Origin of the sequence: Anaerococcus murdochii, assembly GCF_019957155.1 — a bacterium.
Taxonomy (GTDB): domain Bacteria; phylum Bacillota; class Clostridia; order Tissierellales; family Peptoniphilaceae; genus Anaerococcus; species Anaerococcus murdochii.
Window position 1 is genome coordinate 1557131 of sequence record NZ_JAIPME010000002.1, and the last position, 115343, is coordinate 1672473.

General features: G+C 33.1%; 121 protein-coding genes, 2 tRNA genes, 2 other RNA genes, 1 pseudogene and 3 riboswitches (2 of these 129 running past the window's edge). Of the genes and pseudogenes, 104 read left to right on the forward strand and 22 right to left on the reverse strand.

Annotation, left to right across the window (positions count from 1 at the left end; translation table 11 throughout):
• The 5 genes from uxuA to uxaC form a co-directional block, all read left to right on the forward strand.
• Positions 1–580, forward strand: the 3' portion of a protein-coding gene (gene uxuA, locus K8P03_RS07870; RefSeq protein WP_223420146.1) for a mannonate dehydratase. 491 nt of this gene lie to the left of the window's left edge; the window shows 580 of its 1071 coding nt (coding positions 492–1071); its start codon lies off the left edge, out of view; it ends in the stop codon at positions 578–580.
• Between the two features lie 183 nt (positions 581–763).
• The gene (locus tag K8P03_RS07875) at positions 764–1789 is read left to right on the forward strand and encodes a TRAP transporter substrate-binding protein (RefSeq protein WP_223420147.1); all 1026 of its coding nucleotides are present in this window, start codon (positions 764–766) and stop codon (positions 1787–1789) included.
• A complete protein-coding gene (locus K8P03_RS07880; protein WP_223420148.1) occupies positions 1786–2358 on the forward strand; it encodes a TRAP transporter small permease in 573 nt (190 codons plus the stop codon). The genes K8P03_RS07875 and K8P03_RS07880 overlap by 4 nt, the downstream gene beginning before the upstream one ends.
• Positions 2358–3659, forward strand: coding sequence for a TRAP transporter large permease (locus K8P03_RS07885; protein ID WP_223420149.1), 1302 nt, complete (start codon positions 2358–2360; stop codon positions 3657–3659). Before K8P03_RS07880 ends, K8P03_RS07885 begins: the two co-directional genes overlap by 1 nt.
• 84 nt (positions 3660–3743) lie before the next feature.
• Positions 3744–5156: a glucuronate isomerase gene (uxaC, locus tag K8P03_RS07890; protein WP_223420150.1), complete on the forward strand. Its 1413-nt coding sequence runs from the start codon at positions 3744–3746 to the stop codon at positions 5154–5156.
• Positions 5157–5263: 107 nt separating this feature from the next.
• Here the strand turns inward: uxaC and K8P03_RS07895 are convergent, their stop codons facing one another.
• From K8P03_RS07895 to K8P03_RS07905, 3 genes are read right to left on the reverse strand one after another with little or no spacing between them, the layout of a single operon-like run.
• The gene (locus K8P03_RS07895; RefSeq protein WP_223420151.1) at positions 5264–5455 is read right to left on the reverse strand and encodes a hypothetical protein; all 192 of its coding nucleotides are present in this window, start codon (positions 5453–5455) and stop codon (positions 5264–5266) included.
• Entirely contained in the window at positions 5452–6282 is an 831-nt protein-coding gene (gene rsmI, locus K8P03_RS07900) for a 16S rRNA (cytidine(1402)-2'-O)-methyltransferase (protein WP_223420152.1), read from the reverse strand. Before rsmI ends, K8P03_RS07895 begins: the two co-directional genes overlap by 4 nt.
• Positions 6282–6992 carry a tRNA1(Val) (adenine(37)-N6)-methyltransferase gene (locus tag K8P03_RS07905; protein WP_223420153.1) on the reverse strand — a complete coding sequence of 237 codons (711 nt, stop codon included), beginning with the start codon at positions 6990–6992 and terminating at the stop codon, positions 6282–6284. The genes rsmI and K8P03_RS07905 overlap by 1 nt, the downstream gene beginning before the upstream one ends.
• Before the next feature lie 110 nt (positions 6993–7102).
• Positions 7103–7216, forward strand: a riboswitch (FMN riboswitch).
• 82 nt (positions 7217–7298) lie between these two features.
• On the opposite strand from K8P03_RS07905, the gene ribD reads away from it, so the two are divergent.
• Genes ribD through K8P03_RS07930 form a run of 5 tightly spaced genes read left to right on the forward strand, consistent with a single transcriptional unit; the run spans position 7299 to position 11227 of the window.
• Positions 7299–8375 (forward strand): bifunctional diaminohydroxyphosphoribosylaminopyrimidine deaminase/5-amino-6-(5-phosphoribosylamino)uracil reductase RibD, encoded by a 1077-nt coding sequence (gene ribD / locus K8P03_RS07910; RefSeq protein WP_223420154.1) that lies wholly within the window; start codon positions 7299–7301, stop codon positions 8373–8375.
• On the forward strand, positions 8353–8967 hold the full coding sequence (locus tag K8P03_RS07915) for a riboflavin synthase (RefSeq protein ID WP_223420155.1): 615 nt from the start codon (positions 8353–8355) through the stop codon (positions 8965–8967). Before ribD ends, K8P03_RS07915 begins: the two co-directional genes overlap by 23 nt.
• A gap of 1 nt (position 8968) precedes the next feature.
• Positions 8969–10180: a GTP cyclohydrolase II gene (gene ribA, locus K8P03_RS07920; protein ID WP_223420156.1), complete on the forward strand. Its 1212-nt coding sequence runs from the start codon at positions 8969–8971 to the stop codon at positions 10178–10180.
• A complete protein-coding gene (gene ribH, locus K8P03_RS07925; RefSeq protein ID WP_223420157.1) occupies positions 10173–10634 on the forward strand; it encodes a 6,7-dimethyl-8-ribityllumazine synthase in 462 nt (153 codons plus the stop codon). Before ribA ends, ribH begins: the two co-directional genes overlap by 8 nt.
• A complete protein-coding gene (locus K8P03_RS07930) occupies positions 10631–11227 on the forward strand; it encodes an HAD family hydrolase (protein ID WP_223420158.1) in 597 nt (198 codons plus the stop codon). The genes ribH and K8P03_RS07930 overlap by 4 nt, the downstream gene beginning before the upstream one ends.
• Before the next feature lie 60 nt (positions 11228–11287).
• Here the strand turns inward: K8P03_RS07930 and K8P03_RS07935 are convergent, their stop codons facing one another.
• The 5 genes and pseudogenes from K8P03_RS07935 to K8P03_RS07950 form a co-directional block, all read right to left on the reverse strand.
• Complete coding sequence (locus K8P03_RS07935) at positions 11288–11494, reverse strand: FAD-binding protein (RefSeq protein WP_223420159.1); 207 nt, start codon at positions 11492–11494, stop codon at positions 11288–11290.
• Complete coding sequence (locus tag K8P03_RS07940; protein ID WP_223420160.1) at positions 11491–12324, reverse strand: FAD-binding protein; 834 nt, start codon at positions 12322–12324, stop codon at positions 11491–11493. Before K8P03_RS07940 ends, K8P03_RS07935 begins: the two co-directional genes overlap by 4 nt.
• 45 nt (positions 12325–12369) lie before the next feature.
• On the reverse strand, positions 12370–12927 hold the full coding sequence (locus K8P03_RS07945; RefSeq protein WP_223420161.1) for an FMN-binding protein: 558 nt from the start codon (positions 12925–12927) through the stop codon (positions 12370–12372).
• A 27-nt stretch (positions 12928–12954) separates the two neighbouring features.
• A complete protein-coding gene (locus K8P03_RS11230) occupies positions 12955–13089 on the reverse strand; it encodes a hypothetical protein (RefSeq protein WP_263285029.1) in 135 nt (44 codons plus the stop codon).
• A gap of 180 nt (positions 13090–13269) precedes the next feature.
• A pseudogene (locus K8P03_RS07950) lies at positions 13270–14694 on the reverse strand (aldehyde dehydrogenase family protein).
• Positions 14695–14799: 105 nt separating this feature from the next.
• Here K8P03_RS07950 and glmM point away from each other — a divergent pair.
• From glmM to K8P03_RS08005, 11 genes are all read left to right on the forward strand, one after another.
• The gene (glmM, locus tag K8P03_RS07955) at positions 14800–16149 is read left to right on the forward strand and encodes a phosphoglucosamine mutase (protein WP_223420162.1); all 1350 of its coding nucleotides are present in this window, start codon (positions 14800–14802) and stop codon (positions 16147–16149) included.
• Positions 16142–16459, forward strand: coding sequence for an aspartate 1-decarboxylase (aspartate alpha-decarboxylase) (locus K8P03_RS07960; RefSeq protein WP_263285030.1), 318 nt, complete (start codon positions 16142–16144; stop codon positions 16457–16459). The genes glmM and K8P03_RS07960 overlap by 8 nt, the downstream gene beginning before the upstream one ends.
• Positions 16460–16545: 86 nt before the next feature.
• A complete protein-coding gene (gene rpmG, locus K8P03_RS07965; protein WP_209771595.1) occupies positions 16546–16695 on the forward strand; it encodes a 50S ribosomal protein L33 in 150 nt (49 codons plus the stop codon).
• An 8-nt stretch (positions 16696–16703) separates the two neighbouring features.
• Positions 16704–16886 carry a preprotein translocase subunit SecE gene (gene secE, locus K8P03_RS07970; protein WP_223420163.1) on the forward strand — a complete coding sequence of 61 codons (183 nt, stop codon included), beginning with the start codon at positions 16704–16706 and terminating at the stop codon, positions 16884–16886.
• A gap of 7 nt (positions 16887–16893) precedes the next feature.
• A complete protein-coding gene (nusG, locus tag K8P03_RS07975; protein WP_223420164.1) occupies positions 16894–17478 on the forward strand; it encodes a transcription termination/antitermination protein NusG in 585 nt (194 codons plus the stop codon).
• Positions 17479–17531: 53 nt separating this feature from the next.
• Complete coding sequence (rplK, locus tag K8P03_RS07980) at positions 17532–17960, forward strand: 50S ribosomal protein L11 (protein WP_223420165.1); 429 nt, start codon at positions 17532–17534, stop codon at positions 17958–17960.
• A 36-nt stretch (positions 17961–17996) separates the two neighbouring features.
• The gene (rplA, locus tag K8P03_RS07985) at positions 17997–18710 is read left to right on the forward strand and encodes a 50S ribosomal protein L1 (protein ID WP_223420166.1); all 714 of its coding nucleotides are present in this window, start codon (positions 17997–17999) and stop codon (positions 18708–18710) included.
• A gap of 197 nt (positions 18711–18907) precedes the next feature.
• Positions 18908–19456 (forward strand): 50S ribosomal protein L10, encoded by a 549-nt coding sequence (gene rplJ, locus K8P03_RS07990; RefSeq protein WP_223420167.1) that lies wholly within the window; start codon positions 18908–18910, stop codon positions 19454–19456.
• 34 nt (positions 19457–19490) lie between these two features.
• Entirely contained in the window at positions 19491–19874 is a 384-nt protein-coding gene (gene rplL, locus K8P03_RS07995; RefSeq protein ID WP_106460586.1) for a 50S ribosomal protein L7/L12, read from the forward strand.
• A 253-nt stretch (positions 19875–20127) separates the two neighbouring features.
• Positions 20128–20571 (forward strand): Fur family transcriptional regulator, encoded by a 444-nt coding sequence (locus K8P03_RS08000; protein WP_223420168.1) that lies wholly within the window; start codon positions 20128–20130, stop codon positions 20569–20571.
• Positions 20572–20620: 49 nt separating this feature from the next.
• The gene (locus K8P03_RS08005) at positions 20621–21637 is read left to right on the forward strand and encodes a YeiH family protein (RefSeq protein ID WP_223420169.1); all 1017 of its coding nucleotides are present in this window, start codon (positions 20621–20623) and stop codon (positions 21635–21637) included.
• A gap of 44 nt (positions 21638–21681) precedes the next feature.
• Here K8P03_RS08005 and ypfJ read toward each other — a convergent pair whose 3' ends face one another.
• A complete protein-coding gene (gene ypfJ / locus K8P03_RS08010) occupies positions 21682–22524 on the reverse strand; it encodes a KPN_02809 family neutral zinc metallopeptidase (protein ID WP_223420170.1) in 843 nt (280 codons plus the stop codon).
• Between the two features lie 170 nt (positions 22525–22694).
• Positions 22695–22770, reverse strand: a tRNA-Thr gene (locus tag K8P03_RS08015).
• A 127-nt stretch (positions 22771–22897) separates the two neighbouring features.
• Between K8P03_RS08015 and tuf the strand changes: the two genes are divergently transcribed.
• Positions 22898–24094 (forward strand): elongation factor Tu, encoded by a 1197-nt coding sequence (gene tuf / locus K8P03_RS08020; protein WP_223419701.1) that lies wholly within the window; start codon positions 22898–22900, stop codon positions 24092–24094.
• A 78-nt stretch (positions 24095–24172) separates the two neighbouring features.
• Complete coding sequence (locus tag K8P03_RS08025) at positions 24173–25459, forward strand: putative glycoside hydrolase (protein WP_223420171.1); 1287 nt, start codon at positions 24173–24175, stop codon at positions 25457–25459.
• A gap of 96 nt (positions 25460–25555) precedes the next feature.
• Here K8P03_RS08025 and K8P03_RS08030 read toward each other — a convergent pair whose 3' ends face one another.
• On the reverse strand, positions 25556–26404 hold the full coding sequence (locus K8P03_RS08030) for an AraC family transcriptional regulator (protein WP_223420172.1): 849 nt from the start codon (positions 26402–26404) through the stop codon (positions 25556–25558).
• Positions 26405–26650: 246 nt separating this feature from the next.
• Between K8P03_RS08030 and dnaG the strand changes: the two genes are divergently transcribed.
• The 8 genes from dnaG to K8P03_RS08070 all read left to right on the forward strand — a co-directional run bounded on the left by dnaG (position 26651) and on the right by K8P03_RS08070 (position 35359).
• Entirely contained in the window at positions 26651–28318 is a 1668-nt protein-coding gene (dnaG, locus tag K8P03_RS08035) for a DNA primase (protein ID WP_223420173.1), read from the forward strand.
• Positions 28305–30104 (forward strand): RNA polymerase sigma factor RpoD, encoded by a 1800-nt coding sequence (gene rpoD / locus K8P03_RS08040; protein WP_223420174.1) that lies wholly within the window; start codon positions 28305–28307, stop codon positions 30102–30104. Before dnaG ends, rpoD begins: the two co-directional genes overlap by 14 nt.
• A complete protein-coding gene (locus K8P03_RS08045) occupies positions 30105–30797 on the forward strand; it encodes a tRNA (adenine(22)-N(1))-methyltransferase (RefSeq protein WP_223420175.1) in 693 nt (230 codons plus the stop codon).
• Positions 30779–31552 (forward strand): Nif3-like dinuclear metal center hexameric protein, encoded by a 774-nt coding sequence (locus tag K8P03_RS08050; RefSeq protein WP_223420176.1) that lies wholly within the window; start codon positions 30779–30781, stop codon positions 31550–31552. Before K8P03_RS08045 ends, K8P03_RS08050 begins: the two co-directional genes overlap by 19 nt.
• A 36-nt stretch (positions 31553–31588) precedes the next feature.
• An RNA gene (rnpB, locus tag K8P03_RS08055) (RNase P RNA component class A) lies at positions 31589–31928 on the forward strand.
• Positions 31929–32181: 253 nt separating this feature from the next.
• Positions 32182–33528, forward strand: a complete 1347-nt coding sequence (locus tag K8P03_RS08060; protein ID WP_223420177.1) for a C40 family peptidase — start codon at positions 32182–32184, stop codon at positions 33526–33528.
• Positions 33529–33581: 53 nt separating this feature from the next.
• Positions 33582–34367 (forward strand): bifunctional 5,10-methylenetetrahydrofolate dehydrogenase/5,10-methenyltetrahydrofolate cyclohydrolase, encoded by a 786-nt coding sequence (locus K8P03_RS08065; RefSeq protein ID WP_223420178.1) that lies wholly within the window; start codon positions 33582–33584, stop codon positions 34365–34367.
• Complete coding sequence (locus K8P03_RS08070) at positions 34367–35359, forward strand: lipid II:glycine glycyltransferase FemX (RefSeq protein WP_223420179.1); 993 nt, start codon at positions 34367–34369, stop codon at positions 35357–35359. Before K8P03_RS08065 ends, K8P03_RS08070 begins: the two co-directional genes overlap by 1 nt.
• Before the next feature lie 97 nt (positions 35360–35456).
• Here K8P03_RS08070 and tpx read toward each other — a convergent pair whose 3' ends face one another.
• A complete protein-coding gene (tpx, locus tag K8P03_RS08075) occupies positions 35457–35969 on the reverse strand; it encodes a thiol peroxidase (protein WP_223420180.1) in 513 nt (170 codons plus the stop codon).
• 161 nt (positions 35970–36130) lie between these two features.
• Here tpx and K8P03_RS08080 point away from each other — a divergent pair, with 161 nt between their 5' ends.
• The 23 genes from K8P03_RS08080 (at position 36131) to K8P03_RS08190 (ending at position 58594) form a co-directional block, all read left to right on the forward strand.
• Positions 36131–36781: a 50S ribosomal protein L25 gene (locus K8P03_RS08080; RefSeq protein ID WP_223420181.1), complete on the forward strand. Its 651-nt coding sequence runs from the start codon at positions 36131–36133 to the stop codon at positions 36779–36781.
• Positions 36782–36890: 109 nt separating this feature from the next.
• The gene (tmk, locus tag K8P03_RS08085) at positions 36891–37514 is read left to right on the forward strand and encodes a dTMP kinase (protein WP_223420182.1); all 624 of its coding nucleotides are present in this window, start codon (positions 36891–36893) and stop codon (positions 37512–37514) included.
• A gap of 1 nt (position 37515) precedes the next feature.
• Positions 37516–37845: a cyclic-di-AMP receptor gene (locus K8P03_RS08090; protein WP_209771648.1), complete on the forward strand. Its 330-nt coding sequence runs from the start codon at positions 37516–37518 to the stop codon at positions 37843–37845.
• Positions 37842–38630: a DNA polymerase III subunit delta gene (locus K8P03_RS08095; protein WP_223420183.1), complete on the forward strand. Its 789-nt coding sequence runs from the start codon at positions 37842–37844 to the stop codon at positions 38628–38630. Before K8P03_RS08090 ends, K8P03_RS08095 begins: the two co-directional genes overlap by 4 nt.
• Complete coding sequence (locus K8P03_RS08100) at positions 38630–39439, forward strand: PSP1 domain-containing protein (protein WP_223420184.1); 810 nt, start codon at positions 38630–38632, stop codon at positions 39437–39439. Before K8P03_RS08095 ends, K8P03_RS08100 begins: the two co-directional genes overlap by 1 nt.
• A 123-nt stretch (positions 39440–39562) precedes the next feature.
• Positions 39563–39736, forward strand: coding sequence for an indolepyruvate ferredoxin oxidoreductase subunit alpha (locus K8P03_RS08105; protein ID WP_223420185.1), 174 nt, complete (start codon positions 39563–39565; stop codon positions 39734–39736).
• A gap of 326 nt (positions 39737–40062) precedes the next feature.
• Positions 40063–40656, forward strand: coding sequence for a transposase (locus K8P03_RS08110; RefSeq protein WP_223420186.1), 594 nt, complete (start codon positions 40063–40065; stop codon positions 40654–40656).
• Positions 40657–40679: 23 nt separating this feature from the next.
• Positions 40680–41513, forward strand: coding sequence for an IS3 family transposase (locus tag K8P03_RS08115; RefSeq protein WP_263285031.1), 834 nt, complete (start codon positions 40680–40682; stop codon positions 41511–41513).
• 209 nt (positions 41514–41722) lie between these two features.
• Positions 41723–42883: a hypothetical protein gene (locus K8P03_RS08120; RefSeq protein ID WP_223420187.1), complete on the forward strand. Its 1161-nt coding sequence runs from the start codon at positions 41723–41725 to the stop codon at positions 42881–42883.
• On the forward strand, positions 42884–43633 hold the full coding sequence (locus tag K8P03_RS08125) for a TraX family protein (RefSeq protein WP_223420188.1): 750 nt from the start codon (positions 42884–42886) through the stop codon (positions 43631–43633).
• A 7-nt stretch (positions 43634–43640) separates the two neighbouring features.
• Complete coding sequence (locus tag K8P03_RS08130; RefSeq protein ID WP_223420189.1) at positions 43641–45734, forward strand: Tex-like N-terminal domain-containing protein; 2094 nt, start codon at positions 43641–43643, stop codon at positions 45732–45734.
• Positions 45734–47446: a proline--tRNA ligase gene (locus tag K8P03_RS08135; RefSeq protein ID WP_223420190.1), complete on the forward strand. Its 1713-nt coding sequence runs from the start codon at positions 45734–45736 to the stop codon at positions 47444–47446. Before K8P03_RS08130 ends, K8P03_RS08135 begins: the two co-directional genes overlap by 1 nt.
• A gap of 60 nt (positions 47447–47506) precedes the next feature.
• Complete coding sequence (gene fba, locus K8P03_RS08140; protein ID WP_223420191.1) at positions 47507–48373, forward strand: class II fructose-1,6-bisphosphate aldolase; 867 nt, start codon at positions 47507–47509, stop codon at positions 48371–48373.
• A 42-nt stretch (positions 48374–48415) separates the two neighbouring features.
• Positions 48416–49723: a transcription termination factor Rho gene (gene rho / locus K8P03_RS08145; protein WP_223420192.1), complete on the forward strand. Its 1308-nt coding sequence runs from the start codon at positions 48416–48418 to the stop codon at positions 49721–49723.
• A gap of 66 nt (positions 49724–49789) precedes the next feature.
• Positions 49790–49993, forward strand: coding sequence for a 50S ribosomal protein L31 (gene rpmE / locus K8P03_RS08150; RefSeq protein WP_004828860.1), 204 nt, complete (start codon positions 49790–49792; stop codon positions 49991–49993).
• Between the two features lie 52 nt (positions 49994–50045).
• Positions 50046–50840 (forward strand): peptide chain release factor N(5)-glutamine methyltransferase, encoded by a 795-nt coding sequence (gene prmC / locus K8P03_RS08155; RefSeq protein ID WP_223420698.1) that lies wholly within the window; start codon positions 50046–50048, stop codon positions 50838–50840.
• A gap of 3 nt (positions 50841–50843) precedes the next feature.
• A complete protein-coding gene (gene prfA, locus K8P03_RS08160; protein WP_223420193.1) occupies positions 50844–51920 on the forward strand; it encodes a peptide chain release factor 1 in 1077 nt (358 codons plus the stop codon).
• Positions 51921–52859: a cation diffusion facilitator family transporter gene (locus K8P03_RS08165; protein WP_223420194.1), complete on the forward strand. Its 939-nt coding sequence runs from the start codon at positions 51921–51923 to the stop codon at positions 52857–52859.
• Positions 52860–53894, forward strand: coding sequence for an L-threonylcarbamoyladenylate synthase (locus K8P03_RS08170; RefSeq protein WP_223420195.1), 1035 nt, complete (start codon positions 52860–52862; stop codon positions 53892–53894). It abuts the gene before it with no gap.
• Positions 53895–53902: 8 nt separating this feature from the next.
• Positions 53903–54532 carry a uracil phosphoribosyltransferase gene (gene upp / locus K8P03_RS08175; protein ID WP_223420196.1) on the forward strand — a complete coding sequence of 210 codons (630 nt, stop codon included), beginning with the start codon at positions 53903–53905 and terminating at the stop codon, positions 54530–54532.
• A gap of 9 nt (positions 54533–54541) precedes the next feature.
• Complete coding sequence (gene murA, locus K8P03_RS08180) at positions 54542–55819, forward strand: UDP-N-acetylglucosamine 1-carboxyvinyltransferase (RefSeq protein WP_223420197.1); 1278 nt, start codon at positions 54542–54544, stop codon at positions 55817–55819.
• Positions 55819–57975, forward strand: coding sequence for an SF1B family DNA helicase RecD2 (gene recD2, locus K8P03_RS08185; protein WP_223420198.1), 2157 nt, complete (start codon positions 55819–55821; stop codon positions 57973–57975). The genes murA and recD2 overlap by 1 nt, the downstream gene beginning before the upstream one ends.
• A complete protein-coding gene (locus K8P03_RS08190; protein ID WP_223420199.1) occupies positions 57947–58594 on the forward strand; it encodes a ComF family protein in 648 nt (215 codons plus the stop codon). The genes recD2 and K8P03_RS08190 overlap by 29 nt, the downstream gene beginning before the upstream one ends.
• A 37-nt stretch (positions 58595–58631) precedes the next feature.
• On the opposite strand, the gene scfB is transcribed toward K8P03_RS08190, so the two are convergent.
• The 3 genes from scfB to K8P03_RS08205 form a co-directional block, all read right to left on the reverse strand.
• On the reverse strand, positions 58632–60014 hold the full coding sequence (gene scfB / locus K8P03_RS08195; RefSeq protein WP_223420200.1) for a thioether cross-link-forming SCIFF peptide maturase: 1383 nt from the start codon (positions 60012–60014) through the stop codon (positions 58632–58634).
• 124 nt (positions 60015–60138) lie between these two features.
• Entirely contained in the window at positions 60139–60291 is a 153-nt protein-coding gene (scfA, locus tag K8P03_RS08200; protein ID WP_004828870.1) for a six-cysteine ranthipeptide SCIFF, read from the reverse strand.
• Between the two features lie 45 nt (positions 60292–60336).
• Entirely contained in the window at positions 60337–61689 is a 1353-nt protein-coding gene (locus K8P03_RS08205) for an aminotransferase class I/II-fold pyridoxal phosphate-dependent enzyme (RefSeq protein WP_223420201.1), read from the reverse strand.
• 86 nt (positions 61690–61775) lie between these two features.
• On the opposite strand from K8P03_RS08205, the gene K8P03_RS08210 reads away from it, so the two are divergent.
• From K8P03_RS08210 to K8P03_RS08250, 9 genes are all read left to right on the forward strand, one after another.
• Positions 61776–62648 (forward strand): LCP family protein, encoded by an 873-nt coding sequence (locus K8P03_RS08210; protein ID WP_223420202.1) that lies wholly within the window; start codon positions 61776–61778, stop codon positions 62646–62648.
• Between the two features lie 38 nt (positions 62649–62686).
• On the forward strand, positions 62687–63205 hold the full coding sequence (locus tag K8P03_RS08215) for an adenine phosphoribosyltransferase (protein WP_223420203.1): 519 nt from the start codon (positions 62687–62689) through the stop codon (positions 63203–63205).
• Between the two features lie 187 nt (positions 63206–63392).
• Positions 63393–64310 carry a DnaJ domain-containing protein gene (locus K8P03_RS08220; RefSeq protein ID WP_223420204.1) on the forward strand — a complete coding sequence of 306 codons (918 nt, stop codon included), beginning with the start codon at positions 63393–63395 and terminating at the stop codon, positions 64308–64310.
• Between the two features lies 1 nt (position 64311).
• Positions 64312–66888 (forward strand): ATP-dependent chaperone ClpB, encoded by a 2577-nt coding sequence (gene clpB / locus K8P03_RS08225; protein ID WP_223420205.1) that lies wholly within the window; start codon positions 64312–64314, stop codon positions 66886–66888.
• A gap of 189 nt (positions 66889–67077) precedes the next feature.
• Positions 67078–69198 (forward strand): anaerobic ribonucleoside-triphosphate reductase, encoded by a 2121-nt coding sequence (gene nrdD, locus K8P03_RS08230; protein ID WP_223420206.1) that lies wholly within the window; start codon positions 67078–67080, stop codon positions 69196–69198.
• Complete coding sequence (gene nrdG / locus K8P03_RS08235) at positions 69195–69695, forward strand: anaerobic ribonucleoside-triphosphate reductase activating protein (RefSeq protein ID WP_223420207.1); 501 nt, start codon at positions 69195–69197, stop codon at positions 69693–69695. The genes nrdD and nrdG overlap by 4 nt, the downstream gene beginning before the upstream one ends.
• A 24-nt stretch (positions 69696–69719) precedes the next feature.
• Positions 69720–70307, forward strand: a complete 588-nt coding sequence (locus K8P03_RS08240; protein ID WP_223420208.1) for a LemA family protein — start codon at positions 69720–69722, stop codon at positions 70305–70307.
• Between the two features lie 40 nt (positions 70308–70347).
• On the forward strand, positions 70348–71196 hold the full coding sequence (locus K8P03_RS08245) for a TPM domain-containing protein (protein ID WP_223420209.1): 849 nt from the start codon (positions 70348–70350) through the stop codon (positions 71194–71196).
• 10 nt (positions 71197–71206) lie between these two features.
• Complete coding sequence (locus tag K8P03_RS08250; RefSeq protein WP_223420210.1) at positions 71207–71713, forward strand: nucleoside 2-deoxyribosyltransferase; 507 nt, start codon at positions 71207–71209, stop codon at positions 71711–71713.
• A 30-nt stretch (positions 71714–71743) separates the two neighbouring features.
• Here K8P03_RS08250 and K8P03_RS08255 read toward each other — a convergent pair whose 3' ends face one another.
• Positions 71744–72259, reverse strand: coding sequence for a folate family ECF transporter S component (locus K8P03_RS08255; RefSeq protein WP_223420211.1), 516 nt, complete (start codon positions 72257–72259; stop codon positions 71744–71746).
• 21 nt (positions 72260–72280) lie between these two features.
• Positions 72281–72366: riboswitch (THF riboswitch) on the reverse strand.
• Positions 72367–72404: 38 nt separating this feature from the next.
• On the reverse strand, positions 72405–73157 hold the full coding sequence (locus tag K8P03_RS08260) for a nitroreductase family protein (RefSeq protein ID WP_223420212.1): 753 nt from the start codon (positions 73155–73157) through the stop codon (positions 72405–72407).
• 55 nt (positions 73158–73212) lie between these two features.
• On the opposite strand from K8P03_RS08260, the gene K8P03_RS08265 reads away from it, so the two are divergent.
• The 30 genes from K8P03_RS08265 (at position 73213) to K8P03_RS08410 (ending at position 105557) form a co-directional block, all read left to right on the forward strand.
• Positions 73213–75555 carry an ATP-dependent DNA helicase gene (locus K8P03_RS08265; RefSeq protein ID WP_223420213.1) on the forward strand — a complete coding sequence of 781 codons (2343 nt, stop codon included), beginning with the start codon at positions 73213–73215 and terminating at the stop codon, positions 75553–75555.
• Positions 75536–76903 carry a 23S rRNA (uracil(1939)-C(5))-methyltransferase RlmD gene (gene rlmD, locus K8P03_RS08270; protein ID WP_223420214.1) on the forward strand — a complete coding sequence of 456 codons (1368 nt, stop codon included), beginning with the start codon at positions 75536–75538 and terminating at the stop codon, positions 76901–76903. The genes K8P03_RS08265 and rlmD overlap by 20 nt, the downstream gene beginning before the upstream one ends.
• A 138-nt stretch (positions 76904–77041) precedes the next feature.
• Positions 77042–77980, forward strand: coding sequence for an alpha/beta hydrolase (locus K8P03_RS08275; protein WP_223420215.1), 939 nt, complete (start codon positions 77042–77044; stop codon positions 77978–77980).
• A 349-nt stretch (positions 77981–78329) separates the two neighbouring features.
• The gene (locus K8P03_RS08280; RefSeq protein WP_223420216.1) at positions 78330–78518 is read left to right on the forward strand and encodes a hypothetical protein; all 189 of its coding nucleotides are present in this window, start codon (positions 78330–78332) and stop codon (positions 78516–78518) included.
• A 9-nt stretch (positions 78519–78527) separates the two neighbouring features.
• Positions 78528–79271, forward strand: a complete 744-nt coding sequence (locus K8P03_RS08285) for an alpha/beta fold hydrolase (RefSeq protein WP_223420217.1) — start codon at positions 78528–78530, stop codon at positions 79269–79271.
• Positions 79272–79312: 41 nt separating this feature from the next.
• Positions 79313–79750 carry a GNAT family N-acetyltransferase gene (locus tag K8P03_RS08290; RefSeq protein ID WP_223420218.1) on the forward strand — a complete coding sequence of 146 codons (438 nt, stop codon included), beginning with the start codon at positions 79313–79315 and terminating at the stop codon, positions 79748–79750.
• An 83-nt stretch (positions 79751–79833) separates the two neighbouring features.
• Positions 79834–80484 carry a response regulator transcription factor gene (locus K8P03_RS08295; protein WP_223420219.1) on the forward strand — a complete coding sequence of 217 codons (651 nt, stop codon included), beginning with the start codon at positions 79834–79836 and terminating at the stop codon, positions 80482–80484.
• Complete coding sequence (locus K8P03_RS08300) at positions 80485–81345, forward strand: sensor histidine kinase (RefSeq protein WP_223420220.1); 861 nt, start codon at positions 80485–80487, stop codon at positions 81343–81345.
• A gap of 46 nt (positions 81346–81391) precedes the next feature.
• Complete coding sequence (locus K8P03_RS08305; protein ID WP_223420221.1) at positions 81392–82072, forward strand: ABC transporter ATP-binding protein; 681 nt, start codon at positions 81392–81394, stop codon at positions 82070–82072.
• Positions 82065–84500, forward strand: coding sequence for an ABC transporter permease (locus tag K8P03_RS08310; protein WP_223420222.1), 2436 nt, complete (start codon positions 82065–82067; stop codon positions 84498–84500). Before K8P03_RS08305 ends, K8P03_RS08310 begins: the two co-directional genes overlap by 8 nt.
• Positions 84501–84632: 132 nt before the next feature.
• Positions 84633–85007, forward strand: a complete 375-nt coding sequence (locus tag K8P03_RS08315; RefSeq protein ID WP_223420223.1) for a hypothetical protein — start codon at positions 84633–84635, stop codon at positions 85005–85007.
• A 991-nt stretch (positions 85008–85998) separates the two neighbouring features.
• On the forward strand, positions 85999–86571 hold the full coding sequence (locus K8P03_RS08320) for a hypothetical protein (RefSeq protein WP_223420224.1): 573 nt from the start codon (positions 85999–86001) through the stop codon (positions 86569–86571).
• A 33-nt stretch (positions 86572–86604) separates the two neighbouring features.
• Positions 86605–86678: riboswitch (Fluoride riboswitch) on the forward strand.
• 37 nt (positions 86679–86715) lie between these two features.
• Positions 86716–87918, forward strand: a complete 1203-nt coding sequence (locus tag K8P03_RS08325) for a cation:proton antiporter (RefSeq protein ID WP_223420225.1) — start codon at positions 86716–86718, stop codon at positions 87916–87918.
• A 38-nt stretch (positions 87919–87956) separates the two neighbouring features.
• Positions 87957–88730, forward strand: a complete 774-nt coding sequence (gene thyX, locus K8P03_RS08330) for an FAD-dependent thymidylate synthase (protein WP_223420226.1) — start codon at positions 87957–87959, stop codon at positions 88728–88730.
• A 74-nt stretch (positions 88731–88804) separates the two neighbouring features.
• The gene (locus K8P03_RS08335; protein ID WP_223420227.1) at positions 88805–89506 is read left to right on the forward strand and encodes an ABC transporter ATP-binding protein; all 702 of its coding nucleotides are present in this window, start codon (positions 88805–88807) and stop codon (positions 89504–89506) included.
• 1 nt (position 89507) lies between these two features.
• On the forward strand, positions 89508–92801 hold the full coding sequence (locus tag K8P03_RS08340; RefSeq protein ID WP_223420228.1) for an FtsX-like permease family protein: 3294 nt from the start codon (positions 89508–89510) through the stop codon (positions 92799–92801).
• 80 nt (positions 92802–92881) lie between these two features.
• Positions 92882–93451, forward strand: a complete 570-nt coding sequence (locus tag K8P03_RS08345; RefSeq protein ID WP_223420229.1) for a histidine phosphatase family protein — start codon at positions 92882–92884, stop codon at positions 93449–93451.
• The gene (locus tag K8P03_RS08350; RefSeq protein WP_223420230.1) at positions 93448–94461 is read left to right on the forward strand and encodes a metallophosphoesterase family protein; all 1014 of its coding nucleotides are present in this window, start codon (positions 93448–93450) and stop codon (positions 94459–94461) included. The genes K8P03_RS08345 and K8P03_RS08350 overlap by 4 nt, the downstream gene beginning before the upstream one ends.
• A complete protein-coding gene (locus K8P03_RS08355) occupies positions 94454–96277 on the forward strand; it encodes an ATP-binding protein (RefSeq protein WP_223420231.1) in 1824 nt (607 codons plus the stop codon). Before K8P03_RS08350 ends, K8P03_RS08355 begins: the two co-directional genes overlap by 8 nt.
• Positions 96274–96954 (forward strand): metallophosphoesterase, encoded by a 681-nt coding sequence (locus tag K8P03_RS08360; protein WP_223420232.1) that lies wholly within the window; start codon positions 96274–96276, stop codon positions 96952–96954. Before K8P03_RS08355 ends, K8P03_RS08360 begins: the two co-directional genes overlap by 4 nt.
• Positions 96954–97478 (forward strand): class IV adenylate cyclase, encoded by a 525-nt coding sequence (locus K8P03_RS08365; RefSeq protein ID WP_223420233.1) that lies wholly within the window; start codon positions 96954–96956, stop codon positions 97476–97478. The genes K8P03_RS08360 and K8P03_RS08365 overlap by 1 nt, the downstream gene beginning before the upstream one ends.
• Positions 97479–97531: 53 nt before the next feature.
• Positions 97532–98458, forward strand: coding sequence for an aspartate carbamoyltransferase (gene pyrB, locus K8P03_RS08370; protein ID WP_223420234.1), 927 nt, complete (start codon positions 97532–97534; stop codon positions 98456–98458).
• Entirely contained in the window at positions 98451–98879 is a 429-nt protein-coding gene (locus K8P03_RS08375; RefSeq protein ID WP_223420235.1) for an aspartate carbamoyltransferase regulatory subunit, read from the forward strand. The genes pyrB and K8P03_RS08375 overlap by 8 nt, the downstream gene beginning before the upstream one ends.
• A gap of 1 nt (position 98880) precedes the next feature.
• Entirely contained in the window at positions 98881–100074 is a 1194-nt protein-coding gene (locus K8P03_RS08380; protein ID WP_223420236.1) for a dihydroorotase, read from the forward strand.
• Positions 100058–100921 carry an orotidine-5'-phosphate decarboxylase gene (gene pyrF / locus K8P03_RS08385; protein WP_223420237.1) on the forward strand — a complete coding sequence of 288 codons (864 nt, stop codon included), beginning with the start codon at positions 100058–100060 and terminating at the stop codon, positions 100919–100921. The genes K8P03_RS08380 and pyrF overlap by 17 nt, the downstream gene beginning before the upstream one ends.
• Positions 100908–101624, forward strand: a complete 717-nt coding sequence (locus tag K8P03_RS08390) for a dihydroorotate dehydrogenase electron transfer subunit (RefSeq protein WP_223420238.1) — start codon at positions 100908–100910, stop codon at positions 101622–101624. The genes pyrF and K8P03_RS08390 overlap by 14 nt, the downstream gene beginning before the upstream one ends.
• Positions 101624–102523, forward strand: a complete 900-nt coding sequence (locus K8P03_RS08395) for a dihydroorotate dehydrogenase (protein ID WP_223420239.1) — start codon at positions 101624–101626, stop codon at positions 102521–102523. Before K8P03_RS08390 ends, K8P03_RS08395 begins: the two co-directional genes overlap by 1 nt.
• Before the next feature lie 8 nt (positions 102524–102531).
• Positions 102532–103110: an orotate phosphoribosyltransferase gene (pyrE, locus tag K8P03_RS08400; RefSeq protein ID WP_223420240.1), complete on the forward strand. Its 579-nt coding sequence runs from the start codon at positions 102532–102534 to the stop codon at positions 103108–103110.
• Between the two features lie 60 nt (positions 103111–103170).
• Entirely contained in the window at positions 103171–103884 is a 714-nt protein-coding gene (locus K8P03_RS08405; RefSeq protein WP_223420241.1) for a glucosaminidase domain-containing protein, read from the forward strand.
• 14 nt (positions 103885–103898) lie between these two features.
• Positions 103899–105557, forward strand: coding sequence for a glycogen-branching protein (locus K8P03_RS08410; protein ID WP_223420242.1), 1659 nt, complete (start codon positions 103899–103901; stop codon positions 105555–105557).
• Positions 105558–105587: 30 nt separating this feature from the next.
• Here the strand turns inward: K8P03_RS08410 and cbpB are convergent, their stop codons facing one another.
• The 3 genes from cbpB to K8P03_RS08425 all read right to left on the reverse strand — a co-directional run bounded on the left by cbpB (position 105588) and on the right by K8P03_RS08425 (position 106500).
• Complete coding sequence (gene cbpB / locus K8P03_RS08415; protein ID WP_223420243.1) at positions 105588–106052, reverse strand: cyclic-di-AMP-binding protein CbpB; 465 nt, start codon at positions 106050–106052, stop codon at positions 105588–105590.
• Positions 106053–106143: 91 nt separating this feature from the next.
• Positions 106144–106410: signal recognition particle sRNA large type (ffs, locus tag K8P03_RS08420), an RNA gene on the reverse strand.
• Positions 106410–106500 (reverse strand) — tRNA-Ser (locus K8P03_RS08425). Before K8P03_RS08425 ends, ffs begins: the two co-directional genes overlap by 1 nt.
• Positions 106501–106603: 103 nt before the next feature.
• On the opposite strand from K8P03_RS08425, the gene dnaX reads away from it, so the two are divergent.
• Genes dnaX through K8P03_RS08445 form a run of 4 tightly spaced genes read left to right on the forward strand, consistent with a single transcriptional unit; the run spans position 106604 to position 110221 of the window.
• The gene (gene dnaX, locus K8P03_RS08430; RefSeq protein ID WP_223420244.1) at positions 106604–108283 is read left to right on the forward strand and encodes a DNA polymerase III subunit gamma/tau; all 1680 of its coding nucleotides are present in this window, start codon (positions 106604–106606) and stop codon (positions 108281–108283) included.
• A gap of 9 nt (positions 108284–108292) precedes the next feature.
• Positions 108293–108628, forward strand: a complete 336-nt coding sequence (locus tag K8P03_RS08435; protein WP_223420245.1) for a YbaB/EbfC family nucleoid-associated protein — start codon at positions 108293–108295, stop codon at positions 108626–108628.
• Positions 108628–109233, forward strand: a complete 606-nt coding sequence (recR, locus tag K8P03_RS08440; protein ID WP_223420246.1) for a recombination mediator RecR — start codon at positions 108628–108630, stop codon at positions 109231–109233. Before K8P03_RS08435 ends, recR begins: the two co-directional genes overlap by 1 nt.
• Positions 109226–110221, forward strand: a complete 996-nt coding sequence (locus tag K8P03_RS08445; protein WP_223420247.1) for a substrate-binding domain-containing protein — start codon at positions 109226–109228, stop codon at positions 110219–110221. Before recR ends, K8P03_RS08445 begins: the two co-directional genes overlap by 8 nt.
• Before the next feature lie 247 nt (positions 110222–110468).
• On the opposite strand, the gene K8P03_RS08450 is transcribed toward K8P03_RS08445, so the two are convergent.
• Together K8P03_RS08450 and K8P03_RS08455 are read right to left on the reverse strand one after the other, a co-directional pair.
• A complete protein-coding gene (locus tag K8P03_RS08450) occupies positions 110469–111602 on the reverse strand; it encodes a site-specific integrase (RefSeq protein WP_223420248.1) in 1134 nt (377 codons plus the stop codon).
• Positions 111603–111770: 168 nt separating this feature from the next.
• On the reverse strand, positions 111771–112118 hold the full coding sequence (locus K8P03_RS08455) for a helix-turn-helix domain-containing protein (RefSeq protein ID WP_223420249.1): 348 nt from the start codon (positions 112116–112118) through the stop codon (positions 111771–111773).
• 132 nt (positions 112119–112250) lie between these two features.
• Here K8P03_RS08455 and K8P03_RS08460 point away from each other — a divergent pair, with 132 nt between their 5' ends.
• The 7 genes from K8P03_RS08460 to K8P03_RS08490 form a co-directional block, all read left to right on the forward strand.
• Positions 112251–112436 (forward strand): hypothetical protein, encoded by a 186-nt coding sequence (locus K8P03_RS08460; RefSeq protein WP_223420250.1) that lies wholly within the window; start codon positions 112251–112253, stop codon positions 112434–112436.
• An 81-nt stretch (positions 112437–112517) separates the two neighbouring features.
• On the forward strand, positions 112518–112745 hold the full coding sequence (locus K8P03_RS08465) for a hypothetical protein (RefSeq protein ID WP_223420251.1): 228 nt from the start codon (positions 112518–112520) through the stop codon (positions 112743–112745).
• Positions 112746–112759: 14 nt separating this feature from the next.
• Positions 112760–112969 carry a helix-turn-helix domain-containing protein gene (locus tag K8P03_RS08470; protein WP_223420252.1) on the forward strand — a complete coding sequence of 70 codons (210 nt, stop codon included), beginning with the start codon at positions 112760–112762 and terminating at the stop codon, positions 112967–112969.
• Positions 112970–112984: 15 nt separating this feature from the next.
• On the forward strand, positions 112985–113956 hold the full coding sequence (locus tag K8P03_RS08475; RefSeq protein WP_223420253.1) for a replication initiator protein A: 972 nt from the start codon (positions 112985–112987) through the stop codon (positions 113954–113956).
• 11 nt (positions 113957–113967) lie between these two features.
• Positions 113968–114219, forward strand: coding sequence for a hypothetical protein (locus K8P03_RS08480; protein ID WP_223420254.1), 252 nt, complete (start codon positions 113968–113970; stop codon positions 114217–114219).
• Positions 114220–114340: 121 nt separating this feature from the next.
• The gene (locus K8P03_RS08485; protein WP_223420255.1) at positions 114341–115060 is read left to right on the forward strand and encodes a J domain-containing protein; all 720 of its coding nucleotides are present in this window, start codon (positions 114341–114343) and stop codon (positions 115058–115060) included.
• 259 nt (positions 115061–115319) lie between these two features.
• On the forward strand, positions 115320–115343 hold the beginning of the coding sequence (locus K8P03_RS08490) for a hypothetical protein (RefSeq protein WP_223420256.1). 717 nt of this gene lie beyond the right edge of the window; 24 of the gene's 741 nt are visible here — the first part of the coding sequence; its start codon is at positions 115320–115322; the stop codon falls past the right edge of the window.

The window sequence follows — 115343 nt, forward strand, 5'->3', positions numbered from 1 at the left end:
TCAACTTGAAGAAGTTCTAGATAAATATAAGGATATAGACGAAGATAAACTAAGAGAAAACTACAAATATTTCCTTGAAGGAATTATCCCAACTTGTGAAGAAGTAGGCATCAAGATGGCTGTTCACCCAGATGATCCAGCTTGGCCAATCTTTGATATTCCAAGAATCACATCTACACCAGAAGATTTAGAAAAAATTGTAAACCTTGTTGATTCTCCATCAAATACACTTTGCATTTGTACAGGATCTTTAGGATCAAGAGTCGAAAATAATGTGCCAGAAATAATTAAAGATTATGCTAAAAGAGGCAAAATTGGAGCAATGCACGTAAGAAACATTAAGTTTACTGGTGAAAAACAATTCTATGAATCAGCTCACTTATCAAAATGTGGTTCTTTAGATATGTATGAAATCATGAAGGCTCTTTATGAAGGTGGCTTTGATGGTTATCTAAGACCAGACCACGGCAGAATGATTTGGGGTGAAGAAGGTAGGGCAGGATATGGTCTATACGACAGAGCCCTAGGCGTTGCTTACCTAAACGGTCTTTGGGAAGCTATAGATAAGGCAAATAAATAAATTGAGACAAAACTTAATGAGTAGGGCTTGGTTTTAAAGCCAGCCCTGCTTTAAGTGTTAATAAAAATTATTAGTTTTCATATAGAAAAAACTATTTATAGCTAGCTTTTGATTTTAATATTAAATTATAAAATTAGGTGTTTAAGTTAATAAAGTTAGCATATACACCAGAATCGAGGAATTATGATTAAAAAAATTATGAAAATTGCCTTGGGATTTTTTGCTATATGCATTTTTACAGCATGCGGCAACAAAGGACCTGATGCAGGCAAGACAATTATTAGGATTGGCCACAACCAATCTCAAAACCACCCTACCCACAAAGGATTATTAGCTTTTGAAAAATATATAGAGGATAATCTCGGGGATAAGTATGATGTGCAAGTATTCCCATCAGAACTTCTAGGTTCACAAACAGATATGGTTCAGCTTACACAAACTGGAGCTATAAATATGGTTGTTGCAAGTAACTCAATCCTTGAAACCTTTGACGATTTCTATGAAATTTTCAACCTTCCATACCTTTTTGCTTCAAGTGAAGCCTACCACGCAGTTATGGATGATAAGTCAATAACTGATCCTATTTTTACATCTACTAGAGATGGTGGATTTGAAGCTGTAACCTGGCTTGATGCAGGAAGCCGTTCTTTCTATACTGTAAAAAAACCAATAGAAAAACCAGAAGATTTAAAAGGCCTTAAAATCAGAGTCCAACAATCACCAACCAACGTTAGAATGATGGAACTTTTGGGAGGTTCTGCATCTCCAATGGGCTTTGGTGAAGTATATACAGCTCTTCAATCAAATATCATTGACGGGGCAGAAAATAATGAAATGAGTTTAACAGATAATGGTCACGGAGAAGTTTGTAAGTTTTATTCTTACGATATGCACCAGATGATTCCAGATATTGTCCTTGCTAACTATGAATGGTTAGAAGGTCTTGGAGAAGATAGAAAAGTCTTCGATGAAGGATTTAAGATTATAAACAAGGTTCAAAGAGAAGAGTGGACTAAGGCTGTAGAAAATGCCAAAGAAGGTGCAGTGAAAATGGGAGTTCAATTTTCATATCCTGATCAAAAACCTTTTGTTGATGCAGTTGCACCATTAACCCAAGAAGTTTTATCAAGAAACGAAAAATTAAAACCTGTTTATGAGAAAATCCAAGAATACAACAAAAAATACCCAGCTAAGGAGGCAAGTAAATGAGAAAAGCCCTTGAAAATCTAATGAAATTTTTAACAGCTGGTACTCTTTTAGTCATGCTATTATTTGTAGTATGGCAAGTATTTACCAGATACGTCTTATCAAACCCATCAACATGGTCCGAAGAGTTGGTATCATATTTGTTTGCATGGTCAACTCTTTTTGGAGCAAGCCTTATTGTTAGCGAAAGAGGCCACATGAATATACCTGTTTTAATAGATACAAAATCTGTTAAAACACAAAAAAATGCTAGTATATTCTCTGAAATAATGATCTTCCTATTCTCACTAATTGTTCTTACTTACGGTGGAATCAGGATTACAAACCTAGCCCTAAATCAATTGACATCTTCACTTGGAGTTGCAATAGGAATTTTCTATATACCTCTTCCAGTAGCAGGAATAATCAACATGATTTTCTGCATACTAAATATTAAGGACATCTTAGATGGTAAGGTTGAATTTTTCCAAGCTAAGTCAGCATCAGAGATTTCTGAAAGATTGGCAAATGATGCTAGCGAAGTTTCAAAATATGAAAATGAAGACCTAGATATAAATATGGGAGGTAAATAATGGGTGGACAAGCATTAGCAGTAATATTAATAGTTTTAGCAGCCCTATTGATAATAGGAGTGCCAATTGCCTTTTCAATTGGTATAGCATCAATAGTGACAATAATGTCAACTGTTCCATTAAATGTTGCGGTATTAACAGCAGCACAAAGAACCTTCGTCGGCATGAGCTCCTTCACTCTTACAGCCATTCCGTTTTTTATCTTGGCTGGAAACTTCATGAATGAAGGTGGAATTGCAAAGAGATTAGTAGACTTTGTAATGGCGATTTTAGGTAAATTACCAGGAGCACTCTTGGTAACAAATGTAGGTGCAAACGCACTTTTTGGAGCAATTTCAGGCTCAGCTTCAGCAGCTGCAGCAGCAGTTGGATCTATGGTTAGGTCAGGAGAAGACGAATTAGGTTATGACCGAGGTTTATCAGCAGCAGCAAACGGATCATCAGCACCAGCAGGTCTTCTAATCCCACCATCAAACGCTCTTATTACCTATTCCTTAGTATCGGGCGGTACATCTGTAGCAGCACTATTCTTAGCAGGCTACATCCCAGGATTAATCTGGGCCTTAGCTTGTACAATAGTTGCCGTAGCAATAGCTAAGAAAAAGGGATACAAGGGAACTGAAGGTAAGTTTTCTTGGTCAAATCTAGGAAGAGCAACACTTGCAGCCCTACCATCTTTGGGACTAATTGTAGTAGTAATCGGTGGTATTGTAGCAGGAGTATTTACAGCAACAGAAGGATCAGCTATTTCCGTTGTATATTCCTTAATCCTAGGACTCCTATATAAAAACCTAAATTTCAAAAAAATAATAAATATCTTAGTAGAATCAGCTAAAATGAGTGCTATTGTTGTATTTTTGATAGGTGTATCAAATATCTTATCATGGGTTATGGCCTTCACAGGAATTCCACAAATGATAGGAGAAAGCTTATTATCAATAACAACAAACCCAATAATCATCCTATTAATAATGAACGTAATTTTATTAATATCTGGAACTTTCATGGACGTTACACCAGCAATATTAATATTTACTCCATTATTTTTACCGATTGTTCAAGAATTTGGTATCCATCCAGTACAATTTGGTCTAATAATTGTATACAACCTATGTATCGGAAACATTACACCTCCAGTAGGTAATACCTTATTCGTAGCAATCAAGATTGGGGATACCACTCTAGCCAAGGTAATGCCATACATGCTAAGGTACTACGCTTTAATCCTAATAGGATTATTATTAGTAACTTATGTACCAGCAATCTCACTAGGCCTACCACAAGCAGCAGGATTAATTTAATATTATGTTGGCAGGGTGAATACCTTGCCAATATTTTTAACAATAATTACAAAAAATACATTTTATTACCATTAGGAGGTAAATATGAAGAAGTTTCTTGATGAAAATTTTATGATTAACAATGAATTTGGACAAATGCTCTACCATAACTATGCAGCAAAAATGCCTATATTTGATTTTCACTGCCACCTAGAGGCTAAGGAAATTTATGAGAATAAAAATATTCCATCAATTACTGAGGCTTGGCTTGGTGGAGACCACTATAAATGGAGGGTTATGAGGGCTTGTGGTGTGGAAGAAAAATATATCACAGGTGATGCATCTGACTTTGAAAAGTTTGAAAAATACGCAGAAGTGATTCCAAACCTAATAGGAAATCCTATCTATCATTGGACACATTTGGAACTTAAGAATTTCTTTGGAATAGACTATCCGTTAAACAAGGAAAATGCAAAGGAAGTTTTTGATAAATGTAATGAACTTTTGGCTAAGGATGAATTTAGGCCAAGAGGTCTAATCGAGATGAGTAATGTAGCTGCAGTTTGTACTACAAATGATCCTGCAGAAGATCTTTCTTATCATAAATTACTAGCAGAAGATGAAAGTTTTAAGGTTAAAGTATTGCCAGCCTATAGGCCAGATAATGCTTTATATATTGAAAAAGACGGATTTGCAGATTATATTAAAAAACTTTCTGGATCTGTAGGATTTGAGATTAAAAATTATTCAGAAATCAAAAAAGCCCTTGTAAAAAGGATGGAATATTTTAAAGAACTAGGCTGTATGGCAAGTGACCAAGCCTTTGCTTTTATACCATACAAGAGGGCAAGTGAAGAAGAACTTAACGAAATAGTCCAAAAGAAATTATCAGGCAAGGAAGTTTGCTCAGAATGTGAAGAAAAATACAAGACAGAGTTAACTATTTTCCTAGCCAAAGAATACAAAAAACTTGATTGGGCGATGGAAATCCATGTTGGAGTAATAAGAAATAACTCAAAGGTCTTATTTGAAAAATTAGGAGCAGACGTAGGTGGAGATAGCCAAAACGACTTAAGTTATGCAGAAAACCTTGCTAACCTACTTTCAGATTTTGAAGAAAATGATGGCCTACCAAGAACAGTTATTTTCCCATTAAATCCAAAAGACCACTTCCCAATAGCAACTATAGGCGGATCATTTAACAGGGCAAATCCTGATAATATGCAAAATATCCAACTAGGAACAGCTTGGTGGCACCTAGACCACAAGGAAGGCATGATTGAGCAATTAAAGGTATTTTCAAGCGTAGGAGTCCTAGCAAAATTCATAGGTATGCTAACAGACTCAAGATCTTTCCTATCTTATCCAAGACACGAATATTTCAGAAGAATCCTCTGCAACTTCATAGGTGAATTAGTAGAAAACGGCGAATATCCAGCTGATGAAGAATTCTTAGGCAAGGTTGTGGAAGATATTTGCTATAACAATGCAAGAAAATATATAAAGATAGATTTATAAGGTAAGTTAATGTAAACAAAAACCTCTTAACAGGTATTTAATAAAGTTAAGAGGTTTTTTATTGATGCAAAATGCACTGGATTTTTAGAAAATGAGTTTATATTTTTTTATTTATTTCTTTTTAATCCTTTTATGATAAAATAAATTGTAAATCCTAGATAGGCTATATAAATAAGATAAGTAAATTCCAATGGAAAAGGGAAAGATGCTTCAGGGTGACCTAGGGCATATTTTATGAAAACTATGGCGATGAAAAGCATTCCTAGTCCTATAAATAAATATTTTTTAGAATTTCTCATGGATTAATCCTTTCAAAGTTAATTACATATTCATAAATTTCATTTTTTGAAAAAGTACTTTCTTTTTTAATTTTCTTTACGATTTCTTTAGTAGTCTTGCCATCATCAATCATTTCTTTTATTTTTTCATCAAAACTTGAAATATCATCAGTTTCTTCTTCTTTTTTACCTTCTAAAATTAAGACGAATTCACCCTTGAAAGTGATTTGATCTGGGTCTATATCTTTGATTGTGTAGGTCTTGTATTCCTCAAATTTCTTAGTTAGTTCCCTAGCAATTGTAAGCTTTCTTTCTGGAAAGATTTCTTTAAAGTCTTCGATGGTTTTTCCTAGGTTGTGGACAGAGTCGAAAATAATCGAAGTTTTTTCTTCGTTTTTTAATTTTTCGTACAATTCATTTTTTTCCTTGGATTTCTTGCCGATAAATCCATAAAAGGTAAAAGCTGACATATCCTGACCGGACCCTATGAGGGCTGTGAGTATTGAGCTTGGACCAGGAAGGATTGTGTATGATATATTATTTTCAATGCATTTTTTGATTAAAATTTCACCAGGATCAGACATTCCAGGCATACCCTGGTCGCTTATTACTCCTATTGTTATTCCTTCGCTTGCTTTTTTAATTAGCTCTTCGCTTTTGGCTTGCTCATTAAATTTGTGGTAAGAAGTAAGTGGCTTAGATATTTCATAAAAGTCTAAGAGTTTTTTAGATTCTCTAGTATCTTCACAAGCAATTAGGTCGCATGCCTTTAGGGTATTTATTGCTCTTATTGTCATGTCTTCGAGGTTGCCGATAGGTGTTGGCACAAAATATATTTGGTAATCCATTAGTCCTCCTTGTAGGTTCCATTTATTTTCCTAACCTGGTCAGTGTATTTCCCGTCCTTATAGATTATGATTGGGTCTTCGATTTTTATCCCATCTTTTGCGTTTTTTACAAATTCTATTATGATAAACTGGGGTTTGGTATCGTAGGTAGAAGATGCAAATTGTATTCTTTTCGCTTTTACATTTCCACACTTATTAAAAATTTCTACCATGCGTTCTGGTTTATGAATCATAAAAAGCTTGCCCTTATCCTTTAGGGTTTTGTTTGCAAAGGCAAAAATATCGTCAAGATTTAAATAGAGTTCTTGCCTTGAAATTAGGAATTCCTCGTCTTTATTTTTTATGTTTTGGTCAATCTTGTAGTAAGGGGGATTGCTTATAATATAATCTAGGCTGTTTTCCTTAAAATCAATCTTGTTTAGGTCTTCGTTTATTATTTCTATATTTTTAATACCGTTAAGGTCTAAATTTTCTTTTAGGATTTTTGCTTTTGCCTCTTGGATTTCTACGGCATAGACTTTTTCTAAATCGTAAAGGCCGTTTGCCATCATTGCTAAAATCCCATTACCTGACCCAATATCAAGGAGAATTTTATTTTTCTTCATCTTTGCAAAATCTCCTAATAAAATCGAGTCTATTCCAAAAGAATAGGAACCATCAACGTGGATCATTTTTAAATTTGTACGTGGAATATAATCTAATTTTCTCATATTTATATTATAACAGATATGTAAATATTGTTAAATTCAATATTGATAAAGATTTTTGCGAAAGATTTGACAAAAGGAAAACCTTATATTATAATGGAATCATAAGATAATAAAATCTTCAGGGCGGAGTGTAATTCTCCACCGGCAGTTATAGTCTGCGAGCGCAAGCCGAATCGGTGAAATTCCGATACCGACAGTTAAAGTCTGGATGGAAGAAGTGTTATAGTACTATTTTTGTATGTATTTTCTTTGAAGTCAAGTCCCTGAAAGGGGACTTTTTTTAGTCCCCAAAAAGGAAGTGATAGATTGAATTATGAAAAATTGATGAGAGAGTGCTTTGCCTTAGCAGAAAAGGGTGCGGGAAAGGTTCTCACAAACCCAATGGTGGGTGCTATCTTAATTAAAGATGGAGAGATAATTTCAAAAGGCTACCATCACGGTTTTGGCAAGGACCACGCAGAAGTTAATTGCTTTAAAAATGCTAAAGTTGATGTAAGTGGAGCTACAATGGTAGTAAACCTTGAACCATGTTCCCATTTTGGGAAAAATCCACCTTGCGTAGATGAAGTGATCAGGCAAGGAGTAAAAAAAGTTGTAATCTCAAACCTTGATACAAATCCAAAGGTAGATAGTATTCAAAAAATGAGAGATGCTGGTATTGAGGTTATTATGGAAGTTCTTGAAGAAGAGGGAAGGCTTTTAAATGAGAAGTTTTTCTTCAATATGAAATATCATAGACCCTTGATAAGTCTAAAGTATGCCATGAGCCTTGATGGAAAAATAGCCACAAAAGACTATGATTCAAAATGGATTAGTGGGGAAGAGTCAAGAAATTTTGTCCACAAGCTAAGAAATGACTACGATGCAATCCTTATCGGGAAAAATACTCTTATAAAGGATAATGCAAAATTAAATTGCAGGCTAGATGGAGGTGTGGACCCTGTTAGAATTATTTTAGCAAATGACTTAGACTTTGATGAAAATCTTGAAATTTTTAAGCTAGATTCTGATAAAGATACTATTATTGCAACTACTTCAGATAAGGATTTGGAAGTAAATGCAAAAATCCTCCTCTGTAAAGAAAAAAACGGTCAAGTTGACCTAGAAGATTTGCTAGATAAACTTTATCAGATGAATATTTCATCAGTCCTTGTAGAAGGAGGAAGCCTTGTGAATACAAGTTTTTTAGAAAATGATTTGGTAGATAAAATTTATGAATTTATTGCCCCGATTGTTGTTGGCGGAAAAGATTCGAGATCAGCATTTTTAGGACAAGGTGTAAGTGAAATTAAGGATGCAGAGAAATTTGAAATAGCAAATTTAGAAAGATTTGGCGAAGATATTATGGTTGAGGTGAACAATGTTTACAGGAATATCAACTGAACTTGGAAAGGTCGCAGAATTCAGACAGAAGTCTGACCATGTCGAAGTTAAAATTACCTGCAAGGGTGTATTAGAAGATTTAAAAATCGGGGATTCTTTAATGACTGACGGGGTTTGCCTAACGGTCAAAGAATTTGGCCCAGATTATTATAAGGCAGACCTTATGAAAGAAAGTCTTGATAAGACAAAGTTTGACTCAAGTTTATTGGGCAAATTTGTAAATCTTGAAAGGGCTTTGAGGTTTTCAGATAGGCTTGACGGCCATATTGTCCAGGGCCATGTGGATGGGGTTGGCAAACTTATTGGTATCAATAAAAATGTCTATAGGTTTAAAACTGACAGGAAGATATGCAAATATATTGTAAATAAGGGTTCGGTTTGCCTTGACGGAATTTCCCTTACGGTGTCAGCAGAAAGTGCAGATAACTTCGAAGTCTCACTCATTCCGGAAACCATTGCCAACACCAATTTTAAGTATAAAAAAATAGGCGATGCTGTTAATATCGAAACTGATATTATTGGTCGTTTTGTAGAAAAATTATATAGAAATGATAAAAAGGAGGATTTGGGCTCACTTTTAGGCCTTAACTAGGATGACAAATATAGAAAAAGCTATAGAAGCTATTAAAAACAACGAATTAATAATAGTTACTGATGACGAATCAAGAGAAAATGAAGGTGACTTTATCTGCGCCGGAGAAAATGTAACAGGCGAGATGATAAATATCATGGCAAAATACGGTAGGGGCCTTATTTGTACACCTATGAGCGAAGAAGTTGCTCAAAATCTAGATATTCCTCTTATGGTTGTAAATAATACAGATAACCACGAAACAGCCTTTACAGTGTCAGTTGACCATGTGAACACAACTACTGGAATTTCAGCCTACGAAAGAGCTGAGACTGTAAGAGAGCTCGTAAATCCAAATTCTAAACCAGAAGATTTTAGAAGGCCTGGCCATGTTTTCCCACTAATTGCAAAAAAAGGTGGAGTCGTAGAAAGAGATGGCCACACAGAAGCGACTGTAGATCTGATGAAGCTTGCAGGCAAAAAAGAGATAGGTCTTTGCTGTGAAATAATGGCTGATGATGGTCATATGATGCGAGGTGACGATTTAGTAAAACTTGCTGACAAACTTGGCCTTGTAATGACAAGTGTGGAAGAAATTCAAAACTATATAAAAGAAAACAAAAAGACTGAACTTGAAATCACAAACCCTGTAAAGCTTCCATCTGATTATGGTGAATTTACTGCTATTGGTTTTGTAGATCCAAAAGATGGCAAGGAGCATATTGCCCTAACCAAGGGGGATATAAGTGGAGAAAATATCCTAACAAGAATCCACTCAGAATGCCTAACAGGAGATGTGCTTGGGTCAAAAAGATGTGACTGTGGCAACCAACTCCACAAGGCTCTTCGAGTTATAGAAAAAAATGGTTCGGGAGTGCTTCTTTATATGCGTCAGGAAGGACGTGGAATTGGTTTATTTAACAAGCTTAAGGCCTATGAGCTTCAGGAAAATGGATTTGATACAGTTGATGCTAATAGAGAATTAGGTTTTCCTGATGATATGAGAGACTATAAGGTTGCAGCAGAAATTCTAAAAAAACTTGGAGTGAAGTCTGTAAGACTAATGACCAATAATCCTGACAAGGTAGATCAAGTTGAAAAATACGGCATAGAAGTGAGCGAGAGAGAACCTCTTGAGATAAAATCAAACGAAATAGATGAATATTATCTAAAAACAAAAGTTTATAGGATGGGACACAAATTAAACGAATTTAAGGAGAAGAAAAATGCGTGAGTATAGTGCAAATTTAGTTTCAAATAATAAAAAATATGCAATAGTTGTTGCGAGATTTAACCACTTTATAACAGATAGGCTTTTAGAAGGCTGTCTTGATACCCTAAAAAGACATGAGGTCAAAGATGAAGAAATTTCTATAGTAAGGGTGCCGGGAGCTTTTGAAATCCCACTTGCAGCAAAAAAGCTTGCCAAAAAAGAGGATGTAGATGCGGTTATCTGCCTTGGAGCTGTTATTCGTGGCGATACCCCACACTTTGACTATGTTTGTGCAGAAGTTTCAAAGGGAGTTGCCCACGTGGGTCTAGAAAGCGAAAAACCAGTTATATTTGGGGTTGTAACCACAGATAATGTTGACCAAGCTGTTCAAAGAGCAGGAGTTAAGTCTGGAAATAAGGGGGCAGAAGCTGCGATTTCTGCTATAGAAATGGCTAACCTTGTTGATCTACTATGATTTTAGTTTTTGACTTTGACGGGACAATCCACAAGACAGAAATAGCTTATAAAAAAGCCATCACAGAAAGCCTTGATGAACTAAATTTTGATATAAATGATTTTGATTTTAAATCTTTTATAGGCATGGGACCAAAAGAGGTTTGGGATATAATTCTAAAAGATGATTCTGATAAAACTCCATATATAGAAAAAAATGGCGATAGGATTATAAAGTATATGAAGGAAGCTGGTGAGCTTTATGATGGGGCTATCGAAACTCTCTCATATCTAAAAGGTAAATATGACCTCTACATACTTTCAAAATGCAGGAGAGTTTACATGGAAGCTGCCAGGGAAAAGTTTGGTCTTGATAGGTTTTTTAGCAAATATTTTATAGGTGAAGATTATGAATTTCTCGATAAGTATAAGATTCTAAGACAAGAAATTAAAGATGATTATATAATTATAGGCGACCGCAGGGAAGACATGGAAGCGGGTCTTAAAAATGGCAAAAAAGCAATTTTTGCAGCCTATGGATATGGCTCATCCTTCGAAGGAGTAGGGGCCTATAAAAAAATATCTTCTATAAAAGAATTGGATGACATATTATAAATAAAAACCAGGGTGATTTTAAAATCGACCCTGGTTTTAGATTTCTAAAAAATATTTTGTTTACTTATTTTCTTTGATGTATTTACTAGCTTCTAGGCCTGAAATCCTACCAAATATTACAGAAGAAGTGTAGGCGCCAGATGTGTCTGTAACTTCTCCAGCTGCAAAAAGGCCTGGTATAACTTCGTCAGAAGTATTTAAGACTTGGGCCTTACTATTTGCGACAATTCCACCCTTAGTCATGTGTAGGCATGGAGTTACTTTCACGCAATATATTTGCCCTCATAATCTAGTTCATCTTTGGCGGCTTCTTCTCTAAAGGCATCTTCTTTTTCGCCCCTAACAGCATTAAAGTCTTCCATGGTTTGAATTAGTGTATCTTTGGAACAGCCAATACCATCTGCTGCCAGTTCTTCAACAGAATTATATTCTTTGATATAACCTTTTTCTACTTGCATCTTAGGTCTCATGAAAGAGTCTTTAGCCTTTTCATCAAAGATGAAATAAACTGGTCTATTTTCCATCATTTTTTGTCCATATTCGATTCCACTATCAGATTCTGCAATAAATCTTTCCCCATTTTCATTTACAAAAATGAAATTATCTATAGAAAAACCTGTTAGGTCACGTCTCGGATCTAGCATTTTATGGAAAATAACAGGTTTATCCATGTGGTCTAGCTTGATATCATTATTTTCAGCTATGGTTATAAAGTCACCTGTTACACCCATTTGGTTAGATGATGGGATATCTTCTGCACCAGGTATATATTTTGCTACCAAGTCTTTGTTCATAGAAAACCCACCTGTGGCAATTACAGTAGCCTTAGACTTAATTGTATATTTGCTAGTCTTATCCTCAACCTTAGCACCCTTTACACCATCATCTTCTAAGATTAGGTCAACACCTTTAGTACCTGTAAGTATTTCTATTCCTAAGTCTTTTGCTTTTTCTTCAAGCTTAGTTTGAATATGGTTGCCTGCGTATTCATTTTCATTTCTTAAGTGGCTCATAGAACCTTCCCCGCCAAAGTTATAATCAAGCTCTATACCCTTATCTCTAAGCCATTCATCAAGTACGAAAGCACCTTCGGTCATAGCATCAACTCTTTCGTCGCTATCCCAAGATTTTTCTCTAAATCTTTATCTGTATTCTTCTTTAGTAACTTCGTTACCAGCATCTTTCATAGCTTTTGAATTTGCAAGGTCGAAAAAGTTCATATCAAATTTACCATTACCTGATAGGATATCTAATTTCTCTATTATTGTAACATTTTCAACGCCCTCAATCTTAGCATCAATAGCACTTGCAAGTCCTGATGGACCACCGCCTATGATTAATAAATCAGTTTCCTTATCTTCAGCTTCTACAAGTTCTCGGTCTTCTTCATAACCTGTGGATCTTGTAAGTTCTATTTCACCTTCAAATCCTGCTTCCTTCATAGCTTCAAGTACGGCTTCCTTTACAGCATAGGTTGAAAATGTAGCAGCAGAAATACAGTCCACATCAGGGCTGTTTGCTTCTACAATTCTTTCTTTAATAATAGGGAAGGCTCTTTCAATAACTGCATCTGTTTCCTGGTTATCAAGTATAGATACGTCTGAAATTTTTCCATCAGCTATTTCAAGCTCTATATTAATCTCTCTATCATAACCTTGAGCAGAGTCCTTGTATGTACCATCATTCAAAGCTGTAGGCATTGTTTCATTGTTTTTTTCTTCTTTTATTTATTCATTTTGTTTAGCTTCCTCAGTTTGTTTTGTATCAGTATTATTTGTACACTTTTTTGTATTGTTTGCACAGGCTCCTAATAAAACTGACAAAGATAAAAGGCCAGCCAATAACTTTTTATTTACTTTCATATTACCTCCATTAAATATTATTTATTATTTACAAGTATATTATAAGAGATTGACAGAAAAAAGGCAAACCTTAACACCTTTAAATGATATTTGTAAAAAATTTGAACTATCTTTTTTATCTAAAAATTGATATTTGTTATATAAAAAAGAAGGGAGCTCCCTCCATAAAATTATTTTTACTTAAGCGGTGTGGATTGATTTTGCCTCTAGGTACTCCATAAGACCAAATTTTCCGCCTTCTCTACCAACACCTGATTGTTTGGTGCCACCAAAAGGCAATTCTGGGCTTCCTCCGTTTGAGTTTAGGTAGACATCTCCAGCTTTTATTTCGTAAGCAATTTCTTCTGCTTCTTCTGGATTTCCAAAGACTGCTGATGAAAGACCAAAGTCTACAGCGTTAGCTACTTCTATAGCTTCTTTTTTATCTTTAACCTTTATTATGGAAACGACCGGTCCAAAAATATCCTTATCGTGAATTGCCATACCTGGCTTCACATCTGTAAAGATTACAGGTTTTACATAATATCCATTTTCGCTTTCTTGAGGGACCTCACCCTTAAGGAGTTTAGCTCCTTCTTTGATTCCTTCTTCGATAAAGCCTTTAACTCTGTTAAATTGTTTTTTGCCGGCAAGGGTTCCAACAACAGTATTTGGATCATCTGGGTCTCCAACAGGATAGTTATCGTATTGGGCTATAAATTCTTTTATAACATCGTCGTAAATATCCTCTGTGATAATAGCTCTTGATAGACAGGAACAGGTTTGACCTACATTTAGGTAAACCCTATTTAAAACTTGCTTTACACCCATCTTGATATCTGCTCCCTTGATAAAAACTGCAGGAGACTTGCCACCAAGTTCTAGGACAACTTTTTTGGCTGTGTCCATTGCATGTTTGGCTGAAGATGAACCACCAGCTAGGCTTCCTGTATAAGAAACCATGGCAACTTTTGGATGAGAATTTAAAATATCTCCAACTTGTGCACCAGAACCTGTAATTAGGTTAAAGACTCCTTTAGGAAGACCTATTTCATCAAAGGCTTTGGCTACAAAATAAGCTGTAAGAGGTGTATCTGATGCTGGTTTTTGGACAACTGTACAACCCATAAGTAGGGCAGGAATTACTTTCATTATTATTTGTCCTAAAGGATAATTCCATGGTGTAAGACTTGCTACAACACCAATTGGCTCCATTCTGACATAGCCACCATCCATATCAATCCTGTAGTCAATTTTCCTAGCTTGGTCAATAAAAACATCAACCCTTCTCATTTGCTTATCAAATTGACCAGGTTTTGCTATTCTAATTGGTACACCAAGCTCGAGTTTTATTGTTTCTATAATTTCGTCTTGGTGGGCTATCATCCAATCCTTAAACTTTTCTATATAAGAAATTCTTTCGTCAAGACTTGTCTTGGAAAAAGTTTTGAAGGCTTAATAAGCAGCTTCAACTGCTTGGTTTATTTTTTCTTCACTTGCTTTTGGAACTCTACCAAGGATTTCACCTGTAGCGGGATTTTCAACTTCAATCCATTTGTTGGATTGGCTTTCTTGGTATTTACCATTAATATATAATTTTTCGTTGTTTAGTTTTTCAAAATTCATATTCTTCTCCTTTCCAATTTTTTTACCCAATTTTTCTCTTATATATCAAAAGGGTATAATAATTAATAATAAAGATTTAAAATTTAGAATTTAAAAGGAGATATTATGAAATATTTTGGTACAGACGGATTTAGGGGAGAGGCTAATAAAAACCTTAATGTTTACCATGCTTTTAAGATTGGTAGATTCATTGGGGATTATTTTTCAACAAAGAATAATGGCCACGGGAAAATCCTTATCGGCAAAGATACAAGAAGGTCTTCTTACATGTTTGAAGATGCCTTATCAGCTGGTATTACCTCATCAGGTTCAAATGCCCATCTATTACACGTTACACCAACTCCTTCAGTTTCATATATAACAAGGACAGAAGATTTTGATTGTGGAATTATGATTACAGCCAGCCACAATCCTTACCACGATAATGGTATTAAGATCATAAATAATAATGGCGAGAAAATGGAAGATGAATTCCTATATAAGCTCGAAGAATATATAGATAGCGACATAAAAGATATTGAACTTGCTGTTGGCGAAGACATAGGAAGGACAGTTGACTATATTGGAGGTCGTAATAGGTATATTGCTTACCTTATTCAAACAGTAACCAAATCTTTTGAGGGAATAAAGGTTGGCCTTGACTGTGCAAATGGAGCTGCCTTTACAATAGCAAAACCAGTTTATGATGCCCTAGGTGCTGACACCTTTGTAATTAATGCTGAACCAAATGGATTTAATATCAATAGGGACGCAGGATCTACTCATATAGATGGCCTAAGAAAATATGTAGTCGAAAATAAACTAGACCTAGGCTTTGCCTTTGACGGCGATTGCGATAGGTGTATTGCAGTTGACAATGAAGGTAACATTATAGATGGTGATTCTATTCTTTATATCCTAGCAAACTTTATGAAAAAAGACGGTGCTCTTGATTCAAATACTGTTGTTACAACTGTTATGTCAAATATCGGTCTTTATAAGGCCTTTGATGAGCTTGGAATAAAATATGAAAAGACAGATGTTGGCGATAAAAATGTCCACGACCGCATGTATGAAAAAGATATAGAACTTGGTGGCGAGCAATCAGGCCACATTATTATCAAGAAATTTGCCAATACAGGTGACGGCATTCTTACATCATTAAAGATAATGGAAGCTATGATTGAATCTAAAAGTGACCTTAAGAGCTTGGTTCGTGACCTAAAAATATATCCACAAGTTCTAATTAATGTTAAAGTTAAGGATAAAAATACTGTTTTAGATAATGAGTATGTTAAGGCAAGTGTGGAAAAAATTGAAAAAGAACTTGAAGATTCAGGTAGAGTTTTAGTACGTAAGTCAGGCACTGAGCCACTTATTAGAGTTATGGTAGAAGCGGAAACTGAAGAGATTGCAAACCAATCTGCTATGGAAATTGTAAATACTATTAAAGAAAACGGCCTTTGCCTTGATTAGAGATTGTAAAAGTGGAAGGGTCATAGATATAAGGGAAAGTTTCCTTATAGTAAAGGGAAAAGTCTACGCCAAGGAGTCTTATATTGCCTTTGACACATCAAAGCTTAAGGCTTATCCGCCTATCGTGTATTACGATAGGGAAGACGAATACCTTGGAAGCTTTGAAGAAGAGGGGCTTTATGAGTTTTCTGACATAGAAGATGATCTTTTATCTTATAGTGATTATTGCTTTTCCAACCATGATTTAGATGATCTAAGGGACTTACTTGTTAGAAAAAGAGAAGAATTTATAAAAAAACTTATAAAATAATAGATTAAGTGTTGACAAGTATAGACTTAGCGGGTAATATAGATGATTGTATGGAAGTATCCGTATAGACAAATAGGAGGTGTTTTATGAGAGTAAAAGTTAAATTAGAATGCACAGAATGCAAAAACAGAAACTATGATACAACAAAGAACAAAACAAATCATAGTGAGAGAATTGAGCTTAAAAAATACTGCCCATTCTGCAAAAAACACACAGTTCATAAAGAAACAAGGTAGGAGATTAAATGGCTAAGAAAAAAGATTCTTTCTTCTCAGGAGTTAGCAAAGAATTCAAAAAAATCCAATGGCCTGTCAAGAAGACTACTTTAGAGTATACTCTATTAGTAATCGCCATCAGTGTAGCTACAGCAGTTGCAATCTGGGGACTTGATAAGATATTCCATTTCCTACTTTCAACAATAATGTAGGTGGACAATGACTGATTCTTTAAACTTTGAAGCTAATAAAGAAGAAGAAAAGGAAGCTTTATTAACCGAGATAGAAAAAAATGCTAGATGGTATGTAGTTCACACCTATACTGGCTATGAAAATAGGGTTGCTGATAAAATTCAAATGATGATTGATAATGAGCAAAACCCAGACATTATAGATGTGACTGTGCCAACAGAAGAGTATGTCGAGGTTAAGAACAACGAAAAGAAAGTAAAGACTAGAAAGTTATTTCCGGGTTATGTAATGGTCAAAATGAACGTTACAAGTAAGTCTTGGTATATAATAAGAAATACCCAAGGCGTTACAGGTTTTGTTGGTCCTGATGGAGATCCAGTTCCATTAACAAAAGCTGAAGTTAGAAAATTCGGTGTTAAGGAAAAAGAACCTGTATTTAATATCAACGTTAAACCAGGCGATGACGTAAATATCATTGCAGGCCCATTCAAAGATTTTGTCGCAAAAATCGAAGAAATCGACATGGAAAAGGGCAATATCAAAGCATATGTAGATATGTTTGGTCGTGATACATTAATCGACCTAGAATTCAGTGATATAGAAGAAATTTAGTACTGTCAAAAGCAGTGGGAGGGGAAACCCGAATCACCACAAGGAGGTAAATTATGGCAGAAAAAGATATAAAAGCGATAGTAAAATTACAAGTACCAGCAGGAGCTGCATCACCAGCACCACCAGTAGGAACCGCACTAGGTCCTCACGGAATCAACATTATGGAATTCGTTCAAGCATTTAATGCTAAGACAGCTGACCAAGCTGGAATGATTATACCGGTTGAAATGACTATTTATGCGGATAGGACATTCAAATTTATAACAAAAACACCACCAGCACCAGTATTAATCAAAAAAGCTATCAACCTAGCAAAAGGTTCAGGCGAACCAAACAAAAACAAGGTTGGATCAATTAAGAGAAGCCAACTTGAAGAAATTGCTAAGACTAAGATGGAAGATCTTAACGCTGCAAGCCTAGAAGCTGCAGTAAGCATGATAGCAGGAACAGCAAGAAGTATGGGAGTCACTGTAGAAGATTAGTGGGAGAGTTAACTCGTTTACCACAGGAGGTATTAAATGGCTAAAAGAGGAAAAAAATATTTAGAATCAAAAGCTTCATATGATTCTACAAAAGAATATGAATTAAACGAAGCACTTGAAATTGTTGAAAAAAATGCAAAGGCAAAATTTGATGAAACTGTTGAAATTCACTTCAACCTTGGTGTTGACAGCAGACACGCTGACCAACAAGTTAGGGGTACAGTTATTTTGCCACACGGTACAGGTAAGGTACAAAGAGTACTTGCTTTCGTAAAAGACGATAGAATAGACGAAGCTCTTGCAGCAGGAGCTGACTATGCAGGTAATGAAGAATACGCTGAAAAGATCCAAAAAGATGGTTGGTTAGACTTTGACGTAGTAATTGCTACACCAGACATGATGGCTACAGTAGGTAGACTTGGTAGGGTACTTGGTCCACAAGGCCTAATGCCAAATCCAAAAACTGGTACAGTAACAAACGACGTTAAACAAGCAATCGAAGACATCAAAGCTGGTAAGGTTGAGTATAGAACAGACAAGGCTAACTTAATCCACGTTCCAGCTGGTAAGGTATCTTTCGGAGTTGAAAAACTTTCTGACAACATCAAAGCTCTAGTTGGAGAAGTTGTTAAGGCTAAACCTGCAGCAGCAAAGGGTAAGTATATTAAATCAATCACAGTAGCATCAACAATGGGACCTGGTGTAAAATTACAAGCAGGTAGAGCTAGCGAATTAGTTGAAACAAAATAATTTGCAATTTTCTTAGAGTGATTGTATAATATAAAAGTCAAATAAACAGGCTACCAAAGACTACGCAGACAGAAATGTTTAATTATTGCGTATAGGTGGGAGAAATTAACTACATCCCCACCGATGTAGGCACTATTAAAGTGTCTATATAAAGTGGGGTTTTTATATACCTACCATTAGCCTTAGGAGGTGAAAAAGTGAGCGAAAAAGCTATAGCAGCTAAACAGTTGATAGTTAACGAAATCAAAGAAAAAATCGAAGGTGCACAATCAGTGACACTTGTAGGTTTTAACGGCATGGACGTTAAGGAAATCACAGATCTACGTGATAAATTCAGAGAAAAAGAAGCTGAATACAAAGTGTACAAAAATACAATGATGAGATTTGCTTTCCAAGAACTAGGCTACGATGAATTAATCGAAGAGCTTAAAGGAGCAAACGCCCTAGTATTTTCTAAACACGACCTTGTAGACGGTCCAAAGATCGCAGTTGACTACAGAAAAGAAGACGAAAAAAACGAAGAAAAATTAGTTTTAAAAGCAGGTATTGTTGAAGGTAAGTATCAAAATAGCCAACAAATGATGGCAATAGCTACATTACCAGCTACAGAAGTTCTACACTCTATGCTTGCAAATGTATTACAAGCACCAATCAGAACTCTTGCAGGAGATCTTAACAACACAATATCTAAACTTGCAATCGCACTTAATGAAGTGGCAAGCAAAAAAGAAAACGAAGCAGCATAATAAAATAATATTAAAAATTTAAGGAGAATTAAAAATGGCATCAGAAAAAGTAACAAACCTATTAGAAGAAATCAAAAATCTTACAGTTCTTGAACTTTCAGAACTAGTTAAAGCAATCGAAGAAGAATTTGACGTATCTGCACAAGCAGCAGTAGCAGTAGCAGCTCCAGCAGCAGGCGGAGCAGCTGGTGAAGCAGCAGCAGAAAAATCAGAATTTGACGTAGTTCTTAAATCAGCTGGTCAATCAAAAATCAACGTAATCAAAGTTGTTAAAGACGTGGCTGGTCTTGGACTAAAAGAAGCTAAGGCTCTAGTTGACGGAGCTCCAGGCAACGTTCTTGAAGGCGTAGCTAAAGATAAGGCTGAAGAAGTTAAAGCAGCTCTTGAAGAAGCAGGCGCTGAAGTAGAATTAGCATAAGCTTACAAACATTACTAGGTTTATCCTAGTTAAACCTCCTAGTTTTCATTAGGAGGTTTTTCTATGGTCATTTGTCTATATTCAAAAATAGAAATATTGATCTTAAAGTTTATTGTTAATGATGGATTGATTTTAGGAAATGATCTTATAATTATGTATTAATTTTATTTTCTTATAATTGATGATAATCATTACCAATGTTGACAAATAGACATTTTGACGTATATTATTAGCTAGAAAGGTGTGGGAAGATATGCACGATTTAATAGAAAGTTTAAGGGACGCTGATTCCGATAAAAGAATAAATACTCTCAAAGAAATCCTCCAAGATAAAAAAATAAGGGTTTCTCACCAGAGACTTTTGATATTGGACTACCTAATAACCCATCCTATCCATCCTACAGCCGACAAGATTTACAAGGACCTTATGGAAAAAGACCCGGTTATTAGTCAGGCAACTGTATATAACAGCTTGAATTTATTCGTATCTCACAATCTTGTAAAAGAGTTAGATTTCAATATGGCTTCAAAAAGATACGAATTTAAAAGGCCAAGCCACGGCCATTTTATTTGTGAATCTTGTGGTAAAATCAAGGACTTAGAAATCCTTGATATAGAAAAACCACCTATGCTAAAAGATTATACTATAGACACTACTGAAGTAATCTACAGGGGAATATGCCCTGATTGTAAGTAATAAATTTAGCGTTTTTTAACGCTTTTTTTATTTGTAGAAAGGAGAAAAAATGAAAAAAATAATATCATACTTACCAGGTCTGACCTTGGCTCTGGTAATTGCATATATAGCACAATTTATAGAAAATATCCTACCACAACACGTAATTGGTGGATCAGTAATCGCTTTATTTATAGGAATGTTTTTAAACACAATAATAGATACAGAAAAAACTCTAAAATCGGGAATTACCTTTACCTCCAAAAGGCTTTTAAAATTTGCTATTATTCTTTTTGGTGCAAGCCTTAATATAAGTATTGTTTTAAATGTTGGAAAATTATCAATATATGTAATGATATTTACTCTTCTAACATGTTTTGGTGGTGGATATTTTATAGGAAAAGCTTTGGGTCTTAACTGGAAAATGTCAAACCTTATTTCTGCAGGAACAGGCATTTGCGGAGGTTCTGCCATAGCAGCCATTGCTCCTGTGATTGAAGCAGAAGATACAGATATTGCTTACGCTATGAGCGCTACATTTTTATTTGATATGTTAATGATAATAGCCTTTCCTATTATGGGTAGGGCAATGGGTCTATCTGACATGGCTTATGGGCTTTGGACGGGAACAGCTGTAAATGATACATCAAGTGTAGTTGCAGCAGGTTTTGCATATTCGGATGCGGCAGGGGACTTTGCAACTATGGTCAAGCTTACAAGGACTCTTTCAATTATCCCAGTTGTTTTAATTTTTAGAATGATTCACCATAGGTTAGAAGTAAAGAAAATGGGCCATGAATATGTAGAAAAGAAGTTTACAATTTCTTCTATAGTACCATTTTTCATACTCGGTTTTTTAGCTATGGTTATGTTGAATTCCCTTGGATTTATATCAGAAAATTTGTCTATGACTCTAAAGACAATTTCAAAATTTTTGATGGTGGCAGCCCTTGCTGCAATCGGATTAAATACCAAATATAGGGATATGAAAAAAGCAGGGATTAATCCTATGATTCACGGCTTTATAATCTCACTTTTAGTTGTAATTGTAGCAATAGCAGTAATTTATTTTATGGGTTTAGTTTAATAAAAAAAGCAGGTAAGTTTTAAAACTTACCTGCTTTTTTTGATCTAATTTTTCAAATCATTAAAAAACTTCATCGAATGGTCAAAATCGTGGTATTTAAAACCAAGTTCAAAGGCTTCTTTTCTTTGGGCTGAAGAACCGTGGGTGAAGAAATCAACATTTACATCCATACCTGCCATTTCCTGGATTCTGTCATCTCCTATAGCTGAAGCAGCCCCCATAGCTTCCTCAATATCACCCTCGTCTAAGTATCCCTTTTCTTGGACATAGTAGGCAAAGACCCCTGCGAAATAATCTGCTTGGAGCTCTTGGGCGACAGAGATCTTGTTATACTCGGTTTCTGAGAGTTTTTGCCTTAGTTTATTAGTCTGATCTATTATACCGAGTTGGTTTTGAACATGGTGGCCAACTTCGTGGGCAAGAACATAAGCTAAGGCAAAGTCACCTCCACCTCCGAACCTTGTCTTCATATCGTCATAAAAGCTAACATCGAAATATATTTTCTCGTCAACTGGACAATAGAAGGGACCCATCCTAGATTGAGCTATACCACAACCAGTCCTTGTTGTATCTTGATAGAGGGTCATATGTGGTTCCTTGTAGTGGGCGTTTGCTTCATTAAATTTTTCGTGCCAGACATCCTCGGTATCAGCTAATATTACTGAAAGAAAATCTTCTAGAGTTTCTCTTTGCCTAGAAACTTCCTGGGATTCGATTTGGGTGTTTGGACTAATCTGTTGGTTTTGATTTGTAATTACACTTGGATACACACCAAGGAAATACAAGACAAGGATTAACACAATTCCACCTAGACCACCGCCAACAGCTAGGGGAGCCCTTTGGCCCCTATTAACATTAGAAGATCGCCTTCTATCTTTCCATTTCATAAAAACCTCCAAAATCTTTTATTAATATATTGATACCCATAAGAAATATTTTTATAATAAAAAATTGATTGGTAAATTAAGGTGAAAAATTATATTGATATAAACAAGGATAGTAAAATAGCGAATAAATAAAGCCTATTTTTAGGCAAGACCTAAAATAGGCAAAAAAATGGAGCCGCTTCCCGGAATTGAACCGAGGACCTCTTCCTTACCATGGAAGCGCTCTACCTACTGAGCTAAAGCGGCACACTTATAATTATACAAGCTAATAAAATTAATTCAAGTAAATAAAATAAATAAATTTTAACAAATTAATAGAATTTTTTATTATATTATGGTAGAATAATGTATATGAGTACATTAGGAGGATTTAATGAGCAAACAAACATTTGAAAGAAGCAAACCACATATTAATATTGGTACCATCGGCCACGTAGACCACGGTAAAACAACAACAACAGCAGCAATCACACAAGCCCTAAACAAAAAATACGGCACAGGTGAATACATCGACTACGAACACATCGATAAAGCTCCAGAAGAAAGAGAACGTGGAATCACAATCAACACATCTGTAGTAGAATACGAAACACAAAAAAGACACTACGCACACATCGACGCTCCAGGCCACGCTGACTACGTTAAAAACATGATTACAGGTGCAGCACAAATGGACGGTGCAATCATCGTAGTATCTGCAGCAGACGGTCCAATGCCACAAACAAGAGAACACATCCTACTAGCAAGACAGGTAGGTATACCAAAAATCGCAGTATTCTTAAACAAAGAAGACCAAGTAGATGACCCAGAACTAATCGAACTAGTAGAAATGGAAGTAAGAGACCTACTAAACGAATACGACTTCGACGGCGACAACTGCCCAGTAGTAGTAGGATCAGCACTAAAATCACTAGAAGAAGGTGGAGAAGGTCCATGGTCAGACAAAATCCTAGAACTAATGGACGCCGTAGATGAATACTTCGACATCCCAGAAAGAGACAACGACCAACCATTCCTAATGCCAGTAGAAGACGTAATGACAATCTCAGGACGTGGAACAGTAGCAACAGGAAGAGTAGAAAAAGGAACATTAAAAGTAGGTGACACAGTAGAAATCGTAGGCCTAACAGAAAAGACATCTCAAGCAGTAGTAACAGGTGTAGAAATGTTCCACAAACAACTAGAACAAGCTGAATCAGGCGACAACGTAGGAGTTCTTTTAAGAGGCGTTCAAAGAAACGAAATCTCAAGAGGACAAGTACTAGCAAAACCAGGTTCAGTACACCCACACACAGAATTCGAAGGTCAAGTATACGTACTAACCAAAGAAGAAGGTGGACGTCATACTCCATTCTTCTCAGGCTACAGACCACAATTCTTCTTCAGAACAACAGATGTTACAGGTGACATCCAACTAGAAGACGGAGTAGAAATGGTAATGCCAGGAGACAACGCAACATTCAAAATCACACTTCAAAAGCCAATCGCCCTAGAAGAAGGACTAAGATTCGCTGTACGTGAAGGTGGTAGAACAGTAGCATCAGGAGTTGTTTCTAAAATCGTTAAATAATCTAATTTAGATTATTCATCACAAAAAAACAATAAAGAAAAAAGCGGGCCTGGCTCGCTTTTTTGTTTAGGAGAAGCTATGTTTAAGAAAAAAACTTTTCTTGGTATTTTTTTGATATGTATTTTAATTTTTGCTGGTTGTGCCAAAAAAAATAAAGTCGCAGAAAATGATAAGTTAAAAGAGGCGCTTGAGAGCAGTGAAAATATTGAAAAGAAGATATCGAAAAAGAAAAAGCCGACGAAAAATAAAATAGGAGTTCCCTATGAAATAGGGGTTACACCAGATGATTACAATATGGACTATGATACTTCAAGACTCTTATCTTTAGAGGATAAGAAGAGTAAGTATTACCCAAAAGACGGAGTTAGAGGCCTTTATTTTAATTCTGGTTCTATAAATAATCCGGAAGTTTACGATAGGATTGTAGGATTGATTGAGAATTCTAATCTTAATGCGGTTGTTATCGACGTTAAGGACGACTGGGGCAATATTACTGTAAACTTTGATACAGATAATGAGGATATCCAGTATGCCAATACAAAACTTCTAGATGCTGAAAGTTTGATTTCAGATCTTCATTCCAGAGGAATTTATGTTATAGGCAGAATTACAACTTTTAAAGATTCTATTATTACAAAAAAACATCCTGAATGGGGTTTTACTAGAGATGATGGAAGTCTTTGGGCCAACGGTCGTGGGGAAGTATTTATGAATCCTTTCTTAAAGGAAGTTCAAGATTACAACATTGAAATTGGTGAACTTGCAGCTGAAGCTGGTTTTGATGAAATTCAATACGACTATGTTAGATTTGCTGAAGGTTTTGAAACTTTTGGTGATACTCTTTCTTATTCTAGGGGTGAGTATGAAAACAAACCTATGGATGAAGGAGATAAGAGGGTTTCAGCTATTACTGGCTATGTAAGAAAAGCGCGTGAATCAATTTCAGCCTACGGTCTTCCTGTAGCTATAGATGTCTTTGGTTATGCCCTACAGGCAGGACGTGCAAGCGGTATAGGCCAAGATTTTTCGGAAATTTCCAATGAAGCTGATATAATGTGCTCCATGATTTACCCATCTCACTGGGGTCCTTATTCCTTTGACATAGAAAAGCCAGACCTTGAGCCTTATGAGCTCGTAACAAGATACCTAAAAGAAGAACAGGCTATTTTTAAAGATCTAGAACACAAACCGCAGTCTCGTCCTTGGATTCAGGATTTTACAGCTTCCTGGATTGGTGAAGGCAATTGGATGGTTTATGATGCTGATGCAGTTCAAGCTCAGGTGGATGCAATATATGAGTCAGGCCAGAGAGAATATTTAATATGGAACGCAACCAATACTTATTCCGAAGGTGTTGATTATTAAAAAGCAGGGGAGACCCTGTTTTTTTAGTATAAAAAAACAGAGCAAGTTGCATCACTTGCTCTGGTACAAAATTAATTTTCAGTTTATTTTTATGGTTTATAATCTGTGTTTTCTCCTAAATTGAGAAGGAGTTTGGCCTACTTTTTTCTTGAAAACTTGGTTAAAGTAGGATTGTGAATTAAAACCTACAAGGGCAGAAATTTCCTCCATGGTGTGGTTGGTTGAAATTAATAAGTTTTTGGAAATTTCTATTCTTTTTAAAATTAAATATTCTATCGGAGTTATCCTGTAGGATTGTTTGAATTCTGAAATGAGGTGGAATTTATTCATATAGGCCATTGATGATAGGTCTTCAAGCTTTATGTCTTCATTATAGTTTGTATCAATATATGATTTTATATAATCTATCTGTCTATTAATTTTTTTATCGTGTTTGACTGTGATAGATTTTCTGTATTTTCTTAGAAGGTTGATTACAAGGGTGGATGCAACTGCATTTGCTAGGCTATTTGAGAAGATGTCATTTCCCTTGTATTCATTATAAATATCTTCAAAATAATCTTCAAACTTAAGACTTTTATCCCTATTATCTATATGAAAATAATTAATTGCTTTCGCAGCATCATCCACAAGTCCTGCTATGGATATAGATTCGATACCAAAGCCAAAATATTTTATATTAGCAATATCCTTATCGAGATACATTGTATGACCGATGTTTGAATTTATGATTATTAGGTCTCCAGCATGAACTTCTACCATCTCACTTTCTATAGATAGTTTTCCAAATCCTTCTGCTAGGTAATAAAAATAGGTAAAAGGATGAAATTGAATCCTGTTAGAAACTTTTTGATTATAGGTATTTTTTTGAGCATCAAGTATTTTTACATCCAAATTATTTAGACTATTTTCTTCTTCTAATATTTGATCATTATTATTTTCCATTTTTATCCTCTAAATTTTTTACTAAGCTCGTTTTCCTTATAAATAAATTTATAAGTATATTATACTATAAAATTTAGAGAATTTTAAGACAAATATGAAATAATTTAAAATATTTTTATAAAAAATTTGGGCTAAATATTATTTATATTTTAAAGCTAGAATCTTAAAATTTTTGGGTATCATATATTAAAGACTTTGTCAATTGATAATAAGTGCAAGAAAAGTATAATTTGACTAGGTGAGAAGATGAGATTAATATCAGATGATATGATAAATCAAATAAAAGAAAATTCTGACATAGTAGATATAATTAGTGAATATGTCGATCTTAAAAAGGCAGGTTCGTCTTTTAAGGGCTTATGTCCATTTCATAATGAGAAGACCCCATCTTTTACAGTAGATAGGAAGAAACAATTATTCCACTGTTTCGGGTGCGGAGCAGGTGGTGACGTTGTTTCTTTTATAATGCAAAAAGAAGGTTTGTCTTACCCGGATAGTTTAAAATATCTTGCTCAAAAGGCTGGGATAAACTTAGTTTTCAATGAAAGTCCTGGAATGAGTGAAAAAAGAAAAAGACTTTATGAAATAAACAAAGACATAATGATGTATTTCTATAAGAATCTTTTGACAAATAAAGCTCCTCAAGATTATCTTCTTAAAAGAGGACTTAGAAGCAATATAGTAAATACTTTTATGCTTGGATTTGCCAAAGATAGTTGGGATGACTTATTAAATTTTGCTAGGTCAAATGATATAAAGGAAGAAGACCTTCTTGAACTTGGGCTAATTGCTAAGTCTAAAAATGGAAATTTTTATGACAAGTATAGGAATAGGTTAATTTTCCCAATAATTGATACCTATGGCAGGATAATTGGTTTTGGGGGTAGGGCTATTGATAATACTATGCCAAAATACCTAAATTCACCAGAATCAGAAGTTTTCAAAAAAAGATACAATCTATATGGACTTAATATTTTCAAAAAGCAAAGTAAAAGAGATTTAATCCTTGTTGAAGGCTATATGGATGTAATTGCCCTAAATAACAATGGAATTGATATAGCGGTTGCAAGCCTTGGTACTGCCTTTACAGTAGATCAAGCAAAACTTGCTAAAAGATATGCTGATAATATTTATATTTGTTATGATTCTGATTCGGCAGGTATAAAAGCTACAAAAAGAGCTATAGAAATATTTAAAGAAGCTGAAATTGGGGTAAATATAATTGAGCTTGGTCAAGGCCTTGATCCAGATGAGTATGTCAAAAAGTATGGCAAAGAAGCTTTTGAAAAGAAAATAGATGAGGCTCTTGATGAGTACAATTATGCTTATGAACAGATCTTAAATGGCTATTCTGAAGCAAATGAAAACGAAAAACTTGAAAAATTGAATTTATTTATTGGGTTCTTAGCTTCTATTAAACAAGATTTAACCAGAGAAATTTTTATAAATAAGGTTTCATCTTTGTTTGATATAGACAAACAAACTTTAAAAGGCGCCATTTCAAAGTATAATAACAAGCATCACCAAGAAAAAATAAATAAAGATAATTTTACCGAGCCAAATATAGTTATAGAAGAGAAAAAGACCGATATTAGTGCTCATGAACTTGAAATTTTAAGACTTATCTTTAATCAGCTTGAAGATTATAAAGTAAATGCAGATTATTTTGATAAGTATTTGATAAATCCGAAGGCTCTTAATTTTAAAGATTTTCTTATTAATAAAGAAGTAAGTAAATTTGATAAGGCCGATGGAGATTATAGATACATGCTAGACTACGTCATGGATGATAAAAATCCAATAGTGGTTAGCGAATTAAAGGATAAGATTAACCTATATGAAAGACTTAAAAAGAGAAATAATCTCAGAAATAAGTCTATAAATGCTAAGGGGAGAGATAATGAACAGCGATGATAGTAAATTGCTCGAAGATGATGTTCTAGACGAAATCATTGAAGAGTTTGAGTCCATAAGTGAAAGTCAAGATGGGATGATCACTTATAGTCAAATTTTTAATTTTGATGATTTTAGGGACATCGACAAGGAAAGTCAAAAGCTAATTCTTGCTAAGATCACTGCTTCAGGTATAGAAATTGTTGAAAAATCTGAAACAGAACTTGATCAAGAGGAAGAAGTCGAAGACGATATTGAAGAAGAAGAGCAAGAAGACGAAATTGACGAACAAGAGTTGGAAAAAGAAATAGATAAGTCTGTCGATAATCTAGCTGGCATTAAGCTTGATGATCCAGTTAAAATGTACCTTAAAGAAATAGGTAAGGTCGACTTACTTACAGCTACTGAAGAAATTATCCTAGCTAGACGTATGGAAGCTGGAGAAATAGCCCATAAGTCTATGCATGGATATAAATTTAATAAGCAAAATAAAAATAAACTTGCAAATGACGTGTTTTTCGGTGACTTAGCAAGGGTTTTGGAAAATGCAAATAAGTCTTTACAAAATAAAGAAAATTTAAGTGATGAAACCATAAAAGATCTGGATGGGCTTGTTAATATGGGGTCCTTATTTAAACAAGTAATGGAAGATGATCTTGACAAGGACCAGTTAGAACAACTAAATGCAAAGATAATTATTTGCAATATTGCTCAGAATTCAATAGACGATGGCCTATCAAGGAAAGATGCAAACATTCTTTGCGACCTTTTCGATTCCTTTGACCACATGCTTAAAATAATCGAAAATGACGAAGTTGTTAGCATGGTTTATTCATCTTTTAATGATCTACTAAAGAAGGCTGCCAATAAGGATGCAATAAAGACAAATGATCAGATGATTATTGATAATCTTTTAAAAACATCAGAATTTGCAGCGGAAATTAAGAATAAAAAGGTCATATCCGATGATGAAGCTGCCTACCTAGCTTATATAATTGAACAGAGAAATATGTCTTTAAAGATGTTAAATAAGGAAGAATTTACAGACGAAGAGCTTAATAAACTTAAGATAGATATAATAAAATCACAAAGGGCTAAGGAAAAGCTTGCTGAAACTAACCTCAGGCTTGTAGTTTCTATTGCAAAAAAATATGTTGGACGTGGCATGAGCTTTCTAGACCTAATCCAAGAAGGAAATATGGGGTTAATGAAGGCTGTTGATAAATATGATTACAACAGAGGATTTAAGTTTTCAACCTATGCTACTTGGTGGATTAGGCAGGCTATAACCCGTGCTATTGCTGACCAGGCAAGGACAATTAGGATTCCTGTTCATATGGTAGAAACAATTAATAAACTTGTCAGAATTCAAAGACAGCTCGTTCAAGATCTAGGACGTGACCCGTCCAATGAAGAAATTGCAGACATAATGGGTATCGAAGTTGAAAAGGTATCTGAAATTAGGAAAATTGCTCAAGAACCAGTAAGTCTTGAAACACCAATCGGTGAAGAAGAAGACAGCCATCTGGGAGATTTTATAGAAGATGATACAGCTATAGATCCAGGCGAGGCTGCTAACTATACAATGTTAAGAGAGCAATTAAACGATGTTTTATCTTGCCTTGGAGCTAGGGAAAAGCGTGTTCTACAATTAAGATTTGGACTAATAGACGGCACTCCACGTACCTTAGAAGAGGTAGGCAAGGAATTTGATGTAACTAGGGAGAGAATTAGGCAAATTGAGGCTAAGGCCCTAAGGAAACTAAAATCTCCAAATAAAAGTGAATTATTGAAAGATTTTTTATAAATGGAAGATAAGAAAAGATTATTAGATATTATTAATATCTTAGATTCAAATAAAAAAATTATAGATATAGGAACCGATCACGGATTGGTTCCTTTATATTTGGCTAAAAACAAGATTTCAACCGATATTACTGCAACAGATATATCTGCCCCAAGCTTACAAAAACTTGTTGACAGACTTGATGATGACCTAAGGAAAATAATTAAAACCCAGGTGACAGATGGTTTTAAGGGTCTAGAATCTAGCGACAATCAAGTTGCGATTATAGCAGGTATGGGTGCAAATACCATAATTGAAATTATTGAAGAAAGTTTAGACTTCGCGAAAAATCTTGATTACATGGTTCTTGCTTCAAATGTGAATACATACGAGTTAAGGCACTTTCTAAATAATCATGGTTTTTATATAGAAAAAGATTTTTTATCTTATGAAAATAGAAAATATTATGATATTTTGAAAGTTTATTACGGTAAAAATCAGGACTTAAGCTTTGAAGAATACTATTATGGGAAAACTGATATAAAAAATAAAAGTGATTTATTGAGGCAAAAATTATCCGTAGATGAGAAAAAGAACCAGGGATTTTTAAAAGAAATTAAGGAAAAATCTCAAGACGACCAAGCTATCAAAAAAATAACAGATAGGTTAAAAGCTATAGGAAAGGTAAAAGAAAGATGCGAATTCGAGAATTAATAAATAAATTAGAAGAAAAATATCCCTTTGAACTACAAGAAGAATGGGATAATTCTGGACTACAGATAGGAAACCCAGATGTTGAATTAAAGGGAGTCGTTGTATCCTTAGACTTGGAAGAAGGAGCGATAGATTATGCCCTTGAAGATAAGAAAGCAAATCTAATTATCACCCACCATCCATATTTATTTAATCCTACAAAGTCTATAGATTTTAGGGATAGTTTTTATAACAGGCTTAAAAAGTGCATCAAAAATGACATTACGGTTTATGCCTTCCATACAAATTTAGACATAGCAGAAGGTGGGGTAAATGACAATCTTGCCCACATTTTAGGTCTTAGGGATATAAAGAGCCTAGAAAATGGCAAAGAACTTGGCCTAGGAAGGTATGGTTATATTGATAAACAGTCTGCTAATAAATTTCTTAAAGAAGTAAAAGAAAAACTAGAAGCAAGTGGCCTTGTTGTCTACGGAAATTGTGACAAAATGATTGAAAAAGTTGCACTTTGTGGAGGGGCTGGATCTTTTCTTATAGAAGACGCTATTAATCAAGCTTGTGACTTAATAGTGACAGGAGATGTAAAATATCATGAAGCTATGGATTTGTCAAATAAGGGGATAATAATCGCTGATGTGGGACATTTCGCAAGTGAAAACCATATTATATATAAATTACTAGATGAAATAGAAGAAATTACTGGAAAAGAAGTTTATAATTTTTCAAAAACAGATAGATTCAGACATTTTATTTAATTTTACTTTTACGATAAAAAGGGGTATCTTAACTAGGGAGTAAATCAGATAATCGCGGGGCGTAAGTCACGAGGAAAGTCCGTGCACCATAGAGCAAGGATGCTTGATAACGTCAAGTAGGAGTGATCCTCAGGCAAGTGCAACAGAAAGTATACCGCCAATTTTGGTAAGGTTGGAATGGTGAGGTAAGAGCTCACCAGCTGTCCTAGTGATAGGCAGGCTATGTAAACCCCATCCGGTGCAAGAACAAAATGGACATTAGGAGGCTTGCTCGGCCCGGTCCGGAAAATGGTAGTTCGCTTGAGCTTATTAGTAATAATAAGACTAGATAGATGATTATCCACGACAGAACACGGCTTATAGATTTACTCTATACATAATTAGCACACAATTAGTTACAAAAAATTAATTGTGTGTTTTATTTTTTACACTTATTGGTAAAATATTTTATTTATATTGGGAAATTTTAGCTGAATTTACGAATATATATAAAATAACTCTATTAAGTGTAATTTTTTTGTAACTAATTATTGACTTTTTTGTTAAAAAGATATAGAATTAACTTAGATTTCAAAAACAATTAACAAATAGATTTACAATTCATGACAATTATGGAGGAGTAATTTTTTATGAGTAAGAAAAATATAGGAGCAGCATTATCGGTTATAGCTGCATCAGCGGCTGTTGCTACAGCATATGCTACTACTGTAACAGATTTAGAAAATGATAAACATACTAATTCATTAATTACTGAAGAAAACAAGGAAGTTGATTCTTCTTATTCTTTCGTTAAGTCTGATTATACAAAAGAAGTTAAAAATACAAAGATCGCAGGCAAGGCAAGAGATTCTAAAAAAGCTAGCCAAGAGATCAAAAAAGATATTATTATAGAAAAAACAGCCAAGACTCTAGTTGAGACACAAATTGTAAATGCTGAGAAAAAAGCAGAAGCAAATGAAGATGAAAATGAAGTAGTTGTCTATGATGACAAAAACTTAGATGAAATCATCGAAGAAAAAGCTCAAGCCGAAGTTAAGGATGTAGTTGTATACGATAATCAAAACATAGATGAAGTTGCTAAAGAACAAGTTGCTACATATAAAGAAAATACAGAAGTAGCTCCATTAGCAGAAGAAAAAGTTGCATCTGCAAAGGTTGAAGATCCTGTAGTTTCTGATAAATTCGTAAATACTGCAAGTTTAAATATTAGAGCATCTAAGGATGCATCAACTTCAGATAACATAGTAAGAACTATCAAAGCTGGAGATAAGTTAGTTGGCCATGTTGAAGGAAACTGGTTTGTAACAAATGAAGGTTATGTAAGCCTTGATTATCTAGCAAACTATTATCCACAAGACTTAGTTAACAAAGTAAACGCTGAAGAAGAGGCTAGAAGAGCTCAAGAAGCAAAGGCAGCAGAAGAAGCAAGACTAGCTGAAGAAGCTAGAAGAGCTCAGGAAGCTAAGCAAGCAGAAGAAGCAAGAAAAGCTGAAGAAGCAAGAAAGGCTCAAGAAGCTCAAAAGCAACAAGTTAAACAAACTGTTCAACAAGTAGAAAAAGTTGTTCAAGAACAAGCGGTAAATACACAAGCACCTGCCGGTCAAGGTGCCCAAGGTGCTGTAAATGTTGCTAGCCAATTTGTTGGTTATTCATATGTTTGGGGTTCAGCAAACCCAAGTGTTGGTTTTGACTGTTCAGGTCTTACATCTTATGCTTACAAGCAAGTAGGCGTAAACCTTCCACACAGCTCTCAAGCTCAATTTAATAATGGTTATGCTGTTGATACCAACAATCTAAAACCAGGAGACCTTGTATTCTTCTCATTTGGTGGTGGCTCAATCGACCACGTAGGTATGATAACAAGTTCTGATGGATCTTTCATCCATGCATCTACACCTCAAACAGGTGTCAGATATGACAACATATTTAATGGATCATACCAAACAGCTTTCAGAGGCGCTAGAAGAATATACTAAGAAAAATTATATGCCCAGGGCAATAGCTTTGGGCATTTTTTATTAGGAAAAATATGGAATTATTAAATACAAAAACTTTAAGAAAAGAAATAATATCTAGACTACAAGACTACGATTTTAAAAATAAGATAATTCTTCTAAGCAAAAACCCAAGCGAGGAAGTAAACCACTATAAGGATGTTATCATAAAAAGGTGTCAAGAGTTTGGAATTACTTATATTGATAAGATTTTTAAGGAAGAAAGTCAAGAGGAAATTCTAGATTTTTTATCATCTTTTGATAAGGAAGATGGATTTATAATTCTGGCGCCCTTTGGTGACAGGGAAGACTTGACTATGCTTAAAGAAAATATTGGCCTTAAGGATTTAGATTCTTTTACCTACAAAAGTCTAGGAAAAATCCTTGATGGGGATAAAAACTCACTTCCTGCAACAGCAAGGGCTGTAGTGAGCTTTATGGACCATGAGGGAGTTGACTATAAGGGTAAGAGAGTAGTTATAGCTAATAATACAAATATTATCGGTAGGCCACTTGCTATGTATTTAGCAGCTAAGAGGGCAAGTATTACTATTATCAATAGTCTTACAGAAAATCCTAAAGACCTTATAAAAAATTGCGATATTTTTATCTCAGCAATAGGAAAAGCTCATTTTTACGATAAGACTTACTTCAAAGATGGTCAGCTTCTTATTGATGTGGGAACTTCATACAAAAATGGTAAGATAATAGGAGATATTGATAGTGATTCAATATCAGATATGGACGTAAAATACCTAGGAAGTAAAAATGGGATTGGATCAATTACGACTATAACTTTAGTGGAAGGACTAATATATTAATGCCTATAGTAAATAATGACCAAGATTTAATAAGATATAATGATTTTGTAAGAAATTCTGAATATGCCAGACCAATGCAGGATACAAATTGGTCAAAAATAAAAAGTAACTGGACCCATGGCTTTGTTTATTTAGAAGAAAACAAACAGATTATCGCAGCTATGTCTGTAATTGGGATTAAAAATACCAATGGCAAACACTTTTTATATGCACCAAGAGGACCTGTTTGTGATTTTAAAGATACCAAGCTTGTAGAAGCCCTAATCAAAGAAGCAGAGCCTTTAAGAGAAAAATATGATGCTTTTCTTTTGAGGATGGATCCAGAATTAAATTTCGATGAAAAACTCGTTTATGATTATAGAAAAATGGGTTATGATTTTAGATCTGTAGGCATAGACACTCACGCCTTTACCCAGCCAAGATATAATATGATAATTGATTTAAGCAGCCAGGATGAAGATGAAATTTTTGAATCATTTTCATCAAAAGGTAGATACAATATTAGAAAATCAATCAGAGCAGGAATTAAAACTATTTGCAAAACAGATGAAGAAAGCCTTGATATTTTTTATGAACTTACAAAAATAATGGCTGAAAGACAAGGTATAGGTCATAGACCAAAAGATTACTACGAAAGATTGATTAAATATTTAGATGGAAAAATTTTTCTTTCATATTTTGAGGATAATCCTTTATCAGCTTCACTTTTGATTCCTTATGGAAATAAGGTTTACTATCTTTATGCTGCTAGCTCTAATGAGATGAGAAATAAGATGCCTAACTATAATATGATTTGGGAAGAAATAAAATGGTGCCTTGAAAATAATTATGACTATTTAGATTTAGGTGGAACTTTTAGTCTCGATACTAATGATGGCCTATATAGGTTTAAACAATCATTCTGCTATCCAGATAAGTATTCAAACTTCATAGGCGAACTTGATGTTGTCTATGATAGGGAAAAATACGAAGAATTTTTAATAACAAAATAAATTACTCAATATAAACAATATATACTAAAAATTTTTTATTGAGAAGCAAAAAAGACGAGAAAATTTTCTCGTCTTTTTTAGATTTATGAACTAATTTTTATTTATCAAGTGATTTTGCTATCTTGATTGCTTCTTCATATTCAGGAAGATCAGTGTTTTGACCTAGGTATTGGACATATTTTATGGTGTTATCCTTATCTAGTACAAAAACAGAACGGTTTAATAGTTTTAATTCCTGGATTAGGGTGCCGTATCTGCTAGAGAAGTCTCTGCAGTTGTAGTCTGATACAAATTTAATTTTATCGGTTTTTTTAACCTTCTTAAACCTTTGTTGGGCAAAAGGTAGGTCATTTGAGACTGTAACAACGACAATATTATCTGAGAAAAACTCAGTTGCTTTTTGGAACATTTTTGTTTGTAGTTCGCATACATCAGTATCTAGGGATGGAACGACTGACAAGATTTTTATTTTTCTTCCCTCTTCTTCATAAAAATGATATTCAGTTAAGTCCATCTTATCTGCCTTAAAATCTGGCGCCTTATCGCCAACCTTTAATTCATCTCCGAGAACTGTGATATCTACAGTGCCGAATTTTCCTTTTCTTGGCATATTATTCTCCTTTTGGTTTCTTTTTCTTTTCCGTCTTTCCTATATTTTATAACAAAGTGGAATTTTAATCAATTAAAATTGAAAATAATTAGATTAAGAGATATTGTAAATAAGGCAAGGATGGGGTATAATTAGCTAGTATGAATAAATAAGGAGGCAAAATGGCTAAAATAGTTTTACAAGCAGAAAAAAGAGAAGCTACTGGTAAAAATCAAGTTAAAAAACTTAGAAATAAAGAACTTATCCCAGGAGTTATCTATGCTAAAAATCAAGAAAATGTAAATGTTCAATTTACAGCTAGAGATTTTGAAAAAGTACTTAGACAAGCTGGAACATCTACTATTATTACATTAGACATCGAAGGTGAAGGTAAGGAAGTTCTTATAAAGGAATTTGCTAGCCACGCATACAAAAACCAATTCTTACACGTTGATTTCCAAGCAATCGACCAAAACGAATCAATCAGAGTTACAGTTCCTGTTGTCCTAGTTAACAGAGATGATATGAACGAAGTTACAGGTGTACTTGTACAAAACCTTGAAAGCGTTGAAGTTGAATGTCTACCAAAATACATCCCACAAACAGCAGATGTTGATGTTAAGGAAATGGCAATTGGTGACAACATGACTATTGCAGATCTTGATATAGCATCAAACGAAAACATCACAATTCTTGCTGATGAAGATGAAGTAGTATGCTCACTACAAGAAGTTTCTGAAGAAGAAATCGTTGATGAAGAAGCTGAAGCAGCAGATGCAGCAGACGTACCAACAGTTGGCGAAACTGAAGAAGACGAAGAAGACGCTGAATAAGATTTAAAACCATTGGTCTTTAAAAGAAGGACAATGGTTTTTTTATTTGCAAATTTTTATAGAATAACAATAGTAGACTAAAAATGTAATTTTATAGTATAATGAATGTATGAATGGAAAATTTATAGTTTTTGAAGGACCTGATGGATCCGGCAAAACCACAATAATAAAAAAAGTTAAAGAGCTACTAGAAAATAAAGATTACTCTATATCCTATTATAGGGAACCAGGTGGGACAGATATTTCTGAAAAGATTAGGTCTATTATTATAGACAATGATAACCACATGATGGATGCTAAGACTGAAGCCCTCTTATTTGCTTCATCAAGAGCTCAGCTTGTTGCAGAAAAAATCCTTCCAGACCTTAAGGCAGGAAAGATTGTCATTTGTGATAGGTTTGTAATGTCATCTCTCTTATACCAAGGCCTGGGAAGGTCACTTGGAGTAGAAAATGTGAAAAGTATAAATGACTTTGCAACAGGTGGACTAAAACCTGACCTTACTTTATTTTTTAATATAGACTACAAGACAGCCCTCGAAAGAAAAAGAGCAAATTTTTCTCCAGATAGGCTAGAAAATGAAGATTTTTCTTTCCATAAGACTATTTTTGATGGCTATTTGAAGATGGCAGATCTTTATAAGGATGAAATTAAGAAGGTCGATGCAAGAAAATCTATAGAAGATTTGACAGAAGATGTTATAAATATCATATATCAATTATTGGAGGACTAAGATGAAATTATTGGTAGCTATAGTACAAGATGCAGATGTTAATTTTTTAATTGATGCCTTAACAGAAAAAGGATACAGGATAACAAAATTATCTACCACAGGTGGTTTTCTTAAAAAAGGCAACACAACACTACTAATAGGTGTGGAAGAAGCAAAACTTGATGAAGCCCTAGGAGTAATTGAGAAAAACTGCAAGAAGAGAAATACAACTACCACAATTATAAATCCAACAGGCGAAAGTTCACTTATTAGCTCAACTGTGCCAATAGAAATAAGTGTTGGCGGAGCAACCATATTTATAATTGATGTTGAACAATATATACAACTATGAGCTTATTAGATAGCCAGCTAAAAAATAATAGCCTATCTAATGCTTATATAATTGAGGGAGAAGATTTAGCCCATAACCTTGAATATGCCAAAGATTTTGCTAAAAAAGTCTTTGGATCATATGGCTTAAGTACAAAGCTTGAGACAAACCCAGATATGGAAATAATTGATAAGGACATAATCGATATAGGAACTATAAGAAACCTTATCAAAGACATGGTAATAAGACCAGTAAATAATAAGATTAAGGTTTACCTTATCCATAACGCTCAAAATTTAAGGATAGAAGCGGCCAACGCCATGCTTAAGAGTCTTGAGGAATTAAAAGCCTATACTTTAATTGTATTTACAATTGATAATGCAGGTAAGATGCTTCCCACCATTAGGTCAAGGTGTCAGATAATCTCCTTAAATACAACAAATAATGACCTAGATATAGATATGGAAAGATTATCTGAAATTTTTTCAAAGATTTTCCAAGGAGACCTCGCAGTTTATTATAAAGAGAGGGAATTTTTGCTTTCTTTTAAGGAAGATAAAGCAAGCCTAATGGAAGGATTGATTAAAATCTTATCAGACACAATCAATAATAAGTATATGGCTAGTGCAGGATTTGCTAGCTATGATTATAATATAGAAAGCATTTCTAGCCTAGATTTAGCTGGTATAGAGAGGCTTTTGGCTAAGTTTGAGAAAATATATTCATCCTTTAGGAATAATATAAATTTTGAGTTGAGTGTTGAAAATATATTTTTTAATATATATAGAGAAGGCAGGCAAAGTTAATGAATGTAGTTGGAATAAGATTTAAAGATGCGGGAAAGATATATTATTTTTTCGCTAATAATTTAATTCTGAATTTTAAGGACAAGGTAATAGTAGAAAGCTCGAATGGTTTGGAACTAGCGGAAGTTGCCTTGGCCAATATTGAAATAGATGAAAAGAAGTTTGATAAAACTCTTTCACCAGTTATAAGAAAGGCGACAGAAAAAGACCTAGATATTTATAGGCAAAACCTAGAAGATTCTGAAGAAGCAATTAGAATTGCCCAAGAAAAGGCGAATTTCTATAGGCTAAAAATGAAAATAGTCGATAGTGAATATAGTTTTGATAGGACAAAAATCACTTTTTATTTCACAGCTGATAAGAGAGTTGACTTTAGATCACTTGTTAAAGACCTTGCCTCTATATTTAGAAATAGGATAGAACTAAGACAAATAGGGGTGAGGGACCACGCTAAGCTTAAGGGATTTTATGGAACATGTGGACAGAAGTCTTGCTGTTCAAGATTTATGTCTGATTTTTCGCCTCTATCTATAAAAATGGCCAAGGATCAAGGAATCACCCTAGATCCTGCAAAAATTTCTGGTATTTGCGGTAGGCTAATGTGTTGTCTTTCTTTTGAGGAAGAAAATTATGTTAGGGCTAGAAGATATATGCCAAGACCAGGAACTATGGTTCAAACAGAAGATGGAGAGGGTATCGTCCTTACTAATGACTTTGTAAAAGAAATGTGCAAGGTGAGAGTAAAGACAGAGGACGATGTAGAAATAGAAGAATATTATAAGGCAAGCGACCTTGTCAAATGTAAATGATAATTATTATCAATTTGCATAAATAATCATTATTTTCCGTTTTTAGGTATAAAAATATAAAAAAAGTTGACATTTGGTGTATATAGTTGTATACTAATCATATAACAAATATAGGAGGAAATTATGGCATACAAAATAGATGAAAATGTTTGTATTTCTTGCGGTTCATGCGAAGGTGAATGCCCAGTAGGAGCAATCTCACAAGGCGATGCAGCTTATGAAATAGATTCAAATGCATGTATTGATTGTGGTGCTTGTGCAGCAGTTTGCCCAGTTGAAGCAATCGATCAAGAATAATATACTACATAAAAAAACAAAGGCTCCCTTGGGGGTCTTTTTATTTTTCTCGATTCTTCTCTTAGATTATAGTAGAGTTTTAAAACTCATATATTTTTTTGAAAAACTTTATGGAGAATATAGGTACAATATATTTTTTAAAAGCAGTTGTGGATTAACTTATTTAGTTATATCAACATTTTAAGTATGAAGATTAAAATTTTATTTAAGTTGAAAATAATTATAGAATGGATATCTGAAAATAATTGTTAAAATCAAAACCCTAAAATCTGAACTGACCCCCAAAAGTTAGACCAAAAAACTAACTAAAGGAGGTCAGTTTTTTAATGGCAAAATATAGCACAGAATTCAAAATGAAAGTAGTAAAAGAATATTTAGAATCCAATATCTCATATAGATCTTTATCAGATAAATATTGCATACCGGATAAAAGTGTAATAAGAAGATGGGTAAATGCATACAAATCACAAGGCTATGAAGGACTAAAAGTAAAAAGAGAAAATACACAATATACTTTGGAATTTAAGTTAAATGTAGTAAACTTGTACTTAACAGGAGAAATGTCCTATCAAAGCCTAGCAAATGAATTAAAGATAAACAATCCATTAATGATAGCAAGATGGGTAATAGACTTTAGAGAAAAAGGCATAGAAGGACTGAAATCTAAAAAGAGAGGAAGACCTTCAAAAATGTCAAAATCCCCAAAAAAATCAAAAGATACTAAAATAGAATCATCAGCACAATTAACCAACGAAGAAGATAATTCCTTAAATGAAGCACAACTAAAAGAAAAAATAAAGAAATTAGAAGAAAAAAACTATTGGCTCCAACTAGAAAATGATGCAATAAAAAAAAAGATAGAATTATCTCAAATGACAGATACAGAAATAAGACAATTGCTGAAACAATTGAAGTCTTAAGAAGTAAATACAAACTAAAAGACTTGTTAAAATACTTTAATATTGCCAAATCAACATACATGTATTGGCAAAAACGATTAAATAAACCAAATAAAGATATAGAAATAGAAAAGAAAATACTTAAGATAAGAAAAGACAATCCAAACTATGGCTACAGAAGAATAACAGCTATGTTAAAAAGATCAGGACTAATAATAAACAAAAAGAAAGTACAAAGATTAGTTCAAAAGTTAAAACTTCAAGTAAAAAGTTATTCACGAAAATCTAGAAAATACTCATCCTACAAAGGACAAGTAGGAAAAATATCAGACAACAAAATAAAAAGAAACTTCAAAGTAGAAAAACCATACATAAAAATAACAACAGACACAACAGAATTTAAGTATTTAGAAAAAGATAAAACAGGAACCTACCAAATAAAGAAACTCTATCTAAACCCATACCTAGACATGTACAACAGTGAAATACTAAGCTATGAAATATCAAAACAACCAACAATAGAACCAATCTTGAAAGCCTTAGACAAAGCAATAAAGTTAACTAACAAAACAAAAGAAAAAAGAATATTCCACTCAGATCAAGGATGGGCATATCAAAAAAATCAATACACATCAAGACTTGAAACAAACGGCATCACCCAATCTATGTCCAGAAAAGGCAACTGCTTAGACAACTCACCAATGGAAAACTTCTTTGGAATATTAAAACAAGAAATATATTACGGAAGAAAATTCTATTCATACGAACACTTAAAACAGACAATAGAAGATTTCATAAAATATTACAACGAAGAAAGAATAAAAGAAAAATTAGGATACTTATCACCAATAGAATACAGAAAGAAGAATGCAGCATAAAAATTTCCTACCCCTAGGGGTAGGAAAGAACAAAGAAATACCAGAGCTAGTTTAGTTCTAACTCTGGTATTAGGTCCAACTTTGTGGGGTCACCTTAATCCAAATGTGGATATTGGGGGTTTTTAATTTTCCCTATGCTTATATTAAAAAAAATCAAATAAACATTGTTAAAATCAAGGAATTTGATATAATTATATAATGGAGACAATATGGATATAGACGTAATAATAAATCAAATTTACAATTTAATATTAGATAACCAAATATTGGGTTTTGCCATTGGTGGTTTTGTAGTTTTGCTTTTAATTTTTATTATATCAAAGACTTTTAGAAAGTCTGGTCTATTTTTATTAGCCAACACATTTTTGATTGATTACACCATTAGGTCCTTGCCATTCCAAATCTATACCTATTATCCAATAGTCCAACAAATAATAACCGGGCTTTATGTTCTTGGATTTTTAAATTTCCTTATCAGGGTAATAGTAATGGTTGTAAAGATGAGCAAAAGAAAGACTAATGAAGAAGAAAAGTCAAGCCTTCAAAACTTTATGGAATTTACAGGCATAAGACCATTTTTCCTAATGCTTATAATTAACCTAGTCAATTTTAATTCCTATATACCAAAAAATATCATTTCACTTCTAACAAGCCTATCTTTTTTGTATATGGCCTTTAGAACACTTTATTCTACTTATTTATATTTAAGTGAAAAAGAAAGTCTACCTATAAAAGATGATATGGATTTTGATGATATAAAGGCTTACCTTTATGATCCTGATGATAAGGCTAGTAAAAATTATGGAAGGATAGTTAGGAAGGATTTGAATAAGGAATCAAAACTAAGTATCGAGCCTAAAAATAAGAAAGCTAAAAAGGAAAAGTTTACTGACCCAATTTCCATTTCTGAAATAAATAAAGATGTTAGGGATATGGAAATGCTTAAAAATATCGAAAAAGACCTATCAGATAATGATGTGATTAAGTTAATTGAGGAGTCAAATCCAAATATTACAAAAATCTCCCTTACAAATCTTAAAACGGGAGATGAACATTCCTACACCAGCAAGCGTGCTAATTTCCACGTTGATGAAGACCATGAATATAAAATAAGTTTGAGTTTTGAAGAATATAATGACTATGATTATGGAAGATTTATGGACCTTCTTATTGCCTACGGGGTGGAAAGGGAAGTTTATAAATTCGAACTTACTGTAATTTCAAAACTTAATGAGGATTTTAAACTGGTATTTTTTGACCCAAGCCAAATTATAGATATAGATAAACAAGGAAATGTAAGGCCGTCTGGTAAAGATATATCAATGATTTTCCCTAAGTATAAGATAAATTTCATCAAGGGGAATTATTAGATGAGTGATAATAAAAATTTTATAAAAGCTTGGCAGGTTGATCGCCCTTATTTAACAAGCGGTCATTTAAAAATAATCGCCTGTGGTGCCATGTTTTTAAGTCACTTAGCCCAATGTGGATTATTATACATGTTAGAGTTTACCAAAATTGCAGATTTATTTATGCTGATTGGGAGAATTTCCATGCCACTTTTTTGCTTCATGGCTGCTCAGGGAATCTTACTGAGCAAAAATCCTAAAAATTATTTGAGTGGGCTATTAATCTTTGCTTTTTTATCGGAAATCCCATTTGATCTGGCAAGTACAGGCTATTACTTTTTTATTTATAGCCAGAATGTATTCTTTTCCCTATTTTTGGGTGCATTTATGGTTTACCAATGGGAAAAGATAAGGAAAAGTGAATTAAATGAGCTTTTAAAATTTTGCTTTGCTATCATAATTTTCTTAGGAATTTATTTTTTGGCAGGTTTTTTTATGACAGACTACGATTCTAATGCTATTGTTGCTATTGGTCTATTATACTTGGCCAAGGAAAGTAGAATTTTAACGGCTCTTGCAATCCTAATAGGTTTTGCTTTTGAAGCAAGGATTGGTGGAGATTACTTATCAATACCCTACATGGTTTACCTATCAATTCCTCTAATATTTTTATATAATGGAAAAAGAGGTACCTATAATAAGTGGTATTTTTATGCCTTTTATCCAGTCCATTTGATACTTATTTATTTATTGAAAATTATATTATTATAAGGAAAATATGAATATTACAGAAATTTTATCAAAAGAATTAAATATTAATGAAGAAAGAATAGAAAATGTAATTAAACTTCTTGATGAAGGCTCAACTGTTGCCTTTATCGCTAGATACAGGAAGGAAGTTACAGGCAATCTTACTGATGTTGAGATTAGAGAAATAGAAAAAAATCTTTCTAGACTTCGTAATATAGAAAAAAGACAGGAAGAAATTATAAAGTTAATTGACGAAAAAGGCCAATTAACAGATGAACTTAGGGAAGAAATTCTTGCAAGTAATTCTTTAACCATTCTTGAAGATATTTATGCCCCATATAAGTCAAGAAGAAAGACAAGGGCTGATATTGCAAGAGAATTCGGCTTAGAGAAATTTTTAGAAAAACTTCTTACAGAAATATCTAGCGAAGAAGAAGCTGTTGAGGCAGCTAAGGATTATTTCCAGGAAGGTCTAGATTATGAAAAAGAAGTTATAGAAAGATCCCTTGATATCCTTGCTGAAGATATAGCAAATACAATTGATGCAAGAAATATAATTAGGCGTGACGGTTTGTTGAGAGCATCTTTAATTACAAGTCTTAAGGCAGAAGATGATAATCTATACGAATCATACCATGATTTTTCTAAAAAATTAAAAGATCTTAAGTCTTTCCAGGTTCTAGCCATTAACAGAGCAGAAAAGGAAGACATACTTACTGTAAAAATCGAATTTTCAGACGCCTATAACAAAAGCCTAATTTATAAGCTGGTTAGCCAGGATAGGGACTTTAATCCTTACCAAAAAGAATTAGTAGACTTAACTATAGATGATGCTTACAAGAGACTCATGCTTCCTTCAATTACAACAGAGCTTCGTAATAAGCTTACAGAAGAAGCAAGCGATGAATCAATTAGAGTTTTTGGAAATAACTTAAAACCTTATCTCCTACAAAGGCCTATTAAGGGACAGGTGGTAATGGGTCTTGACCCTGGTTTTAGGACAGGATGTAAGGTTGCAGTCGTTGATAAAAACGGAAAATACCTAGACCAAGCTGTTATTTATCCAGTAGAACCTCACAAAAAAGAAAAAGAAGCAATTGCAACCTTAAAATCCTTAATCGAAAAATATGGAGTAACTTTAATAGCTCTTGGAAATGCAACTGCTTCTAGGGAAACAGAACTTGTTGTTGATAAATTAATTAAGGAAGTAGATGGCGTTTCATATGCCATAGTAAACGAGGCTGGTGCCAGTGTTTATTCTGCATCAAGCCTAGGCGAAGAAGAATTTCCTGACCTTGATGTTACCATCAGAGGTGCAATATCAATGGCAAGGCGCCTCCAAGACCCCATGGCTGAACTTGTAAAAATTGAACCAAAACACATAGGTGTTGGCCAATACCAACACGACCTTGATGGGAAAAAACTTGACGAAGAGCTAGCAAAAGTTGTAGAAGATGCTGTAAATGAAGTTGGAGTTGCTATTAACAATGCTTCCTACAAGCTTTTATCCTACGTGTCAGGTCTAAACCAAAATCTCGCAAAGAGAATAGAAGAAGACTTCAAAGATGGAAAGATTGTTTATAGGAAGGACCTCTTGGATGTGAAGGGATTGGGTAAAAAAACTTATGAACTTGCTGCAGGCTTTTTAAGGTTCCCATCATCACCAGAAATCCTAGATAATACTGCAGTCCATCCAGAATCCTACAAAATAGCCAAAAAAATCCAAGGCTTAGATTTGGATAAGATTGATATAGAAAAGCTTGCCCAAGAACTTGAAGTGGGAATACCAACACTTGAGGATATTATTGCAGAGCTTAAGAAACCTGGACGTGATCCAAGGGAAGATAATCCAGAAGTCCTTACCAAAAAGGAAATAATGGGTATAGATGATTTGAAAGTTGGAATGGTTCTTAAAGGCAAGGTAAGAAATATAACTGACTTTGGTGCCTTTGTAGATATCGGGGTTGGAACAGATGGTCTAGTTCATGTTTCAGAGATTTCCGATAAGTTTGTAAAAAATCCACATGATGAATTGACAAATTCGCAGGTGGTAAGTGTTAGGATTATAGAAATAGATAAGAAAAAAGAAAGAATTGGTCTTTCAATGAGGAGTGTGAATTAATGAGATTATCGAATTATTATATGCCAACCCTAAGACAAGATCCGGTTGATGCAGAAACAGCCAGCCATAAATTGTTAGTAAGGGGAGCATTCATCAGACAACAAGCTTCAGGAATTTATTCCTTCTTACCTTTTGGACAAAAAGTTTTAAATAAGATTGAAACTATAGTTAGAGATGCTATGGATAGCCACGGGGCTATTGAGGTTTCAACTTCAATCCTCCAACCAAGACAAATTTGGGATAAGTCAACCAGATGGGAGACCTTTGGTCCTGAGATGTTTAAATTAAAAGATAGACACGACAGAGAATACGCCTTAGGTCCAACAGCAGAGGAATCTTTTGTAGACCTTATAAAGGACGAATTAAATTCTTACAAACAATTACCATTAAATTTATATCAAATCGTTGATAAGTTCAGAGATGAAAAGAGACCAAGATTTGGAATCAACAGGTCAAGAGATTTCCTCATGAAAGATGCCTACACCTTTGATGCTGATCTAGAAGGCCTTGAAAAGTCTTACATGAATATGTGGAAGGCCTATGAGGTTGCTTTTGATAAGATGAAACTCGACTACAAAATCGTAGAAGGTGACTCAGGAGCCATGGGCGGTCACAAATCTCATGAGTTTATAGCACTTTCTGAATCTGGTGAAGGAATTATTCTTTATACAGAAAACAGCGATTCTGCCTATACAGATGAAAAAGCAAGGTCTATTATTGAGCCACTCAAAGAAGATTTAAAGGATCTTGAACTAGTAGAAACTACAGATAAAAAGACTATTGAGGAAGTATCAACTTTTTTAAATACAGAAGCAAAAAGATGCGCTAAGGCAATTGACTTAATTGTTGAAGACGAACCAGTCTTTGTATTTGTACCAGGTGATAGGGAATTAAATATGGCTAAGCTTATTTCTTACCTAAAAGTTCCAGAGCATGAAATCGAGATGGCTGATGACGAAACTATTGAAAAACACACCAAGGCACCAGCGGGATATACTGGTCCAATTGGTATAGAAAATGCAAGAGTTATTGTAGATGAATCACTTACAAGAATAAACAACCTAGTAGTAGGAGCGAATAAACCTGGCTATCACTATATCAATGCAAACTTCGGCAGAGACTTCGAAGGCGAAGTGGCAGAAGATTTGATCCTAGCAAAAGAAGGCGACCAGGCTTACGATGGATCTGGCCTTTATAAGGCAGCTAGGGGAATTGAAGTAGGAAATATTTTCCAACTTGGAACAAAATACTCTGAAGCTCTTGAGGCTAATTTCCTAGACCAAAATGGAGTTGCTAAGCCATTTATAATGGGTTCTTATGGTATAGGTATCTCAAGGTCAATTTCAGCTGTTGTGGAGCAATACCATGACGATAAGGGCATTATCTGGCCAACAAGTGTAGCCCCATTTGAAGTAATAATTACCCTAATTAAACCAAATGATGAAGAACAAGCAAACTTAGCTGAAAAAATCTATAAAGAATTAAAGGCAAAGAAAATTGATGTTCTCCTTGATGATAGAAATGAACGCCCAGGTGTCAAATTTAACGACAGGGACCTAATCGGTATCCCATACAGGATTACGGTTGGAAAAGATGCAGTAAATTCTATTATTGAATACTCAACCAGGGCTGAAATGGAAAATAAAAACCTAGATGCTGACGAAGCAATAAAATTAGTTTGTGAAAATATCTATAAAGATTTGGAAGATTAATCCAAGATAGGTATGATATATAATATAGAATTAAATAGGGCATAGCCCGGAGGAGAAAATATGTTAGTTAATGCAAAAGAAATGTTAGACCTAGCCTATGAAAATGGCTACGCTATTGGACACTTTAATACCAACAACCTAGAATGGACAAAGGCAATCCTACTTGCTGCTGAAGCAAAAAAGACTGCTGTTATTATTTCATCTAGTGAAGGTGCTGCAAAATACATGGGTGGTTTCAAAACTGTTGCAAACCTTGTTAAAAACTTACACGATGCACTTGGAATCACTGTTCCAGTAGCTATTCACTTAGACCACGGCTCATACGAAGGTGCTAAGGCTTGTATCGAAGCTGGTTACACTTCTGTTATGTTTGATGGTTCTCACTTCCCAATCGAAGAAAACCTTGAAAAAACAAGAGAAATCGTAAGACTTGCTCATGAAAAAGGCATCTCAGTTGAAGGTGAAGTTGGCGGTATCGGCGGCGAAGAAGATGGAGTTACATCTGCTGGCGAACTTGCTAATGTTGAAGAATGTAAAAATCTTGCAGCTTGTGGAATCGACTTTTTAGCAGCAGGTATTGGTAACATTCACGGTGTATATCCAGCTGATTGGCAAGGCCTTAACTTTGATAGACTTAAAGAAATTTCTGATGCAGTTAAAATGCCATTAGTTCTTCATGGTGGTACAGGTATTCCTGATGATCAAATTAAAAAAGCTATCAGCCTAGGCGTTTCTAAGATTAACGTAAATACAGAATGCCAAATCGCTTTTGCTAAGGCAACTAGAGAATATATCGAAGCTGGAAAAGACCAACAAGGAAAGGGCTTTGACCCAAGAAAACTTCTTCTTCCAGGAACAAATGCAGTTCAAGCTTTAGTTGAAGAAAAAATTGACATGTTTGGTAGCGAAAATAGCGCTAATAAATAAGAACAAATTAAGGGGCTTTAGGGCCCTTTTTTGTATAAAAATATGGATAATTTAAAAGAAAAAAAATTAGTTGACCTTAGGGAAATTGCCAAAGATTTAGGCATTGAGTCAATTAGCAAATATAGAAAAGATGAATTAATTAAACTTATTGAAGAAGAAGAAAATAAAAAGGAAGAAGAAAGCAAAGAAGCTAGAGAAAATGACTTGGGCGCCAAGTTTGACTGTGACGGTATCTTAGAAATCCTACCAGATGGTTTTGGCTTTTTAAGAACCCAACTTTACGAATCTGGAGACGATGACATATACGTTTCACCAAAGCAAATAAAGATGTTTAGGCTAAAGACGGGGGACTATATTGAAGGAATCGCAAGAGAAAAACATGATAAGGATAAATTTTCTCCTCTTATTTTTGTTTCAACTGTAAATGGTATAAAGCCAGCCGATGCCTTCAACAGAGATTTATTTGAAGATTTGACCCCTATATATCCAAACGAAAGGATAAGTGTAGAAACTGATCCTAAAAATATTTCTGGAAGGATTATTGATGTAATTAGCCCTATTGGTCGTGGCCAAAGAGGACTTATTGTTTCTCAGCCAAAAGCAGGAAAGACTACTTTAATTAAGGACATAGAAAGGTCTTTAGAAAAAAATTACCATGACCTAAAAATAATTGTCCTTCTTATTGATGAAAGGCCAGAAGAAGTTACAGACTTTATAAGGTTTGTAAATGAATATAGGGATCCTGATAATGTTTTGATGCGTACAGAGGTTGCTGCATCTACTTTTGACATGCCTCCACAAAGTCATATTGATATAGCAGAAATGGTTCTTGAAAGGGCAAAAAGATTTGTCGAAGAGAAAAAAGATGTGGTTATTCTTCTAGATTCCCTAACAAGACTTGCTAGGGCTTATAACATAATGACTCCTCAATCAGGTAGGACACTTTCAGGTGGTCTTGACCCTCTAGCCTTAGTTGGGCCAAAGCAATTTTTTGGTGCTGCAAGAAATATTGAAAATGGCGGTTCATTAACAATCCTTGCAACAGCCCTAGTTGACACAGGATCAAGGATGGATGATATGATCTTTGAAGAATTTAAGGGAACAGGTAATATGGAAATCCACCTTGATAGACGACTTTCAAATAGGAGGATTTTCCCAGCTATTAATATCGAAAAATCATCCACCAGACGTGATGACCTTCTATTAACTAAAGAAGAACTTGAAGCAGTTTATAAATTAAGAAAATCAGATTTAGACACTACTGAATCAATAGTTGAACTTTTAGATTGGATGAAGAGGACCAAGTCTAATAAACAATTTGTAGAATTAATAAATTCATCTATTAAATAACTTGATATTAATATTTGAGCAGGTATAATTTATATTGCTTATTGAAATGGAAAATAGAGGTGAATTATGAATAAAGAATTACATCCAGAATATCACCAAGCCAAAGTAACTTGCATGTCATGTGGCAACGAGTTTACTGTAGGTTCAACAGAAGAAGAAATCAAAGTAGAAGTTTGCAACAATTGTCACCCATTCTACTCTGGTAAACAAAGAACTGCTGAACGTGGTGGTAAGGTAGAAAGATTTAACAAAAAATACGGTAGAAAATAATAGTATGAAAGATAATAAGGTAAGGCAACTTACCTTATTTTTGTGTAAAATAATGAAAATATCAGACTTTTTAAAAATTGATTATGAGACAAGCCTAATTGCTCTTACTTATATTTTGGGAAAAAGTAAGTCTTATGTCTTAATGAATCAACATTTAGAATTAAATAACAAGCAAATTGAGCGATTAAAGGATATAATAGATAAGAGAAAAGACTCTTATCCACTCCAGTATGCTATAGGCGAGTGGGAATTTTATAATCTTAGACTTAAGGTTGACCAAAGAGCCTTGATTCCACGTTTTGAAACAGAAATAATAGTGGATAACCTAATAAAATCTCCTATAAAAAAAGATAGGATATTGGATATTGGGACAGGTACTGGAGCTATTGCTTTATCGCTAGCAAAGAATATTGGAAATTCTTATGTTATCGGGTCTGACATTGAGGATAAGGCCCTAAGTCTCGCAAGGGAAAATAAAGAATTTACAGGAATAAAAAACGTTGAGTTTATAAAATCAGACCTGTTTAAAGATATTAAAGGGAAATTTGACTTAATAATTTCAAATCCTCCTTATATCAATAAAAAAGATTATGATGCTCTTGATAAAGAACTTTATTTTGAGCCAAAGTCTGCACTTTATGGTGGGGAAGACGGGCTAGATTTTTATAGGGAAATAATAAAAAATGCTAACAACTTTTTAAACGACCAAGGTCACTTAGTCTTTGAAATAGGTTATGATCAAAAAGAAGTTTTAAATAAGCTTCTTATGGACCAGGGCTTTATTAACATAGAAAATATAAAAGATTTTAATGATTTTGATAGGTTTATTATTGCACAGAAAGGATAGAAGATGTTTGAAAATTTAGAGCATGTTAGAGAAAATTACAAACAATTAGAGGCGAAACTAGCTGATCCAGCAGTATTATCTGATATGGATCAGTTTAGGAAGGTATCTAAAGAATATAATTCTTTAAAACCTGTTGTTGAAAAATACGAAGAAATAAAAAATGCTGAAGACACCATAGCTGAAAATCAAGAACTTATAAATGAAGCTGATGATCAGGAAATGGTTCAAATGCTAAAAGATGAGATAGAAGAAAACAAGGATAAACTAGAAGTCTTAAAAGATGAGATGCAAATTCTTCTAATCCCAAAAGATCCTAATGATGAAAAAGACGTAATTGTTGAAATCAGACCAGGAGCTGGTGGAGACGAGGCGGGCCTTTTTGCTGGAGACCTATACAGAATGTATAACATGTACGCAGATAAGGCTGGTTTCAAGACAGAAGAAATTGAAGTCAATACCCAAGGTGTTGGCGGTATTAAAGATGCGACCTTCGTTGTAAGAGGAGAGGGAGCTTATTCAAAATTAAAGTATGAATCAGGTGTACACAGGGTTCAAAGGGTTCCAGAAACAGAATCTGGTGGTAGAATCCACACATCAACTGCAACTGTAGCCGTTCTGCCAGAAGTAGACGAAGTAGAACTTCACATAGATCCAAATGACATCAGAGTAGATGTATATAGGTCAAGCGGTAATGGTGGTCAGTCAGTAAACACAACTGACTCAGCTGTAAGGCTAACTCACATACCAACAGGTCTAGTTGTTGCCATTCAAGATGAAAAAAGTCAGATAAAAAACAAGGAAAAAGCTATGAGAGTTCTTAGGGCAAGGCTTTTTGAACTTGAAGAGCAAAAGAGAAATAAGGAAATAGCTGACAACAGAAAAAGCCAAGTTGGTACAGGAGACAGGTCTGAAAGAATTAGGACCTACAACTTCCCACAAGGAAGAATTACAGACCACAGAATTAACAAGACAATTTACCAACTAGATGATTTTCTAAATGGAGATATAGAAGATATGATCAATTCCCTAATCGCAGAAGATCAAACTAGAAAACTTGAAAAAGTAGGCGAGGACGAATAATTGTTTGATATTTTAGCCAATAGATTCGTAAAAGATTATAAAAATATCGATGACCCTGAAGTTAGGCTTAATCTAATCAGTCTTTCTTCCATCATGGGTATTGGCATGAATATTATTCTTTTCCTATCAAAAATATTTTTGGGAATTTTTACCAAGTCTACTGCTATCTTAAATGATGCTTTTAACAACTTATCAGATTCAGTGGTTTCAATTATGTCTCTGGTGGGTTCTAGCTTTTCAAAAAAACCAGCTGACGAAGAGCATCCTTTTGGGCATGGCAGGGTTGAGTATGTAATGGCGCTTTTGGTTTCGATTGTAATTGTTTATGTGGGTATTAATTTATTTATTAATTCTGCGAAAAGCTTTAACGATCCGAACCCAAATGGCCTAAGCTTATTATCTTTCATAATACTTTTTGCTGGTATTTTGATTAAAGTCTATATTTACTATCTAAATTCAAGACTTTATAAGGATTTAGAATCAGATTTAAATCTTGGAGTAATGCTTGATGCAAGAAATGATATAATCTCAACCACAGCTATAATTCTTGGTGTTTTTTTGCAAAGATTTGTAAACTTCAACCTAGATGCGGCTATGGGTGTTGTTGTAGCATTTTTTGTAACTAAACCTGGTATAGACTTATTTAATGAAACTGTTGGCTATCTTTTAGGTGAAAGAATTGATGAAGAAATAGAAAAGAAAATTTCTGAGATTCTTTTAAGTGGGTCTTATATCATCGGTTTTCACCACTTAGACATCCACCAATACGGCAAGGGACATATTGCGGGATCTTGTCATGTGGAAGTGCCAGGAAACCTAACAGTAGCAGAACTTCACAAAGAAATAGATCGAATCGAAAAAAAGATTAGGAAAGAAACAGGGGTAATTCTTACCCTCCACGCTGACCCAACCTACAATATCTTAGATAAAGAAGGTTAAATGAAAACTGAAATTTTAATAATTGACAGAGAAAATATAAATAAGGCTTATATAAAAAAAGCGGCAGACCTCATAAAAGAAGGAGCCCTAGTCGCTTTTCCAACAGAAACAGTTTATGGTCTTGGTGCTGATGGTTTAAATAATGAAGCCAGCAAGAAAATTTTTAAGGCCAAGGGTAGACCTGCTGATAATCCACTTATCTTACATATTTCCCATATATCTATGTTAGATAATTTAGTAGAGGAAATAAGCGAAAGCCATAGGAAATTATTTGATCTTTGGCCAGGGCCAATGACTTTGATTTTTAAAAAATCTAGATTAATTCCTGAGGCAGTGACAGCTGGTGGTGATACAGTGGCAATAAGATTTCCATCTGATGAGATTGCAAGAGCTTTGATAAGTGAGGCGAATACCCCAATAGCAGCTCCATCCGCCAATATTTCTGGTAGACCTTCGCCTACTAAGGCAGATGATGTTTACCAAGATATGGACGGGATAATCCCTCTAATAATCGACGGAGGAGAATCAAATATAGGAATCGAGTCAACAGTAATAGACTTGTCAGGAGAAAGTCCAACAATTTTAAGACCAGGGTATTACACTTATGAATTTTTAAAAGAAATACTTCCCGATATGAGGCTTGATGATAGTCTAGTAGATTCTACAAAGATACCAAAATCACCTGGACAAAAGTACAAACATTATGCACCAAAGGCAAATCTTAGGGTATTTATAGGAGAAAATGTACCGGATTATTTATTAGACCTTGCAGAAGAATATAAGTCTCAAGGAAAAAAAGTTGGAATCTTAGCTTTTGATGAAGATAAAGATAAATTTGCTTCCTACCCATATATTTCTCTAGGTTCAAGGATTGATTTATCAACTATGAGCCATGTCTTATTTTCATCTCTAAGGGAGATGGATAGACTAAAAGTTGACATAATTCTTGCAGAAGGTGTAAGGGAAAATCATTTGGGTAAGAGTATAATGAATAGGATGAAAAAAGCAGCAGCAAACGATGTAAATTATATATAGGAGAAGATATGAAAAACGTAACAGTATTAGACCACCCAGTTATAAAACATAAAATTTCTATACTTAGAGATAAAAATACGGGTTCAAATGAATTTAGGTCCTTGGTAACAGAAATTGCCATGATTCTTGCCTATGAGGCAACAAAAGATCTTGAACTTGAGGAATATGAATTGGAAACTCCAGTTGCAAAGACTACTGGATACAGACTTACAGGCAAGAAAATCGGTATAGTTCCAATTCTTAGAGCAGGTCTTGGCATGGTTGATGGTGTACTAGAAGTTTTGCCAGCAGCAAAAATTGGTCATATTGGTATGTACAGGAATGAAGAAACCCTTCAACCAGTTGAATACTACTGTAAACTCCCTAGCGATGTTGAAAACAGGGATATCTTAGTTGTTGACCCTATGCTTGCTACAGGTGGTTCTGCTTGTGATGCTATAGATAGACTAAAAGAATATGGATGCAAATCTATAAAGTTATTGTCAATAATTGCAGCACCAGAAGCTTTTAAACTCCTAGAAGAAAAGCACCCAGATGTTAAAATTTATATTTCTCAATTAGATGAAAAACTAAACGAAAATGGTTATATTGTTCCAGGCCTAGGAGATGCTGGAGATAGATTGTTTGGAACTAAATAAGGAATGAAAATGGCGAAAAATGAAATTTTAATTATTAATTCTAATGGACCTCTGAAAGGTGAGGTTAATATATCAGGTGCGAAAAATTCTGCACTTCCTATACTAGCCGCATGTGTTTTAGGCACTGAAGAGATTATATTAGATGGGGTTCCTGAGCTTAAGGACGTTGAAATAATGGTTGAGGTACTTAAGCACCTTGGAAGCAAGGTTGAATATCTTGATCAAAATACCTTAAAAATTAATTCGGCATGTATCAATACTAGTGAAACTCCATATGAACTTATGGATAAGATGAGGGCATCATTTGTTGTAATGGGTCCGCTTTTATCAAGGTTTCACGCAGCTCACACCAAGGCACCTGGTGGATGCAATATAGGAAGTCGTCCTATAGATTTACACTTAAAAGGTTTTGAAGCGCTAGGTGCAGTTAATACCGTTAATAACGACGAAATAGCCATAGTAGCTAAGGATGGGCTAATTGGTACAGAGATTTATCTAGATTTTCCATCAGTAGGAGCTACACAAAACATAATTATGGCTGCTTGCCTTGCCCAAGGTAAGACAACCCTAGAAAATGCTGCAAAAGAACCAGAAATAGTTGACCTTGCATCTTTCCTATCTAAGATGGGTGCAAATATTAAGGGTGCAGGTACATCTACAATAGTTATTGAAGGTGTTGAGAAACTAACAGGTACCCGTCATACCATAATCCCAGACAGGATTGAAGCTGCAACTTACATGACAGCTGCAGCTATGACAAGGGGAGAGGTTTTAATAAATAATGTAATAGGTTCTCACATCAGACCTGTTATTGCAAAACTCGTTGAAATGGGTGTTGATGTAGAAGAAATCGAAGATGAGGATAAGATTATAGTTAAGGCTCCTCACAGATTAAAATCAACCAATATTCAAACTCTTCCATATCCAGGCTTCCCAACAGATGCCCAGGCTCAATTTATGGCTCTTATGACAGTTTGTGAGGGAGAAAGCAGGATTCAAGAAACTGTTTTTGAAAATAGGTTTATGCACGTTGAAGAACTTATGAAAATGGGTGCTGTAATTGCAACATCTGGCAACAGGGCAACAATTGCAGGCGTTGAGAAACTCCATGGGGCAGATGTAAAAGCAACTGACCTTAGAGCGGGTGCGGCTCTTGTTATGGCAGGACTTGTTGCAAAAGGTACAACAAGAGTTTTTGATATTTATCATATAGACAGAGGATATTCAAATCTCGTTGAGAAGCTAAGTAAACTTGGAGCTGACATAAAGAGAGTAGAAGTAGAATAATGAAATTAGAAGGCATAGTATCAAACATTAGGTATAGGAATGATGAGAGTGGCTATAGCGTTATGACGCTTGAAACCACCGATTCTGACATAACTATTGTTGGAACTATGCCTTTATTTAATGAAGGCGATAGGATAGAAGTCGAAGGCGAATTTATCTACCACGATAAGTACGGCGAGCAGATAAATGTCAGAAATGTAAGGCTAAAAAAACCTTCTGACAGAGATTCTATAATCAAATATTTAGCAAGCGGAAATATTAGAGGAGTCGGGAAAAAAACAGCCCAAGCAATTTACGATGTATTTGGCACAGATTCTCTAGATATTTTATACAAGGATCCAGATAAACTTTTGAAGGTTGAAGGTATCGGGAAGAAGAAACTTGAAGATATTAAGATATCTGTCGAAGAAACTAGGGATTCAAGGCGTAGTTTAGAATTTCTCCAAGGACTTAGGATATCCTATAATCTTGCAATGAAAATTTACAATAAGTATGGAGAAAATACTATAGATATTGTAAAATCAAATCCTTATAAACTTATTGAAGATATTAAAGGAATTGGTTTTTCTATGGCGGATGCCTTGGCAAGAAATATGCAAATGGAATCTAACTCTGCCTTTAGGATTTCAGCTGGACTAAGATATATAATTGATTTTGAAGCAGATTTTAATGGCCACACTAGCCTTGAAATCTCATACCTGATTGACCAAGCAGCTAAGCTTTTGAAAGCTGATAAGAAATTGATTGAAGAGCAAATTCAAGCAGATCTCTTAGCGGGAAAACTTGAACTTGTTGAAATAGAAGGAAAGTCCTATGTTTATTCTAAGGGTCTTTACAAGGCGGAAAAATCTGTTGCCATGGCCCTTGCAAAAAAAATTAAGGAAGCTTATATCTTTGATGTAGAAATTGATGAAGACCTTGGTGGTTATTCAGAAGAGCAAAAACAAGCCATTGAGGCTGCTTTTGAAAATATGGTCTTAGTAATAACTGGTGGACCAGGTACAGGGAAAACTACAATAATCAATGCTATTACAAGTATTCTAGATAAAAATGAACTTACCTACGCTCTTGCAGCACCAACAGGCAGGGCTGCCAAGCGTATGCAAGAAGCAACGGACAGCGAAGCTAACACCATCCACAGGCTAGTTGGCATTAGGCCAGATATGCCGATTGCTGAATACAACGAAGAAAATCCAATAGAAAAAGACTACATAATCGTTGATGAGATGAGTATGGTTGATATTTACTTGATGAAAAGACTTCTTGATGCAGTTGGTGAATCCACAGCCTTAATTTTGGTTGGGGATAGCGACCAGTTGCCATCAGTAGGTCCAGGCAATGTTTTATCTGACATCTTAAATTCTTCTGCCCAATCAATTAGACTTAAGAAAATTTTTAGGCAGGCAGGCCAGTCAAATATAATTGTTAACGCCCACAGGATAAATGAGGGTAAATACCCAGTTTTAAACCAACCTGACAAAGACTTTTTCTTTATAAATGCTAATGGGGATAATTTTAATAAAGCTTTGTTAGATTTGATTAAGGATAGACTGCCAAGCTTTTATAAATTTGACCCAGTAAGGGATATTGAAGTCCTAGCCCTATCAAGAAAAACAAATTGGGGAGTTGATGCCATTAATAAATCAATCCAAGAAGCCATTAATAAAGAAAAAATAATTTTAAAAGTAAATGATAGGATCTTTAAGCTCAACGATAAGGTTATGCAGGTGAGAAATAATTACGATTTAAAGGCCTTAAATGACGCCTCTAACGACGATGGGGTCTATAATGGGGATATTGGTATCGTTACAGAAATAGACACCAATGAGGAGAGTCTTAAGGTCGAATTTGATGACGGAAAAATCGTAAAATACAAAAAAGAGGATATTAAAGATTTGGACCTATCTTATGCTATCACAGTTCATAAGTCCCAAGGATCTGAATTTAAGTGTGTGATTATCCCTATGATGCAGGTTGCTCCCATGCTATTAACAAGAAACTTACTTTATACTGGGGTAACTCGTGCGAAAAAACTTGTAATTTTACTTGGAGATAAGCGATTTATAAAAAGAATGGTTGATAATAATAGGTCAAATGACAGAAATACCAATCTTTCCTATTGGATAAATGAAATGGAGTTTATTCTTGCTGATTGATTATTTATTTTTAGATAAAAATACCTGTGCCTTTTGTCAGAGCGAATACATTTACAAATACGATCTTTGTAGGGATTGTTATGATAGGCTCGATTATGTCGATAATAAATTTCTTATAGGTGATTATGAGTGCTACTCTATATATTTTTATGACGAATTTTTTAAAAAGCTAATAGGTCTCTATAAGTTTGAGAGAAGGACAGAATTTTCTAGGATTTTCGCAAAGATTATCTATGACTATGGGATTAAGAAAAATCTTTTCGATGTCGATTATATTTTGCCTTCACCATCATCAAAAGGAACTTTGATCAATAGAGGCTTTGACCATATCAGAATGATTACCGATGATTTTATCGACAAAATAAAACCATCCTATCTTGATGATTTTAAAAAGATCAGAGATACCAGGGCTCAGCACGACTTGGGGAAGGAAGATAGGTCCAAAAACTTAATCGGTGCTTTTAGATTAGACAAGGATTTGACTGGAAAATCAGTTTTGATAATTGATGACCTTGTCACAACTGGAAACACCTCACTTGAAATGATAAAAGTTTTGGAAGAAGCAAATGTAAAAGAAGTAAAAATCTTAGCCCTTGCTTCTGAAAGAAGGGTATTATAAAAGCCAAGCTAAGCGATTGCTTAAACTTGGCTTATTTTTATGCTTCTACCTTTTCGGCTTCTTTCATAAGTTCATAAATTTTAATGGCTAGGGCCATTTCAATTCTTTTCCTAAATAATTTGCAAGAATAATCGTGGGTGTGGTTTAAATCACCTGTCGCATTGTAATTATTTGCAGCACAGCCACCAGAACAATACATATTTGCCCAGCACTCTCTGCATTCTGATTTTGAATAGCAGTTGCAGGTCTTAAACTCGTTTACAAGGCTAGTATTTTTTACGCCTTCAAAAATATTTCCTATCTTAAAATCATCATTGCCTACAAATTGGTGGCAAGGGAAGAGGTCTCCAGTTGGTGTTACAGCCATGTATTCTGTTCCTGAACCACAGCCTGAAAGTCTCTTGTGGATGCAAGGGCCGTTTTCAAGGTCAATCATATAGTGATAGAAAATGAATTCATCGTTATTATCAATTGCTTCCATCATCATATCAGCTAATTTTTCGTATTGGTCAAAAAGAATTGGTAGGTGTTCATCTTTTAGGGCATATTCATTATCAGGGCTGCCTACAACCGGCTCTAGGGAAGTACGTTTGAAACCTAAATCTAGATAGGTTTTAATATCTTCTGTAAAGTCGAGATTGTTGGCTGTATAGGTCCCTCTCATGTAGTATTCCTTATCACCGCGTTTTTCAACAAGTCTTTGGAATTTTGGCACAATTAGGTCAAAGGAACCAGTACCAGCGAGGGTCTTTCTAAAGTGGTCGTGTTTTTCTTGCCTACCATCAAGGGATAAGACAACATTTTTCATATTATCGTTCAGATAATCAATAGTATTATCATTTAGAAGTAGACCGTTGGTTGTAAGGGTGAAGTTAAAGTGCTTGTTGAATTCCTCTTCCTTGCTTCTTGCGTAGTCGACGGTATATTTTACCACATCAAGGTTCATCAAAGGCTCACCGCCAAAGAAATCTATGTCTAGATTATAATGCTTACCTGAATTTTCCAAGAGAAAATCAATTGCTTTTTTTGCAACTTCCTTAGTCATTATAGCGTCTGGTCCGTGATATTTGCCGCCCTTGGCAAAGCAATAATCACAGGTAAAATTGCAAGTGTGGGCCACATTTAGGCAAAGAGCCTTGATGTTAGTTGGCCTTTTTGTAACATCAATTGCAAGGTCCTTAAAATTATCTTCTGTGAATAATTGACCTGTAGAGATAAGTTCTTCAACCTCATCGAAGGCTACATTTAGTTCATCATCTTTGAGCTTGTACTTTTCTTTAATTTCTTCTTTTAATATATTTTCGTCTGTATTTTTGTATTTTTCAATAATATCATAGGTGACATCATCAACTAGGTGGACAGATCCACTATATATATCTAAAACAATATTAAAACCCTTAGCTTTATATTGGTGTATCATAAATTCTCCTTTATTTTTAAAATCCTTACTATTATACTAATATGCAAGGATTATAAAAGCTTTAAACAGAAAAAAACTTACCTACATTTATGTAAGTAAGTTATTAAATAGTGTAAGTTTTTTCCTATTTATTTTCCTTTTTGCTAACACATTCTTGGTTGGCAACTCCGCAAGATGTTTTACAAGCAGATTGGCAAGATGTTTGACATTCACCGCAACCGCCGTCTTTTTGGCTCTTGTGAAGATTTCTTGTGTTAAGTGTAAGTATTCTTTTCATATTAAAATCTCCTTATCGATAAGAATTTCTTATTCAATTATAATATTAACAGTTTTCTTCTCTTTTGTCAATCAGGACAGATATCGAATTTTCCTCAATATTTAGATTAATGTTATTTGCTAATAAATTATTTATATTTTCTAAGACATTTTTATCAATTAATTCTCCTGGCGCAATAATTGGTATTCCTGGTGGATATGCGTAAGTAAAGCCAGCAGCAATTTTTCCCTCAGCATCTTTTATATTTATTAATAAAGATTCTTTTTCCATGGCCTCATAGATTTCGTAAATTTTTTTAGGTCTAATATAGGAAAAATTATATGACACATTTATTTGACCTAAAGTTTTATCAATTTTAATTAGAGCTTTTTTGAGAAGTTCAAAAGCTAGGTCGCTATCGTAAAGACTTGCTATCAAAAGGACGTAGGAAGGGTAGGCCATTTCTACTTCGATTTTTTCTTTTTTCAGCAAGTCTCCAAGTTCTTTCCCGTTTATATTTGTATCCTTAGTTGAAATTAAAATTTTTGACCTGTCTTTATTTTTAGAATCAATTAATTTTAAATTTTTCAAATTCAACTTATAAAGATTATCGAGATTTTTTGATAACTTCTCATTTAAATTTTTCATCTTTCCAAGGTTTTCTAAAATATAATCAATAGATTGTAAGATCAGATAAGATGGGGAAGATGTTTGGAAAATAGACATAGCAAATCTTAAATCTTTTATTATTTTTTCATCGTTAACAAGAACAGCCGCTCCTGGTGTGAGGGCAGGAAGATTTTTATGAAAAGAAGTTATGGCTATATCAAAAGTGTTTTTATATTCGCCTGTCAAAAACAAATGAGACCCGTGAGCCATATCTAAAACTAGTTTGGTATTATTATCCTTACACAAATTATAAATTTTTTCTATATTTAGTAAATAACCTTCATAGGAAGGCGAAGTGATTACAAGAGCAGCGTAGTTTTTAGTTTTTAATTGATTTTCTAAGTACTTATAGGAAATATCAACTATTGCACCGATGTCATTAGTTTTAATATCTAGATAATCGACTTTTAATTTATTAATCAAGCAAGCGTTATAAACGGCCTTGTGGGATGATCTTTGGATTAAGATATTTTTTTTATTTTTTTTGATGGCTCTGATGCTAGCTAAAATACCTGATGTAGATCCATTTGTAGAAATGATTGCTTCTTTTACCTTATAAATTTCTGCAATTTTTTTCTCCATTTCTACAAAAACTTCCTTAGGATCATTTAGGTTATCAAGTCCATCTATTTCAGTAAAATCTCTCCCATATCCTATATTTGGATTTAAAATCTTTGACCTTTTATGACCAGGCATATGGAAAGGATAGATATTTTCATTTAGGTATTCATCAATAAGTTTATTTAACATATGTCCTCCACTAATATTATAGCTTAACTTAAAAATTTTGTAAGGTAAATTATCCATTTGGGTGTATGATAAGGCTAGGTGATTAAATGAAAGATAATTTTATAAAAATAATTAAATCAATAATAGTATTTTTGCTCTTTGTGATTGTATTTGCAGCAGGTTTTATTTTGTGGGGCTTTATTAAGGGTGAAAAAATAGAAAATCCTATTGCAGATATTACAGGTCCTAAGGATGAGTTTTTGTTCCTTCTTGCAGGAGTTGACTCAACAGGTGAAGAAACAGGTACAAGGACTGATACCCTCATGCTTATTAAGGCTGATAGCAAAAATAATACAGTAGATATGATCTCTATTCCAAGAGATTCTTATGTGTCAATAAATGGCAAGATGGATAAGATTAATGCCGCCCATTCCTATGGGGGTATAGATTTAACTATGACAGTTGTTAGGGACTTTTTGGGAATTAACCTAGATAAGTACATGGTAATTTCTTTTGAGGCAGTAATAGAAGGCATTGATGCACTTGGAGGTATGGATGTTGATGTAAGCCAAGACGTGGCAGGAGCTATGGGAATAAATCCTGGTATCCACACTATGAGTGGAGATGAGGTCTTAAAATATGTTAGGTTTAGAAAAGGCTATCAAAATGCAGACCTTGGTAGGATTAATACTCAGCAAGACTTCCTTAAACAATTTATAAAGGAAGCCACTAAGCCAACCAATCTGCCAAAACTACCAAAAGTTTACGCTGCTATGAAACCATATATAAAAACAAATATGAATATAAAAGACCTATCATCTCTTGCCATGAAATTTAAGTTTGTAGATTCTTCAAATCTTAATTCTGTAAGGCTTGAGGGTGAGGGCTTTAATATGGGTGGCATCTCATATTATAAGATTTATCCTGAATCAATAGAAAATATCAGGTCAACCTACCTAAATTCATTTTTAAGAAATTAGGAAATGGGTATAATAGATATGAATACGATGGAGGAATTATGGATATCAAATCATTAATAAGAGTAATTGAAGATTACCCTGAAAAGGGCATATCCTTTAAGGATATAACAACCTTACTAAATGATAAGGATGGTTTTAGAAAAACAATTGACCTACTTGAGGCAGAGTTAAAAGACTATGATTTTGACTATATAGCAGGTGTTGAATCAAGAGGACTTATCTTTGGTGCACCTTTGGCTGATAGGCTAAATAAAGGCTTTATTCCAATAAGAAAGCCAGGTAAACTTCCAGCTGAAATTGAAAAAGTATCTTACGATTTAGAATACGGCACTAACGAGCTAGAAATTCACAAAGATGCCCTTAATGAAGGTGATAAGGTTGTAATTATTGATGACCTTATTGCAACAGGTGGATCTGCAAAGGCTGCTTCTAAACTAGTTGAATCTATTGGCGGGGAAGTTGTTTGTTTTGAATTTTTAATTGAACTTACATCTCTAAAGGGCAGAGAAGTACTAAAAGACTATGATGTAATATCATTAGTTGAATATGACCATTAATTAAAATAATGTAAAGAGGTTTCATATTGAAATCTCTTTTTAAATGCTCAAATTTAAACATCTTTAAGAATTAAGAAATTAAATTAATTTTCTTAAATAAATTTATAAATATACTTGAAATGAATATTATCCCTAGTATAATCTTATTAAGGTCAGAGATGGTCAAATAAATATGATGGAGGTAGAAATGCAATATAGAGATTATTATGAAGTGCTAGGGGTGGACAAAAAAGCTAGCGCTGATGAGATAAAAAAAGCATACAGAAAACTTGCTAAAAAATACCACCCAGACCTTCATCCAGACGATGAAAGTGCACACAAAAAATTTACAGAAATAAACGAAGCCTACGAGGTTTTATCAGATCCAGAAAAAAGAAATAAATACGACACTTTTGGTGCCAATGCAAACTTTTCTGGCGGTCAAAACTTTGACCCAAGAGATTTTGGTTTTGATTTTGGAAACTTTGGAAATGGCTCTTACACATATACAAGTTCAGGTAGTTCAGGTTTTTCAGATTTTTTTGATACCTTATTTGGAGGTTTTGGAGGATCTTCTTCAAAATCTAGCCAAGGTTTTGGCGGTTTTGGTAGTTCTTTTACTAAAAAGCCTAAGTCAAAACTAGATACTGAAGTTAGTATTTCAATTGATGAAGCCATGAAAGGTACAAGTAGAAGAATTTCTATAAAGTCAGAAACAGGCATAAAAGATATTGAAGTAAATATTCCAAAAGGACTAAAGAACAAAAATAAGATCAAAATCGACGGTTCTAAATACGGATTAAATACAGATATTTATGTAATGGTCAAAATTAAGGAAAGTGAAGATTTAAAACTAGAAGGAATTGACTTTGTAAAAAAAGTTAAAGTTAGTCCTTGGGATGCATACTTTGGTACTAAGAAAAAAATCTCAACAATTAAGGGCAATATTTTAGTAACAATTCCAGAAAAAATCACTTCCAATAAGAAAATTAGACTTAAGAACTTAGGATATACAGACAGGAAGAATAAGACTGGTGATTTGATTTTGGAAGTACTTATAGATAATCCAGAACTAAACGAAGAACAAATAGAATTATATAAAAAGCTAAAAGAAATCGAGGGATAATATGGATAACAACAAATTAACACAAAAATCAATCGAAGCTATCAACAATGCAAATTCAATGGCAATCAAGGATGCCAACCCAGAAGTTAATGAATTTCATTTAGCCCTATGCTTAGTTGATAGCCCAAGCTCCTACGTTTCAATGGTTTTGACCAAGATGGGAGTAGACGTAAACTCATATAAGAAAAAAATAGAAAATAGGATAGAATCTTTGCCAAAACAATCTGGCAATGCGAAGACTTACCCATCTCAAGTCTTTCAAAGGATATTTTTGAAGGCTGAGGATGAGGCAGAGGCTATGGGTGATTCTTTCATATCAATTGAACACATTTTCCTTTCATTGTTGAAGGAAAATACTGAAATGAGCCCAATTAATAAGGAGTTTAATATTTCTTATAAGGCCTTCAAAGATTATGTCTTAAAAGTCAGGAATGGTCAAAAAGTTACAACAGATAATCCTGAAGAAACATCTAATCCATTGGAAAAATTCGGTAGGGACTTAACCCAAGAAGCTAGGGAAGGCAAAATAGACCCGGTTATTGGAAGAGATTCTGAAATTAGAAATGCACTAAGGATCTTATCTCGTCGTAAGAAAAACAATCCGGTTTTAATCGGTCAACCTGGTGTTGGTAAAACAGCAATTGTCGAAGGTCTTGCCCAAAGAATTGTAAACAACGATGTTCCAGAGCCTCTACAAGGCAGGAGGATATTCTCACTTGATATGGGCGCTCTAGTAGCTGGTGCCAAATACAGGGGCCAATTTGAGGAAAGACTTAAGGCAGTAATTGAAGAAGTTAAGAAATCTGATGGTCAGATTATAATGTTTATCGATGAAATCCACACAATTGTTGGTGCTGGTAAGTCAGAAGGCGCTATGGATGCATCAAACATTATGAAACCTATGCTTGCCCGTGGGGAAATCAAGGTTATTGGTGCTACAACTCTTAACGAATATAGGGAATATATAGAAAAAGATGGTGCTCTTGAGAGAAGATTCCAAAAAGTAATGGTAGAAGAACCAAGTGTTGAAGATACAATTTCAATCCTTAGAGGTATTAAGGAAAAATATGAAATCTTCCACGGAATCAGGATTCAAGACTCAGCAGTAATTGCAGCTGCAGAATTATCTGATAGGTACATTTCCGATAGGTTTTTACCAGATAAGGCAATAGACCTAATGGATGAGGCTTGTGCAACAGTTAGAACTGAAATTGACACCATGCCAGCCTATCTCGATGAGCAAAAGAGAAAATTATTACAATTACAAATTGAAATCACAGCCTTAAAGAAAGAGGAAGATGATTATTCAAAGAAGAGGCTCGCTGATCTTGAAAAAGAATTAGCGGATCTTTCAGAAACCTATAACGAAGATTTCTTGAAATGGAAAGAGCAAAAATCTGCCATTGATGATGTAAAAACCATCAAGGAAGAAATAGATAAAGTCAAGGTTGAAATAGATCAGGCAGAAAGGTCTTATGATTTTGAAAAACTTTCAGAACTCAAATACGGTAAGTTAGTTGAACTTGAAAATAAACTAAAAGAAGCTAGTGCATCTAATAGTGACGATTCTTCTATCAAAGAAGAAGTGACCGACGAAGATGTAGCAGATGTAGTTTCAAGCTGGACAAATATACCAGTATCAAAGTTAGTTGAGACTGAAAGGACAAAAATCCTTCATCTAGGCGACACCCTCCATCAAAGAGTTATCGGCCAAGATGAAGCTATAAAGGCTGTTTCTGATGCAATCATCAGGGCTAGATCAGGTCTTAAAGAGCAAAATAGACCAATAGGTTCCTTTATATTCTTAGGACCAACAGGTGTTGGTAAGACTGAGCTTGCTAAGGCTTTAACAGAAGCAATGTTTGATGATGAGCACAATATGATAAGGATTGATATGAGTGAATATATGGAAAAATATTCTGTATCAAGGCTAATCGGTGCAGCTCCAGGCTATGTAGGCTATGAAGAGGGTGGCCAACTAACAGAAGCTGTTCGCCGTAAACCATATTCTGTAATCCTTTTTGATGAAATTGAAAAGGCCCACCCAGATGTATTTAATATCCTTCTTCAAGTCTTAGATGACGGAAGATTGACAGATAGCCAAGGCAGGACAGTTGATTTTAAGAATACAATAATCATCATGACTTCAAATATAGGTTCAGAATATTTAATAGATGGTCTAAATAAAGATGGTACTATTAAAGAAGAAAATCAAAAGAAAGTTGATGAAGTTTTAAGAAGATCATTTAAGCCTGAATTCTTAAACAGAATAGATGATATAGTTATGTTCACACCACTAACAAGCGATCAGGTTTACGAAATTATCGACCTACAAATTGATAATATTAGAAAGAGACTTGCTGATAGGGATATCAAACTTGAAATAACACCAGCAGCTAAAGAGTATATTCTAGCTAATTCTTACGATGTAGAATACGGTGCTAGACCTGTTAAGAGATACTTACAAAGAAATGTAGAAACAAAACTTGGTAAGCTAATAATCGAAGGAAAAGTTTCCGATAGGGATACAGCTACTCTTGACTTAGTTGATAATAAACTAGAATTTAAAATCAAATAAGATAGTTGTGCTAAGTAGAAATAATAACGGAGTAATTTAGTAAGTTGCTCCGTTTTTACTTTGGCTATTTTCTGGGATTTTATACTATATGTAGTATTTTTATGTTCCAGACCACAATATATAGTATTATTTATTTTACTTTGAAAATAAAATATGGTATGATATAAGTGTAAAATTTCGGAGGTAAAAATGTTACAGGTAATTAAAAGAGATGGGACTAAAGTCGATTTTAATAAAGATAAAATAACCATCGCTATTGAAAAAGCCATGCATTCCCCAAGCGGTATTTATGTGGAAGGCCAGGCGGCAGAAATAGCTGGTGAGATTGAAGAGAGATCTAAAAATAAAAGAGAAATCTCAATTTATGAAATCGAAGACTTAGTCTACTACAAACTAATAGACAGGAAAAATCCTGCTACAGCCAAGGCCTATGAGTCTTATAAGTCAGTTCAGGCTTATAAACGTGAGCAAAATACATCTGACGATGAAATAATCGGACTTTTAAATCAAACCAATATAGATGTAATGGATGAAAACTCAAATAAAAATCCAATCATTGCTTCAACCCAAAGAGACCTAATAGCTGGCGAAGTAGCAAAAGACATAGCAAAAAGAAAACTAATTCCAGCAGACCTTGTAGAAGCTCATGATTCAGGAGCTATACATATTCACGACCTTGATTATCTAATTCAACCAATTTTTAATTGTTGTTTGGTAGATATGAAAGACATGCTGGATAATGGAACAGTTGTAAATGAAAAAATGATTGAAACACCAAAGTCTTTCCAAGTTGCTTGCAATGTTATGACTCAAATCATAGCTCAAATAGCTTCAAACCAATATGGTGGCCAATCAATCAATATTTCTTGTTTAAGCCCTTATTTGGAAAAATCTTTCGATAAGAATTTTAAATTATCAAAAGAAATCTTAGGTGACACTGACAAGGCAAAAGAAATGGCAGATGCCCTAACTCAAAGAGATCTAGAAAGTGGCATTCAAACCATTCAGTATCAAATCAATACCCTTATGACTTCAAACGGTCAATCACCTTTTGTGACACTTTTCATGCATACAGATGAAAACGACCCATATCTTGACCAAACAGTTGAAATTATAAAAGAAATTTTAAAACAAAGAATCCAAGGTATTAAAAATGACCAAGGCGTATATGTTACACCAGCTTTTCCTAAGCTAATTTATGTACTTGATGAAAATAACATAAATCCAGATTCCAAGTATTTCGACCTAACAAGACTTGCTGCAGAATGTACTGCAAAGAGAATGTATCCTGATTATATTTCAGCAAAGAAGATGCGTGAAAACTACGAAGGCAATGTTTTCTCTCCAATGGGTTGCAGGGCCTTCCTTCCTCCTTACAAGGACAAATTCGGAGACTACAAGTTTGATGGTAGGTTTAATATGGGAGTTTGTACAATAAACCTCCCACAAATTGGAATTTTAGCCCATGGTGATGAAGATTTATTCTTTGAAATATTAGAAAAAAGACTTGACCTTGTAAAAAGAGTTGGACTTTTAAGATATGACCACCTTTCTAAGGTAACAAGCGATTCTTCACCAATCCACTTCCAACACGGAGCGATTGCTAGACTTAAAAAACACCAATCAATCAAACCACTTCTAGAAAATGGTTATGCTACAGTTACAATTGGCTATATTGGAATATATGAAGCCACAAAGCTAACTATTGGGGAAAGCCATACAACAAAGAGAGGCCACGATTTTGCCATGAAGATCATGGAAATGTTAAATGACAAGAAAAAAGAGTGGTCAGATCAATATGGTATTGCCTTTGCGGTTTATGGCACACCTGCAGAAAGCTTAACTCACAGGTTTGCATCAATTGACAAAGAGAGATTTGGAGATATAAAAGACGTCACAGATAAGGGATATTACACAAATTCCTTCCATGTAGATGTTAGGGAAAATATTTCTGTATTTGATAAATTTGACTTTGAATCTGAATTCCAAAAATTATCTACAGGCGGTTGTATTTCCTATGCAGAAATTCCAAATATGACTAACAATATAGACGCAGTCCTAACAATGATAGAATATATCTATGATCACATCCAATATGCTGAATTTAACACAAAGAGCGATTATTGCGGCAATTGTGGTTACGATGGGGAAATTCTTTTAGACGATGACAACCAATGGTATTGTCCAAATTGTGGTAACCACGATAGGGCAACACTTACAGTTGTTAGGAGAACTTGCGGTTATCTTGGAGAAAATTTCTGGAATGAAGGTAGAACTAAAGAAATAAAGGCGAGAGTCCTTCATATATGAATTACGGGCAAATAAGAAAATACGATGTTGCAAATGGTCCTGGTATCAGGACCACTTTTTTCCTTACAGGTTGTGATAGAAATTGCCCGAATTGTTTTAATACCGACTATATGGACTTTAACCATGGGAAAAAATGGGATGAGCAAGCTGAAAAAGAAGTTATTTCATATCTAAAACTCAACCAAGTTGAAGGCCTAACTGTTCTTGGTGGGGAGCCATTTGAAAATCCCCTGGGTCTTTTAGATGCTTTAAGGAATATAAAAAAAGAGGTAACAAAGTCAATCTGGGTTTATACTGGTTTTATCTATGAAGATTTGGTTAATATGGCCAAAGCTCGCGAGATTTTAGAAGAAATTGACGTCCTCGTTGACGGAGAATTTATAGAAGAACTTAAGGATTTAAAACTAAAATTTAGGGGATCTTCTAATCAGAGAATAATTGACGTAAAGAAATCATTAGAAAATAATAGAGTTATTATCCTAAATGGGTATAAATAGAAAAAGACAATTTAGGAGGAATAAATGATAAATCAAAAGAAAAGATCAGGTGGTGCAGGTGTACTTATCGCAATAATAGCCATTATAGTAATTGCCCTAGTAATGATTGTGCCAACCTATAATAGACTTGCAGGAAGTCGTGAAAATGTAAACCAGGCTTACGCTCAAGTACAAAACGTAGTCCAAAGAAGGGCAGACTTGATACCAAACCTTGTAAACACAGTTAAGGGCTACACTGACCACGAATCAGAAACTTTAACTCAAGTTACAAATGCAAGAGCGGGTGTCCAAAATGCTAAAAATCCAACAGAACTTGCTGAGGCTAACGAAGCGTTAACAAGAGCAATTGGTGACATTAATGTGGTTGTTGAGGCTTATCCAGAATTAAAGGCTGATACTCAATTTGTTCAATTAATGGATGAATTGGCAGGCAGTGAAAATAGGATTTCTACAGAAAGAAAGAACTACAACGAAGCTGTTCAGGCTTATAATACTGATATTAAAAAATTCCCAACAAATCTAATAGCAAAATTTACAGGTTATGATGCGGCTGAATACTTTAAGGCTGATGCGAGTGCCCAAGATGCTCCAAAGGTAGACTTTGGTAATTAGGCTTAGTTTATAACTAACTAGGAAATAAAAAGGAGATGTCATGAGAAAGGCAAAATTCAAAAGGCTTTGGCTAATATTTTTAATATTTTTCTGCCTTTTTCAAAATAAAACTTATGCCAGCATACCTAATCCGACAGATAATTATTATCTAGACGAAGAAAATCTCTTAGACGAATCGACCATGGAAAATATCAATAAAACTAACAGGCAACTTGAAGATAAGACAGGAAGCCAGGTAATAGTGATGACCCTTCCAAATCCAGAAGGACTTGAGGGAAACTACTATGGTACTGAAATTTTTAATGCCTGGAAGATTGGGGACCAGAAAAAGGACAATGGTGTTTTAATACTATTATTAATGAGTGACCAAGAAGGGAAAAATCAGATAAATATCATCACTGGTTACGGCATAGAAGGCAGGCTCAATGATGGTAAAATTGGTAGGATAATTGACTCTTTTATGCTTGACGATCTAAGAGATGGTAATTATTCTAAGGCCCTTAATGAAGGTTTTAATGCTGTTGTAGGCGAGATTTGTGCTGAATACGATATAGAACTTGAAAAGGACTATACTGGCTACCAAGACAAGCTTGCTAATTCTAATGATGGAGGCATATCACTTAAGACCATTCTCTTTATGATTATTATTTTTATAATAATATCAAATATTATAAATAAGAATAATTATCGAGGTGGAGGTGGTGGAGGCTTCAGAAGAAGACGCTACACCTATCCAAGATTTGGTCCAGGTTGGTCATCTTGGTCTAGCTCTTCAGGCTCTTGGGGAGGTTCTAGCTTTGGTGGCGGTTCATCAGGAGGAGGCTTCGGCGGAGGATTTTCCGGAGGCGGAGGATCTTCAGGCGGAGGCGGCGCTGGCAGAAAATTTTAAGGAGTAAATATTGAAAGGATATTTAGCAAGTCATTTTTTTAATGATGCTATGTTTAGGTGGACAGAGGACTTGGCCCAGTATATAGAAAAAAATACTGACCTAGAACTTTATGTCCCACAAAGAAATGCAGATATAAATGATAAAAAAACTAATGATGCGACTATCACAGATATAAAAATATCTCAAGCTGATACAGCGCATCTAAAAGAATCAAACATACTAATTGCCAATCTTGATGGTCTTACAATCGACGATGGGGTTTCCGCTGAGATTATGGCCCATGGAGTTATGCGAGAATTTGAAATAGAACATGGAATAGATTTTCCAAGGATGATTATAGGGATAATCACAGATATGAGATATCAGGGAACGGGTGAGAATAAACTCTATAGAAATCTCATGGTCGTTGGAAAAGTAAAGGAGCATGGCCACTTGGTTGTAGGATATGCTGGAGATGATTCTTTTAAAGAAGAAGTAGTTAGATATATAAATGATTTTATAAAAGAAAATAAATAAGGAAAAAGGCGGTAAATCTACCGCCTTTTCCTATTTTAATTTATCTAGTAATTTTGTAGCTATGAAATATAGAAGGAAATAATTTATTATTCCATCTACTAATACTTTTACAAAACGTGAAGCTAACATTACCTTATAAGGATTGTTAAACAATTGGCTTAGCCATAAGGTGTTTAAGAACATATGGCAGATGTAAAACACAAAAAATACCATAAGTCCAACTTGAACCTTCATAGAAATGTTTTTATCCTTACAGTATTCTGTTATAAGTCCAGGTATAAGACCTGTTAGGACAGATACAAAGGTAAATCCAAAGTGTGGTGTGCCTCCAGCATTTATAGCAACACCTATTAAGTCGGCTGCAAGTCCGGCAAGTGCTCCAGGTATTGGACCTAATAGCATGCCTGCAAGCATCAATGGCAAGTGGCCAAAAGAAAACTTAATTGTTGGTGTGATGAAAATACCAAAAAATCTTGAAAAGATAATTGATAAAGCCGTCAACATAGCCGCCTTCACGAGTGAATCAACACTAATTTTTTTATTCATTTTTTCCCCTTTCTATCAGAGGTCAGCGGTTGCGGCAAAGAATCGGAAATTTCGTCTGGAAACAACAACCCATTTTCCAGCACTAATCGCTCTTTACCTACTCTGATAGAATCATTATAGGCTAATTGGGGAAAATTTCAAAAAATTATTGTGGATTTAGTATGAAACCTTGGTCGACTAGGGTTTCAAACATTTTATTCCTATTTTTAATAATGTAACCTTGTTTTTTAGGAATTTGACTAGAAAAAGACTCGCTTTTCCTACCAGAATCTCTCAAATCATAGTAAGTTGTCATTTCTTCATCATAAGCCTTTATCATTTCTAGATAAGAATCATAGGTCTTATAGGAATTTTCAAAAGTTTTTAAATTTATATTTAATCTTGGCTTTATTTGAGGATCTTGGTTTGGAACTCCAAAACCAACACCAACTGCTGGATAGGTTAATTTTGGCATCCCTAGTAATTCTATTACCTTCTTTGTATCATTGTGGATATTACCAAAATAATTAGCTCCAAGGCCTAAAGACTCAACAGCAATTGTCAAATTCTGTGCAGCAATAATTGCGTCTGTAAAACCTTGGATAAACTTATCAAAGCTAATCAAATTGTCATTTTCTAGGCCTAATTCTCTTGCTATTTCGTAATTTCTTTTTAAATCTACGATAAAAATCCAAAGTTCAGTTGCCCTAGCCATGTAGTCTTGGTTGCCATTTTCAGCTAATTTTTCTTTGATTTTTGGATCCGTAATCCTAATTATAGACATATTTTGCATGCCGTTTGAAGATGCAGACATATTTACAACATCCAGTAGGGTTTTTATTGTTAAATCATCTATCTTTTCACCTGTAAATTCTCTAATAGTCCTGTGTTTTAATTGGTTTTTGATTGTTTGGTTCATAAGTCCTCCTTTCTTAATTAATACCCAAAGGAGTATAGTAATACTAGGAGAAGTTATGAAAATAAGGACATCTGTTCGAAACTTAATTGAATTCGTTATGAGATCTGGCGATATAGATAACAGATTTAGGGACAATACCAGGATGATTGAAGGTATTAGGGCCCACCAAAAAATTCAAGCTAAGTACGATAAGACTTATAAAAAAGAATATAAACTTAAAAATACTACGACCTATAAGGACGTAGTTTTTGAGGTTGAAGGTAGGGCAGATGGGCTTGGCAAAAAAGATGGAACTTATCTTATAGATGAGATTAAGTCAACCTCAAGAAGCCTAGAGGATTTAACAGACGATAATAAACTCCATTGGGCCCAGGCTCTTTGTTATGCTTACTTTTATGCTCTTGACAATTCACAAGAAAAGATGCTTATTTCCCTAACTTACGTATCGGTTGATGATTATAGGTCTAAGATATTTGAAAAGTCCTTTAGCTTTGATGAACTCAAAGATTTTTATTTTAAGCTCCTAGATGAATACATAATATTTTCAAAAATTTTGGCTACTAATAGAGAAAAAAGAGATTTGTCTATAAAAGAATTGGATTTTCCTTACCCATCTTACAGGAAAGGCCAGAGGAAGATGGCTGTGGCTGTTTACACTGCAATCTTAGAAGAAAAAAATCTTTTTGTGGACGCGCCGACAGGTATAGGAAAAACTATTTCAGCGATTTTCCCAAGTATAAAATCCATGCCTGAATCTTTAACAGACAAGGTATTCTACCTAACAAGCAAAAATACCATAGCAAAAGAAGCCTTAAAAAGTCTAAATCTTCTTGAGGATAAGAGACTTTTTATAAAAGCCTTACATATTACAAGCAAGGAAAAAATTTGCTTAAATGACGAGGTTTCATGTAATCCTGTTGATTGTCCTTATGCCAAGGGCCATTTTGATAGGATAAATGACGCCCTAAAAGATATACTAGAGAATGAAAATATAATAGACTATGATATAATTATCGAGTATGCAAAAAAATATATGGTTTGCCCACTGGAATTTGAACTCGATATTAGCCTCTATGCTGATTTTGTAATTTGCGATTATAATTATGTTTTTGATCCAAATGTTTTTTTGAAGAGGTTTTTTGAGGAAGTCATAGATTCCTATGTATTTTTGATAGATGAGGCACACAACCTATTAGAAAGAACAAGGGATATGTATTCCTATTCCTTCAAAGATACTACTTTTACAGGTTTAATCGAACTTTTAGATGAGAAAAAAGATAGAAAGTTAAGAAAAAAATTGGGCCAGATTGTAGATGATTTTAATAAATTAGGCCAAATTGCAAAGAAAAATTCCTATTATTTTACAAATGAATATATAGATGTTTTGGATAAGGATTTGATTTCATTGTCAAAGGTCATGGAGAAATTTTTGGTAGAAAAGACTGACCATGCTATTTACGATCAGGTTCTTGACCTTTATTTTGAAATAAATAAGTATCTAAAAATTTCGGATTATTTTACTGAAGGCTTTTATAATGTTATTTCTTATGACCCAGGAAGTTTTGAGAGAAGTTTTGAGATAAAGTGTGTCGATCCTAGAGAAGTGCTTAAAAATAAATATAAACTTGCAAGGTCATCGATATTTTTCTCTGCAACCCTTTCGCCAATGGGTTATTTTGTAAAGGCGCTTGCTGGAGAAGATTCCCTAAAACTAAGACTAGATATGCCTTTTAATCCTAGTCATCTTTTGATTTTTAAAAAATCTATATCAACAAGATATAGAGATAGGAATAGGAATTTGGCCCTGGTTGCAGAATCAATTAGGGATTTTGTCACAAGTAAAAAAGGTAATTATTTTATATTTTTTCCATCTTATTCTTATTTGGAAGATGTGGCAGAGTATTATAAGGATAATTTTGATGAAGAAATTCTTATCCAAGAAAGAATAATGACGGCAGAAGCTAGGGGAGAGTTTTTAAATGAATTTACCTATGATTCGGCGAAAATTGGATTTTTAGTTCTTGGTGGAATTTTCTCTGAAGGAGTAGACTTAATTGGCGATAGGCTAATTGGATCGATGATTATTTCTGTTGGAATGCCTGGAGTCTCAAAAGAAAGAGACTTGATTAAGTATCATTTTGACAAAGAAGGCTTCAATGGCTTTGATTATTCCTACACTTATCCAGGCTTAAATAAGGTCTTTCAAGCAGCAGGAAGAGTTATTAGAGGAGAAGAAGATAGGGGAATAATTTATCTTTTGGATGATAGGTATTCATGGCAAAAATATATGGAGCTTTTTCCTAAGCATTGGAAAAATCAAGTGATAGCAAATGATAAGAATGATTTTGAAAGAATTATAAATAAATTTTGGAGTATAGATGAAAAAGAGACAGACTAAAGATATAAAAATCACTCAAATGAAATATCCAAATATTTCAATAGGTTTTGATGAAAATGGAAGGAAAGTAGAATTTAAGGGTGGTCTTTTAGGCCAAACCATAAGAGTAAAAGCTGGAAAGAAAAACAAGGATAGGATAAAAGGGAAATACATAGAGCTCCTTGAAGGATCAAAGCTAGAAAATGCTAGAGAATATTGCCCACAAGCTGAAATTTGCGGTGGTTGTGCTTATCAAAAACTTGCTTATGAAACGGAACTTATGCTTAAGCATGGAATGATAAAAGATTTATTTGATGAACATGGAATTGAATATAACAATGACATATCAATAAATAGGTCACCTATCACAAAAGGTTTTAGGAATAAGATGGAATATACTTTTGGTGACTCAGTTAAGGGGGGCCCGCTTGTTTTAGGACTTCATAGAAAGAGAAGATTTTATGAAATAGTAGATTGCAAAAATTGTAATATTGTAGATAGGGATTTTAATACTATTAGGTCAAAGGTCCAGGAATATTTTAGAGAAAAGAACACAGATTTTTATCACAAAATGGCAAAAGAAGGTCTCTTAAGACACCTAGTCATTAGAAAAGCCATGCACACTGACCAAATTATGGTAATATTAGTAACCACAAGTGATGACACTTTTGATGAAACAAGATTAAGATTATTCTTGCACATGCTTTTAGATTTAGATCTTGATGGCAAAATTTTCTCAGTATATCATGTCTTAAATGATTCGGTTGCAGATGCAGTTATTCCTGAAAAGATAAAATTGATTTACGGCAAAGAATATATCACAGAAGAAATGATGGGTCTTGAATTTAGGATATCCCCATTTTCTTTCTTCCAGCCAAATGTATTTACAGCAGAAAAACTCTACCAAAAAGCCTTTGACCTTGCTGAAATTGACAAAACTATGGACGTCCTCGACCTATATTCAGGAACAGGTACTATCACCCAGCTAATGGCAAGTGTAGCAAAGAGCGCAACAGGCATAGAGATTGTCGAAGAAGCAGTAGAAAAAGCAAGAGAAAATGCAAGGATAAATGGTCTGGATAATGTAAATTTCCTCTGTGGCGATGTCTTAGAAGAGATAGAAAAAGTAGGAAACAAATACGACGTGGTGGTATTAGATCCACCAAGAGCAGGAATAAGTCCTGCATCTTTAGAAAAAATTCTAAATATCGACTGCAAAAAATTTGTCTACATCTCATGCAATCCAAAAACACAAATGGAAAATTTAAAAACTTTTATAGATAGGGGATTTGAGATAAAGGACTACGAAATTTACGATCAATTCCCAAATTCAAGACATTTAGAGACAATTGCTTTACTTGAGAAATAGAATAATATTTTTATAACTGGCTTATGAGATAAAATTTCTAAGCCAGTTTTTTTGTAAATTTAATAAAAAATCACGGTATAATGAAAGTAATAATTAGTATCAGAAAAAAACTGTTATTATATGCAAAAGAGGTGGAAAATGAGCCTAACTTATAAAATAGCAGCTGGCATTGTAAGACTTCTTGGTGTCAAAAAAATGTTTTTAAAAAATAAAGAAGAGATGCTAGAATATGCAAAAGGCGAAAATGCAAAAGTAGTTTTTGAGCTTGAGAAGGCAAAAAAGAGAGCTATGAGGAGAAATTATTTTCTATTTGATAGGGATGTGATGGGATCTATGCTCATAACTTATCAAAAAAATAAATGTCCGGCTGATGGAGCTGTTCTTTACCTTTTTGGTGGGGGAATGATTACACAACCGAATAAAATAGATTTTTCTTTAGCCGAAAGGATAATGGAAAAAACTAATAAAGACGTCTGGTTTTTGTTTTATCCTCTATGTTCAGAAGATGTTAATGTGAGTAAGACCTATGAAGTTTGTTTTGGAACCTATAGGTTAATGACAGAAACTTACCAAGCTTATAATATAAGTGCATTGGGTTTTTCTTCAGGGGCTTGTCTTTCTCTTGGAATATTTCTTCACAATAATGCTTTGGGAAAACCTCTTCCAATGCCTGGCAAAATAATATCAGTCTCTCCAGGAGGAATTCCTGATGCAAGCCAAGATGAAAACAAAGAGATATGGGATAAATTAAAAGAACTAAACCAAAAAGACATCATGATAGAGCCAACATATTTTAAAATCGCCAGAGAAATCTTGAAGGGAGATGCAGATTTGCCAGAATATATGTTAGATGGAACAAAGGGAGATTTCACTGATTTTCCAAAAACTTATTTCTATTATGGTGGCAATGAATGCCTCTTTGCCTTTGCTGAAGAATTTAAAAAAGCAATGGAAAAATATAAAGCCCCATATGAGATTATTGTTGGTGAGGGCATGTGCCATTGTTATCCTTTAGTGAGGTTTTTTAGAGAAGGAAGAGAAGCTCAAGATGAAATAATAGAATTATTGAAGTCTTGAATTTAAAAGATTTATAAAAATCTAAAGGGAAATCAAAGAGAGAGTGGGAATATAATTTATGATTTTTATTTTCTTATTTATTTTATGCCTAATATTTTTCGGTTTGTGTTTTTTGGGAACAGGCACCGATGAGAAAAATTTAAAAAACTATATGTCCTACCCCGACGAGGTCCAAGAAAAAATAAAAAATATTGAAGACTACCAGGGGAAATTTAAAGAAACTAGTACAGCTACGACATTTGTTGGAAATTTTATAGTGTTTTCTATCTTTTTTTTGCTAATAGGACTAAAAGTTCGTAAACCTTGTTTCTTTCAAAACTTTATGGCTCTATTAATTTTAGGAGAAGGTTTGAATATTTTCGACCTTGTTGTTATAGATCTATTGTGGTGGAGAAATACAAAAAGAATTAGGCTATCAAAAATACCAGAAAAAGCACTGTACCAAAATCCAAAAAAACACATAGAAGTATTTGAAAGAGCTTTTTTTATGTACTTTCTAATAGCTTTACTAGATGGATATATCCTAACTTTATTCTAAGGAAAAATCATGAATTTTATTTGTTATGGAGAAAAATCAAATAAATCAATTTTATTTATACACGGTCTTGCATCAACTGCAGATTTGTGTTTTAAGCCACTTTTACCTTATCTTACTGATTATTATGTGATTTTTTGTGAACTTGATGGGCATTGTGAATCTAAGTTAAATAATTTAGTTTCTATGGAAAAAACAATTAAAGATATTGAAGCATATATAAACAATGAATTAAATGGTGAGCTTTATGGGATTTGTGGTTTTTCAATGGGAGGCACACTTGCAGTAGACCTAATTTCTAGAGGCAATATTAAGGTCGAAAAAGTTCTACTAGATGCACCGATAACTGTAGAACTTGACTTGATGGGTCTTATATATACTTGGGCCTTTATCATAGGAACAAATATGATAAAAAAAGGAATAAAAATTTCTAAGAATTTATTAGATAAGGTCATGGGCAAGGATAATACAAGTATTATAGAAATGATGTATCCAAAAATCAGCAATACAACTATTAAAAATGTTTGCAAATATATTTACCATTACAAATTTTCTAAGAATTTAAAAAAATATTCTAAACCCGTTTTATTTTGGAGGGGTAGCGAAGAGCCAATTCCAGCAAAAAGCCAAAAGAATTTGGAAAAATATTTACCACAAATGACAGTAGAAGTATTTAAAGGCTTTGGTCATGGTCAATTTTTGCATGAACGCCCAAAAGAATACGCTGAAAGATTGAAAAAATTCATGGACGATTAAAAATTAATTAAAAAATATAGAAAAATAAGGGAGGAGTTAATTTGGAAATTAGGGAAATTTTAAAAGCAGATTTATCTAAATTATCAAAGTTGATGGTAGAAGTCTATAATGCTCCGCCATGGAATGATAAATGGACAGAAGAAACAGCCTTAGAATCCTTAACTGATACTTTGAATTTTCCAAACTTTACTGGATATCTTATAGGAGATGGAAATAATATTATAGGAGCAATACTGGGACATTCTAGGAAATATGCCACTGAAACTACCTATTATATTGATGAGTTTTTCATTTCTGAAAAATATAGGAGATTAGGTTTAGGGGATAAACTGTATAATACAACTATTAATCAATTAAAGAAAAAATCTATAAGTGGGGCATTTTTTACAACTTTGAAAAATTCTCCTGCCTATTATTTTTATACAAAAGAAGGAGCCTGGGATCTAGAGGATTCAGCATGTTTCTACCATAAATTTTAGTAAGACACCTATAAACAATAGGTGTTTTTCTTTAAAAATTAATAAGGGTATATTGTAAATACTATTTTAAAACGAGGAAGCATATGAAAAGAATTTTAATTATAGAAGATAATGAAGATATTGGCTTGCAAATGAAAAGATATTTAATAAAAAATGACTATGAAGTTGAACTTGCCAAGTCTTTTTATGAAGCGACATTCAAGATGAATGTTGATATTGATGTAGCGCTACTTGATATAAATCTACCAGATAAAGATGGTCAACATCTGATAGAGAAATTAAAAGAAAAGGACATCAGGGTTATTGTAACAACGGTAAAAAATGAAGAAGATTTTATAATTGCAGCCTTGGATCAGGGGGCGGACGATTACCTAACAAAACCATTTTCACTTGCTATATTAAGGGCGAGGATTGATGCTGTTTTAAGGACTCTGCCTATATCACAAGATAAAAGTATTTCTTATAAAGATATAAAAATAGATTTAAACGAGTCAAAAGTTTATTTTAAAGGGGAAAATATTGAATTAACTCCACTTGAGTATGAAATTTTACTTTTATTTATTAAAAATTCCCACAGAGTTTATACAAGGAGCCAACTTCTTGAAATGTTTTGGGAAGATAGGGATAAGTTTGTAAATGATAACACCCTCACATCAACTATTAAAAGAATTAGAGAAAAGCTTGATAGGGAAGTTATATCAACTGTCAGGGGAATTGGTTATAGGATGGACTAGATGGTATATGTATTTTGGATAATAAGTCTTTTTTCGCTTTATTATTTTTTAGAAAAAAGAAAGAAAAAGAGAATTAATGAGCTTACCGATTTAATAGAAAATATGAAAAATCAAGAATTTAAAATACCAATGAAGCAAGATGATTTTTCGATTTTGGAAGATAAAATTTACAAACTTTTTATAGAAATAGTAGAAGCCAAGGAAACCACCAGCAAAAATAGTGAAAAGCAAATAGAATACCTAGAAGATATAGCCCATCAAATAAAAACTCCAATTACATCTATGATTTTTTCTGTTGAAAATTTGGAAATTGACTACCCAGATAATGATGATATAGGAATCTTAAAAAGGCAAATTCAAAGATTAAATTCTTTGTCAGATATTTTGCTTAAATTATCAAGCCTTGATGCCAATAAAGATCTTATGAAAAAGGAAGAAATTAATCTTGATGAATTAGTGACTTACGCTTTAGACGCCCTAGATATAAAAAAATCTACAAGTATAAAAACATCAAATAACTTAAAAGAAAATATTATTTTCGGTGATTTTTATTGGCTAACAGAAGCCCTTATTAATATCTTAAAAAATGCAGATAATAGACCTTCTTGCAATATAATCTCTATTTCATCTTTCAAAAATCCACTTTATACATCTTTGATTATTGAGGATAATGGAGGAGGAATTAAAAAAGATGATATCAAAAAAATTTTTAAACGCTTTTATAAAACTCCAGACTCAAAGGGGTTTGGAATCGGTCTAGCTATGGCGAAGACAATTGTTGAAAAGAATAACGGAATAATTTCTGTTTCAAATATTGACGAGGGTGCAAGATTTGAAATGAAATTTTATAATGTCACCTAAAAATCACTTTACTTTTATATACTTACCTTAAATTAAGGAGGAAAGTATGGAAATTTTAAAAGTAGAAAACTTAAGAAAAGAATATGGGGAAGGCAATTCCAAGGTAGTGGCCTTAGATGGAGTTGACATTACTATTGAAAGAGGAGAATTTGTCGCCATTGTAGGCCCTAGTGGGTCTGGTAAATCTACGCTCTTACATATTATAGGAGGAGTAGATAGTCCAAGCGGTGGAAAAGTTTACATAGATGGTAATGACATCTCCCAATATTCCTCAAAAGAGTTGGCCCTATTTCGCAGGAGGAAAGTAGGTTTAATCTATCAATTTTATAATCTAATCCAAAATCTAACAGTAAGGCACAACATAGAATTACCCTTAAAGTTAGATAAGAGAAAAATCCATGAGGATGTCTTACAAGATCTAGTAAAAAAACTTGGCATAGAAAGTAAACTTGATTCCTTTCCAAGTGAACTATCTGGAGGCCAGCAACAAAGAGTTGCCATAGCAAGGTCTTTAATCTACAAACCATCAATAATCTTAGCTGATGAACCAACTGGCAACCTAGATAGGAAAAACTCCAAGGAAATAATAGAAATCTTCAAATATTTTAATAAGACCTTAAAACAAACAATTATCCTAATCACCCACGATGAAAAAATTGCCCTAGAAGCAGATCGAATTGTCACTATAGTTGATGGGAAAATTATAGGAGATGAGAAAAATGAATAAGAAGACTTTTCCTATTTTCATCTCATTATTTATTGTAAGTCTGTTTTTCACCGTAATTTTTTACTACGGATATACAAATTTGAGGGCAAACTATGGATATTACATGGCTTCAAGTTTTTATCATGGGGAGATTAATGAAGAACTTTCAAATGAAGATGTTGAAAAACTAAAGTCTATTGAAGATATAGATTTGGTCGGAAAAATGTCTCTTCATCCGGACAATGCAAAATTAAATGATGATTTAATAGTCATTAACTATCAAGACAAAGATATCAATGAAATGCGAGAATTTTCAAGACTTCAAAAAGGGCGATTTGCTGAAAACGAAAATGAGATAGTTTTATCGGAAAGCCTTGTAAATAAACACAAACTTAAAATAGGCAATGAGGTAGAACTTGATTTAGGCAAAAGATTTTTAGATGGCGAAGAGATAGGTCCCACAAGTGCAAATACTGATAGGGAAAAATTTGAGAGCCAGGGTTCTAAAAGCTTTACTTTAGTCGGTGTTTACGGAGATGTCTACAACAAATACAGTAAACTGACTTTTGCTCTAGGCCTACAAAATAAAATGTCCACTTTCAGAACCTTTGTAAAATTTCATTCATTTGAAGAAGCATACAAAAATAGAGATAAAATTCAAGCAGAAATCAATCAGACTTTGGGCAAAAAAGTTACTTTTGAATTTTCTGAAAGTTTTATAAACTATTATGGGGTAGAAAACGAACCCTTACAAAACATAATGAGCCAGGCTGTTCTTGTACTATCAGTTCTTGGATGTATAGCCATCTTTGTGTTTTTTATAAAAAACATCTTTTGGGTTTGGGGGCTTAGGAAGATTAGAGAGTTTTCCATTTATAAGTCCATAGGATCTACCAATGGACAAATTTATCAGTTACTTCTAAAGGAAGGACTTATCATAACTGCAATTCCAATATTTTTAGGACATATTGCAGGATTTTTCTTTATGTATTGTTTGTATAAAAACATAACAAAAGGAGAAGGAGTAAGTGCCTTTGAAGTTATAAAATTTAATCCCTTATTAAGTTTGGCGATACTTTTCGTTTCCTTTATGATTGTAGCATTAGCAATTAAATCCCCTGCGAAAAAGATTTCTACAATAAATATTATAGACGGTATAAGAGGGAATATAGATTTTTCAAAATCAAAGAAGAAAAGAGCCGAAGATTTTTGGAAGGAATTAAAACTCAACAACTTAGCTTCAATAAAATCACAGAGATATATTTCTTCAATAGGGATAATTATTATTTCTGTATTTATAATCACTATTGGCATCTCAACATACTACAGAGATTTTTCTCATTACGATGATGGCTATAATTTTTCCGTGGATTATTTTAGTGAAAAGAATCAAGTCCCAAAAATATTAAAAGAAATTGTCGATAAAATTCCTAGCGACAAGTCTTATATTTCAAAATATAAATATGTTCAAGTAGAAAATACTAACGAATTCTCAAAGGAAGCAAAGGCTGTAGGTTTAGACGAGGAAGCTAGAAAGAATATAGAAAAATATAATGCAGATGGTATGGATGGATTTATCATCGCCTTGGAAGAAAAAGACTTAAAAGAACTTGGAGGAAAGAAGGGTGAATTTGTCCTCTACAATACAATTCAAGAAGATTCTTTTATTCCAATAGCTAAGGCAAAGAGAATTCCATATTTCGAAAATCCACAGACTTTAGATATTAACTTTGCAAATGATTATAAGAAGACGATTGAAATTTCAAAGACAATAACAGATTTGGGAAAATATAAGTCGAGAACAATGCCTTTTGATGTAAAAGTTTATACAGATTTTGACACTTATTTTAAACTGATGGAAGAGTCCGGAGATGAGAAATATACAGAATATGCCTATACTTTAAATATGAAGGTAAAAGATTCTGATACCAAAGATGTAAAAGAATATGTAGAGGCCATGATCAGAGAGCAAATTTCACCTGAAGATCGCTTTAATATCACAACAGGTGAGGAAACCGCAAAAAATAAATATAACGATGTGAAAAGTTTCATAAAACTTGCAATAGGAATAGCATCGATTATTTTTGTACTAAATATTACCAATGGCTACTCATCCATTAATTTAAGTCTCATGAGCAGAAAAAAAGAAATCGGAAGTCTTTACTCGTGTGGAATGGATGTAGATGAGTTAAAGAACATCTATCAAAAGGAATTTATTGAAGAACAGGTAAAATCCTTTATAATTTCCATTATGGTGAGCTTAGGAGTTATGTTTATAATATCGATAATCGCTTCTGATTTAAGAATGAGTACTTTAATAAAATATTATGACTACAAAAGCTTCCTAGGATTCTCACTAGTCGTCTATGGTATTAACCTAATCATCTATCACTTCTCCTTAAAGAGAATTTTAGACAGACCAACAATTGATCTAATTAGAACAGAATAAATCAATGAGAGCAGCTCTTTACGGGGCTGTTTTTGTTTTTTTAAATATATAAATATATCCTAAATTATAATATTAAAGTATATTTTTGCATATTAAGTAAATTTATTTTATAATAAAAATAAAAAGGTATATATGGAAAATTTTAAAAAGTATATTATAGAAGATTTAAGTCCAGAGCCACTTTTCATTGTCGACATAAGTTGGAATAATGAGGGACTTAAAGTGAATTTAGAAAGCGAGTCAGGTTTATATAAAATTGGTCTTCTATTTGATGAAACTGTCTACTTATACCAAGACACAGCAGAATCCTATATACCAAGCTGCCGGATTGATTCATCTGACGAATATTATCCATTTTATTATAGTAAAAATTCAGAAATGATCGATAGATTAAAAGAAGATGTCGACTATGTTAGAGATGATGAAATAATTCATTTTGTAATTATTGGCCTTGATGATGTTGTAGATGGCTTGACAACTGATTTGCCAAAAGTTTTTAAATTATAAAAGGAGGATACTATTTTTTTTAATAAAACAGTTAAGAAATTCTTTGTAAATGATGGAAGTTATGACCTATTATGGTTTATATTTGGATTGGTAATTTTATTTGTTTTTGCTTTTCTTAATATGCCTTATTGGATTTTTTGTTTGGGTCTTGGGGTCCTTACAAGTGCGATTTTTAGATATATAACAACAGATGCTCTTTTTTATGATGATTTTAAAAATTTATACAATAGAAAAGATAGACTTAATTACATATTGAGTAAAAATATTTTTACAATTTTATTTGTAGGGTTTATAATTCTTATCTCTTCCTTGGTAATAGGTATTATTTCCAAAATATTTTTAATTAGAAAAATAAACTTTGAATTTAGAATATTATTTACCTTAATTTTTTATATACTTGGGGTTGAAAATATTATTTTACTATTTTCCCACAAGGGACTTCCGTCTTATAATGGGGGATATAAAAGAAATTTTGAGGTTGATTTGCGAATTGGGTTAGAAAACCTAAAATCAATGCTTCCATCATTATTAGTGAACATTTGTTTAGGTATTTTAATATTTAATTTTCAAATAGATATGAATATTATAAAAGGAACTCTTTTACTCTTTATTTCTATAATTATTTTTGTAATAAGTAAAGCTACAAAATAATGTTGTTTGAAGTACAATTTTTTATTTGTTAAGTTTGGAAATTATTTAAAATATGATTTAATAAGGATTGATTATGAGAAAAAATAAAGGAATTTTTTATTTTATTTTATACATAGGATCTTTTCCTTTGTTATATTTGTGCTTTATTTTGTGTGCAAAAATTGAATTTATTCCACTATTTAACAATATATTTTTAGGGCTAGGAATACTGTCATTTTTTGCATCTCAAATATATTTTATATTAAAATTTACAGACCTTAATATTAATTTTTATTTAAAACTATTGTCAACTCTTCTTATGATTGGAATAGGTTTTTTGGCAGGATATGTGGTTTTGATTATGAGTATCTTTGCTTTTAAGGACTATATTCCTTTTACTTATGAAGGAGAAAAATATTATCTCTTAAATGAAGGCTGGGTTGATTTTGAATACGTGGTTTATAGGAAAGATTTTATAACTATGGATAAGATGACATTTGAGGATAGTGAGAAAACTTTTAAAAACCTTGATCAAATAACAAACAAAGATACAAGAGCGAGTCTTAAATTTTATCTAAACAAGGATAAAGTGACTAATGATGTAAAAATACCTGCAGAAAATGAAAATGAAAAAGAAATCCAAAGCCAAACTCAAAGGCTAAATGATTTTGCTCTGGAGGATGTAAAAGAAATTCCAAATTCAAATTTCGGTCTTCTTGAAGTAGATAGGGCAGGGGCCAGGTCAAGGCGGTTTTTTGTTGATATTAAAGATGGAAAAATAAAATTTATATCGGAGATTCCTGATACAAGCCCAGATATTTCTGGATCTGTAAAAGAGGATGGGTCTTTTTTAATTATTTGTAAAGATATTAATGGCAATGAAAAACAATATAAATCAAGTGATTTTGGAAAAAACTTTGAACCTATTAATTAAAAATAATTTGATTTTATAGGACTTGTGCATATAATAATTTTAGGGAATGAAGTACTCCCTTGATAATTATAATCTAAAACGCGTTTGCTGATGACTTCTACATTTTTGTAGGGTTGTCAGCTTTTTTATTAGAAAGGAGAGTTTATGATTTTATCACTCGGACTTATTTTAATTGTGGGTATGGTTTTTGCCAAAATCTTTGATAAGTTAAAACTACCTAGGATAATTGGAATGCTTCTTACAGGAATTATCTTAGGACCACAAGTATTGAATTTACTTGATGCTAATATTTTGAAAATATCACCAGATTTAAGAACTATTGCATTAATTGTAATTTTATTAAAGGCAGGGTTAAGCCTTGATATAGGAGATCTAAAAAAAGTAGGCAGATCTGCAATTTTGTTATCATTTCTACCAGCAAGTTTTGAGATTTTAGCCTATGCTATTTTTGTCCCAAAGATTTTAGATTTAAATCTCATAGATGGATTATTGATGGGAGCCGTTATGGCTGCGGTTTCTCCAGCTATTGTTGTTCCTAGGATGGTAAAACTTATTGATGAAGGCTATGGCAAGGATGAATCTATTCCACAAATGATACTAGCGGGGGCATCTTGTGATGATGTTTTTGTTTTGGTTTTATTTTCAAGCTTTTTATCCATGGCCAAAGGAAGCGCATTTTCTTTTAAATCTTTATTAAAAGTACCAGTTTCAATTACCTTGGGTATTGGATTTGGTATCGTAATTGGTTATTTATTGTACTTATTTTTTGAAAGAAGATATAAAAATGGATCTTATATTAGGAATTCTTCTAAGGTAATTATAATCTTAGCCCTTGCCTTCTTGCTTGTAAGTCTTGAAGGCCTAGTTAAAGAAATAATCCCAATTTCAGGTCTTTTAGCTGTTATAGCTATGGCTTCTTCTTATAAGATAAAAGCAGACGATGGTGTTGTTGAAAGGCTTTCAGAAAAATTTGCTAAACTTTGGATTTTCGCAGAAATTTTATTATTTGTCCTTGTTGGAGCAGAAGTTGATATCAAATATATGACAGGAATTGGCTTTATAGGTATTGCCTTAATCTTCTTAGGACTTTTAATTAGGTCTATTGGAGTATTTATTTCAGTTGCTGGAAGTAGACTTAGTAAAAATGAAAAGATTTTTACGATTCTAGCCTACACACCAAAAGCAACTGTCCAAGCAGCAATCGGATCAGTTGCCCTTGCTAATGGAATTGGATCAGGGATGGCGATTTTATCTATAGCTGTCTTAGGCATAATTATCACTGCTCCTCTAGGTGCTATTCTAATCGATAAGTCTTATAAAAAATTATTAAAAAAAGCTCCAAATTAAATTAATGGTATAATGTTTTTAAATATTAGGAGGAAGTTATGGCAGAAACAAAATTAAAAGTTAGTTTATTAAACTATACAAAAAATGGTGAAGAAACAATAGCTCAGGCTGGAAAATTATGCTATTCTCCTGTTGGAGTTGATGAAATATCTAAAAAACAAGACCCTGAGTCAATAGCTAAGTATGTAAAGATGCTTGCAAACTTAGGGCACTTAAGTCCAATCGAGCATATTTCCTTTACATTCGCAGTTGAAGGCGTTTCAAGGACTTTAACCCACCAGCTTGTTCGTCATAGGCTTGCCTCTTATTCACAACAGTCTCAAAGATATGTAAAACTAGATGGTTTTGAATATGTAATACCTCGTCACATAAAGGAAAATCCAGAAGCTAGGAAGATTTTTATCGAAGCCATGGAAAAAGATCAAGAGGCTTACGATAAGCTAGCAGAAATTCTTACAAAAAAGCACTATGAAGACCTATTAAATGAGGGAGAAGACGAAAAATCTGCAAAAAGAAAAGCTACTAAGATGGCTATTGAAGATGCTAGGTATGTTTTTCCTAATGCATGCGAAACAAAAATAGTTTTTACAATGAATGCAAGAACACTATTACATTTTTTTAATCTTAGGTCTTGTAACAGGGCCCAATGGGAGATAAGGGAGATGTCTGACCAGATGGTAAAATTAGTGAAAGATATTTATCCAAATGTTTTCGCATCTGCTGGTCCATCATGTATATCAGGTCCATGCCCTGAAGGCAAGATGACTTGCGGAAAAATACAAGAAGTGAGAGAAAAATTTAAAAATATATAAGGGCCTTTGGCTCTTTTATTTTGCCTAAAAATGGGTATAAATAAAGAATAAGGATAAAGAAAGTAGAGGTTTCTATGTCTTATATAGAATTAAACCAAGTAAGTAAAAAATATAAGTCTGGCCAGTCAGAAATATTAGCAAACGATAGGATAAGTTTCGACCTCGATGAGGGTAAGTTATTGATAATTGTCGGAGCATCAGGTGCTGGAAAGACAACACTTTTAAATATTATAGGTGGTATGGAACAAGCGACTAGCGGAGATGTTATTATAGACGGGAAAAATTTAAGCAAGCTTAATGAAAATGACCTTACCAAATATCGCAGAGATGATGTTGGCTTTGTATTTCAACATTATAACCTCATTCCAAACCTCACAGCCCTAGAAAATGTAGAGCTTGCCAGTGAGATCTCTAAGGATTCTTTAAATGCAGATGAGATTTTAGACCAAGTCGGACTTTCTAAAAGAGAAGGTAATTTCCCTTCTCAACTTTCCGGTGGTGAACAGCAAAGAGTTGCTATTGCAAGGGCTTTAGCAAAAAATCCAAAGCTTCTTTTGTGCGATGAGCCTACAGGTGCTCTTGATTATAAAACAGGAAAAAATATCTTAAAACTCCTCCAGGATGCTTCTAGGAATTTTAATTCTACAGTCATAATAATAACCCATAATTCACTTATAAAACCAATGGCAGATGAAGTAATAGAGTTAAAAGACGGTAGGATTTTAAATGCTTATACAAATGAAAATCCTGTTCCAGTAGAAGAACTCGAGTGGTAGCATGAATAAGACCTATATAAAAAATATCCTAAGAGATATTAAAAAAACAAAGGGAAAAGTTTTTTCCATAGGGGTTATGGTTGGGCTTGCTACAATGGTAATTGTTGCCTTAAACTTAACTGGCCCATCTATGAGAAAAAGCTTAAGGTCGTCTTTAGATAAGTTTGGCCACCCAGATATAGTTGTGAAATCAACCTATCCAATGGACTATGAGGATAAAATCCTTTTGGATAATGATAAGGACATTGACGATATTTCCTATATAAAAACTTTGGATTTGATGGATGGAGAAAAAGTTATAAGGTTAAAATCCTTTGACAAAAGTTTTGGGAAAATTAACCTTGAAAAGGGAGACCTAATTAAAAATGATAGTGAAATTATTCTTGATAAGTCCTTAGAAAAATATTATAAAATTGGCGATGAGGTTAATTTTTCATATATAAATGATGATCAAAAAGAGAATTTCAAGATAAAAAATACTAAATATAAGGTGGTTGGATTTTTTTCTACCAGTGAAAAAATAATGGAGGATATGAGGGAACTTTCTCCTGTAGGCAAAAAGGAAATCGAGGGTTTTGCCTTTGTAAATGCTGACAATTTCACAAGTGATAAGTTCAACGAGATAAATATTTCCTACAAAGATACCTTTGAAATGGATAAAACTAGCGACCAATATATTAGTTTTGTAAAAGGCAAAAAGGAAAAAATCGAAGATGATATATATCTCAGACCAAAGGAAGTTTTAGAGAAAATTAAGACTGACGCCAATGACAAAATCTCAGATGCGGAAGATGATATAAATGAAGCAGAAGATAAAATAAGTAAAACTGAAAAAGACCTTCAAGATGCAAAAGTTAAACTTGATGACGGTTTTAATGAGTATGAAAAAAATAAGTCTAAATTTGAAAGAGAAATCCGTGATGGTGAAAATAAACTAATTAACTCTAGGCGTGAATTAGAAGATGGCCAATCTAAGCTTGAGGATGCTAAAAAATCCCTGGCAGCATCAAAAAGAGAATATGAAGCAAAAATATCTGAAAATGAAAAACTCTTAGAAGAAAAACTAAAAGAATTAAATTCAGTAAAAAGCCAAATCGAAGAGAAAAAAATAGAAATACAAAATGGTATAGATGCTATAGATAAGAAAGCAAACGAACAAAAAGAAACTTTGTTAGATCAATATAGCGGTGGAAATCCATCAGGTCTTGAACAAATTCCAAGCGAAGAAGAAATTAAGGCTCAGCTTGAAGAACAAAAGGCACCACTACTTGCGGCTTTAAAAGAAATAGAAGCCAAAGAGGCTGAATTAAATGATGGCTTTTCTGAATATAAGAAAGGTAAGGCTGAATTTGAAACTCAAAAACAAGAAGGCCTTGCAAAAATTAATGCTGGTCAAGCAGAAATTGATAAAAACCAAAGAGAAATTAACCAAGGATGGACTCAGTACTATGAAGGAAGGGATAAGCTTGCCTTTAATAAAAGAGATGGAAAAAGAAAATTAGAAGATGCTTACAAAAAGCTAGTCACATCTAAAGCTGATTATGAGAAGGGTCTTAAGGAATTTTCTGACAAAAAAACTGAGGCAGAGGAAAAAATCCAAGACGGCAAAAAGAAAATTTCTGATAATAAAGAAGCCCTAGTTAAACTTAGGGACCCAGAATACAAAGTTGAGACAATTTTTGATAACCAAGGTATTGATACTTATTATAAAAATTCTTTGAACATGGATTCACTTTCAAAGGTATTCCCATCCTTTTTCTACATGGTAGCCATGCTTGTGACCCTTACAACTATGAAAAGATATATCCAAGAACAAAGGTTAATAAACGGTACATTAAAATCTCTTGGCTATACCAACCAAATGATTGCCAAAAGATTTTATATTTATGGTTTAATACCAACCATAATTGGGTCGGTAATCGGTGGAATTCTAGGAAGACTTATAATAGTCAAGGTAATTTTTGATGCCTATTCTACTGGTTTTGAAATCCTTAATGTAGAGTATGTAAACTCATTTATGGTGATAATTGCTTCTATCATCCTATCATCACTATTGGTAAGCCTTACTGTTTTCTTTACATCAAAATCAACTGTTAGGGAAACTCCGGCAAGGTTATTAATGCCACTTTCACCAGAAAGAGGATCCACAATCTTACTTGAAAAGATTAAACCTATTTGGAAAAGATTGTCCTTTATGCAAAAAATTACTGCTAGAAATCTTTTTAGGTACAAGTCAAGGATGTTTATGACAATCTTTGGTGTAGCAGGATGTACAGCTCTTATATTTTTTGCTTTTGCAATGATTGATTCTCTAAAGGATACAGCTTCTATCCAGCAAAATGAAATCCATAACTATAAGGCAGTTGCGATTTTAGATGAAAAGGCAAGTGATGAAGATAAGGCAAAATACGATGATAAGATAAAATCTTACGAAAGTTTACCAATTAAAAATGATTCGGCAAACCTAGCTAAAGATGGTATAGATCTTGAGATATCAGTTGTAATTCCAAATGATAGTAAATCCTATAAAGATTTTGTTACTTTAAGAAAAAATAGGAAAAATCCAATATATTTAGAACAAGCTAAGGCTGTCCTTACCGAAAATGCTAGTAGGAAACTCAACATAAAAACAGGGGATGCCATAAAAATCAAGGTAGATGATAAGGTTCTTGAGGTAAAAATTGGAGCCATAGCAGAAAATTACGTAGCAGATTATTTATACTTATCAAAAGATTATTATGAGGAATTAGCTAATGAAAAAGTACAAGTAAATGCTAATTACATTAAAGGCAATCCTGATGAGATAATTGAGAAGCTAGAAGATACTGGTTCAGTGCTCGCAGTTATCAATACTGGGAAGGCCTATGCTTCTATGGACGCTCTTTTGGCAAATCTAAACCTTGTAATAGTCGTTATTACACTTATATCATCTGTTCTAGCGAGTGTTGTTTTATATAATATTACTGATATAAATGTAAGTGAAAGAAAAAGAGAACTTGCGACAATCAAGGTTTTAGGATTTTATCCTAAAGAGGTGACTTCATATATCTATAGGGAAATATTCATCTTAACAATTTTAGGGATAATATTTGGATTTGGCCTTGGTTACCTAATGTTTAGGTACATTATTGATCTGGTTGCACCAAGAAATATTATGCTTGCTTATAAACTTCACCCAATAAGTTTTATAGTTTCTGCGACCATTACCCTAATATTATCGATAATTATTTTAGTATATGTACACAAAAAATTAAAGAAAATTGATATGGCTGAGGCCATGTCAAGTGGAGAATGATAAAAGGCGGGAAACCGTCTTTTATTTTGCAAAACTAGATAAAAAGATAAACTTTGTTATAATTATTAAAGAGGTGGAATATGAAAATTATTTTTGTAAGACATGGACTAACCAAATCAAATATAGAAAAAAAATACTCTACACCTGAAACCAGACTAGAGGAATCAGGTTTATATATACTAGATAAGACAAAAGAACTTTTAAAAAACTACGATATTGACCAGGTTTATACTTCGGGCTTGATACGCAGCCAAGAAACTGCGAAGATTTTGGGTTACGAGGACTATTTGGTAGATACAAGATTAAATGAAATGGATTTTGGGGATTTTAAGGGGCAAAATATTTATGATGTTAGGGAAAAATATAAGGATTTTATCCAAAAAGAAAAAGACTTCTACTTCGACCTAACATATCCAAATGGGGAATCAAGGAGAGATGTAATTAATAGACTTTCATCATTTTTAGATGAAAAAACTAGAGAAGATAAAAATATACTAGCTATAAGTCACGGCATAGCCATAAGATCAAGTCTCTTTTGGATTTTAAAAGATCTTGATAATTGGCAATCTTTTTGGATAGACAATGGATCACTTACAGTTTACAATATAAATAATGACAAAAGATTGATAGAAAGCGTAAATCTTATATGAAATTTATCCACCTAGCTGACTGCCATCTTGGAGATAGGTTTGATTTTAAAAGTGGACTTTCAAATCAGATTAGAGAAAATAATAAAAATTCTTTGGAAGATATTTTAAGAAACAATAAGGATTTAGATTTTTTATTAATTGCTGGCGACTTATACGAGAGGTCTTTATTTACACTTAAAGATTATAAAGAACTTTTTGACTGTATTGAAGACTTTGGCAAAGATGTTTTTTATGTAGCAGGAAATCATGATTATATTGGAGAAGAAAATGAGGCTATTTTTAAAATGAAACCTACTAATCTCCATATTTTTAATTATGAAAATCTTGAGTATTACGAAATAAATTCCACAAGAATATATGGCTTATCCTATAGGGATAGGATTTTTAGTAAAGATTTTTCTTATGATATAGACTTAGATTCTGATTATTTTAATATCTTATTGGTACATGCTACAATAAATAATCCTGAGTCTCCATATTTAAATTTAAATTTAGATAAATTAAAGAAAATAGGCTTTGATTACGTTGCCCTTGGTCACATCCACAAATGGGAAAATTTTGGAAATAATATATACTATGCTGGCTCTATAGAACCAAGCGATTTTTCAGATATTTATGATTATGGTTATATCCTCTTTGATCAAGGAGAAATCACTCATATTGATTCATCGATAATGCAATTTTATGATTTAGAATTAAACTTAGATAATTTTAAAGACGAAAATGAATTGATCTCATATTTGAATACTAAACTTAAATCTAATAAAGAAAATTATTTAAGGTTAAACATTGATGGCACAGTTAATACCAAAAAGATAAGAGAGGGGATAAGGGCAGATTACCTTGAAATAAAGTTAACTGAAGTTGAGTCGCTTTATAACCTAGTCAATCTATATCCAAATTCTTTATTAGAAAAATATAGGAAAAAATTCCCACAAAGAATATCAGATATGGAAAAAAGAGCTCTAGAACTAGGCCTAGATGCTATATATAGGAGCAGGGATGACTAGAATTTTTATTGAAGAATTAAATATTAAGTCTTTTGGTAAATTTCAAAATAAAATAATAAAGCTAGCCCCAACTTTTAACCTAATTTACGGTTTAAATGAAACCGGAAAAACAACAATAAAAAATTTCATAGAAGGTATGTTCTATGGTTTCGATGAGGGAAAAGTAAGGATAAGTTTTTCGAATAAAAGAGAACTCTATAGGCCAAAATCATCTTATATCTATGCTGGTGAGATGAAAATTAGAAAAGATGATGAATTATATTTGCTTTATAGAAATTTTGATAATGGAGATTTTAGGATTACAAATTTAATTGACAATAAAGAAATTAATCTTAAAAAATCCGATTTAAATGCACCTGGGAAATTTTTTCTAGGGATTGATTATGATATTTATAAATCTTATATATCATCAGAACAAATACAGGAAATTAGTTCAGATAGTAAGAAAAAAATTCTTGAAAAATTGTCCTCATCTGATGTAGACTATAATTTTTCAGTCAAAAATGCTTTGGAAATTTTAGATAACAGGTTAAGAGAACTCGGCACTGATAGGGCTTATACCAAGCCGTATTATAAGACAAAAGAAAAAATAGAAAATTTAGATGTTGAAATTGCTGAAATTGATAGGCTAAAAAGAGATTTTTATAAGTCTTTTAAAAAATTAGAAGAAGAAAAAAGTATTCTTTCAGATAGTGAAATTGAATACAAAACAAAAAAAGAAACTAATCAAATTTATCAGCAAAAAAGATCAGATGAAAATTTTAAATCCTATAGGCAGTGGTCTGATAAACTCTTTGAATTAGATAAGGAGTTAGAGGCTTATGCTGACCTTGAGGGATTAGATAAAGAAAATTTAACACTTGAAGAATCAAAGGATATAAAAAAAGATTATAGACTCATCTACACCTTTGCAATTCTTGGCTTAGCCTTATTAGTTATATTTTCTAAAAATCCCTATATTTTACTTTTAAGCCTACCTTTTATCTATCTTATTTTAAGGCCTCTTAACGAAGATGGAGGAAATAATCAAGCTGAGTATAATAGTCTAAGGCGTAGATTTGAAAAATATGAAAATCTTCTTTTTGAAAGAGAGAAAATTTTAGATGTTTTGGATATATTAAAAAAACAAGACTTAAGTTTAATAGGAGATGACAAGGCAAAGAAACTTGATTTTACAGACTATGATAATATAAAAGAACTTAAAGACATTTCAAAACTTGAATCTGAAATAAGAGACCGTAGACTAAAAATACATTCTCAAGAAAAAGAACTTTTATCAGTTGATAATATACTACAAAAAGAAGCAGGTCTACGTGATGACCTTAAATATCAAAGAGATATACTAGAAAAAATAGAGAAAGAAATAGAAGCAATTAAGCTTGCTAAAAAAATTATTCTAGAAATCGCTGGTGAGAATATGGCAGATATTGATAAGTTAAATAGGAAAATTAAAACTATTTTGAACGAGGCCAGCAAATCACAATTTGTAGTTAGTTTTGATAAGGACTTACAAAGTCAAATTAGAGATAAGTCTAGTTTTGTTTATAATGAAGACCAGCTGTCGAAAGGATTTTTTGACCAAGTTAATTTGGCTATGAAATTAAGCCTTGTAGAAGAAGTTGTTAAAGATTGTTTTTTGATTTTTGATGATGCCTTCATAAACTTTGATATAGAAAGATTGATTAGGTTTTTATATTTGATTCTAGATGAATCTTCTGAAAGGCAAATAATTTATTTTACTTGTCATAAAAGAGAAGAAGATTTTTTTGAAGCTGAAAATATTGATGTTAATAGAATACAATTGGAGGATAGATGATATATGCTCTAGCTGATCTACATTTAGATTATACTGAAGAAAAATCTATGGAGGTCTTTGGAGATGCTTGGCAACATTACCAAGAGAAAATCTTCACAAATTGGAAAAATAAAATAAAAGATGATGACACAGTCTTGATACCGGGTGACATTTCATGGGCTATGGATATCAATGATGCAAAGATAGATCTTGCAAAAATAGACGCCCTTCCTGGTAGGAAGATAATGATGAAGGGAAACCATGATTTTTGGTGGTCATCCTTAAATAAGCTAAATCAGTTAGGACTTAATTCAATAGAGTTTTTGCAAAATAATTCTTTTGAAGTAGAAGATTATTTAATTTGTGGAACCAGAGGATGGATTTCTAGGGATAGTAGAGATTTCACTGATCATGATGAAAAAATTTTCAAAAGAGAGCTTCTAAGACTTGAAAATTCAATAAGAAGTTTGAAATCTGATAAAAAGTTAATTATAAATCTCCACTACCCACCGATAAATACTGACGGTTCTTTGAATGAATTTTTTGATTTAGCCAAAGAGTTTAAGGCCCATACTGTAATATATGGTCACCTCCATGGGAATGGTCATAGGTTGATAAAGGAAGGAAATTATGAAGGGGTCAATTTAGTTTGTGTATCAAGTGATTATGTAGATTTTGACCCAGTTAGGATAGGATAATGCAAAGAGAAATAGAAGTTAAAGTTTTAAATATAATTCCTGAGGAAATTGAAGAAAAATTAATAAGCCTTGGGGCAGAGAAAATATGTAGGGAAATGCAAACAAATTACACTTTTGAACCAGAAAATGGAGAATTTGAAAAAGGATATCTAAGGATTAGGGAAAGCCTTGTAGATGATAAGAGAAATCCAATAGAACTAACATTTAAGGAAGTAAAGGGTGATGAGGATGTAAGGATTAATAATGAATTTACAGTTCATATTGATTCTGTATCTATGATGACTTCAATCCTTGATAAAATGGGCGTAAAATTAAAATACAAGGGAAATAAAGAAAGAATATCATATAGGTACAAGGGTCAGAGATTTGATATAGACACTTGGGATAAAAATACCTACCCACACCCATATATGGAAATTGAATTTACAAACCAATCAAAAATAGATGAAATTCTTGATGATTTAGGCATTGAAAAGGGCATGGTTACCACAAAGTCAATTTCAGATTTAATTAGTGAATTATAATTTTGACAGATAGAAATATACTGGTATAATTTTAAAAAATCTAAGGAGAAAGTATGATTTCTATTAAAAATTTATTAAATTCGCACGATTTGACAAAAGAAGATTTACTTGAAATTATCGAACTAGGAAATGATATTTATAAGAGTCCAGCCGATTTTTCTCATTCAGCAGATGGGAAGTTATTGGGGACTCTTTTTTTTGAGCCTTCAACTAGGACAAGATTATCATTTGAATCCGCCATGCTAAGACTGGGAGGATCCGTAGTTGGATTTTCTGATGCTAGCGTGTCATCTGCAAAAAAAGGTGAAAGCCTACAAGATACAGTTAAGACTGTAAGTCAATATGCTGATATAATTGCCATGCGCCACCCACAAGAAGGTGCTGCTTATCTTGCAAGCCTTGCAGCTGATTGCCCAATCATTAATGCAGGCGACGGTGGTCACCAACACCCAACTCAAACTCTTACAGATATGCTAACAATTAGTAACTACAAAGAAAGCTTTGATAACCATGTTATAGGCATTTGTGGCGACCTAAAATACGGTAGAACAGTTCACTCTTTAATAAAAATTTTAAATCTTTTTGAGGGAAATAAATACATATTAATTTCTCCAGAAGAATTAAAGCTTCCACAATATGTAAAAGAAGAAGTTTTTGATGAAAATTCTGAGTATGAAGAAGTAAGAAGTCTTGATGAAGTAATGGATAAGATTGACATTCTTTATATGACAAGGATTCAAAGAGAAAGATTTTACTCTGATGCCCAATACACAAGACTAAAAGACTCATATCTTTTAGATAAGGAAAAAATGGACAGGGCTAGGGAAGATATGATAGTATTACACCCACTTCCTAGAGTTAACGAAATAGCAAAAGAAGTCGATAGTGACCCAAGAGCAGTTTATTTTAAACAAGCAAAATTTGGTATGTATGTAAGAATGGCACTTATTATGAAATTATTGGAGGCAAACAATGATTGAGATTACAAGTATTAAAGACGGAATAGTAATAGACCACATTAGGGCTGGTTTAGGCATGCAAATATATAATCTTTTAGACCTAAAAGATTTGAAAAATGAAGTTGCTATAATCTTAAATGCTTCTTCTACAAGATTTGGCAAAAAAGATATCCTAAAAATTGCTAATAATATCCAAATAAACTTAGATGCAGTTTCAATCATCGATCCAACTGCAACTGTAAATATTATAGAAAATGAAAAGGTAGTTAAAAAACTCCAACTAGAACTTCCAGAAAAGGCAGTTGATATTCTAACATGTCAAAATCCAAAGTGCGTATCAACAAGTGAGAGAGAAGTTCAAAGCGAATTTATTTTGATAAATAAAGAAGAAAAAACATATAAGTGTGCTTACTGTGGCCACATTTACGACGTGGAAGAATAAAATGAAGCAAATTTTTACCAACTTTTACGGCTTTGATGACGTAAAAATTTCTAAAAATGACCTTTATGTTGAAGACGGAATTATTGTAGAAAAATTCCCAAAAGAAGAAGCAGATGAGATTGTAGATTGTAATAATCTCGCCCTTCTTCCTTCTTTTACAGATCTTCATGTCCACTTTAGGGATCCAGGTTTCACATATAAGGAAGACTTGGAAACTGGTTCTCACGCTGCCCTTAAAGGAGGTTTTACAAACGTTCTTTTGATGGGGAATACCAAGCCAACCGTATCAAGCCCTGAAGTTTATGAAGATATTATGAAAAGGGGAAAAGACCTTGATTTAATTTGTATTGATCAAGTTTATACAATTACAAAAAACTTTGATGGCAAAAGCTTAGATCACCTTGATAGCTTACCAGAGTCTGTAAAATTTATTTCAGATGACGGTCATGGAGTTGATGATGGAGCTGTAATGTATATGGCTATGAGAAAGGCTAAAGAGCTAGGAATAAATATGACTCTTCACGAGGAAGTTGCAAAAGTTTCTGCAATAGATTATGAAGTCGCAGAAGACGCTATGACTTTAAGGGATTGCTATTATGCCTATAAGCTAGATATGCCAGTTCATTTTTCTCACGTTTCTACCAAAGGGGCCATGACTGCTATTAAATACTTTAAAGATCTTGGAGCAAAGATAACTTGTGAAGTTACTCCTCACCACTTATATTTTTCTGATAAAACTAGGGATGAAATGAGAGTTAACCCTCCTATTAGAAGGGAAGAAGATAGGCAGTTTTTACTTAAAATGATTAAAGAAGGTTATGTTGATGCCATTTCAACAGACCACGCTCCTCACTCAGCTCAAGAGAAAAAACAAAATGCCCCAGGCTTCATAGGCATTGAGACAGCTTTTTCTACTTGCTATGAAGTATTGGTTAAGTCAGGACTTATATCTTTAAATGACTTAGTTAGGATAATGTCTACCAGGCCTTCAGAAATATTAAAAATTAAAAAGGGTAAATTAGAACCAGGTTATCTTGCTGATTTTACTTTAGTTGATCTTGATAAGTCTTTTGTTTACAGAGAAGAAGATATTCTTTCTAAGTCAAAAAATTCCCTAATGATAGGAAAGACACTTAGTGGTTCGATTGAAAGAGTTTATAGAAAAGGAGTATTGAAATATGAAAATAATAGATAAATTATATGAAAGGGTCGAAAAATTAGGCTTTGTTTGTGTAGGTCTTGATACATCTATGGATTATATTCCTGAATCTATGAAGGAAGGCAAGGATATCCACCAAGCACTTTTTGACTACAACAAGGAAATTATTGATGCAACTAAAGATGTTTGCGCTATTTACAAGCTCCAAATTGCCTACTATGAATCTTATGGACTTGAAGGAATGCTTGCTTATAAAAATACTTTAGACTATCTTAGAAGCCAAGATTTACTTACTATAGGGGATGTTAAGAGGTCTGACATAGCAGCTTCCGCAACAATGTATGCAAAAGCCCACTTTGAAGGAGACTTTGAAGTTGACTTTATTACCCTAAACCCATATATGGGAATGGATTCAATTTCTCCATACCTACCATATTTAGAGTCTGGCCAGAAAGGTGTATTTGTTCTTCTAAGAACCTCAAACCCAGGAGCTAATGACTTTGAAGTTTTAGAAACAAATGGCGAAGAACTTTTCTACACAATTGGTGATAAGCTAAAAGAGTTAAATGATAATTACATTGGTGAATCTGGATTCGGTCCTGTTGGACTTGTTGTAGGTGCAACTCACAGCGAAGAAGTCGAAAAAATTAGAAAAAGATATGAAAAGATGTTTTTCTTAATTCCTGGTTTTGGTGCCCAAACAGCTGATAGTTCAAATGTTTATAATTTAATGAATAATCTAAATGCAGGCGTTGTAAACTCATCTAGAGCCATCCTTAAAAATTGGATGAATTTTGAAGATGGGGCATCAAATGTTGGTAAATATGCAAGAGAAAAAACTATTGAAACTTACAAGGAAATAGCTAAAAATGCAAGCCTATAGACCATGTAAAGTTTTAGAAAAGATTGAAATTGCACCAGGTATTTTAAAAATTTCTATAGATATAAACTTAAAGGCTAAACCTGGACAGTTTTTTATGCTTAGAGCAGATTCCTTTAGGCAAGACCCAATTCTCGCTAGACCCTTTGGAGTATGTGAACAAAGAGAAGATAGGCTAATATTTCTACTTCAAGTTGTAGGAAAGGGCACAAGGCTATTAGCAGAACTTAAGGAAGGTGACGGTGTATCAGTCCTAGGTCCGCTTGGCAATGGATTTGTAAAAACAGATGATAAGAAGATTGCTATAGTCGCTGGTGGAATTGGAATCGCTCCACTTTTAGAGCTAGCTAAAAAGCTTGAAATCAAGGCTGATTTCTATGGGGGATTTGCAGCTGATCCTTATTTCATAGACGAATTTAAACCTTATGTAAACAATATTGTAACAAGTTCTGAGAGAGATGAAGGGTTATTTATCCTCGATAAATTAAACCCAGATGATTATGACCTAATCTACGCTTGTGGCCCAAATCCTATGCTAAAAGCTCTTTGTGAGAAAAATACTAAGGCCAAAATACAAGTATCAATGGAAGCCCATATGGGTTGTGGAATAGGCGCTTGTCTAGGATGCACAGTCGAAGATAGAAATGGTGATTTTATCAGAGTTTGTAAAGATGGTCCAGTTTTTGATGCAGAAAGGATATTTTAATGAGCTTAAAAGTTAATATAGCAGGCGTGGAATTTAAAAATCCTGTGATTGCAGCAAGTGGTACCTTTGGTTTTGGTGAAGAATATAAAGACTACATAGACCTAAATAAACTTGGTGGAATTTCTTCCAAGGGTCTAACTTTAAGGAAAAATCCAGGAAATCCTGGAATTAGAATTTATGAAACTCCAGCAGGAATAATGAATTCAATTGGCCTTCAAAATCCAGGTGTTGACCACTTTATAGAGAATGAACTGGTTTTCATGAGAAAGTATGACACAGTTGTTATAGCAAACCTTGGTGGCCATTCTTATGATGATTATAGGATTGGTGTTGCTAAGCTTGATAAGGCTGACATTGATATGATTGAGTTAAATATTTCATGTCCAAACCTTAAAGAAGGCGGCATGGCTTTTGGCACAGATCATCAAAAAGCTAGAGAAGTCATTAGTCTTGTTAGAAAGGAAACTAAGCATCCTCTAATTGTAAAACTTTCACCCAATGTGACCCATATCGGTGAATTTGCAAAAATTGCTCAAGATTGTGGGGCTGATGCAATATCTCTTGTTAATACCTTTAATGCCATGGCAGTAGATATAAAAAGAAAAAAATTTGTTTTTAACAATAAAACTGCTGGTCTTTCAGGACCTGCAATTAAGCCAATAGCTCTTAGGATGACATATGAAGTTGCCCAAGCTGTTGATATACCAATTATCGCGATGGGTGGTATTATGGATGTTGAAGACTGTCTTGAATTTATGATGGTGGGAGCTTCGGCAATCCAAGTTGGTACAGCAAACTTTTCAAAACTCGATACAATGATTGAAATAATTGATAATCTAGAAAAATATTGTACTGATAATAATATCAGTGACATTAATGATATAGTTGGAATTTTATAGGAGAAAAAATGGAAAAAACAATAGAATTATTAAAAGAATCTCACGCCCTACTTGAAGGTCACTTTATTCTTTCAAGTGGTAAACACTCTGATAAGTATGTACAATGTGCAAAATTAATTCAAAATCCTAGATACTGCGAAGAAGTTGCAAAAATAATTGCGGCAAAAATAAAGGAAGCGGGTATTGAGGTAGACTTATGTGTTGGCCCTGCCATGGGCGGCATTATAATAGCCTACGAAGTTGCTAGAGATCTTGGTGTAGATGCAATCTTTACAGAAAGAGAAAACAACGAAATGACTCTAAGACGTGGTTTTGAAATTAAGGAAGGTCAAAAAGTAATAATCGTAGAAGATGTAGTTACAACTGGTAAGTCTTCTTTTGAAACAGTTGACGTTATTAGAGAACACGGTGGCGAAGTCCTTGCCCTAACTTCAATTGTAAATAGGTCGCATAAGGACGAAATAAATGGCCTACCACTTATCTCAGCAACAAAAATTGAGGTAAATGCTTGGGATCCTGATGATCTACCAGATCATTTAAAAGATATACCAGCCGTTAAGCCTGGTTCAAGAAAAATGAAAGCTTGATAAATAGAGCATTAAGCATATAATTTTATTAATATATATTTTATATATAAGGAGACTTATGTGTATAAAAAAAGTTTTATTAGTAATTTTATATTCTTAATGCTTTTAGTTTTGCCATTTTTTGGATTTGCAGATAAAGCTTTTGCAAATGAGCCTAAGATTAATAGAAAAGAAGCCCTAATCCTAGGCCTTAAACAAATATCTGAAGAAGCAATGAATTTAAAAGATATGAGAGATATAAGATTTGAAAAATTAAAAAAAGACCTAGATGATTTTATAGAAAAAGGTTCAACAAAAATATCAAATAAAAGTGATTTTTACCCTCTAAATCCTACTCAGTTTTCTAGAGAGGAATTAGGATGGGGTCTTTCTGGCACAAACCTTTTAGGACTTGAAAAAGACTTTAAAGATGCCAGCGAAGAAGAAGGTGTCAATCCAATCCTACTTATGGCTATGGCTAAGCATGAGACAGGTAATGGTACCAGCGAACTTTTCTTAAAAAAGAAAAATTTATTTGGCTTTAACGCAGTTGACCATGACCCATATAATTTAGCTACAGACTTTAAAGATGAAAGAGCATCTATTTTTACGGTCGCTAAACATTTAAAGAATGAATACCTTAATGAAGAAGGCAAGTTTTATAATGGCGTCTCTACAAATGGAATTGGTAAACTGTATGCAACTGATCCTGATTGGTCGAAGAAGGTAGACTGGATGATGATTGAAGTTACCAGGGCTATGATTAGAGGCTATGAGGGTTACGAACAAAGATAAGGAAAGGTTTATAAATGAACACTAGAGATTATATAAATGGGAAATCTGCCGAAGGATACGAATTTTTCGGTGCTCATAATAGAAAAGGAAAAGATTACATTTTTAGACTTCTCGCACCAAATGCTAAAAATGTTTACCTAGCAGGTGATTTTAACAATTGGGAGAAAATAACCCTAAGAAAATATCCTACTGGAGTATTTTCAGTAACTATAGATGAATGTAGTGAGAAAGACCGCTACCAATATTTTATTGAAGATGAGAATGGTAATGTTTATAAAAAATTAGATCCATATTCTAAAAAAATTTGTTTAAATGAAGAAGTATCGGTAATTGAAAATTTTTCTTATAAATATAAGTATAAAAAAGTTCCTACTAAGCCAAAAAATATATACCAAGTTCATCTAGGCTCGATTTTTAGAGGAAAAGATGATAAGAAAAAAGTATATGAAGACTTAGTAGGTCATATAAAAAATAATAATTTTTCCCATGTTCAAATTATGCCAATAAGTGAATATAAAAACTATAAACAAATGGGATTTTCTTCGATTGATCTATTTGCCTTTTCTGAAAGATATGGAAATCTTGATGATTTTAAATATTTTGTAGATTTACTTCACAAAGAAAAAATAGGAGTTATAGTAGAGTTAGATATTGCTGAATTTGACCCAGATTTTCTATACTTAGATAGGTTTGACGGAACTAACCTATATAATTATGACTATGATAATATTAAATATAACTATTATGGGTCTATGAATTTTGACCCTGATAAAAACTTAGTTAAGTCTTACTTATTATCGCTAGTTAATTATTATCAAAAAGAATTAAGGATTGATGGCTTATATTTCCCAGCTGCCGAAAATATGGTTTATTGGCAGGGAGATAGGAATAGGGGAGTCAACGAATTTTGGCTTGAACTAATTAGGGAAATCAATGCTTTGATTAAGACTAACAAGGGATATTCAATAGCTGGCTATAATGGAGTTTACGAAGAATTTAACTTAGGTTTTGATTTAATCTTTGATAGTGAGTTTAGAAAAATAGTTGAAGTTTTCCAAAAAATTCCAATGGAAAGAGCTGGATATCAGTCATATATTAGAAATTTAATACAAAATGGATCTTCTACTAAGGTATTTGGTTTTTCATATGTGGACAGTTTCTTAAATGAAGCGAATCTTGCTATGAAAATGTACTCAGAAGATAAGAAAATTGACCAACTCAAGACCCTATTCACATTTTTAATGACATTAAAATCTTCAAAGTTAATCTTCATGGGAGATGAGCTTGCAGATATGAGAACATTTTCTATTTATGATGAATTTAATGCGGGAGAAATAGTAAATAAAAACTTCAATGAATATTATAAAGACTTAGCAAGGATTTTCTTGTCTACAAAGCCTTTAAATGAAGATGATTCTGAAATTAAGATTTTTGATGTCGATGGATATAGCATTTATGCCTATGAAAGATCTTTTGAAAATGAAAGTTATCTAATAATTGTAAACTTCACAGATATTGGGTACGAAATTACAAGCTCTTATAAGCTTAATGAAATAATAAATTCTAACGATTTAAAATACGAAGGAAGCGGTAATATTAATGGAAAGCTAAATAAGGGTGAAGAAATAAGAATCGAAGCCTTTGGGTCAGCAATCTTTAAAATTGAAAAATAAACGTAAAAATAACAAGGATATAAGTCCTTGTTATTTTTCTATTAAATCATATTCTTTTTCAATATTGTGGGCCACTTGTGTGAATCTTTCTAAGACAACTTTCCTAGGTATGATTCCTAAAAAATATCCGTTTTTTAAAGCCACACAAACAAAGTTATTGTCAATTAATAAAGAGATTACATCTTCAAGCTCGTAATTATCAAAAAGAATAGGTACTACTTGGTTCATGGCTTCTTTTACCTTATGAGCCGCAAGTTTATCTTCGTTAAAAAGAGACAGGTCGTCAAAACTTCTTACTATTAAGGGGATAGAAATAAGACCTCTAATGCAATTATTATCATCAACTACAGGTATAATTTGATATCCAGAACTAGATAAGACCAAGCTTGCGTGAAGTAAAGAGTCATTCTCATTAACTACGGCAACCTGGCTAGATGGTACCATTAGGTTAGCGGTTGGTTTATTAAAAAGTTTGGTAAATTTTTCTCCAATCAATTTTAGCTCCTATAATTTTATCTAATTCTATTATAACATAAAACTAATTTTGAGCATAAAAAAACTCCAAGATTAACTTGGAGTCATATGTAAGCACACCCAATATCGAACAATTAGCATAATATAGGGGCTAGAATCCCTAGCTCATGGTAGGTTGCCTTACGGCACACATAAGTGTCTGCTTAATGCTGCTAGGTTCCCCTCCTGACATGGTTCACAGTCTTATGTTGCGTAAGATCTACCAATCAACACTAGTTATTTTAGTCTTTTATTTCGCTAAGAGCCCTCCATTGGGACTTAAACCCTGCTATAGCGGATTGCAGGTTACAAGGCACCGCTAGTTCCCTGTCTAGTGCGTGGCGGAGAGCATGGGATTTGAACCCATGATACATGAAAACTGTATACACGATTTCCAATCGTGCTCCTTCAACCGCTCGGACAGCTCTCCATGCTACAATAACTTACTATACCTTTATTTGATATCATTGCAAAATAAAAAAATCAAAATATATCTTAAAATGTGGTATAATTAGTAGGTAGAAAGGAAGGCTATGGCAAAAGCTTTATATAGACAATACCGACCAAAGGTTTTTGATCAAGTTTTTGGTCAAGATAAGGTCGTTAATGTATTAAAAAATCAAATAAAAAATAAGAATTTTTCTCACGCTTATCTATTTGCTGGAGAGAGAGGTTGTGGTAAAACTTCAGCAGCTAAGATTTTCGCCAAGGCAATTAACTGTCTTAATCCACAAGATGGTTCACCCTGTCTAGAATGCGAAAATTGTAGGGCAATAGAAGAAGAAACTAGTCTTGATGTAGTGGAAATGGATGCAGCTAGTAATAGACGTATAGACGATATTAGAAATCTTAGGGATAATGTGATATATCCTCCAGCAAACCTAAAATACAAGGTCTACATAATAGACGAGGCTCATATGATTACCAGGGAAGCCTTTAATGCTCTATTAAAAATCATGGAAGAGCCACCAAAACATTTGGTATTTATACTTGCTACTACAGAAATTGACAAAATTCCTAAAACAATTCTATCAAGGGTTCAAAAATTTGAATTTTACAAAATTGACTCATCTAAAATCAGAGAACAGATAAATATAATCCTTAATGACCAAAATGTAAAAATGGAAAACGAGGCAATTGACCTTATTATAAGAAAGGCTAAGGGGGCTATGAGAGATGCTTTAAGCATCTTAGATCAAGTCTTATCCTTTGATAAGGAAGAATATTTCCTAAAGGATGTTGAGTTTATCCTAGGTTCAGTCGATTTTGAGAAAATCAACAAACTTGTAACCAGCATAATTGCAAAAGATCAAAGAGAAAGTTTAAAAGACCTAGTAGCAATAAGAGATGATGGCAAGTCAAACTTAGATATCGTCGATTCACTTATCAATTTTTATAGGGACCTAATGGTTTTAAAGGTAAGTGGGGATGATACAAGTTTTGAAAATAAGGAAAGACTTGATTTGCTTAAAGAAAAAATAGAAGATATTAGTCTTGAAAGAATTATTACAAGTCTTGATGTATTAAATGATTACTTTATAAAAATAAATTCCTCATCTAATACTGATATTTTAAGCGAAGTCTTGGTCCTAAGGCTAATTGATACTGTAGATATGAATAGCCTAATATCTAGGGTTGAAAAACTTGAAAGATTAGGTCAGTCTGATATAGTTGATATTATTAATAGGATAATTGATAATAGGTTGGATAATTTTACACCAATTTTGAATTCTCAAAAACAATTACCTATAAAAAAAGAAATAGAAATTGAAAATTCTATCGAAGATAATTCTGAAGAATTTATTCCAAATGAAGAGTTGGATCAACCTATTGTAGATGAAATTATAGATAATAAGGATAATATTCCTGAGCCTACTATACTTGATCCAAAAACAGTTCACTCTATAAGGGATATGGTGGTTTCAACTTCTGGAACCATGTTAAATACACTTTTTAAGGATGAAGGATTTAACTATAAGTTAACTGAAGATGATTTTACACTTATAATTAAAGATGAATTTTATAGGATATTTATTGAAACAAAAGTAGATGAAATAAGCGAAAAACTTTCAAGTATCCTAAAAAAAGATATAAATTTTTCATTAGTGACTGGTGAGAATAAAAAAGTTGAAAAATCAGACACTAATGACGAAACAAATGGAACGATAAATAAGCTAAAAAATATTTTTAATGATGAATTAATTATTAAATAGGAGGAAAATATGGCTAGAAATTTTAGAGGCGGAATGCCAAATATGAACAATATGATGAAACAAGTAAAGAAGATGCAAGAGGAAATGGAAAAGGCTCAACAAGAACTTGAAGAAAAAGAATTTACATCTTCTGCTGGTGGCGGAGTTGTTGAAGCAACTGTTACTGGTAAAAAAGTAGTAACATCTATTAAAATTAACCCAGATGTAGTTGATCCTGATGATGTTGATATGCTTCAAGATCTAATTATGGTTGCAATAAATGACGCAGCAAGCCAAGCTGATAAGTTTAATGAAGAAAATATGGGCAAACTAACTGGTGGAATTAATATTCCTGGTTTAATGTAATGGCGATTTTACCTGAATCATTAAATAATTTAATAGAACAATTTCAAAAATTACCTACTATAGGCAGAAAAAGTGCAGAAAGACTTGCAATGAGCATAGTAGACGAAGATACAAAGAGTGTTGAAGATTTTTCAAAAGCTTTAATGGAAGTTAAAAAAAGAATTCACCACTGCAATATTTGTGGCAATCTCACAGAAGAAGAAACTTGCAAGATTTGTAGAGATTTTACAAGAGATGAAGAATATCTTTGTATTGTTGAAGATGTAAGAAATCTCATTGCTATCGAAAAATCTGGTGCCTATAGAGGAAAATACCATGTTTTGGGTGGGCTTATTTCGCCATCAGATGATATAAGCCCAGATAAATTAAATATTGATAAGCTTTTAGATCGATTAGATAAAGAGAATATCAAGGAAATAATCCTCGCCATTGCTTCGACAATAGAAGGGGAGACAACAATTCTATTTATAACTAATCTTCTAAAGGGAAGAAATATTAAAATTTCAAAAATTGCCCAAGGCATCCCAGTAGGTTCTCACCTAGAGTATTTTGACCAACTCACCCTAGAAAGAGCTCTGGAAGATAGGAGAGACGTAAGTGAATAAGCTAAAAAAATTGTTGGTAATAATTATTCCTGTTTTATTGCTAACAGGTTGCATTTTGATTCAAAAAAATAAGTCTAAGAAAGTTGGAAAAATCGAAAAAGACGTGATTGAAGTTAGCAAAAAACCGACAACAAATAAAGTTAATGTTAAAACCTCAACCTTTGCCTCAGATATTATTATGGATAAGCTATGCGCTAGCAATGAAAATTATGACTACATGAAGGTTAATAACCTTTCTCAGATTGAGTCATTAAACTTTGATATAGCAATAGTGCCTGCTTACCAGGTGGTTGATCTATATAATAAAACTGATGGAAATATTAAAGTCGCAGCAATAACTTTAGTTAATAACATTAATATAATAAGCGATAAACAAATTAATAATCCAAAAGATATGGCAAGAAAAACTATTATGGTACCTGAATTAAATGAGTCAATGAACAAATTAATTGAATCTAGACTTGGTTTTATAAAGACTCTTATGAGGATAAACATAGAATTTTATTACAATCAAAAAGATTTAGTTAAAAATCTTGACAATTCAGAAAATGTCCTTGCAATACTTTCAGAACCTTACTATTCCAAAGCAATAGCAAAGAGGTCTTATTACACTTTTGACATAAACAAAGCAATAGCGATGCTACCAAACTCAAAAGCCGATTCTGATAGTGACTTTTTGTCTGAAGTAATTATTGTTAATAAGAATTATCTAAAAGATAATAAGGAGAGTTTTGATAAGTTCTTAGTGGAATTTAAAAAAGCCCAACAAGAAATTAATGAAGAAACTGTTTTGTCACAAGCTATTATAAATAATTACGATATAACAAATGAAGAGGCTATAAAAATTTATAAATCAATGGAAAATACCTTCATAGATTCAGATACTATGGCAGGGGTATTTGAAATTTATATGGACAAATTAGAAAATTTAGATAAAAATATATTCGGCGGAAAAAGACCAACGGATGATCTATACTATAAGAACTAAAAACTCCCTTTTGGGAGTTTTTTATGTGGAAATTTATACGATTTTTAAATGAAAATTATTGGCATATATATATTAGTGGTAGTAGATATGTACTTAAAAAAATAAACGCTGAATAATCAACGTTTACAAGGTGTTTGGTGGAGATGAAGGGAACTTGCAGCCTTATTTTCATAATGTTGATATATGAATAATATAAGGCTGCTACAAAAATCTATGTTACGAAAAATGTTACGGAATATTAATTTTTCTAGTCACTCATAAAATCTTCAAACTTTGAGATGCTTTTTCTTTCTTTAATTTTTGAAATATGAACATAAATATTTAATGTGGTTTCAATATTAGAGTGTCCTAGCCTGTGTTGAACGTCTTTTATATCCATACCTGCTTCAAAACAAAGACTAGCGTGTGTGTGTCTTAATGAGTGAAGTCTAATTTTTCTTAAGTCATTATTTTTAAGCACCCTTAAAAATCTTTTCCTAGGGGCATTATGACTTGTTAATTCAAGCGATTTATCGGTAAATACATATTTCTGAGTTTTTCCCTTGATCACAGTTTTTTTATAAATTTCTGATTGTTTCTGCTTCCATTCTAATAACAATTTAATAGTCATGCTGTCAATTGTAATAATCCTGGTAGAGTTTTTTGTTTTTGTAGAGCTAATAAACTTCTTGTTGTCCTTATAAACAGATAAGCTTTTATTAATGCTTATTGTTCGTCGCTTAAAGTCAATATCTGCCCATTCTAGAGCTTGTAATTCGGATTTTCTCATACCTGTATATGATAAAATCCAAAAATAGCAAAACCACATAAGATCAAGATCTTTTTTACAAGCTGCTAGAAATTCTTTTAATTCATCTTTTTCCCAAAATTCTATTGATTCATAGCGGTCTACACTATTTACATTAGTGATAGGGTATATCACAGATAAAGCAGGATTATAATCAACTATATCCCTACTTATTGCATAATCAAAAACTCTTTTGATCTGAGCATTAATTTTACTAAAGCTAGCAAGTTCTTTTGACTTTCTGTTGGTCAACTCTTGCAGCATAGCTGTTGTGATACTTTTTAGCGGTTTATTTCCAATAAAAGGATAAATATGAGAGTTGAAAAGACTTTTAGTTCTTTGATAGGAAGAATATTTTACAGTCTTGCTATAAAGTTCTAACCAATTTTCACCAATTTCTTTAAAAGTCGGATTTTTCTTTCTACGTAAATTTTCATTTCTTAGATTAGCATAAGCTAGTTCAGCTTGTTTTTTACTTGTAAATCCAGACCTATTAGTTCTGATTTCTTTTCCAGTTACATCATCTGTTCCTAAATAAGCATTAAACTTATACCTAAGATCCCCATTTTTATCCCTGTAGCTTTTTATATTCATAATTACCTCTAACCTTAAAATTATTAAAACGTAATAAAAAACAAACAAAAAAAATTTAGAAACGCAGAAATATCGGTTTCTAAAATTAATTATATCATATTATGATAAAAAATGGTAGCTGCTATTAAAAGAATTACAAAAAATAATAAATGGTTAAACAAAAAAACCTTATTTATTTAATGATTTTAGATAATCTTTTATAACTTGTCTTTTTTCAGGTGGTAAGTCTATATAGGATTCTAGGATCTTAACGTCTAGTTCTTCAAGATTGAATTGTTTGGAGATAGAGTCAAGAAAAGAGTCCTTTGTTTCGATAAACATTTCACCGTTGCCAGTTCTTAACCAATCTTCATTTACATTGTAGGCAAGGCAAATAGACTTAATAACTTGATCGGTAGGGTTATTTGTTCCGGTTTCAAGTTGGGAAATAGAGCTTCTTTTTAATCCTATATTCTCACCAAATTTTTCTCCAGATAATCCTAGAGCTTTTCTAATCTTTTTAATTCTATCTTTCATAGCGTTCTCCTGTTTATATTATAATCTAATTTTACAAATTATCAAGATAAATGTTTTTAGAATAAACAAAATCGTTGACAAAGTTTTTGAAATGACATATAATGTTTTTAGAGAAAACAAAAGGAGTTAAAAATGATTATTGAAATAAATAAAACATTAACTGAGAGCGAGCGAGAAGATGTTTATGAAATAGTAAATCTTCTTGTAAACTTAGATGAAGAAGTTAAAAAGAAATTATTGTATATGATGTTAGGGATAGAGTTGCTTGGAGCAACGGTTGAAGAAAAGACAATGGAGGTAGTAAATGAGCAATACTAGTTCAGAGTGGGACGATAAAGATTTTTACACTTATAGGATTGAGGAGATAAATAAAAAAATTGAGGAAGTAAAAAAAGAAATATGGGAAAAGAAGAATTTTTAGAAAATATAAGAAAGATTATATCAAATAATCAAGATGTGTATGGGATAAAAAATGATGAAGATCTTAAGGATATATCAGTATTTTTAGGAATTAACTTTAAAAGATGGTCTGAGGAAGAAATATATACTTATTTAAAAGGAATGTATGACATGATTAATATATTAAATAATCCGTGGAATTATTTTGAAGGTTGTAAATACGAATAATAACAGGTGAAATTATGGAAATTAAAAGCAATCTACCAAGAGTTAAAAAAGATATAGAAAAGGACTTTTTAAAGTTGTCAGAACTCAGAGAGTACCTGGGTTGTGGCAATGAAACAATATATAAAATGTGTGAGAATGGGTTGCCTAGATACCAGCCTTATGGAAAAACAATTTTATATTATAAGCAAGATGTAATTGACTATATCTTAAAGCACGAATTATAAGAAAGAAAGGCTATCATGTTTGATTATTATTATAGGGAAGAAGCAGAGCAATTTTCATTTATCAGGATCCCGAAGCAGCTTTTTATAGATCCAGCATTTTCAGATTTATCGACAGATGCAAAATTGGTGTATGGATTGTTATTAGATAGAATGAGTTTATCTAGGAAAAACAATTGGTTTGATGAGGATAATAGAGTTTATATAATATTTGCAATCGAAGATATTATTGACACTTTAAATTGTGCCAGAGGTAAAGCAGTTAAGGTTTTACAAGAATTAGATACTGAAAGTGGTGTTGGTTTAATTGAAAAGAAAAGATTAGGACTAGGAAAGCCGAATATAATTTATGTAAAAAATTTTATAAGAAGCGTAATAATTATAGAAGAAAATGAAGAAAATGACGTAGGAACGTTGAAATCGTCAAGAAGTTCGAAAATCGAACTTCAAGAAGTCCAAAAATCGAACTTCAAGAAGTTCGAAAATCAAACTTCAAGAAGTCCAAAAATCGAACTTCAAGAAGTTCGAAAATCGAACTCTAATAATACTAATTATAATAAGACTAATATTAATAAGACTGATTATAATAAGACTAATAATATGAGTGACGCTGACGATGACTCAGAAATCAAAAATTTACAAAAAGTCATTGACTGCTGGAATAGCTTGCCCGATGAGATAAATAAAATAATAGCATATAATCCAAGCAGGATTAATAATATTAATAATTTAGTAAATAAATATGGCATCGAGCTTGTATGTAAGGCAATTAAGTCAATAGCAGAAACGGATTTCTTGTTGGGTAAGAAAACAAAATGGAAGATCAACATAGATTGGTTCTGTGAGGAAGACAACTTTGTCAAGGTTTTGGAGGGTTATTATCAAGATCAGACAAAAACAATGAATGAGAGTTCTGAAAATAAAAATTCTATAGCAGATATAGCTAGAGCTAGAAGATTAAGAAGGCTAGCGGAAAGCACTAAAAATTAAGGAGATTGGTTATGCTAAACTTAACATACGAAGATATAAGTGAGTGTATATTAATCACAAACATGATAGTGGACTGTAAAATTAGAGATTTTAAAGACTTAATTATGTACTGCATAGATGAGTTTGAAAATGATTTTAACAAGAATAGTAGTAATGTGCCAATGATTGAAACAGTTATAAAAAACCCTGAATATTTCAAGATATTTATTGACTCTAATAATAAAAAAATATCAGAAGATTTTATTAGTCATCATGCTATGTAATTATATAAATTAACAATTGTGATAAAAGATTGCAAAATATAAGCTAGTAATTTAGAAAATTCAAGTGAAAATATTATTGCAATGTGATAAAATAGCTATAGTAACAAAAAAGGAGAGAGTTATGATAATATTTTTAATGGTATTGGGCATAATTTTTGCAATCTTATCTGTTGGTGTTGTTTTTATACCTTATTTTGCTTTGCTTATATTCGGTATGGACTTTGTTGTAGTATTTTTACTCCCAGGAGCTATAAATAATTATTTTGGAAATAAAGTTATACCCGATAATTTTTTATTAAATATAATAATTGTGCTTATATATTTAGCATTGACTCTTTATTTATTATATAAAAACAAAAAAGCATATTTTCTTGTGGTTTCTGCTGTTGCTTTTTTAATGTATGCTAGTGGACTACAAGAAAAAACATTACCTATATGGGTTATGACAATAATGTATCTAGCGTTTATACTCTCAAGATTAACGGTAGCTTTTGGATTTAAAATATTATCTGGCAGACCACCTCAGAATGGATCAGAAGCAGAGAATGATTATTTTTATAATACTGATCAGAACGACACTACACACGACGGAAACTCAAATAACAATATTCAAAACGATATTTCTGAATTTAAAGACAGTTTTGAAAGTGCCTGTGATATGTTAAATTTATCATATAATTGCTCGTTTGCTGATGTAAAGAACAATTACAGAGTGTTTGCAAAACAATATCACCCTGATGTAAACAATGACGATTCGTCTACAAGAAAGCTTCAAAAAATCAATGAAGCATACAACTTTTTAACCGAAGATAATATTGGAATTTATCAAAAATTAAAATAAAAAGTATCAAGATAAATCTAAATAAAACACCTGCCTGATTCGATCAGGCTTGTTGTTTTCCTTAAAGTTATCACGAAATAATAAAAATTTAATAAAACACTTGACATATTATTATAATATGATAAAATATAAGTGTAAGAAAAAATATTATCAAATGCTAATAAAAGTTTGAGATAAAACTTTAGCTATGATAAACAGGAGGTGCTAAATAAAAAAAATTGCGTTAGCAGCTATTATAGCCAGTAATTTGCTAAATCCGATGACTGTCAATGCAAGTGCAGAC

Excerpts from the sequence above, each read along its gene's own strand:
- K8P03_RS07875 (WP_223420147.1), top strand. The coding sequence starts at position 764 with ATGATTAAAAAAATTATGAAAATTGCCTTGGGATTTTTTGCTATATGC.
- K8P03_RS07880 (WP_223420148.1), top strand. The coding sequence starts at position 1,786 with ATGAGAAAAGCCCTTGAAAATCTAATGAAATTTTTAACAGCTGGTACT.
- K8P03_RS07885 (WP_223420149.1), top strand. The coding sequence starts at position 2,358 with ATGGGTGGACAAGCATTAGCAGTAATATTAATAGTTTTAGCAGCCCTA.
- uxaC (WP_223420150.1), top strand. The coding sequence starts at position 3,744 with ATGAAGAAGTTTCTTGATGAAAATTTTATGATTAACAATGAATTTGGA.
- K8P03_RS07895 (WP_223420151.1), bottom strand. The coding sequence starts at position 5,455 with ATGAGAAATTCTAAAAAATATTTATTTATAGGACTAGGAATGCTTTTC.
- rsmI (WP_223420152.1), bottom strand. The coding sequence starts at position 6,282 with ATGGATTACCAAATATATTTTGTGCCAACACCTATCGGCAACCTCGAA.
- K8P03_RS07905 (WP_223420153.1), bottom strand. The coding sequence starts at position 6,992 with ATGAGAAAATTAGATTATATTCCACGTACAAATTTAAAAATGATCCAC.
- K8P03_RS07915 (WP_223420155.1), top strand. The coding sequence starts at position 8,353 with ATGTTTACAGGAATATCAACTGAACTTGGAAAGGTCGCAGAATTCAGA.
- ribA (WP_223420156.1), top strand. The coding sequence starts at position 8,969 with ATGACAAATATAGAAAAAGCTATAGAAGCTATTAAAAACAACGAATTA.
- ribH (WP_223420157.1), top strand. The coding sequence starts at position 10,173 with ATGCGTGAGTATAGTGCAAATTTAGTTTCAAATAATAAAAAATATGCA.
- K8P03_RS07930 (WP_223420158.1), top strand. The coding sequence starts at position 10,631 with ATGATTTTAGTTTTTGACTTTGACGGGACAATCCACAAGACAGAAATA.
- K8P03_RS07940 (WP_223420160.1), bottom strand. The coding sequence starts at position 12,324 with ATGACCGAAGGTGCTTTCGTACTTGATGAATGGCTTAGAGATAAGGGT.
- K8P03_RS07945 (WP_223420161.1), bottom strand. The coding sequence starts at position 12,927 with ATGCCTACAGCTTTGAATGATGGTACATACAAGGACTCTGCTCAAGGT.
- K8P03_RS11230 (WP_263285029.1), bottom strand. The coding sequence starts at position 13,089 with ATGAAAGTAAATAAAAAGTTATTGGCTGGCCTTTTATCTTTGTCAGTT.
- glmM (WP_223420162.1), top strand. The coding sequence starts at position 14,800 with ATGAAATATTTTGGTACAGACGGATTTAGGGGAGAGGCTAATAAAAAC.
- rpmG (WP_209771595.1), top strand. The coding sequence starts at position 16,546 with ATGAGAGTAAAAGTTAAATTAGAATGCACAGAATGCAAAAACAGAAAC.
- secE (WP_223420163.1), top strand. The coding sequence starts at position 16,704 with ATGGCTAAGAAAAAAGATTCTTTCTTCTCAGGAGTTAGCAAAGAATTC.
- nusG (WP_223420164.1), top strand. The coding sequence starts at position 16,894 with ATGACTGATTCTTTAAACTTTGAAGCTAATAAAGAAGAAGAAAAGGAA.
- rplK (WP_223420165.1), top strand. The coding sequence starts at position 17,532 with ATGGCAGAAAAAGATATAAAAGCGATAGTAAAATTACAAGTACCAGCA.
- rplA (WP_223420166.1), top strand. The coding sequence starts at position 17,997 with ATGGCTAAAAGAGGAAAAAAATATTTAGAATCAAAAGCTTCATATGAT.
- rplL (WP_106460586.1), top strand. The coding sequence starts at position 19,491 with ATGGCATCAGAAAAAGTAACAAACCTATTAGAAGAAATCAAAAATCTT.
- K8P03_RS08000 (WP_223420168.1), top strand. The coding sequence starts at position 20,128 with ATGCACGATTTAATAGAAAGTTTAAGGGACGCTGATTCCGATAAAAGA.
- K8P03_RS08005 (WP_223420169.1), top strand. The coding sequence starts at position 20,621 with ATGAAAAAAATAATATCATACTTACCAGGTCTGACCTTGGCTCTGGTA.
- ypfJ (WP_223420170.1), bottom strand. The coding sequence starts at position 22,524 with ATGAAATGGAAAGATAGAAGGCGATCTTCTAATGTTAATAGGGGCCAA.
- tuf (WP_223419701.1), top strand. The coding sequence starts at position 22,898 with ATGAGCAAACAAACATTTGAAAGAAGCAAACCACATATTAATATTGGT.
- K8P03_RS08025 (WP_223420171.1), top strand. The coding sequence starts at position 24,173 with ATGTTTAAGAAAAAAACTTTTCTTGGTATTTTTTTGATATGTATTTTA.
- K8P03_RS08030 (WP_223420172.1), bottom strand. The coding sequence starts at position 26,404 with ATGGAAAATAATAATGATCAAATATTAGAAGAAGAAAATAGTCTAAAT.
- dnaG (WP_223420173.1), top strand. The coding sequence starts at position 26,651 with ATGAGATTAATATCAGATGATATGATAAATCAAATAAAAGAAAATTCT.
- rpoD (WP_223420174.1), top strand. The coding sequence starts at position 28,305 with ATGAACAGCGATGATAGTAAATTGCTCGAAGATGATGTTCTAGACGAA.
- K8P03_RS08045 (WP_223420175.1), top strand. The coding sequence starts at position 30,105 with ATGGAAGATAAGAAAAGATTATTAGATATTATTAATATCTTAGATTCA.
- K8P03_RS08050 (WP_223420176.1), top strand. The coding sequence starts at position 30,779 with ATGCGAATTCGAGAATTAATAAATAAATTAGAAGAAAAATATCCCTTT.
- K8P03_RS08060 (WP_223420177.1), top strand. The coding sequence starts at position 32,182 with ATGAGTAAGAAAAATATAGGAGCAGCATTATCGGTTATAGCTGCATCA.
- K8P03_RS08065 (WP_223420178.1), top strand. The coding sequence starts at position 33,582 with ATGGAATTATTAAATACAAAAACTTTAAGAAAAGAAATAATATCTAGA.
- K8P03_RS08070 (WP_223420179.1), top strand. The coding sequence starts at position 34,367 with ATGCCTATAGTAAATAATGACCAAGATTTAATAAGATATAATGATTTT.
- tpx (WP_223420180.1), bottom strand. The coding sequence starts at position 35,969 with ATGCCAAGAAAAGGAAAATTCGGCACTGTAGATATCACAGTTCTCGGA.
- K8P03_RS08080 (WP_223420181.1), top strand. The coding sequence starts at position 36,131 with ATGGCTAAAATAGTTTTACAAGCAGAAAAAAGAGAAGCTACTGGTAAA.
- tmk (WP_223420182.1), top strand. The coding sequence starts at position 36,891 with ATGAATGGAAAATTTATAGTTTTTGAAGGACCTGATGGATCCGGCAAA.
- K8P03_RS08090 (WP_209771648.1), top strand. The coding sequence starts at position 37,516 with ATGAAATTATTGGTAGCTATAGTACAAGATGCAGATGTTAATTTTTTA.
- K8P03_RS08095 (WP_223420183.1), top strand. The coding sequence starts at position 37,842 with ATGAGCTTATTAGATAGCCAGCTAAAAAATAATAGCCTATCTAATGCT.
- K8P03_RS08100 (WP_223420184.1), top strand. The coding sequence starts at position 38,630 with ATGAATGTAGTTGGAATAAGATTTAAAGATGCGGGAAAGATATATTAT.
- K8P03_RS08105 (WP_223420185.1), top strand. The coding sequence starts at position 39,563 with ATGGCATACAAAATAGATGAAAATGTTTGTATTTCTTGCGGTTCATGC.
- K8P03_RS08110 (WP_223420186.1), top strand. The coding sequence starts at position 40,063 with ATGGCAAAATATAGCACAGAATTCAAAATGAAAGTAGTAAAAGAATAT.
- K8P03_RS08120 (WP_223420187.1), top strand. The coding sequence starts at position 41,723 with ATGGATATAGACGTAATAATAAATCAAATTTACAATTTAATATTAGAT.
- K8P03_RS08125 (WP_223420188.1), top strand. The coding sequence starts at position 42,884 with ATGAGTGATAATAAAAATTTTATAAAAGCTTGGCAGGTTGATCGCCCT.
- K8P03_RS08130 (WP_223420189.1), top strand. The coding sequence starts at position 43,641 with ATGAATATTACAGAAATTTTATCAAAAGAATTAAATATTAATGAAGAA.
- K8P03_RS08135 (WP_223420190.1), top strand. The coding sequence starts at position 45,734 with ATGAGATTATCGAATTATTATATGCCAACCCTAAGACAAGATCCGGTT.
- fba (WP_223420191.1), top strand. The coding sequence starts at position 47,507 with ATGTTAGTTAATGCAAAAGAAATGTTAGACCTAGCCTATGAAAATGGC.
- rho (WP_223420192.1), top strand. The coding sequence starts at position 48,416 with ATGGATAATTTAAAAGAAAAAAAATTAGTTGACCTTAGGGAAATTGCC.
- rpmE (WP_004828860.1), top strand. The coding sequence starts at position 49,790 with ATGAATAAAGAATTACATCCAGAATATCACCAAGCCAAAGTAACTTGC.
- prmC (WP_223420698.1), top strand. The coding sequence starts at position 50,046 with ATGAAAATATCAGACTTTTTAAAAATTGATTATGAGACAAGCCTAATT.
- prfA (WP_223420193.1), top strand. The coding sequence starts at position 50,844 with ATGTTTGAAAATTTAGAGCATGTTAGAGAAAATTACAAACAATTAGAG.
- K8P03_RS08170 (WP_223420195.1), top strand. The coding sequence starts at position 52,860 with ATGAAAACTGAAATTTTAATAATTGACAGAGAAAATATAAATAAGGCT.
- upp (WP_223420196.1), top strand. The coding sequence starts at position 53,903 with ATGAAAAACGTAACAGTATTAGACCACCCAGTTATAAAACATAAAATT.
- murA (WP_223420197.1), top strand. The coding sequence starts at position 54,542 with ATGGCGAAAAATGAAATTTTAATTATTAATTCTAATGGACCTCTGAAA.
- recD2 (WP_223420198.1), top strand. The coding sequence starts at position 55,819 with ATGAAATTAGAAGGCATAGTATCAAACATTAGGTATAGGAATGATGAG.
- K8P03_RS08190 (WP_223420199.1), top strand. The coding sequence starts at position 57,947 with ATGAAATGGAGTTTATTCTTGCTGATTGATTATTTATTTTTAGATAAA.
- scfB (WP_223420200.1), bottom strand. The coding sequence starts at position 60,014 with ATGATACACCAATATAAAGCTAAGGGTTTTAATATTGTTTTAGATATA.
- scfA (WP_004828870.1), bottom strand. The coding sequence starts at position 60,291 with ATGAAAAGAATACTTACACTTAACACAAGAAATCTTCACAAGAGCCAA.
- K8P03_RS08205 (WP_223420201.1), bottom strand. The coding sequence starts at position 61,689 with ATGTTAAATAAACTTATTGATGAATACCTAAATGAAAATATCTATCCT.
- K8P03_RS08210 (WP_223420202.1), top strand. The coding sequence starts at position 61,776 with ATGAAAGATAATTTTATAAAAATAATTAAATCAATAATAGTATTTTTG.
- K8P03_RS08215 (WP_223420203.1), top strand. The coding sequence starts at position 62,687 with ATGGATATCAAATCATTAATAAGAGTAATTGAAGATTACCCTGAAAAG.
- K8P03_RS08220 (WP_223420204.1), top strand. The coding sequence starts at position 63,393 with ATGCAATATAGAGATTATTATGAAGTGCTAGGGGTGGACAAAAAAGCT.
- clpB (WP_223420205.1), top strand. The coding sequence starts at position 64,312 with ATGGATAACAACAAATTAACACAAAAATCAATCGAAGCTATCAACAAT.
- nrdD (WP_223420206.1), top strand. The coding sequence starts at position 67,078 with ATGTTACAGGTAATTAAAAGAGATGGGACTAAAGTCGATTTTAATAAA.
- nrdG (WP_223420207.1), top strand. The coding sequence starts at position 69,195 with ATGAATTACGGGCAAATAAGAAAATACGATGTTGCAAATGGTCCTGGT.
- K8P03_RS08240 (WP_223420208.1), top strand. The coding sequence starts at position 69,720 with ATGATAAATCAAAAGAAAAGATCAGGTGGTGCAGGTGTACTTATCGCA.
- K8P03_RS08245 (WP_223420209.1), top strand. The coding sequence starts at position 70,348 with ATGAGAAAGGCAAAATTCAAAAGGCTTTGGCTAATATTTTTAATATTT.
- K8P03_RS08255 (WP_223420211.1), bottom strand. The coding sequence starts at position 72,259 with ATGAATAAAAAAATTAGTGTTGATTCACTCGTGAAGGCGGCTATGTTG.
- K8P03_RS08260 (WP_223420212.1), bottom strand. The coding sequence starts at position 73,157 with ATGAACCAAACAATCAAAAACCAATTAAAACACAGGACTATTAGAGAA.
- K8P03_RS08265 (WP_223420213.1), top strand. The coding sequence starts at position 73,213 with ATGAAAATAAGGACATCTGTTCGAAACTTAATTGAATTCGTTATGAGA.
- rlmD (WP_223420214.1), top strand. The coding sequence starts at position 75,536 with ATGAAAAAGAGACAGACTAAAGATATAAAAATCACTCAAATGAAATAT.
- K8P03_RS08275 (WP_223420215.1), top strand. The coding sequence starts at position 77,042 with ATGAGCCTAACTTATAAAATAGCAGCTGGCATTGTAAGACTTCTTGGT.
- K8P03_RS08285 (WP_223420217.1), top strand. The coding sequence starts at position 78,528 with ATGAATTTTATTTGTTATGGAGAAAAATCAAATAAATCAATTTTATTT.
- K8P03_RS08295 (WP_223420219.1), top strand. The coding sequence starts at position 79,834 with ATGAAAAGAATTTTAATTATAGAAGATAATGAAGATATTGGCTTGCAA.
- K8P03_RS08300 (WP_223420220.1), top strand. The coding sequence starts at position 80,485 with ATGGTATATGTATTTTGGATAATAAGTCTTTTTTCGCTTTATTATTTT.
- K8P03_RS08305 (WP_223420221.1), top strand. The coding sequence starts at position 81,392 with ATGGAAATTTTAAAAGTAGAAAACTTAAGAAAAGAATATGGGGAAGGC.
- K8P03_RS08310 (WP_223420222.1), top strand. The coding sequence starts at position 82,065 with ATGAATAAGAAGACTTTTCCTATTTTCATCTCATTATTTATTGTAAGT.
- K8P03_RS08315 (WP_223420223.1), top strand. The coding sequence starts at position 84,633 with ATGGAAAATTTTAAAAAGTATATTATAGAAGATTTAAGTCCAGAGCCA.
- K8P03_RS08320 (WP_223420224.1), top strand. The coding sequence starts at position 85,999 with ATGAGTATCTTTGCTTTTAAGGACTATATTCCTTTTACTTATGAAGGA.
- K8P03_RS08325 (WP_223420225.1), top strand. The coding sequence starts at position 86,716 with ATGATTTTATCACTCGGACTTATTTTAATTGTGGGTATGGTTTTTGCC.
- thyX (WP_223420226.1), top strand. The coding sequence starts at position 87,957 with ATGGCAGAAACAAAATTAAAAGTTAGTTTATTAAACTATACAAAAAAT.
- K8P03_RS08335 (WP_223420227.1), top strand. The coding sequence starts at position 88,805 with ATGTCTTATATAGAATTAAACCAAGTAAGTAAAAAATATAAGTCTGGC.
- K8P03_RS08340 (WP_223420228.1), top strand. The coding sequence starts at position 89,508 with ATGAATAAGACCTATATAAAAAATATCCTAAGAGATATTAAAAAAACA.
- K8P03_RS08345 (WP_223420229.1), top strand. The coding sequence starts at position 92,882 with ATGAAAATTATTTTTGTAAGACATGGACTAACCAAATCAAATATAGAA.
- K8P03_RS08350 (WP_223420230.1), top strand. The coding sequence starts at position 93,448 with ATGAAATTTATCCACCTAGCTGACTGCCATCTTGGAGATAGGTTTGAT.
- K8P03_RS08355 (WP_223420231.1), top strand. The coding sequence starts at position 94,454 with ATGACTAGAATTTTTATTGAAGAATTAAATATTAAGTCTTTTGGTAAA.
- K8P03_RS08360 (WP_223420232.1), top strand. The coding sequence starts at position 96,274 with ATGATATATGCTCTAGCTGATCTACATTTAGATTATACTGAAGAAAAA.
- K8P03_RS08365 (WP_223420233.1), top strand. The coding sequence starts at position 96,954 with ATGCAAAGAGAAATAGAAGTTAAAGTTTTAAATATAATTCCTGAGGAA.
- pyrB (WP_223420234.1), top strand. The coding sequence starts at position 97,532 with ATGATTTCTATTAAAAATTTATTAAATTCGCACGATTTGACAAAAGAA.
- K8P03_RS08375 (WP_223420235.1), top strand. The coding sequence starts at position 98,451 with ATGATTGAGATTACAAGTATTAAAGACGGAATAGTAATAGACCACATT.
- K8P03_RS08380 (WP_223420236.1), top strand. The coding sequence starts at position 98,881 with ATGAAGCAAATTTTTACCAACTTTTACGGCTTTGATGACGTAAAAATT.
- pyrF (WP_223420237.1), top strand. The coding sequence starts at position 100,058 with ATGAAAATAATAGATAAATTATATGAAAGGGTCGAAAAATTAGGCTTT.
- K8P03_RS08390 (WP_223420238.1), top strand. The coding sequence starts at position 100,908 with ATGCAAGCCTATAGACCATGTAAAGTTTTAGAAAAGATTGAAATTGCA.
- K8P03_RS08395 (WP_223420239.1), top strand. The coding sequence starts at position 101,624 with ATGAGCTTAAAAGTTAATATAGCAGGCGTGGAATTTAAAAATCCTGTG.
- pyrE (WP_223420240.1), top strand. The coding sequence starts at position 102,532 with ATGGAAAAAACAATAGAATTATTAAAAGAATCTCACGCCCTACTTGAA.
- K8P03_RS08410 (WP_223420242.1), top strand. The coding sequence starts at position 103,899 with ATGAACACTAGAGATTATATAAATGGGAAATCTGCCGAAGGATACGAA.
- dnaX (WP_223420244.1), top strand. The coding sequence starts at position 106,604 with ATGGCAAAAGCTTTATATAGACAATACCGACCAAAGGTTTTTGATCAA.
- K8P03_RS08435 (WP_223420245.1), top strand. The coding sequence starts at position 108,293 with ATGGCTAGAAATTTTAGAGGCGGAATGCCAAATATGAACAATATGATG.
- recR (WP_223420246.1), top strand. The coding sequence starts at position 108,628 with ATGGCGATTTTACCTGAATCATTAAATAATTTAATAGAACAATTTCAA.
- K8P03_RS08450 (WP_223420248.1), bottom strand. The coding sequence starts at position 111,602 with ATGAATATAAAAAGCTACAGGGATAAAAATGGGGATCTTAGGTATAAG.
- K8P03_RS08455 (WP_223420249.1), bottom strand. The coding sequence starts at position 112,118 with ATGAAAGATAGAATTAAAAAGATTAGAAAAGCTCTAGGATTATCTGGA.
- K8P03_RS08460 (WP_223420250.1), top strand. The coding sequence starts at position 112,251 with ATGATTATTGAAATAAATAAAACATTAACTGAGAGCGAGCGAGAAGAT.
- K8P03_RS08465 (WP_223420251.1), top strand. The coding sequence starts at position 112,518 with ATGGGAAAAGAAGAATTTTTAGAAAATATAAGAAAGATTATATCAAAT.
- K8P03_RS08470 (WP_223420252.1), top strand. The coding sequence starts at position 112,760 with ATGGAAATTAAAAGCAATCTACCAAGAGTTAAAAAAGATATAGAAAAG.
- K8P03_RS08475 (WP_223420253.1), top strand. The coding sequence starts at position 112,985 with ATGTTTGATTATTATTATAGGGAAGAAGCAGAGCAATTTTCATTTATC.
- K8P03_RS08480 (WP_223420254.1), top strand. The coding sequence starts at position 113,968 with ATGCTAAACTTAACATACGAAGATATAAGTGAGTGTATATTAATCACA.
- K8P03_RS08485 (WP_223420255.1), top strand. The coding sequence starts at position 114,341 with ATGATAATATTTTTAATGGTATTGGGCATAATTTTTGCAATCTTATCT.